Source organism: Bradyrhizobium sp. SZCCHNRI1029 (genome assembly GCF_032487555.1).
Lineage (GTDB): Bacteria > Pseudomonadota > Alphaproteobacteria > Rhizobiales > Xanthobacteraceae > Bradyrhizobium.
The window spans coordinates 115,344-228,726 of record NZ_JAUEUK010000008.1; the positions used below are offsets into that span (position 1 = coordinate 115,344).

Below are 113,383 nucleotides of genomic sequence, written 5' to 3' on the forward strand. Positions count from 1 at the left end.
CATACAGCGAGCGCGCGGCCTCGCCGACCTTGGCGTCGTCGAGGATGCCAGGGAAACGGCCGGCGAGCTCCCAGGTCTGGAAGAACGGCGTCCAGTCGATATAGGGCACAAGCTCGGCGAGGTCGTAGTCGACGAACGTCTTGGTGCCGAGGAAGGTCGGCTTGACCGGCTTCGCCTTGGCGAAGTCGATCTTCGGCGCGTTGGCGCGGGCGTCCGCGAGCTTCAGCCGCTTCTTGTCGGCCTGGCCGCGCAGATGCGCAGCGGCGATCTTCTGATACTCGCTGCGAACCTCCGTGGCGTAGGTATCCTTGCGCTCCGGCGACAGCAGTGAGGAGGCGACGCCGACGGCGCGGCTGGCGTCGTTGACGTGAACGACCGGGCCATTCTGGTAGTTCGGATCGATCTTGACCGCAGTATGGACACGGCTCGTCGTCGCGCCACCGATCAGGAGCGGCACGTTGAGACCCTGGCGCTCCATCTCCGAGGCGAGATACGCCATCTCGTCGAGCGAGGGCGTGATCAGGCCGGAGAGACCGATGATGTCGGCGTTCTCGGCCTTGGCCGTGTCGATGATCCTGGCCGCGGGCACCATGACACCGAGGTCGATGACCTCGAAATTGTTGCACTGGAGCACGATGCCGACGATGTTCTTGCCGATGTCGTGGACGTCGCCCTTGACGGTGGCGAGCACGATCTTGCCGGCGTTGGAGCGCTCGTTGGCCCGGCCCTTGTTGGCAGCCTTCTCCGCCTCCATGAACGGCATCAGATAGGCCACCGCCTGCTTCATCACGCGCGCGGACTTCACGACCTGCGGCAGGAACATCTTGCCGTCGCCGAAGAGGTCGCCGACCACGTTCATGCCGGCCATCAGCGGGCCTTCGATGACGTCGAGCGGCCGCGTCGAGGCGGCGCGCGCCTCTTCGGTGTCCTGCTCGATGAACTCCGTGATCCCATGCACCAGCGCGTGGCTCAACCGCTTGTCGACCGGCCATTCGCGCCAGGCCAGATCGGCCTCCTTGGTCTGCTTGCCCTGGCCGCGGAATTTCTCGGCCAGCGCCAGCAGCCGCTCCGAGGCGCCGGGGTCGCGGTTGAGCACGACGTCTTCGCACACCTGGCGCAGCTCCGGATCGATGTCGTCATAGACGATCATCTGGCCGGCATTGACGATGCCCATGTCCATGCCCGCCTTGATGGCGTGATACAGGAACACCGAATGCATGGCTTCGCGCACCGGCTCGTTGCCGCGGAACGAGAAGGAGAGATTGGAGACGCCGCCCGAGACATGCGCATGCGGCAGGTTCTGCCGGATCCAGCGTGTCGCTTCGATGAAGTCGACGCCGTAATTGTTGTGTTCCTCAAGTCCGGTCGCGATGGCGAAGATGTTGGGATCGAAGATGATGTCCTCAGGCGGAAAGCCGATCTGCTCGACCAGGATCTTGTAGGCGCGGGCGCAGATCTCGGTCTTGCGCTTGTAGGTGTCGGCCTGGCCGGTCTCGTCGAACGCCATCACGACCACGGCGGCGCCGTGGCGACGCGCGATCTTCGCTTCGTGAATGAACTTCTCCTCGCCTTCCTTGAGCGAGATCGAGTTCACCACCGGCTTGCCCTGCACGCATTTCAGGCCGGCCTCGATGACGTGGAATTTCGAGGAGTCGACCATCACGGGAACGCGGGCGATGTCCGGCTCGGCAGCGACGAGGTTGAGGAAGGTCCGCATCGCGGCTTCCGAATCCAGCAGGCCCTCGTCCATGTTGACGTCGATGACCTGGGCGCCGTTCTCGACCTGGTCGCGCGCGACCTGCAGCGCCGCGGTGTAATCGCCGGCGGTGATCAGCTTGCGGAATTTGGCCGAGCCCGTGACGTTGGTGCGCTCGCCGACATTGACGAACGGAATGGCGGGCGTGAGTTCGAACGGCTCGAGGCCCGACAGCCGCAGCCGCGGCGCGATCTCCGGCACGGCGCGAGGCTTGTGCGGGGCGACGGCGGCGGCGATCGCCGCGATATGTTCGGGCGTGGTGCCGCAGCAGCCGCCGACGATGTTGACGAGGCCGTCCCGCGCAAATTCGCCGATCAGTCGCGCCATGTAGGCCGGCGTCTCGTCATACTGGCCGAACTCGTTGGGCAGGCCGGCATTGGGATAGGCACACACCAGCGCGTCGGCGACGCGGCCGATGTCGGCGACATGGGCGCGCAGATCCTCGGCGCCGAGCGCACAGTTGAAGCCGATGGTCAGCGGCCTGGCATGCCGCACCGAATTCCAGAACGCCTCCGGCATCTGGCCCGAGAGCAGGCGGCCGGACTTGTCGGTGATGGTGCCCGAGATCATCACGGGCACGTCGATGCCGCGCTCCTCGCAGAGCTCGGCGATGGCGTACAGCGCCGCCTTGGCATTGAGCGTGTCGAAGATGGTCTCGAGCAGCAGGATGTCGGCGCCGCCGTCCAGGAGCCCGCGCGCCTGCTCGCCATAGGCGAGCCGGAGGTCGTCGAAGGTCACGGCGCGGTAGCCGGGGTTGGAGACGTCGGGCGAGATCGAGGCGGTGCGGTTGGTCGGGCCCATTGCGCCGGCGACGAAGCGCTGTTTGCCGTCCTCGGCCGTAACGCGGGTCGCGGCATTGCGGGCGAGCCGGGCGCCCTCGCGGTTCAGCTCGTAGATGATGTCGGAGAGGTCGTAATCGGCCTGCGCGATCGAGGTTGCCGAGAAGGTGTTGGTGGCGACGATGTCGGCCCCGGCGCGCAGATATTGCGCGTGGATGTCCTCGATGGCGTCGGGCTGCGTCAGGATCAGCAGGTCGTTGTTGCCGCGGAGGTCGCGATGGAAGTCCTTGAACCGCTCGCTGCGGAAGGCGGCCTCGTCGAGCTGCAGCGCCTGGATCATCGTGCCCATGGCGCCGTCGAGGATCAGGATGCGCTTGGCTGCAGCGGCAAGGAAGGCGGTACGCGCTGGAGATACAGGGGTGGACATCAGGCGGCAGCCTTGTTGGCGGACTTCGGACGGATGCCGAGCAGATGGCTGATCGCGAACACGAGGTCGGCGCGGTTCATGGTGTAGAAATGGAAGGTGTCGACGCCATGCTTGGCGAGCTTTTGCACCTGGCCTGCGGCGACGGTCGCCGCGACCAGCTTGCGGGTCTCGGGATCGTCGTCGAGACCGTCGAATTTTTCGGCCAGCCAGTCCGGCACCGTCGTGCCGGCGCGCGTCACGAAGCCACGCGCCTGCTTGAAATTGTGCATCGGCATGATGCCGGGCACGATCGGGATCGTGATGCCGCGGGCGCGGACACGGTCGAGGTAGCGGAAGTAGAGATCGTTGTCGAAGAACACCTGGGTGATGGCGCGGGTGGCGCCGGCGTCGACCTTGGCCTCGAGCATGTCGATGTCGGCGTCGAAGTCGCGGCTCTCGGGGTGCTTCTCCGGATAGGCCGAGACCGAGACCTCGATGTCGGGATGGCGCTTCTTGATGCCGGCGATCAGCTCGGGCGAGCTCTGATAGCCCTCGGCATGGGTGTAGTAGGGCGTGCCGATGCCGCCGGGCGGATCGCCGCGAAGCGCCACGATGTGGCGGACGCCGACCTCGTGATAGCGGTCGACGACCTCGTCGATCTCGTGGCGCGAAGCGCCGACGCAGGTGAGATGCGCCGCCGGCAGCAGCGCGGTCTCCTTCAGGATGCGCGCGATCGTGGCGTGGGTGCGCTCGCGGGTCGAGCCGCCCGCGCCGTAGGTCACCGAGACGAAGCTCGGCTCCAGAGGGGCGAGGCGCTCGATCGAGGCCCACAGCGTCCGGTCCATCTCCTCGGTCTTCGGCGGGAAGAACTCGAACGAGATCTTCGGCCGGATGATTGCGGAGTGGCCGTCGGCGATGGCGGTGGCGAGGTCGGTCATGGCAGCGCAGGTTCCCGGTGGCGCGTAAATTTCAACTCAAGAGGGGATCGCTCTTTGGATGTGGGAAGATAAGGGAAGTGCGTCGCAATAGACAGCCCACCCTAAATGGGATTTAGCCCACTTGTATGTATTTTGATGACTTTTGTCCGCTATCATCGATCATGTGATGGGCAGATAAAATGTTGATGTTTCAATGTGTGTTGGCTGTGGGTGAACGGATTTGATCGAGATCGAGTGTGGGATGTTTCGAGGGCGACGTTGTATACAATGTCCGCGTCCCAACTCGGGATGATGTCGATCCCTGCATTTCCAGCAGGGCTCCGCCGCGGTTGGCCCATTGTGGCACGCCGCGCAGTCATTAGGTTGAAGCCATGATCCCGCTTTCAGTGCTCGACCTCTCCGTCACGACCACCGCCACGCCTGCCTCGGCGGCACTGCGCAACAGCATCGATCTGGCCCGCCATGTCGATCAGCTCGGCTACGTCCGCTATTGGCTGGCTGAGCACCACAGCCTGCCGTCGGTGGCGAGCCCGTCGCCCGACATCATGATTGGGCAGATCGCGGCAGCGACGCAGCACATCCGCGTCGGCTCCGGCGGCGTCATGCTGCCCAACCATGCGCCGCTGGTGGTCGCGGAGCGCTTCAAGATGCTGGAGGCACTGTTTCCCGGCCGGATCGATCTCGGCCTGGGCCGCGCGCCGGGCACCGACGGCACCACGGCCTATGCGCTGCGCAGCCGGCTCGACCGCCGCGAGGGCGACGACTTCCTGGAGCGGCTGCATGAGCTGATGCTGTGGGAGACCCGCGAGTTCCCTGCCGGTCATCCTTACAACAACGTCATCGCCATGCCCGACGACGCGCCATTGCCGCCGATCTGGCTGCTCGGCTCCAGCGACTATTCCAGCGAGCTGTCGGCGCAGCTCGGCATGGGGTTCGGCTTCGCACATCATTTCGCCAGCCACGACGCCGTCGACGCGATGCGAACCTACCGCGCCCATTTCACGCCGTCGCGCTGGCGGACACAGCCGCATGCGATCCTGGCGGTCGCGGTGGTGACGGCCGAGACCGACGCCGAGGCGGAGCGGCTGGCGTCGTCGATGGACCTCAACCGCCTCAGGCGCGACCGCGGCCAGTTCCTGCCGCTGCCGAGCCCCGAGGAGGCCGCGGCGTACATGTATACAGACGCCGACCGCGCCTCGATCGCACGCAACCGGTCGCGGCTGTTCGTGGGCAGCCCGGCGACGGTGCGAGCCAAGCTCGATCCGATGATCGCGGCAAGCCAGGCCGACGAGCTGATGGTGATCACGGCGACCTTCGACCACGACGCCCGCAAGCGCTCCTACAGCCTGCTTGCCGACGCCTTCGGCCTGGAGCGGAAGGCGGCGGCGTAGTCCCGCACGAGCCCAGCAGCCGATGAGTTCTGGATCGTGCAGCATCAAGATTCAGCTCTCCCCGACGGGGCTAGCGTGAGCACGCATCTCGAAGTCGGATCCAGTCACTTCAAGGCACGGACGGTGGGCTCCCTCGCCCCGCTTGCGGGGAGAGGGGGGCTCTCCGCGAGCACCGCATTCGCGGAGAGCCCCCCTCACCCGGATTGCATCTTTCGATGCAATCCGACCTCTCCCCGCAAGCGGGGCGAGGTAAAATCCCGTCGCCGCGAAGATGTGTGCTCGAACTAGCCCCCACTTGGACGAACGGAGTTCGTGCAGAGAGTTGAGGCGAACAATGGCGTGATCGGGACTTCGAAGCGCGCCGTGCCGGTCTCACCACGTGATTAGCGGCGAACGACGCAGGAAGCTGTCGTCGCTCACCTGGTCCACCGCGAAGCGCGCGACATCGGCCCGCGCGATCGTGCCGCCGTGAAAACCTGTGAGGTCCGTCAGCGCGCGGACCGTCTGGCCGCCCGGCTTGTCGTTGAGCATGGCGGGACGGACGATGACCCAGTCGAGCCCGCTATCGCGGATGATCGCCTCCTGCCGGTTCTTGTCGGCATAGACGTTGCGCAGCAGCAGCGGCAGGATCAGCCGGTCGTAGACGAAGCCGCCATGTCCCCGGCTGTCGCCTGCGCCGATCCCGGTGATGGCGACAAGGCGCGCAACATTCTCGGCCTCCATCGCCTTGACGAGCGCCCGCGTCGATGTCGAGAGCGTGGTGACCTCGCGAAACGGGCTGAGCGAGGTGCCCAAGGAACTGATGACGACATCCTGTCCCTTGAGCGCCTTGCGAAGCGTGGCTTCGTCGCGCGCATCGCCGACGATCAGTTGCGCGCCTTGCAGGTCCCCGGCCTTGTCGGGCGAGCGCACCAGCGCGGTGACGTGATGGCCGCGCGCCAGCGCGTCGCGCACGATCAGCCGTCCGGTGCCGCCGGTGGCGCCAAGCACGAGGATGTTAGACTTGGGTGTGGTGACATTGCTATCTTGACTGGTCATGATGATCTCCATGGAGGGGGCGCATTCGCGGAAGCGCGCCGCGCAATTTGGTTTCGGGGGATGATGAGCGGCTCGGCTTCAGGCCGTGGCCGAGATCTCGGCGACAAAGTCGCGGTACGAGCGCCGCGGCCGGCCCAGCAGCGTGGTGAGGCGCGCGACGTCGCCCTCGCCCGGCACCATGCCGTCGGTCAGGAAGCGCTCGGCCATCAGTCGCATGTCGAACGCCATCCAGCTCGGCATGACCTGCCGGAGGTTGGTCTCGAACTGCGCGGTGTTGTCGCCGCCATAGGCGATCGTGCGGCCCAGCACGTCAGACCAGATCGCAGCGGCATCAGCGTCGGTCAGCGTGTCCGGACCGACCAGGTTGATGCGATCGAGCGGCAGCGGCACGGCTGACTGCTCGCGGCGGATCAGCTCGATCGCTGCGATCTCGCCGATGTCGCTGACGTCGATCATCGCGAGGCCCTTGGCTCCGATCGGCATCGGGTAGACGCCGTAGTCGAGCACGACGTCCTTGATCGCGAGATCGTTGTTCATGAAGTAGGCGGGGCGCAAGATGGTGGCGTTCAGGCCCATCCGCTCGACGGCGAACTTGCCGGCGAAGTGCGGCACGTTGACGTAGACGTTGCCGTGGATCACCGACAGATAGACGATGCGCTCGATGCCGGCCTCGCGGACCAGATTGAGCGCGATCAGCGCCTGAGTGAATTCATCAGGCGTGACGGCGTTGAGCAGGAACAGGGTCGAGACGCCCGAGAACGCGCCGCGCAGCGAATCGACGTCGAGCAGGTCGCCTTGGGCGATCTGAACGCCCGCCGGAAGCTTGGCCTTCCCAGGATCGCGGACGAGGGCGCGGACATCGGCCCCGCGCCTGACGAGTTGTTCGACGACGCGACGGCCGACGGTTCCAGTGGCACCGGTCACGAGGATGGTCATGGGATCACTCCGGGGTTGGTGTTGAGACACCCGGAAGATATCGATCCAAACGCGAGCCAATAGGCGCTATATTTGGACATGTCGTCTCATTGATGGAACAGATGGATCTGCTCGCGCTCGCCGATTTCACGCTCGTCGCCCGCCACGGCGGCTTCGGCCGGGCCGCCCGCGCCAGCGGTCGTCCGAAGGCAACGCTGTCCCGCCGCGTCGCGGAGCTCGAAGCGAGCCTGGACATCAGGCTGATCGAGCGCGGCGGGCGCACACTGAGGCTGACCGAGGAAGGGCGGGCGCTGTTCGAGCGCACGGGCGCGCTGCTGACCGAGCTCGACGAGACCGTCGGTGCGATAGCCTCAGGCGGCGATCAGCCGCGCGGCCGGTTGCGGATCAGCGCGCCGCTGCTGTTCTCGCAGACCGCGATGGGTAAGCTCGCCGCTACGTTCGCGCTCAGATATCCGGAGGTCCGGCTCGAGGTGACGACCGACGACCGCGCCGTCGACATGGTCGAGGAGGGCTATGACCTAGTGATCCGGGTCAATCCCGATCCCGATGAGAGCCTCGTCGGCCGCATCTTCCTGCGCGATCGGCTGGTGGTCGTGGCCAGCCCAAGCCTGACGCGGCCGGCGGACGGCGCGCTCGTTCCTGCGGTTGTTCGTAGCACCGAGCAGATCGCAGCGTGGGACGTCATGGCTGCAACGGGATCGTCGCGCATCGCGATCGATCCGATCCTGCGGTTGTCATCGCTGATCATGGTGCGCGATGCGGTCCGTGCCGGCGTCGGTGCCGCATGCCTGCCGCTCTCGCTCGTCAGCCACGATCTGGCGGCTGGCCGGCTGGCGCATTGGGGCGATTTGGACGCGCCAGCGGTTGCGCTGTGGGCGCTGTATCCGTCGCGGCGGCTGTTGAGCGCGCGCGTCTCCGCCTTTCTCGACCATCTGAAGCAGGCATTCCCGGTGGGAACGCCGGCCGAGCTGGCGGCCTATGTGGAGCCGCGGGATGACGGTCCGATCATTCCATCCGCTCGCTGAAGGTCGCGCGGAACGGATGCGCCGGATAGACGCCGACGATGCGCAGTTCGCGCGAGAAGAACTTCAATTCCTCCAGGGCGAAGGCCAGCCCCTTGTCGTCGGGATGGCCGTCGACGTCGGCGTAGAACTGCGTCGCGAAGAAATTGCCGTCGACCATGTAGCTCTCGAGCTTGGTCATGTTGACGCCGTTGGTCGCGAATCCGCCGAGCGCCTTGTACAGCGCAGCCGGCAGGTTGCGGACGCGGAACACGAAGCTCGTGACCAACGGCCCGGAGTTCTGCTCGGCCCATTGCTCCTGGCGCGCCAGCACGACGAAGCGGGTGGTGTTGTGGGCCTCGTCCTCGATGTCCTCGGCGAGGATGTCGAGGCCGTAGATCTCGGCGGCGAGGCGCGAGGCGATCGCCGCGACGCTCCTGTCGCCGCGCTGGGAGACGTCCCGGGCGCTGCCCGCGGTGTCACCGGCGACGATCGGCCGGACGCCGAGCTGGCGGATGATGCGGCGGCACTGGCCGAGCGCATGGACGTGGCTCTCGACCGTCTTGATGTCGGCGAGCCTGGTGCCCTTCAGCGCCATCAGCTGGTGGCGGACCGGCAGGAACCACTCGCCAATGATGTAGAGGCCGGAGGCCGGCAGCAGGTGATGGATGTCGGCGACGCGGCCGGCGACCGAATTCTCGATCGGGATCATGCCCAGGTCAGCCTCGCCGGAGGAGATCGCGCTCAGCGCGTCCTCGAAGGTCGCGCACGGCATGGCCTCGGCGGTCGGATAGGCCTCGGAAATGGCGATGTGGGAATTGGCTCCCGGCTCGCCCTGGAATGCGATTTTCAAGATCTTGCTCATGAGGGGCCTTGTAGCAGCAGCTTAGGACTTGGACAGCAGCCGGCGTGCGGTTTCGAGGTCGGCGGGGGTGTCGACGCCGCGGGGCACGGCGTCGACGACCATCACGTCGATGCGCATGCCGGCTTCCAGCGCCCGCAGCTGTTCCAGCTTTTCCTGTTGCTCCAGCGGCGACGGCGGCAGGCTGACGAAGCGCTCCAGCGCCGCCCGGCGGTAGGCGTAAAGCCCGATGTGATGGTACCTCGGTCCGTCGCCATACGGCGCCGTGGCCCGGGTGAAATACAACGCGCGCATGCGCCGGCCGCCGAGAGGCGAGCCGACCGCCTTGACGACGTTCGGATTGAGGCTCTCCTCCTCGGTATGGATCTGCGCGGCAAGGGTCGCGATGTCGACGGCGGGATCGTCCAGCGGCGGCAGCACGTCGCTGATGTTCTGCGGGTCGATGGTCGGGAAATCGCCCTGCAGATTGACCACGATCTCGGCCTCGCGCGCAGGGTCGAGCTTGCACATGGCCTCGTAGATGCGGTCCGACCCGGAGGGATGATTGGGCTTGGTCATCACCACCTCGCCACCCGCCGCCGTCACGGCGTTCGCGATCTCCAGCGTGTCGGTTGCCACGGCCACGCGGCCGATCGCGGCCTCCTGCGCGCGCCGGAGCACCTGCACGATCATCGGCTGGCCGGCGATGTCGAGCAGCGGCTTGCCGGGCAGGCGGGTCGAGGCCATGCGGGCAGGGATCAGCACGAGGATTTTGGACTTGGTCATCCGGGAAACGGCAGGTCGGAGCCGGTCGCAACAGCGCGGGCCGGACTGGATGGGGACAGCAGGGGCGGCCCGCTTATACGGGTTGCCAGAGCACGGGCAAACCGATATCTCACTTCTGCCGCAGGGGGAGGCGCGACGGCTCGATTCCGCTCGATGCCTTGACGAATCCTGGGGCGATTCACGGTCGCGGCCCCGCGGCCTTCCAAGCAATGAAATCCGCCCTCGGAGCCTGATTCCAAAATGGACTCCTTCGAACTGAACAAAATCCTCGGCGCCGTTCTGGCCGCCTGTCTGGTCGTGCTGGTCACGAGCTTCTCCGCTGGCGCGATCTTCGCGCCGAAAATGCCGGAGAAACCGGGGTTCGAGATCGCCGTGAAGGAGGCCCAGGGCGCAGGCAAGGAAGCCGCTGCGCCGGCCGCGGCCGAGCCGATCGAGAAGCTGCTGCAAACCGCCTCGGTTGAGAAGGGCGCTGCCGCCGCCAAGAAATGCGCGGCCTGCCACACCTTCGACAAGGGCGGCAAGAATGCCGTCGGCCCCAACCTCTACGGCATCGTCGGCGACAAGATCGGCGAAGGCCGCGGCTTCAACTTCTCGGCCGCGATGAAGGCCAAGGGCGGCACCTGGACGATCGAGGATCTCAACCACTTCATCGCCAATCCGAAGGGCTACATCCCGGGCACCGCGATGGGCTTTGCCGGCATCCAGAAGGACTCGGAGCGCGCCGACGTGCTGGCCTACCTGAACTCGCTGTCGGACAATCCGGCGCCGCTGCCGACCGCAGCCAAGTGATCGGCTGCTAACCCCCCAATTTCCGACGGCCGGGCCTCAAGCCCGGCCGTTTTGCTTTGCGGGACGAAATTCGCCGCATTTGGGACCTTTGGTCGCATCCACCTCGTTCACAACCCGGTATCATGAGGAAAAAGCAAGGTTATTGGTCGAAACCTTGCCGTATATTGGTCCCCTGAATGGAACGGGTTCGCGGGGCCGGAGCACCCTGGCTGAGGCCGGCGAAACCTGCCCTTGCGAATTGGGTTACGATCGAACGTTGGATCTGGGAGCAGCAGCGGCCACGGCCGACCACCTGCTTCAAGCGGTCTTATTCAGAGGAAGTCTCATTTGACGATTACCCGACGACAGCTCCTGCAGAGCAGCGTCTTCGCTGCGATGACCCCGGCGCTCGGCACCGCCGCCAGCCTTGCCCCGCTCGACGCCGCGCAGGCGCAGGCCGGCGAAGATCCAGCCTGGCGGCATGCTCTGTCGCTGTTTGGGGATGTCAAATATCCGGTGAACTTTAAGCTTTATGACTACGTCAATCCGGACGCCCCAAAGGGCGGCACCGTAAGGTTGGCGCCGGCCGGAACATTCGACAACTTCAATCCTGTCGTTTCGGGCGTCAAAGGTTCGCTCGGGGTCGGCACGGCCTACATCTACGAGACCTTGATGGCGCGTTCTCTCGACGAGGCGGCCACGGAGTATGGACTGCTGGCCGAGGCGGCGCAGTACCCCAGCGACTACTCCTGGGTCATTTACCGTCTGCGGGCGGATGCCAAATGGCACGACGGGAGGCCGGTCACGCCAGCCGACGTGATCTTTTCGCTACAATCCTTCAAGACACACCATCCACGCTATAGCGCCTACTACAAGCATGTCGTGGGAGCAGAGGCCGTTGGCGAGCGTGACGTAAAGTTCACTTTCGATGCACCGGGCAATCGCGAACTGCCGCAGATTGTCGGTGAACTGATGGTGCTGCCAAAACATTGGTGGGAAGGGTCAAACAGCAACGGGCAGAAGCGTGATATCTCCGCAACCACTTTGGAGCCGCCGCTCGGATCCGGGCCTTACCGGATTAAGGAGTTCGTCGCCGGACGTACGATCGTTCTGCAGCGCGTGAATGATTGCTGGGCTCGCAACCTCAACGTCAATGTCGGTCGTTATAATTTCGATGAGCTGCGCTTCGACTACGTGCGCGACAGCCTAGTGGCACTGGAGGCGTTCAAGGGCGATCAATGCGATTGGCGGACCGAGAGCTCGGCGAAGAACTGGGCGACGGCCTATGACTTTCCGGCTGTCAAGGACAAGCGTGTGGTGCTGGAGGAGTTTCCCAATCGCAGCTCCGGCGTGATGCAGGCGTTTGTACCGAATACCCGCCGGAGTCAGTTCACGGACCCTCGTGTCCGGCGGGCGCTCAATTTCGCTTTCGACTTCGAGGAGATGAACAAGCAACTCTTCTACGGCGCCTACAAGAGGATATCGAGTTACTTCGACGGAACGGAGCTCGCATCCTCTGGGCTTCCGCAAGGGCGCGAGCTTGAGATTCTGGAGATGGTCCGCAGCGACGTGCCTGCGGAGGTTTTCACGACGGAATACAGCAATCCGGTGGGCGGCAGCCCGGAGGCCGTTCGGCGTAACCTTCTGGAGGCCCTGCGCCTCCTGAAGGATGCGGGATATGAGGTTCGCGAGCGAAAGCTCGTGAACGCGAAGACGGGGCAACCCATGAGCATCGAGTTGCTCACGTTGACCGATGATCCGGCGTATGAACGCGTCGCGCTGTTCTACAAGCCTTCGCTCGAGCGTCTTGGCTTCTCGGTTTCCGTTCGCGCCGTCGATGCCATCCAATATGAAAATCGCCTGCGCAATCGCGACTTTGACATGCTCGCGCTCCACTCGTGGGGCGAGTCCCTCTCGCCCGGCAACGAGCAGCGTGAATATTGGGGATCTCAGGCGGCCGACGCCAGCGGGTCTGAAAATTACATTGGCATCAAGAATCCAGCGATCGACAAGCTGATCGAACAGGTCATCTTCGCCAAGAGCCGTGATGACCTCATCGCTTCCACGCGCGCGCTCGATCGAGTGCTGCTGTGGAATCACTATGTCGTGCCGCAATGGAATTACCCGAAACTGCGGGCGGCACGATGGGACCGATTTGGTCGCCCGGATCAACTGCCCAAGTTCGGCCTATCGGGGTTTCCCGACATCTGGTGGTGGGACGCTGCGAAGGCGGCCAAGACGGGTGGACGCTCTTGAGCACCCATCGCGATCTGTCCCGTCGCAGCGTGCTCGGGCTCGGCCTGGGCGCGTTGAGCGTTCCCCTTCTGAAGCCGGTTTTGGCGGCGGAGTTCGGTGCCGAGTCGCACGGCATGTCGGCCTTCGGCGACTTGAAGTACCCGGCCGACTTCCGCCATTTCGACTACGTCAATCCGGACGCGCCGAAGGGCGGGCTGTTCTCGCTGATCCCCTCGGTGCGCGCCTATAACCAGTCCTATCAGACCTTCAATTCGTTCAATGCCTACGTCCTGAAAGGTGAGGGCGCGCAGGGCATGGACATGACGTTCGCGACCCTGATGGTGCGCGCGAGCGACGAGCCGGACGCGGTGTACGGGCTGGTCGCGAAATCCGTGGCGATCTCCGCGGACAAGCTGGCCTACCGCTTCACCTTGCGGCCCGAGGCGCGCTTCCATGACGGCAGCAGGATCACCGCGCAAGACGTCGCCTTCTCGCTGAACACGCTGAAGGAGAAGGGCCATCCACTGATCGTTGTTCAGCTGCGCGACTTCGTGAAGGCCGAGGCGATCGACGATGCGACCGTCGTGGTGAGCTTCGTCGAGAAGCGCGCGCGCGACGTGCCGCTCTATGTCGTGACCCTGCCGATCTTCTCCAAGGCCTGGTACGCCAACCGCGCGTTCGACGAGGGTCCGCTCGACGTGCCGCTCGGCTCGGGGCCGTACAAGGTCGGCAAATACGAGATCAACCGCTACGTCGAGTTCGAGCGTGTCAAGGACTGGTGGGCGGCCGACCTGCCGGTCAGCCGCGGCATGTATAATTTCGACATCGTGCGCTACGAGTTCTATCGTGACCGCGACGTCGCCTTCGAGGGCTTCACGGCCAAGAGCTATCTGTTCCGCGAGGAGTTCACCGCCCGCATCTGGGCCACGCGCTACGACTTCCCGGCGATCAAGGACGGCCGCGTCAAGCGCGAGCTCTTGCCGGACGAGACGCCGTCCGGCGGGCAGGGCTGGTTCATCAACACCCGCCGCGACAAGTTCAAGGATCCCCGCGTCCGCCAGGCGTTGACCTACGCGTTCGACTTCGAGTGGACCAACAAGACCATCATGTACGGCGCCTATGCGCGCACGGTGTCGCCGTTCCAGAACTCGGACATGGTCGCGGTCGGGCCGCCCTCGCCCGAGGAGCTGAAGCTGCTCGAGCCGTTCCGCGGCCAGGTGCCCGACGATGTGTTCGGCGAGCCGTTCGTGCCGCCGGTCTCGGACGGCTCCGGCCAGGATCGCGCGCTGCTGCGCAAGGCGACGCAACTGCTGCAGCAGGCCGGCCTGCCGGTCAAGGACGGCAAGCGGCTGCTGCCGTCCGGCGAGGTGTTCGCGATCGAGTTCCTGATCGACGAGGTCTCGTTCAAGCCGCACCACGGCACGCTGATCAAGAACCTGCAGACGCTCGGCATCGACGCCGAGTTGCGGATCGTCGACGCCGTGCAATATCGCGCGCGGGTCGAGGATTTCGATTTCGACATCGCCATTCAGCGGATGTCGATGTCGCCGACCCCCGGCGACGGCCTCCGGGCTTACTTCACCTCGGACACGGCAAAGACCAAGGGCTCCTACAATCTCGCCGGGATCAGCAATCCCGCGCTCGACGCGCTGGTCGCCAAGGCCATCGCCGCGGAGACGCGCAGCGAGCTGACCTTGGCCTGCCGGGCGCTCGACCGCGTGTTCCGCGCCGGCCACTACTGGATACCGCAATGGTATCGCCAGACCCACCCGATTGCCTATTGGGATCAGTTCGACCATCCGCCGAAGCCGCCGAAATACGCCTCGGGCGTCGGCGCTCCCGACATCTGGTGGTACGATGCCGCCAAGGCCGCAAAGTTGGAGCAGGCGAAGTAGTTCATGGCTGCCTATATTGCCCGTCGCATCTTGCTGATGCTCCCGACCCTGCTCGGGATCCTCTTCATCTCCTTCGTCGTGGTGCAGTTCGCGCCGGGCGGTCCGGTGGAGCGCGTCATCGCGCAATTGACCGGCGCCGACACCGGCGGGACCTCGCGGATTTCAGGCGGCAGCGGTTCGGATTTCGGCGCGCGGCCGCCGGGACAGGTGGGATCCGGCAGCGAGCTGAACTCGAAATACCGCGGCGCGCAGGGGCTCGATCCCGCCTTCATCAAGCAGCTCGAAAAGCAGTTCGGCTTCGACAAGCCGGCGCCGGAGCGGTTCGCGCTGATGGTCTGGAACTTCGCGCGCTTCGATTTCGGCAAGAGCTATTTCCGCGACACGTCAGTGCTGCAGCTCATCAAGGAGAAGCTGCCGGTGTCGATGTCGCTCGGCATCTGGATGACCTTGCTGACCTATTTGATCTCGATTCCGCTGGGGATCCGCAAGGCGGTGCAGGATGGCTCGCGCTTCGACGTCTGGACTTCGGCCGTGATCATCGTCGGCTACGCCATTCCGGGCTTCCTGTTCGCGATCCTGCTGATCATCCTGCTCGCTGGCGGCTCGTTCCTCAACATCTTCCCGCTGCGCGGGCTGACCTCGGATGGCTGGTCGGACTTCCCGTGGTACTGGAAGATCATCGACTATTTCTGGCATCTCACTTTGCCGCTGGTGTCGATGGCGCTCGGCGCCTTCGCGACCATGACCTTGCTGACCAAGAACTCGTTTCTCGACGAGATCCGCAAGCAATATGTCATGACTGCGCGCGCCAAGGGCTGCAGCGAGAACCAGGTGCTGTACGGCCACGTCTTCCGTAACGCCATGCTGATCGTGATCGCCGGCTTTCCGGGCACCTTCATCCACGCGTTCTTTTCCGGCTCGCTGCTGATCGAGACCATCTTCTCGCTGGATGGGCTCGGCCTGCTCTCGTTCGAGAGCATTCTGAATCGTGATTATCCCGTTGTGTTCGGCAATCTCTTCATCTTTTCGCTGCTCGGCCTCGCCATCAACCTGGTCTCGGATCTGACCTACATGTGGATCGATCCGCGGATCGACTTCGAGGCGCGGGAGGTCTGATGACGATCACAGCCCCCCCTCCGGTCGAGACCACGACGCAGGCCCCGCTCGGCGAGGCCGTGCCGCCGACGCGGCATCGTTTCCGGCCGTCGCCGCTCAATCAGCGCCGCTGGCAGAACTTCAAGGCCAACCGCCGCGGCTACTGGTCGCTGTGGCTGTTCCTGTTCCTGTTCGTCGTGTCGCTGTTCGCCGAGCTGATCGCCAACGACCGGCCGTTCCTGATCAAGTTCGACGGCCACCTTTACTTCCCTGCGTTCGTCTCCTATCCGGAAACGGCATTCGGCGGCGACTTCGAGACCGCGGCCGACTACCGCGATCCCTATTTGCAGAAGCTGATCGCCGACAAGGGCGGTACGGTGATCTGGCCTTTGATCCGCTATTCCTACGCCACGCATAATCTCGACCTGCCGACGCCCGCGCCGTCGCCGCCGACCTGGATGCTGAAGGAATCGCAGTGCAAGGCGGTGGTCGAGAGAAAGGGGCTGAAGAGCTGCCGGGATCTCGAATACAACTGGCTCGGCACCGATGATCAGGGTCGCGACGTCGTCGCGCGGCTGATCTACGGTTTCCGCATCTCCGTCCTGTTCGGCCTGTCCCTGACGTTCTTCTCCTCGATCATCGGCATCGCCGCCGGCGGCGTGCAGGGCTATTTCGGCGGCTGGGTCGATCTCCTGTTCCAGCGCTTCATCGAGATCTGGAACGCGATTCCCTATCTCTATCTGCTCCTGATCCTGTCGGCGGTGCTGGTGCCCGGCTTCTTCACGCTGCTCGGGATCATGCTGCTGTTCTCCTGGGTGTCGCTGGTCGGCCTGGTCCGCGCCGAATTCCTGCGCGGCCGCAATTTCGAATACATCCAGGCCGCGCGCGCGCTCGGCGTCTCCAATGCCGTCATCATGTGGCGGCATCTCCTGCCGAACGCGATGGTCGCGACCATGACCTTCCTGCCCTTCATCGTGTCGAGCTCGGTGATGACGTTGACCGCGCTCGACTTCCTCGGCTTCGGCCTGCCGCCCGGCTCGCCGTCGCTGGGCGAGATGCTGTCGCAGGCCAAAGCCAATGTGCAGGCGCCGTGGCTCGGCCTGACCGGCTTCTTCTCGGTCGCGATCATGCTGTCGCTGCTCATCTTCATCGGCGAGGCCGTGCGCGACGCGTTCGATCCGCGCAAGACGTTCAGGTGACCGACATGGATGCGATCAGCCAGCCGCTGCTCTCGGTCAGCGATCTCTCGGTGACCTTCCACCAGCAGGGCCGCGTGTCGACCGCCGTCGACCACGTCTCGTTCGACATCAGGCGCGGCGAGTGCGTTGCCCTCGTCGGCGAATCCGGCTCGGGCAAATCGGTCAGCGCGCTGTCGGTGCTGAAGCTGCTGCCCTATCCGGTCGCCTCGCACCCGTCGGGCAGCATCCGCTTCAACGGCCGCGATCTGCTGCCGCTGTCGGAGGGCGAGATGCGCGGCATCCGCGGCAGCGACATCTCCATCATCTTCCAGGAGCCGATGACCTCGCTCAATCCGCTGCACACGATCGAGCGGCAGATCGGCGAGATCCTGCATCTGCATCGACCGATCTCGAACGGCGCGGCGCGGGCGCGCGTGCTCGAGCTGCTCACGCAGGTCGGCATCCCCGAGCCGGAAACGCGGCTCGGCAGCTATCCGCATCAGCTCTCCGGCGGCCAGCGCCAACGCGTGATGATCGCGATGGCGCTCGCCAACGAGCCGGATCTGCTGATCGCCGACGAGCCGACCACCGCGCTCGACGTCACCGTGCAGGCACAGATCCTGGCGCTGCTCGCCGACATCCGCGCGCGGCTCGGCATGAGCCTGCTCTTCATCACCCACGATCTCGGCATCGTCCGGCGCATCGCCGATCGCGTCTGCGTCATGAACGGTGGCAAGATCGTCGAGCAGGGGCCGGTGGAGCAGGTGTTCACCGCGCCCTCCCATCCCTACACCAAGGCGCTGCTCGCGGCCGAGCCGAAGCCGGACCCGGCGCCGCCGCGGCCCGATCAGCCGGTCGTGATGCAGGCCAGGGACCTCAAGGTCTGGTTTCCGATCAAGCGCGGCCTGTTCCGCTCCACGGTCGGCCACATCAAGGCCGTGGACGGCGTCAGCATCGCCGTGCGCAAGGGCGAGACGCTCGGCGTCGTCGGCGAGTCCGGCTCCGGCAAGACCACGTTGGGCCTGGCGCTGCTGCGGCTGATCTCCTCCGACGGTCCGATCGTGTTCCTGGGCAAGGAGATCCAGGGCCTGTCCTTCAAGGATGTCCGGCCGTTCCGCCGCGACATGCAGATCGTGTTTCAGGATCCGTTCGGCTCGCTCAGCCCGCGCATGTCGGTCGGCGACATCATCGCCGAGGGCATCAGCGTGCATCAGCCCAGGCTCAGCGAAGAGGAGCGGGAGGCCAAGGTCATCAAGGCGCTGAACGAGGTCGGGCTCGATCCGGCGACGCGCTTCCGCTATCCGCACGAATTCTCCGGCGGCCAGCGCCAGCGCATCTCGGTCGCGCGCGCCGTCGTGCTCGAGCCGAGCTTCGTCGTGCTGGACGAGCCGACCTCGGCGCTCGACATGCTGTTTCAGGCGCAGATGGTCGCGCTGCTGCGCGACCTGCAGCGCAAGCTCGATCTCACCTACATGTTCATCTCGCATGATCTGCGCGTGGTCGCCTCACTCGCCAGCCACCTGATCGTGATGCGCCACGGCAAGGTGGTGGAGGAGGGGCCGGCGGTGGAGCTGTTCAAGGCGCCGAAGACCGACTACACTCGCGCGCTGTTTGCGGCGGCGTTCCGGAACGAGACGGCGGGGAACGGCGCGGCGGCTTCGTAGAGGATCAGCGGACCTCCGCAGCCGAGCAATCGCGAGACAATGCCATCCAAGCTGGATCTCATCAGAGCTCTTCTGCTGTCCGAGTGGGACCCGATCGGCCTTTCGGGCTGCGAGGGCGCCGAAGACGAATATGACCGCTACGCTCTGCAGGTCTTCAGCATGCTTGACGATGGTGCCGATGCCGAGTCGATCGCGAACTATCTCACCGAAGTCGTCACCGACAGAATGTCACTTCCGGGTCGTCCTGAAGCGGATCGCCTGATCGCGGCCAGGGCAGTCATGATCCATCAAAGCCAAGCCGCCGGCGACGACGGCGGATAGGTGTGATGATTTGCCCGACGGGTCGTGTCTGCGAAAGCCCGTCCAGCCCCTCCTGAAAAAATATTTCTGTTTCTTATTTTCGGAAGTCGTGCGTGCTCCGCCCCGTCCTGCCCACGAGAGGGACGTACGCGTCGTCAGCGATTGCCCGAGCGGGGTGCCGTAGCGCTCCGGTTGCTGGAGCGCGAGGCAGACCGACTTCACGCGAGGCGCAACGCGGCGCCATCGTCGCGAAGCTCGCTGCATCATTTCGAGCTCAATCAGCCAGATCGCCTGCGGCGCTCAAATCCCCATAGAGCCCGCCGCACCAGTCCTGCCCACCATGCGTGGTGTCCTCCCTTGGAGGCTTTCGGACGCCGGCCGCCCGAATGTGCCGCGCCGTCAATCATGCTGCCGGCATCCGAAGCCCTTCACAGCAGCGGACTCGCGCGCTGCACAAATCGAGACCTCGGGCGTCGATGCATATCTTCGCGATCGGAGCGTACTACTGGCGAGCCTGCTGAATTCTGGCCTTCAGCGTGGCAAGTCCGACCGCGCCGACGATGACATTGCCGCCGATGACATAGCTCGGCGTCCCGTTCAATCCCAATTTCTGCGCAAGATTGCCGCTCTCATCGAGGCTTTGGCGCACCTCCAGGCTGTCCATGTCCTTTTCAAGCTGAGCAACGTCGAGACCGATCGTCTGCGCGATGGCCAACGCGCGCGCCTTGTCGGCGGGTCCGCTGCTTTGGAGCAGCCGCTGATGAAAGTCGAGGTATTTCGCGCCCGTCGGGTCTTGCATGCGTACCGCTACCGCGACGCGCGCCGCCTCCAGCGAGCCGGGGCCGAGGATCGGAAATTCCTTGAGCACGATCTTGAGCTTGGGGTCGCTCTTCAACAATTCGAGTATCTCGCCGAGCGCGCGCTTGCAGTAGCCGCAGCTGTAATCGAAGAACTCGACCAGGGTGACATCACCCAGCGGGTTGCCGAGCGTGACCTGGTGCGCGGACGCGAACAAGGCCGGCGCATTTTGCTTGACCAGTGCGGTCTTGTCGGAGCCGGGCGCTGCCGCCGGCATCGCGGCTTGCCGCTTCTTGATCAGGTCGGAGATGGCCTGTTGCACGGCTTCGGGGTGCTTGGCGAGGTAGTCCTTCACGACCTGCTCGATTTCTTCGGGATGGGTCGCTATGTAGTCCTTGACGATCGCCTCGATGTCGCTGCGCGAACTCTCCGCTCGGCCGGGCTGCACGCAAAGCAAAGACAGCGTGAAGACGGCAGCCGCCGTGGCAACGCTACGGATCAAATTGGTCATCGGTCATCCTCCATATGGCTGCCGACTTCCGCAGTTGGCGTGCAGCAATGATTTGCGAATTCGTGTCCTCGTGCATCGCTGCTTCCTTCATCGTCGCGGCATCATCATGCCGGGCGGGGGGACCGGTCTGACCCCCCGCATGCGCGGCGCAAATCGGCCGGTCGGCCGGCAGCGCGCGCCAAGCGGCCCCGGAATCCAACCGGGGGGGCAGACGATCGGGCGACCGACATCCGGCGCCTGCCGGTCCCGCGTCACCCCCGGCTTGCGGGCCACGCACACGCCGTCGGCATTGCGCCGCTCACCAGGTTGGCACGTCGTCGGCAGCTTCGGAATCACGGGGACGACCGTGGTGGACTTCTTCTCGATCGTCTTGGAGCACTGGCTTCGATCCTTTGGGTCGACCGGGGCCGCGCAGCACTCGCCGCTCGTCGTCAGATTCGCGGACGCGCAGCATTTGCTATTCGCAGTCGGCACGAAGCCCGAGGCGCAACACTGTGAAAGTCTCGGCAGCCAGTGCAGCGGTATGCATAGCGTGCCGTCGGGGCTCGCAATCTGGCCGGCCGGGCAGCACTGTCCCTTCGATGTCGCCTGGCTCTTGAGACAGCACTTGCCGGCGATCTTCATATAGCCGGGCGCACAGCAGCCGGGGCATTTCCAGTCCGGAATTTTCGGCTTCAACGGATCGCACACGCCGTTCACCACGGTCGTCCCGCAGCAAAGTTGTTGGCCAATCGGGCCGGAATAGATCTGGCTGTTCTCGCAGCATTCATTGTTCGGGCCGATCGCCGTCTGGTTGACGCCGCACATCGGCTTGGCGATATCAGTCGACGGATTGTTGTTCGAACAGATGCCCCCCGGCTGCAGGTCTTTGGGCGAGCAGCATTGGCCATTGACCAGAACATTGGGCGGGGCGCAGCTCGACGCGCAGCTCTTGGTCTTGATGATCCAGATCTGATTGGGCGGACAAACCGATCCGTCCGAACCGCAGACATGGGTCTTGCAGGTCTGCAGACCCGGCGGCCTCGGCATGCCGGCGGGAGGCGGCGCGCCGGCTGGACGAGGCGCCAGCCGTATCCGTGCGGCTTCCCTTGTACACGCGCGCAAGATGGCGATATCTCCCATGTGCCCGCGAGCTGATAGATCGGGCGGCGCGTCGGCATAGTCGATGAAGTAACTGAGCAGCGGTGGCTCATCGCCGCGGCGGATGCGCCAGATCGGATTCCCCTGCAGTCCGTCGATCGCAAGCGCGTCGTTCTGGCCGAGTTGAGCCACGAGCTTGGGATCGGTGGCGTTGCGCAATTGTTCGCCGGTGGTCCAGACGAAGCCGCCGCAGGAGGCCGGATTCATGGTCCCGCCCATGTCGTAGCTGTAGCCGATCGCGACGCCGCCATTGCCATTGCGGAAACGTTCGGGGAATCCCACCGCATATTCGTCCGGCAAGGGCTGCCAGATCGGCTGCTTGATCTCAGTGACACCGATCAGCGTATAGCGCAGCACGCGGCCGATCGACGGCGCGGACAAGGCCTCGAAATCCTGCGCCCCGGTCGGCGCCGGCCGCTCGGCCAAAAACATCCGTCCCTCATCGTCGAAAGTGATCCTGGAGATCTCGGTGGGACCGGCGGCGGACGGTACGACGACTTCGATTCTGGCGTCCGCACCGAACGAGCCGTTCGCGTTGAGCCCGACCGACCACACCCGCAAGCCCTCGGCGACCGCGTAGTAGAGCCGGCCGTCGCGAATGGCGAGGCCGAACACTCGCCGATCCGGTGCCGCGTAGCCCCAGGTCTCGGGCTGCGCGCTGTCGAATTGAGGACTCGTAATATCGACGCCTGGCCCGGCTGGCGCCGGCGCCGTTGGAAGTTCCGCGGCTGCGCTGCCGGCGACGCCGTGATCATAGACACCGAGGTCGACGCCGTTCGGGCCGAAGCGATGGATCAGCCCGGTCTCACGGTCGGCGACGAACAGAGACTTGGTCGCCGGATCATAGGCCAATCCCCCGAGCGCCGCGCCCGAATTGGCCTTGTCGCCCGTGGTGACATTCGCGAACAGCGTCACCGCGCCGGTGGCGCCATTGATCTTCCAGATCGATCCCGGACCGCCGCCCGGACCCCATTGTGCCGGCATGAAGGTCGCGCCGCTAGTCCCGAGCCTGACATGTTGCGGTCGACCTTCAGGTCCCGGCGCGACGATCGAGAGACCATAGGCGGATGTCGCCGCGACGTAAATGTTGGCGGGGGAACTGTCGTCCAGAGCGACGCCAAACACCTGCCCGATCGACTTCGCGCTGACGGTGAACGGTTTCGGCGCACCGACCAATTGCGCCTGGGGCGGACCGCCCATGCGTCTTAGATCGACGATGCGCAGCGACGGCCCTCCAGGATTGATGATGGTCCGAACGTCGGGATCCTGACCGGGCTCGATCTCGAACGGGCGAATAGCCCCGGAGAATCCGGTGACTGCAGCATCGCCGGGGGTGTAAACGCCGGGCGGCGTTTGCGCCGACGCGGGCCCCCCGAGTGCGAGAGGCAGGATCAGCAGCCAGGCGAGGTGCCGCATCGCACGGACGGCGGCTGTCATGGACGTCTGTCGGCCAAGCTCCATCATGTCGGTCCGCCTCATTTCGGCTGCTTGGGCCGCGGCTCGCAGGAGCCGGTCTTGACGTTGGGCACGGTGTCCGGCGGGCAACATTCTCCACAATTGGTCATCTGCGCGGGATTGCAGCAGCTCCCGTCAAAGGCCATTCCCTGGCTCTTGTCGGAGCAGGGCGTGACACAGGGGCTGTTCTTGTCGCCGCCGAGTCTTGTCTGTCCGGCCGGGCAGGCCGCGGGCGGACACATGCCGTAGGGCGCAAAGCCGAAGACCGCCACCTGGTTGGTGTCGTCGCACAGGCACTCGGAGAGCCCGTCCGACTTCAACGCGCCGGGATGGGTGTCCTTCGGGCAATCGCACGAGAACACGTACTTGCTATCGCCGGATCCGGGGTTGGGGACCTGTTGCCAGTGCGGCACCATCGGTTTCGGACAGGTGCAGTAACTGCTCCCTGTGTGGCAGGCATAGGCGCCGGGATCCGTGACCACCAGCGTCCCGTCGCCGGTTTCCACCATGCCCACGCCATATCGATCGTATTGATCCTGATAGACGCCTTTGCTGGAAGGGCTGAAGATCGAGCCGGGACCGCCGATGCCTTGACATTCCGGGTACCTCCACCACTCCATGTAAGGTACTTTTTCGCACGTCGCGTTGATCGCTGCGCATGTGGCTTGAACAGGCGGAAGGACCTCGCAATCCCCGCAGGACTGCATGCCAAGCTTTTCCTGCCCCCAGCACAGCGCCTCCTGAAGACATGAGCCGATTTCGGAACCCAATCCAACGGTGCTCTGCTCGCTCTTGCAGGCGCATTTCACGACGTCTGCGGCCGCGCCAATGGCTGCGAGCTCCTTGGAAAGATCGCCGAGAACATTTTCCGCGATCGCGTTGCCAAAGATCGTGTTCAGCTTGCTGACGACTTGGTCGGCGTTGCCCTGCGCCTCTGCGCAGAATTGATTGACCAGGGCTTGCCCTTTCCCCGTGTCCGACCCTGACAAGGCGACGCCGCTGAGTGCTGCGGTCAGTGCAATCGCTGCGTAGCGGCTTGCGTCATTCTCATAGACCGACTTGCACTCATATGCGGCGGACAGCGTCCCGATAAAGGCATCCGCGATGTCTTCTGGACTGCAGCCCGCCCGCGCCGGCGATGCCAGCAGAATCATCGCGGCGACGATGGCCGCTCCTTGAACCCGCCAGCGTCCTGCGCACACCATGGTCCGCCCCTCTGTCGCATCAACGTGGGCGTTCTTCTCAATTCCAGCCTTGCGCTAGATCAACAGAGGCGACGGCAGCCGCGCCATCGACCGACTGCGCCAACCGGCGCCATCAGGATCGACACCTCATCACCGCACGACCGCCGTTCTGCAAAGCTGCTCGTCGTGCCCGCCGCTCATCGACCGGCCACGGTGGAAAGCGCCTCCGCACCAGTCCTGCCCACCATGCGCGGCTTCCTCCCTTGGAAGCTTTCGGACGCCGGCCGCCCGAACATGCCGCGCCGTCAATCGTGCGGCCGGCATCCGAAACCCTTCACAGAAGCGGCAATCGTCTGCCGGGCCACGAATCTGTCGCTATACTCTCGAGATCGGGCGAATTACCAAAAGCGCCGACAGTCAGAATCTCAGCTCTCTTGGGCTGCGGCGAGAACCCACGCGATTGCGGGTGATTTGGCCGACGGGCGCGGTCCGCGAACGCCTGTCCAGTCCTCTCGCGAAAAATATTCATCTTTCTTTTTTTCGGAAATCGTGCATACTCCGCCCCGTCCTGCCCCACGAGAGGGACGTACGCGTCGTCACGGACGTCGGGTGCGGGATGCGATGGCCGCGATGATGTTGCAGTGTGCATGTGCGCACCGACGAACGGCGTCATGCGGACGGCGAAGTCGTGTGGTCCTGGCGCCCCGATGCTGGCGTCAAGGTCGCGGGAGCCGATGAGGCCTGCGGCCGACAGGGGCAAGAAAGCCGGTCCCTGGGGAGATCACGAAGTAAGTCGCAAAACATCGCGCAGGGAAGGCCGGATGTTCGGCCCGTACCTGTGGTGACTACCGCGTGCTTGTTGCACGCAACCACGGGTGCGGTCGGCACCCGGCCTTCCCTGCGCCCTCTCATGTTGCCGAGGGCGGATGATTGCAGCAGGACTCGGACCGATGCGGCCGCGAGAATGCGGATGCTTGCCCTGCTGTTTGGCGCGGCCTGTTGCTGTTTGATAGGTATATCGGACTCTTGCGCCGCTCTCTCCGCGTCATTGCGAGCGCAGCGAAGCAATCCAGAGTCGTGGGCGGGACTCTGGATTGCTTCGCTTACGCTCGCAATGACGGAGGAGGGAGCCTGCGTCTCAAAACCTCATCGGGAGGACGCGCCAGCGCGATGAGGCGAGTCAATCCAGCCGCTTGATCGCGAGCACATCGCTCCCGCTCGCCTTGATACGGGCAATCGCTTCGCCGATCGGCTCGATCTGCGTGGCCATATGAAACGCGTTGGCGTGGACGATCGTGTCAGCATCGCGCACGATGGCGACGTGGCCCTTCCAGAACATCAGATCGCCGCGGCGAAGCGGCTCTCCCCCGTCGAGCAAGCGCCCCAGCGCGGCGAGCTGCATGTCGCTGTCGCGCGGGCACGGCACACCCGCAGCATTCAACGACACCTGCACCAGGCCGGAGCAGTCGATGCCGAGGCTGCTCTTGCCGCCCCACAGATAGGGCGTACCGACGAAGCGCTCGGCGACCGCGACATAATCGGGCTCGATGGCACCGAGCAGCGCCACGTGCGGCTTCGGCACGAACCAGCCCTCGGCCGTCACGGCGAAGCTCGCGTCCTCGCGGACCACCGCGACAGCGGACCCCATCGGCAGCGTCGCGACCGGCGGCAGCTTGATCGACGGACCCGGGAACGCGAAGCTGCGCAGTGCGCTGATCTTGTGCGTTGGCGCCGCAGCCGGCGTTGCCAGCGCCGCCTCCGGCAGCCAGCCGACATACTGATCGGCTGCAAGCTGGCCCCAGGCCCAGCCCTCGCCATTGCGATCGTAGACTATGACGCGCTCGCCCTTCAGCGCCTGCGTCGCCAGCTCGGCGCCCGAATATGGCTGCTGGCGCAGCGGCGCGATCGGATCGATGACGACCAGCGCCTCGCCCTCGACGAAGCGCGCGGCCGTCACCTGTCCCTGGAGATGCTTCGCCGCGATGTCGCCGCGCGCGGGCGTGAGGCGCGGATCAGCCATAGCGCTCGCTCAGGAGCTTGTAGAGCGCGCGTGCGGCCTGGCACTCGCCGCCTTCGGGCCGGCCCGGCTTGGCCGACGGCGTCCAGGCGAAGATGTCGAGATGCAGCCAGCTCTTCGCGTGCTCGACGAAGCGCTGCAGGAACAGCGCGCAGGTGATTGAGCCGGCGAAGCCGCCCGAGGGCGCGTTGTTGATGGTCGCGACCTTGGAGTCGAGCCACGAGTCGTAAGGCGCCCATAGCGGCATCCGCCACAGCGGATCGTTCTCGGCGGCCGCGCAGCGCGCGACGTCCGCGGCGAGCGCCTCGTCCTGGGTGTAGAACGGCGGCAAATCGGGACCGAGTGCGACGCGCGCGGCGCCGGTCAGCGTGCCCATGTCGATCAGCAGGTCGGGCTTCTCCTCGTCGGCCAGCGCCAGCGCATCGGCCAGGACCAGCCGGCCCTCGGCATCGGTGTTGCCGATCTCGACGGTGAGGCCCTTGCGCGAGGGAAACACGTCGAGCGGACGGAAGGCGTTGCCGGCGACCGCGTTCTCGACCGCTGGAATCAGCACGCGCAGATGCAGCTTGAGCTTGGCGTCCATCACCATCTGCGCCAGCGCCAGCACGTTGGCGGCGCCGCCCATGTCCTTCTTCATCAAGAGCATGCTGCTCGACGGCTTCAGGTCGAGCCCGCCGGTGTCGAAGCAGACGCCCTTGCCGACCAGGGTCACCTTGGGATGCGATGGATCGCCCCAGACGAGCTCGATCAGCCGCGGCGCGCGGGTCGAGGCGCGACCGACGGCATGGATCAGCGGATGGTTCTGGCGCAGCAGATCGTCGCCGACGATGCTGGTGAAGCGCGCGCCGAAGCGGTCGGCGACCTGCTTCGCCGCGGCCTCGAGCTCCTCGGGTCCCATGTCGTTGGACGGCGTGTTGACGAGGTCGCGCGCCAATGTCGCCGCGTCGGCAAGGCGGTTCAGCTCGGCGGCGTCGACGCCATCCGGCGGAACGAGGCGGACCTCCGGCGTCTCGGTCTTGCGGTAGCGGCCGAAACGGTAGCTGCCGAGCGCAAAGGCGAGCGCGGCGAGCCGTGCATCATGCGGCGCATTGGCGAAGCGGTAGGTGCCGGCGGGCAGCAGGCCGGGCAGGGCGCCCGGCCGGAACAGGTCACGGTGCTTGGCGTCGTCGTCGAGGCCGAACAGCACCTGCGCGATGTGGCCGTCGGCGGCGGGCAACGCCAGATAGCTGCCTGGCTTTGCGGTGTAGACGTTGGCCTCGGCGAAGTTGCGTGCTTCAGCCGACAGGCTCTCCTTGATCCCCGGCCAGCTCGCCTTCGTTACGAAGGTGATCGGGATGGCGGACGTTGTGGAGGCGGTCTCGAACATCGACGGCATGCCTAATGGTTCCCTAACTGGCGCGCGGCAGCCAGACTTCGCAGAGTTTGAAGGCCGCTGCAATCACGCCGGCCGCCTGGCCCGCAAACCGACGCGGATGTGACGACTGCGCCTGGATCGCGCCATTAACCGGCTGTTAGCGTTAACAGTTTATTGCTGGCGCGTTCAATTCGCTCGTTCGAGTCCACGTGACATGCGTCAATCGTCTTCCATTCCCCGGCTGCTTGCGTCCGTTGCCCTCACCGCGCTCGTCGCTGCGGGCCTCGGCGGCTGCCAGACCATGTCCGACGTCACGGGCTCGCTGCGCAGCCGGGCCGAGCCGCCGCCGCCCGCGACCCCGCAGCGCGCGGTCGAGGTGTATGGCGAGCGCTACCGGGCCAACCCCAAGGATGCGGCCATCGCGGTCGCCTACGGCCAGGCGCTGCGCAACAACGGCCAGCGCGAGCAGGCGGTTGCGGTGCTGGAGCAGGCGACGCTCGCCAACGCCGGCAACAAGACCGTGCTCGCCGCCTATGGCCGAGCGCTGGCCGACAACGGCAATTTCAAGCTCGCATTCGACGTGCTGTCGCGCGCGCACTCGCCGGACAATCCCGATTGGAAGCTGCTGTCGGTGCAGGGCACGGTGCTTGACCAGATGGGCCGCCACGAGGAGGCGCGGCGCTATTACGATAGCGCGCTGAAGATCGTGCCCGGCGAGCCCTCGGTGCTGTCCAATCTCGGCCTGTCCTACATGCTGACGCGGGAGCTGCCGAAGGCCGAGGAGGTGCTGCGGCAGGCCTACGGCTCGCAGGGGGCGGACGCGCGGGTGCGCCAGAACCTCGCGCTCGTCGTCGGCCTGCAGGGACGCTTTGCGGAGGCCGAGCAGATCGCACGGGCCGATCTGCCGCCGGACGAGGCCGCCGCCAACGTCGCCTATCTCAAGCAGATGATTCAAGGGCAGAGCCAGGGCAAGGGCAAGGCGCGCAATGCCGCGCCGATGGCCGCGCTCAACCAGCCGGACTGACGACGTGCCTCGCTGATGACGTGGCCTATCGTGTCGCTCCTGTCAGCAGGCGGCGGCAGGTGTCGACGAACACGGCGGCGCCGGTGACGATGTCGGCATCGGAGGTGTTCTCGGTCCAGTGATGGCTGATGCCGCCGATCGACGGCACGAACAGCATGCCCGCCGGCATGATGGTGGCCAGCACCTGCGCGTCGTGTCCGGCGCCGCTCGGCATCCGCAGCGACTTGCCGGCGGCGAGATCGCGGCTGGCGGCCTCGATCGCATCCTGGGACGTGCCGTCCATCATGGCCGGCGCGCCGGTCCGGATGCGCTCGACCACGACCTGGCATGGACCTGCCGCTGACGCCTGCGCAGCCATCTCACGCAGCAGCTCTTCGAGCCGGTCGACGACGGCGGCATTGTCGTCGCGGATCTGGAACAGCATCTCGGCCTGGCCGGGGATGATGCTCGGTGCGCCCGGATCGAGCGTGATGCGTCCCGTGGTCCACACCGTGCGCGGGCCGCAGGCGGCCGGAAAGCGCGTATCGATCGCCACACAGAACTTGGCGAGCGCGAGCCCGGCATCCTTGCGCACCGCCATCCGCGTCGTGCCGGCATGGTTCTGCTCGCCGGTGAAGGTGATGCGGTATTGCCAGATGCCGACGATCGAGGTGACGACACCGATCTTGAGCCCGCTCGCCTCGAGCGTGTCGCCCTGCTCGATATGAGCTTCGAGATAGCCGATATGCCGGCCGCGCTCGGCCTGCAGGCGCGGCCGTCCGGCGAGGCCCATCTCGGCAAGCGCCTCCCGCATCGTACGCGGGCTGCTGCGGTCGCGGGCAGCATCGATTTCGGCCTCGCTGACGTCGCCGACATAGGACCGGCTGCCGAGCATGCTGCCGAAATGGCCCTCCTCGTCGCACCAGGAGGCGACCTCCACCGCACCGACAATGGACGGATCGGGATTGAGCACGCGCGCCGCCTCCAGCGCGTAGACGACACCGAGCGGGCCATCGAGCCAGCCGGCCTGGTTCTGGCTCTCCAGATGCGATCCGGCCAGCAGCTTGGGGCCTGGCTTGGCGCTGGTGCCTAGCACGTTGCCGATGCCGTCGATATCAGGCGTCAGCTGCGCGTCGGGCAGGCGCTCGGCGAGCCAAGCGAGCGATTGACGATGGGCGTCGGAGAAGGTCGGCCGGTGCACGCCGGTCTTGTAGGTGCCGAAGGCGCGCAGTGCGTTCAGATCGGCGAGGACGCGGGCGCCATCGGCGCGGCGGAGCTTGTCGGACATCAGGCGGAGACCTCGATCATGCGCCGCCTAGCTTCCAGCGTAGAGCCGCGACCGCAAGCGAAATTTTTCGCGAGCGGTCTACCTCTACTGCATGGCCGCGACCTTGATGCCGGTCGGTCCCAGAATGACCACGAACAGCACCGGCAGGAAGAACAGGATCATCGGCACCGTCAGCTTCGGCGGCAGCGCGGCCGCCTTCTTCTCGGCCTCGTTCATGCGCATGTCGCGATTTTCCTGCGCCATCACGCGCAGCGATTGCCCGAGCGGGGTGCCGTAGCGCTCCGATTGCTGGAGCGCGAGGCAGACCGACTTCACGCCTTCGAGGCCGGTGCGCCGGGCGAGGTTCTCGTAGGCCACCTTGCGGTCCTGCAGGTAGGAGAGCTCCGCGGTGGTCAGCGTGAACTCCTCCGACAGCGCGATCGACTGGCTCGAGATCTCGATCGCCACGCGGCGGAAGGCGGCCTCGATCGACATGCCGGATTCGATGCAGATCAGCAGCAGGTCGAGCGCGTCGGGAAACGCGCGCTTGATCGACAGCTGCCGCTTGGAAATCGCGTTGCTCAGGAACAGCATCGGAGCCTGCAGGCCGAGATAGGCCATGCCGACGCAGATGCCGATCTTGACCGGCATCGATTTCTGCAGATGCGCGATCACGAAGACGTACAGCACGGAACCGACGAACAGAACCAGCGGCGTCACCAGGCGCGCGAACAGGAAGGTGATGTAGGGCGCCTGGCCGCGGTAGCCCGCCATGATGAGCTTCTCGCGGGCCGCCTCCTGAGCGAGCCATTTGGTGAGGTTGAAATCCTCCACCACACGAGAGATGAGCTGCTTCGGCGTCTGCCGCAACGAGACCTTCTCGCCGGCGTTCAACCGCTCGCGCTCGCGCTGCTTGATCCGCTCGCGTTCGCTGGCGACCGCCTTCATGCGCTTGTTCAGGTTCTCGCCTGCAAACAGCGGCATGATCAGCGTATAGACGGTGGCCGTCGCCGCGATGGCGGCGAAGAACATCGTCATGAAGTGCGGGTCGTGCAGCTTGGAGACCAGAATGTCGACCATGGTCCACCTCAGAAATCGAAATTGATCATCTTCTTCATGACCAGGATGCCCATCGACATCCAGATCACGCAGCCGACCAGCATCAACTGGCCGGTCGGATGGGTCCAGAGCAACGAGATGTAGTCGGGCGTGCTCAGATAGACCAGCAGCATCACGATCGGCGGCAGCGATCCGATGATGCCCGCGGACGCCTTGGCCTCCATCGACATCGCCTGGATCTTCTCGCTCATCTTCTTGCGGTCGCGCAGCACCTTCGAGAGGTTGCCGAGCGCTTCGGAGAGATTGCCGCCCGACTTCTGCTGGATCGCGATGACGATGCCGAAGAAGTTGGCTTCGGGAAGCGGCATCCGTTCATAGAGCCGCGCACAAGCCTCGCCGAGCGGCATGCCGATCGCCTGGGTCTCGATGATCCCGAGGAACTCGCTGCGCAAAGGCTCCGGCGCGTCGGCGGCGACGACCTTGATGGATTCGAACAGCGGCAGGCCCGCCTTGATGCCGCGCACGATCACGTCGACGGCGTCCGGCAATGCCGCCAGGAATTTTTTCTCGCGACGCTTCTTGAGGTAGCCGAGGATCCAACGCGGCAGACCGAGACCGGCGGCGAAGCCGAGCCCGAGCGCGCCGAGCGGGCCGCCACCGGCGAAGAAGGCAACGGCGCAGACGACGAAGCCGAGGACACCGGAAACGATCCAGAATTTCTGCACGGTCCAGTCGAGTCCAGCCTGCGAAATCCGCATGTTCAGCGGGACTTTGCTCTGCTTCTGGGCCTTCGCCTCGAGATCCTTCAGCGAGGACTCGACCTGCTCGCGGCGCGAGCGTTGGCTGCGCTCGGCCTGTCGGACCACCGGCTCGGACTTGGCGACGGTGCTGCGCCGCTGCTCGGCCTTCCGCTCACCCGACAGCAGGGGATAAAGAAACACCCAGGCGATGCCGCCGATCGCGGTGGCGGCGAGGAAGGCAAGGGCGAGAGCCTGGAGCTTCATGGGGTCTCTCCTCAGTCCTTGCTCGCAACTTCGGCGGCATCGAGTGCAGCCGCAAGCCGCTTCTCTTCGCCGTAGTAGCGCGCACGTTCCCAGAACCGCGGCCGGCCGATTCCGGTCGAGCGGTGGCGCCCGATGATCTTGCCGTTCGCGTCCTCGCCGATCATGTCGTAGAGGAAGATGTCCTGGGTGATGATGGTGTCGCCTTCCATGCCCATCACCTCGGTGATGTGCGTGATGCGGCGGGAGCCGTCGCGCAGGCGTGCCGCCTGGACGATGACGTCGATCGAGGCGCAGATCATCTCACGGATGGTCCGCGACGGCAGCGAGAAGCCGCCCATCGTGATCATGGATTCGCAGCGGGACAACGCCTCGCGCGGGTTGTTGGCGTGCAGCGTGCCCATCGATCCGTCGTGACCGGTGTTCATGGCCTGCAGCAGGTCGAAGGCCTCGGGTCCGCGGACCTCGCCGACGATGATGCGCTCGGGCCGCATACGCAGGCAGTTTCTCACCAGCTCGCGCATCGTCACCTGGCCTTCGCCCTCGATGTTGGGCGGCCGGGTTTCGAGGCGCACCACATGTGGCTGCTGCAGCTGGAGCTCGGCGGCGTCCTCGCAGGTGATGACGCGCTCGTCGTGATCGATATAATTGGTCAGACAGTTCAGCAGCGTGGTCTTGCCCGAACCGGTACCGCCGGAGATCAGCACGTTGCAGCGGACGCGGCCGATGATCTGCAGGATCTCCGCGCCCTCCGGCGAGATCGCGCCGAACTTGACGAGCTGATCGAGCGTCAGCTTGTCCTTCTTGAACTTACGAATGGTGAGCGCGGGGCCGTCGATCGCCAGCGGCGGAACGATGGCGTTGACGCGCGAGCCGTCAGCGAGACGCGCGTCGCAGATCGGTGACGATTCGTCGACGCGGCGGCCGACCTGGCTGACGATGCGCTGGCAGATGTTCAGGAGCTGTTGGTTGTCGCGGAACCGGATGCCCGTGCGCTGGATCTTGCCGTTGACTTCGATAAAGACCGTACCGGCGCCGTTGACCATGATGTCAGCGATGTCGTCACGCGACAGCAGCGGCTCCAGCGGGCCATAGCCGAGCACGTCGTTGCAGATATCGTCGAGCAGCTCTTCCTGCTCGGCGATCGACATCACGATATTCTTGATCGCGATGATCTCGTTGACGATGTCGCGGATTTCCTCGCGCGCGGATTCGCCGTCGAGCTTGGCCAGCTGAGCGAGATCGATCGCCTCGATCAGCGCCCCGAAGATCGTCGCCTTGACCTGATAGTAACTGTCCGAACGCCGGGCCTCGACAACCGGTGGTGGCGGCGGCGGAGCCTGCCGGGTCGGAGCTAGAGGTGGCGACGGCACGGCCGGAGACGCCGCGCGTGGTGCAGCCGGCGCCGGCTCGGGCGCCGGCGCGGCCGGCCTGAGGGCCCTGGTATCGTTGTCCAATCCGCTACGCTTACCAAACACGACTTAGAACTCCACGCGTGCTTACTTCGCCCTCAGCTTGTCCAGCAGAGGCGACAGGAAGGAGCCTTTCGGCTTCTTTGTCTCGCTGCGGCCGGTGAGCCGCTGCGCGATCTGGAGAAACATCTCCGTCGTCCGATGGCTGGGAGACATCTCCGCAATCATCTGGCCGTTGTTGGCGGCCGCGCCGAAGATCTGCGGCTCGAACGGGATCGTTGCGATCGGCGGGCTTTCGATCGCCTTGGCGAACTCGCTCGCATTGATCTCGGGCCGCTTGGGAACGCCGACCTGGTTCAGGCAGTAGAGCGGCATGCGATCGTTCGGCCGGGCGGCCTTGAGGAGATCGAACATGTTCTTGGTGTTGCGCAGCGAGGCGAGATCCGGCGCCGCGACGATCAGGATGTCGTCCGCGGAGATCAGCGCCCGCTTGGTCCAGCCTGCCCATTGATGCGGAACATCGAGCACGATGCATGGCATCGAGGCCCGCAGCGTGTCGAAGACCGCATCGAATGCCTCGGCGCCGAAATCGTAGACCCGGTCGAGCGTCGCAGGCGCGGCCAGCAGGCTCAGATGATCGGTGCATTTCGACAACAGCCGGTCCATGAAGGCGATGTCGATCCGGTCCGGTGAGAAGACGGCGTCCGCGATGCCCTGCGCGGGATCCTGGTTGTAGTCGAGGCCGGCGGTGCCGAACGCCAAATCGAGATCTGCCACCACGGAGTCCATCGACAGGTCGCGCGCGATCGCCCAGGCAATGTTATGGGCCAGGGTCGAGGCTCCGACGCCGCCCTTGGCGCCGACGACGGCAACGATGCGCCCGACGGCCTTGGCTTCCGGCGCGGAGAATAGGTTGCAGATCGAGCGGACGACGTCGATCGGCGTCACTGGCGACAGCACATAGTCGCTGACGCCGCGCCGAACGAGCTCGCGATACAGCGTGACGTCGTTGACGCGGCCGATCACGACGACGCGCGTGCCCGGGTCGCAAACCGTCGCGAGCTGATCCAGGCCGGCCAGGATGTCGGTGCGTGCATCCGTCTCCAGAATGATGACGTTCGGGGTCGGGGCAGACCGGTAGGCCTCGATCGCCGCCGCCATGCCACCCATCTGAACCTTCAGATGGGCCTTGCCGAGGCGCCGGTCCTCACCGGCGGCCTGGACCGTCGCGGCGGTTTCCACCGTCTCACAGAACGCCTGCACGGACACGCGCGGCGCGGGCGCGATGTGATCGTCGGCCGGCGGCGGCACGACGTCAGGCTGCTCCTCTTGGGTCTGTCGGGCGTAGCTGATCATTTGCCTGTGTCGCTGAGTTTGGCCTTGTCGGCCTCTGGATACGTGATCGCGGTTGATTGTCCCTTGCGATATTTGTCGAACAATGCCGTGCGCCGGGTGGTATAGGACGGCGTTTCGGATCGCGGCTGCACGAGATCCGACGGGTTGGCGACCATTGCCGCCATGTTGCGCTGGTAGGCGCAGCCGTAGTTCCAGTCAGGCTTGTTGTCGAACCAGTTCTTGTTCTTGATCGACGGCCCGAGGTCATCCGGCCAGATCCCGCAGGGCCCCACCGTGGCCGACATTTTTGGGTAGCTCAGCCGGATCGCGGCCATCTGGCGCGGGTCCTTCGGCTGATAGTTGCGTACGGTGATGCCGTGCGGCGGGACGCCGGCGGCGGCCAGCAGGGAGTGGATCTCCCGCATCGAGTCGGCGGCCGCCCGTGCGTTGGGGGTGCCGCTCGGCACGTCGGCGCTGATCGCGCCCGTGCCTTGGCGAATCCAGCTCTGGGCCAGTCCCATCACGTCGGCGCGCTGCTCGGCCGTCAGGCCGCCACGACCCTGGCCGACGAAGACCACCAGGGAGTCCGGGGCCTCCTGGATCGCGATCGGGTGGCGCAGCCGGTAGTCGTCGGGGATGCTCGCCGTGGTGGCGGCGTCTCTGGTGTAGTTGCAGGCGCCGAGCAGGGCTGCGGCTCCGGCGAGCGCTGCGGCAAGGGGCAGGCGTCGGTATCGGGCGGGGCTGGATGTGGTGGTCATCGTTGCAGGTCCTTGTCCCGGCTCAGTCCGTGATGAAGCCATAGGTGCCGCGATAGTTGCGTCCGGGTTCGACCCGGCCGGGTACGCCGTAGATGCGGTTGATGCTACCCAGGAGATCGGCCTGGGGGTCGGACGCGGCCGCAAAGCCGTCGTCAGGGCGGGAGAGATCCTTCTGTGCCACGGCGCGGACGACGAACGGCGTCACCAGAACCATCAATTCGGTCTGGTTGTTGACGTAGTCGCGGCTGCGGAACAGCGCGCCGAGGACCGGCAGCTGCATCAGGCCCGGCATGCCGCTGATCGCCTGCTTGGTCTGCTGCTGGATCAGGCCGGCCATCGCCATGGCGCCGCCGGACGGAATTTCGAGCGTGGTCTCGGCGCGCCGGGTCTTGATCGATGGAACCGTCAACGAGTTGACCGTCGTCGAGCTGACGGCTTGCGACAGCGTGATCGAGTTCTCGTTTGAGAGCTCCGAAACCTCGGTCATCACCCGCATCGAGATCCGGCCCTCGCTGAGCACGACGGGCGTGAAGTTGAGCGAGATGCCGAACTTCTTGAAGCTGATCTGCGTCGTACAGACATGGGTCGTCGGATCACAGGAGTAACCGGCGGGAACCGGAAACTCGCCGCCGGCGATGAAGGTCGCGGACTCGCCCGAGATGGCGGTCAGATTGGGTTCGGCGAGCGTACGGATCACGCCCGCGTTCTCCATCGCGCGCAGCGTCGCCTGCACCGTCGGGGTCGCCCCGCCCAACGCTGCGGTCACGGCGTTGTTGGAGACGAGATTGCTACCGTAGGCGGTGAACGGATTGGAGTTCGCGAATTTGACGACAGCAGTTCCGTAGTTGAGCTGGCCGGAGAGATCGATGCCAAGCTGCTTGACGACCGAGCGCTGCACCTCGGCGACGGTCACCTTCAGCATCACCTGGTCCCGGCCGCGCACGGTGATCGAGTTGACGACCTTGTCGGCGCCGCCGGCGAGCCGGGCGGCCAGTTCGCCGGCCTGCTGGGCTTCGATCTGGCTCGACGCCGAGCCGGTCAGCACGATGCTGTCGGCGAGGCCCTCGATCTGGATATCGGCATTCGGCAGCAACTGCTTCAGCGCCGCCCGGGCGCCGTTCAGGTCGCGCTTGACCGCGATGTCGTAGGCCGCGATCTGCTGGCCCTGCGCGTCGAAGAAGACGATATTCGTCTGACCGATCGCCGCACCAATGATGTAGGCGCGCTGAGAGGAGCGCACGACGGCATTCGCGATCTTCGGATCGGCGACAAGAACGTCCTTGATGTCGCGCGGCAGATCGATGACGACGGACTTGCCGATGCCGAGCGCAAGGAAACGTGCATTGATCTGGCCGTCCGCGGCGGCGGCTGCAGTCGCCGGGCGATAGTCTGCCGCGATCACCGGCGCGATCGCCGGATTGAGGGTCAGCGCAGCGGCGGCCGAAAACGACAGCGCGCGGACCAGCAGGGTCCGCATCTTCCGCTGATTTTCGCTGCAGGTCATCTGGGTGGTCCTCTTGCTCACTTCTGCGTCGTCATCGTGCTGGGAATGCCGAAGCGGACGACGGCAACGCTGTCGCTGCGCTTGCGGCTGGTCTCGTCCGTGCGGCGCTCGGCCACGTTGACGTCGGCGATGCTGCGGAGCGCCAGGGACAGCGTTCCGGTTTGACGGGCACGCGCGAGCGTCTCGGCCTGTTCCGGCTTCAGCTCCAGCGTGACGGTCTTGCCGACCACCGTGGTCTGGCCGTCCTTTTCCTTGGGGGCCTGATCGATCGCCAGCACACGGATGTTCGACAGGATGATATCGGAGCTGACGACGTCGCCCGCGTTGGGCTGATCCGGATTGCGTTCGCGCTTGGACAGGATCACGTCGACGCGGTCGTTCGGCAGGATGAAGCCGCCGGCGCCGGTCTCCGGAGAAATCTCGGTGGAAACGGCGCGCATGCCGGCCGGCAGGATCGCGGCCATGAAGCCCGAGCCGTCGGCCTTGACGAGCTTTTGTTCGCGGATGGGCTCGCCGGCAATGAACGGCGCCCGCGCGATCGTGCCGGTTATCTGCGTCTGTCCTTCAGGCCGCTCGTTGCGGCGGATGAAGCTGGCACTGGCCGTGGCCGCCGGCCAGCTCTGCCACTGCAGATCTTCGGGCTTGAGGGATTGGCCGAGGGCGATGTCGCCCTTGGCGACGAGAACGTCGACGGTCGGCATCTGCGGCGCGGGCGCGGCGACTTGAGCCGGCCGGTCGTCGGACCCGCTCGCGAGATATGCGGCCACGCCGCCAGCGCCTACAGCGATGGTCAGAACCACAATGCGTGCGGTATTCATACGCTTCACTTTCCACATGACGCCGCGACGTTTCCGCCGCCGTGATGGGAGTTGAGCAGTTATTCGTCAAAGCATGGTTAATGAGGCGTATCTAAATCGCCTTAACACCGCGTTGACACGGTGTGTTCAGAGCAATGCAAGGCGCGCAGCGTCGATCGCCTTCACCCAATCGGTCTCCGGATAGACCATCAGAGCGCCCAGGGCGAGCGCGATGCCATAGGGCACGCCGCTCTCCTTGGCGTGCAGGCGTGCAAGCCAGGGTTGCCCCGCCAGCATGTAGGGCAACGGCCATTGCCGGAACTGCATGAGGGCGAGGGTGAGCACGCCGCCGAAGATCGAGGCGTACAACAGGTAGTTCATCAGGTGGGCGAAGCCGAACCACAGGGCGGCGGCGGATGCGACCTTGGCGTCACCGCCGCCGATCCAGCCGAATGCAAAGCAGGTGAAAGCAATCACCAGCAGGGTCGCGCCCGCGCCCAGATGCATCAGCATGTCAGCCATGCTCATCCCGCTCAGCGGCGCCAGAACCAGGAAGCCGGCGACGAGCGCCAGGGAGACCCGGTTCGAAATGGTCATCGTGAACAGGTCGCTCGCCGCGGCAAAGGCCATCAGGGCCGGAAACAGCAGAAGGCGCGCGAGATCGAGGGTCATGGGCTCTCAATGGCATCGACGCGGGCATGGGTGCGCCGCTGCGCCAGAGCCTAGCTGCAAGAAATAAACGATCGGGAAACAGCCGGAATGGCCGGCTGGTTGTCGTTCTCACCAGACGCTGACGATGCGGGCCGCCAGAGCGAGGATGGACAGGCCGAGGCCGCCGCAGATCCAGCGCAAGGCGACGTCGGCCCCGCTGGACGGAGGCCGGGACGCGGCTGCGGACAAAACGTGGTTACGCATCACTGAACGCCGCGAAGCTGAATGTGGAAATGATAAAGGCCCCGGATGTCCGGGGCCTTTTTTGCTCGGCCGTGACGACCGCTTACTTCAGCGAGGTGTTGATCGCGCCGAACTTGGAGCTCAGGCTGGAGCCGAGACCGTTCACCGCGGCAATGATCGCGAGCGAGATGCCGGCGGCGATCAGACCGTATTCGATCGCGGTCGCGCCGGATTCATCCTTCACGAAGCGAGCAAGAAGATTCTTCATAGGTAACTCCATGTACACGTGGCTGGTCGAACAAACTCTGGTCGTTGCGGCGTTCTCAGCACCGTGACCATGCGGCCACCGTAGGGGGCAGGAATTTCGGCGTAGTTAATTCGGTCGCCGAAACACGGCGACAAATGGCTGTTATTGTGCAGAGTAAACATTGGATGAAGCGCGGCACGACCATTCGAAATAACGCATGGCCACGCCGCAGTCGGTCTCGCTGAAAGACGAGCGCAGGGTTTGGGCCGTCATGCCCGGCCCCATCCATCGCCGGGCCTGCTCCGCATTCCACACTATATGCATGGGGCCGTGTCGACCTGGCTGGTGGAGCATGTGGCTCGATGTCGATCGCGCTGGGCCGATCGGCAGGGCGGTTCTGCGGGCGCGCAGGTTCACGGCTCCTTAAGCGCCTGGGAGTACCCCTCGGAACAGTTCATGAGATGAGGAATGTGATGTCCGGTCTGCCATGGGAAGTCGCGCTGATGCTCGGCCAGACCATCGAGAAGGTGTTGCCGATCACCTTGATGCTGGCAGTGGTGTTCTCGGTGCTCAGTCACTTCTGGGCCTGCAATCCCGGAAAGCCGTGGTGGCAGAAGCGCGAGCTCGTCACCGACGTGGTCTACTGGTTCTTCGTACCGGTGTTCGCGCGGGTGCTCCGCATCGGCTTTCTCGTGCTCGGCGCCAGCGTTGTCTTCAAGATCCGCGACGCCGACGAGTTGATCGCCTTCTATGAAAACGGGCACGGCCCGCTGGCGCAGCTTCCCGAATGGCTGCAGGGGGTGCTCTTCCTCGTGCTCTCCGACTTCATGCTGTACTGGATGCATCGTCTGTTCCATGGCGGCGAGTTCTGGAAATACCACGCGGTTCACCATTCGTCGGAGGATCTCGAGTGGATTTCGGCGGCCCGCTTCCATCCGATCAACCTGATCCTCGGCACGATCGCGGTCGACGTCCTCCTCTTGATGGCCGGCATCTCGCCCAACGTCATGATCTGGGTCGGACCGTTCACGACGTTCCATTCGGCCTTCGTCCACGCCAATCTCAACTGGACGCTGGGCCCGCTGAAATATGTCCTCGCCACACCCGTCTTCCATCGCTGGCACCACACGTCGATGGAGCAGGGCGGCAACACCAATTTCGCCGGCACGTTCCCGATCTGGGACATCCTGTTCGGCACGTTTCGGATGCCGGAGGGGCAGTTGCCCATGGCCTACGGCAAGGACGAGGCGACGATGCCCGGTGAGTTCGGCGGTCAGCTCGCGTTTCCGTTCCGAAGATGACGTGTTCTGCAACCGCCCGAGGCTTCGTCGCGACGTTTGCAGATCATTCACCAATTGAGCGCAGATTTGCCGCGTCGGGCGCCGTCACCGCTGCGTATCGCTTGAGACGGCTCGTCAATGTCCCGGGGTTGAGTATGTCGTTCTTTGTGTCGCGTCGTCCTAGTGTTTCCTTCGCATTGCGGGCGGCCGTCGCCGCGGTGCTGCTGTGGCCGGCTGCCGCCTCGGCGGAGCCTGATCCCGCCATCGCCGTGAATGTCGACCAGGCCAAGCTGGTCAAGTTGCCCGACCGGGTCGCCACGCTCGTCGTCGGCAATCCGATGATCGCCGATGTGACCTTGCAGAGCGGCGGCATCATCGTCGTCACCGGCAAGAGCTACGGTGCCACCAACTTCATTGCGATGGATCGCGGTGGACAGGTGCTGATCGATCGCCAGATCCAGGTCGCCGGACCCACCGACCAGCTCGTGACGGTGTATCGGGGCGTCGATCGCGAGACCTATAGCTGCATGCCGATCTGCCAGCGCCGGGTGACCTTGGGCGACGGCGACAACTACTTCAAATCGGTGCTCGACCAGGCTGGAACGATGTCCAGCACGGCGAGCGGCAACGCGGCAGCGGCCTCGAAGACCAACTGAACGCTGGCCTGGCCATGCTTGGCCGGGTCGATGGCAGCGCCTGACCGCATCTCCACGCGCCTCCGCACCGACGATGCGGTGAGCCTCGCCGCCGGTGCTGCGGCTGGATCGCCTGGTTCGTTTGGTTTCGATGATCGGGTCGGGCAGGTGGCGCGCTGCCTCGGAGGGGCCGACTGCGAGCGACCCCCCAAGCATGGTTAGCGGGACGTTGATGCGGCGGGCCATACTGTCCGTATTGTAGGAAACTCTTTCCCAAGGAGTTTCCGCTATTCGTTTCACCCAGGTTGATGTGCCTTCCCAGTCCGGATGACCCCATGCAAGCCCCCGTCTCCTTGACCGCTTCGATGCGCCGGCTGTTGCGCCGCTTCCGGCGCAACCGGCGGGCATCGGCCGCGCTCGAATTCGCGCTGGTCGCGCCGGTCTTCTTTGCGCTGCTGTTCGCGATCATCGAAACGGCGCTGATGTTCTTTGCCGGCCAGGTGCTCGAGACGATCACGCAGGACTCGGCGCGCATGATCCTGACCGGACAGGCGCAACAGGGCGCCTATACGCAGTCGCAGTTCGCGAGCTACGTCTGCACCCAGGTTCCCGCGCTGTTCGACTGCAACAAGATCTATATCGACGTGAAGAGCTACTCCTCGTTCGGGAGCGTCTCCATCAGCAACCAGATCGACAACAGCGGCAACTTCGTCAACAACATGACCTACAGCCCGGGCGCGGCCGGAGACATCGTCGTCGTCAGGCTGTTCTATCAATGGCCGATCTTCGTGACGGGGCTCGGCTACAACATCGCCAATCTGAGCGGCAGTAAGCGGCTGCTGGTGGGTACGGCCGCATTCAAGAACGAGCCGTATTCATAACACTGACCTCGCGAGCTGCGTCTGAGGGACACCAGGAATTCATCATGCCGTTGGGAAGAATGCCGGGTATGTCTTCGAGCCTGCGCCTGTGGCGTCGCATCGACGCCTTCGCTGCCGATCGTCGCGGTGTCGCGGCCACCGAGTTCGCATTCATCGTGCCGCTGATGCTGGTGATGTTCTTCGGCACGGTCGAATTCTGCTCGGCCATCGCCGTCGACCGCAAGGTCACCCTGATGGCGCGCACCCTGTCGGATCTGACCTCGCAATCGACCTCGGTCGGCGACAGCGACATGTCGAACTTCTTCGCCGCCTCGACCGGCATCATGTACCCGTATTCCACGACGCCGGTGAATGCGACGATCACCGAGCTCTATGTCGATCCCACCACCAAGCAGGCGACGGTGAAGTGGAGCAAGGGATCGACGCCGCGAACCGTCGGCATGACGGTCGGCGTGCCGGCTGAATTGCTGGTGTCCGGCACCTATCTGATCTTCAGCGAGGTGAACTACCAGTACGTTCCGACGATCGGCTACGTCATGGGCAAGACGGGCGTCAATCTCAGCGACGTCGCCTATACCCGCCCGCGGCAGTCGACCTGTGTGATGTATAGCCCGGCGACTTCCTGCTGAGGTGAGGGCTGCCGCAACGGAGCCCGCCCGGCCCCGGGGCCGCAGTCGCATACGCGCCTGCGAACCGGAGCGACCGACACTACGGTCATTTGGACGAGCAGAACTCGGCGGCAAACAATCAAGGCAATAAAAAAGGCCGCGCAAGGCGGCCTTTCGTTGTCCAGATGGGCAATCGCATGCGCGATCGCCCGGCGTCGCTCAATTGGCGGCGCGGAGATTGTCGGCCGACGACTTGCCCGAACGGCGGTCCGCCACGATCTCGTAGGAGATCTTCTGGCCTTCCCGCAGCGTGCCGAGACCAGCGCGCTCGACGGCGCTGATGTGCACGAACACGTCGTTGCCGCCGTCGTCCGGCTGAATGAAGCCATAGCCCTTGGTTGCGTTAAACCACTTCACGGTTCCCATGCTCACGGGGTAGTTCCCTTCTCAGATACCAAATGCGTAGCCCAGTCTCCTGGGCTGGTTAGATCGAATTTTTGGAAGGGTCGTCAGCGTCTGAACCGGCTGTACCGGTAATAGCTAATCTCGTCCGGCCGAAAATCGATTGCGGGATATATTATTGGAAATGCCCGCGCAAAACAATCCTGAGCTGCGCGAGAGTGCATGATTTTTTGACGCGCCGGCTCGACGCCGACGCGCTGAATTGTCGCTGATTGCGCAAGGCTTGATCAATCCGCCGGGCCGGGCGGAACATTGCTCCGCCCAATGCCCCTAGCGCCGACGGAACTGGCCGCCGCGCTGCGCTGCGCCACGCGGAGGACCGCCGGGCGAGCTGGGACGCTCGTCCTTGTGGCGGAAGATCAGCCGGCCCTTTTCGAGGTCGTAGGGCGACATCTCGACCGTCACGCGGTCTCCCGCGAGCGTCTTGATGCGATTCTTTTTCATCTTGCCCGCGGTGTAGGCGACGATCTCGTGCCCCGCGTCGAGTTGTACCCGATAGCGTGCGTCGGGAAGGATTTCGGTGACCAGCCCTTCGAACTGGATCAGCTCTTCCTTAGCCATGTCTTTCTCCAGATCGATAGACGTCTAGTTTGGCCGTTGGTTGCGGTTTTGAGCGTGGTTTTTGGGTCTGCCCTCGCGATGCAGGAAAGCAACGCCTTGAATCGACCCGGCCTTGCCGCCGCCTTGCGACGGCCGCTGGGGCTCCTGACGATTGCCTGGCAGAGACGCCATCTTAGCATTGGAACGACGGTGACGGCGAGGGCCTTTTGCGGCGGTGCCACCGTCGTTGGTCCGCGCATTCTGCATGCCAGGACGGCCACCGCGCTGAGGCGGCTTGGCCGGTGCAGCGGCCTCGCGGAGGCCGGGCGTGCGGCGATCGTCGCGCGGCAGCGAGATCTTGATCAGCCGTTCGATGTCGCGAAGGTAGGACAGCTCGTCCGATCCGGCCACGAGCGAAATCGCAACGCCCTCGGCGCCGGCGCGCGCCGTGCGGCCGATCCGGTGGACGTAGGTCTCGGGCACGTTCGGCAGGTCGAAATTGACGACATGGCTGACGCCGTCGACGTCGATGCCGCGGGCCGCGATGTCGGTTGCGACCAGGGTTCGGATCTCGCCGGTGCGGAACGCCGCCAGGGTGCGCTCGCGGTGGTTCTGCGACTTGTTGCCGTGAATCGCCTGGGCGGGGATGCCGGCTCTTTCGAGGCTCTTCACGACCTTGTCGGCGCCGTGCTTGGTGCGGGTGAACACCAGCGCGCGGTTGACCGGCTCCTGCTTGAGCAACTGAGCCAGAAGGTTCGGCTTGGCCGAGTGGTCAACGTGGATGACGCGCTGGGCAATGCGCTCGACCGTCGAGGAGACGGGGGTCACCGCGACTCGCGCGGGGTCGCGCAGCATGGCGTCCGCGAGCTCGGCGATGTCCTTAGGCATGGTGGCCGAGAAGAACAGCGTCTGCCGCTTGATCGGCAGCTTGGCCACGATCTTCCGGATGTCGTTGATGAAGCCCATGTCGAGCATGCGGTCGGCTTCATCGAGCACCAGGAACTCGACATGGGTCAGCTTCAAAGCGTTGCTCTGAACCAGATCGAGCAACCGGCCAGGGGTGGCAACCAGCACTTCGAGGCCGGGCATGATAGCGCGGACCTGGCGCCCCATCGGCACGCCGCCGATCGCGAGCGCCGAGCTCAGCCGGATGTGCCGGCCATAGGTGTTGAAGCTGTCGAGGATCTGACCCGACAATTCGCGGGTCGGGCTCAGCACCAGCACGCGTGCCGTCTTCGGCTGCGGCTTGATCCGGTTCTGCAGCAAGCGGTGCAGGATCGGCAGTGCAAACGAGGCCGTTTTGCCGGTTCCCGTCTGGGCGATGCCGATCACGTCGCGGCCTTCGAGCGCGAGCGGGATGGTCTGGGCCTGGATCGGGGTAGGGGTGGTGTAGTTCTCTTCCTTCAGCGCGCGCGTCAGCGCGTCGGCGAGGTTAAAATCCTGGAAGGATGTCAAAAGATGGGGCTTTCCATAAGAGGATAAGGCCCGTGTCGGCAGGCAGCCGGACGCGGGTGGGTGGTTGAGAGACACCCGCGTGTTTGGAGCGCCTAGATTGGATGGGTGAGAATGCGAAGCCAGAAGCTCTGGTCGAGCTAAAGAACACGCGGCTTGCAAAGATCCGGCCGATTCGCCTTGATCTACCAGCTATATGGAACAGGTGGACGGCACTTTCAAGGCCGGTGCGCAACGGATTGGCTTTCCGGGTGGTACTCGGCTGCTTTAAATTTAGCCATTCGAAACAAAGTGCACAAATCCTGCGCTGTATGCCATCTGATTAATCATCTGGCTTGCTCAATCCGGCAGCAGAAGGCCGCGGCGCCTCTCTACGAGAACGCCAAGTTCCACTTTTGTGTCAATGCCTTACCAGATGTGCACGGCATGGCACACTTCTTGCGATTCTTCCTGCGCAGACCGCCGGCCGCCTTGGCTGCGAAGCATGTCTGCGTCAGGGAGATATTACCTCATGCTTACTCGACTCACTCAGGAATTAACGGCGCCGTTCAGCCGCCGTCGCTGGCTGGCTGCTGCTGCCGGCCTGGCGCTCGGCGCAGCCGGCTTTGGCCCGGCCAAGGCCGCTGATGACACCATCAAGATTGGCGTTCTGCATTCTCTGTCCGGCACCATGGCCATCAGCGAGACGACGCTGAAGGACACGATCCTGTTCTTGATCGACGAACAGAACAAGAAGGGCGGCGTGCTCGGCAAGAAGCTCGAGGCCGTCGTGGTCGACCCCGCTTCGAACTGGCCGCTGTTCGCCGAGAAGGCGCGTGAGCTGATCACCAAGGACAAGGTCGCGGTCGTGTTCGGCTGCTGGACCTCGGTGTCGCGCAAGTCGGTGCTGCCGGTGTTCAAGGAGCTGAACAGCATCCTGTTCTACCCGGTCCAGTACGAAGGCGAGGAGAGCGAGCGCAACGTGTTCTACACCGGTGCGGCGCCGAACCAGCAGGCGATCCCGGCGGTCGACTACCTGATGAAGGAAGAGAAGGTGAAGCGCTGGGTGCTGGCCGGCACCGACTACGTCTATCCGCGCACCACCAACAAGATCCTCGAAGCCTACCTGAAGTCCAAGGGCGTGGCTCAGGACGACATCATGATCAACTACACGCCGTTCGGTCATTCCGACTGGCAGACCATCGTCGCCGACATCAAGAAGTTCGGCTCGGCCGGCAAGAAGACCGCCGTGGTCTCGACCATCAACGGCGACGCCAACGTTCCGTTCTACAAGGAGCTCGGCAACCAGGGCATCAAGGCCAAGGACATTCCGGTCGTCGCATTCTCGGTGGGTGAGGAAGAGCTCGCCGGCATCGACACCAAGCCGCTGGTCGGCCATCTCGCCGCCTGGAACTACTTCGAGTCGATCAAGACCCCGGCGAACGAGAAGTTCATCAAGGACTGGCAGGCCTACACCAAGAACCCGAAGCGCGTGACCAACGACCCGATGGAAGCGCATGTGATCGGCTTCAACATGTGGGTGAAGGCGGTGGAGAAGGTGAAGTCGACCGATCCGGACAAGGTCATCGACGCTCTCCCGGGCACCGAGGCGCCGAATCTGACCGGCGGCGTGTCGAAGATGCTGCCGAACCACCACATCACCAAGCCGGTGTTCATCGGCGAGATCAAGGGCGATGGCCAGTTCAGTGTCGTCTACAAGACCAAGGACCTCGTCCCCGGCGACGCCTGGTCGAAGGAGCTCGAGGGCTCGAAGGACCTGATCGGCGACTGGGTCGGCAAGAAGTGCGGCAATTTCAACGTCAAGACCAACAAGTGCCTGGGCTCGGGCTCCTGATCTCGACCTGACGCGACCATGACGACAGGAGAAGGCGGCGATGTTGCCGCCTTCTCCTGACCTCCTGAACTCCTGCCGGGGTTGTCCAGTGCCTGCTCTTTTTCTGGCGATCATTCGCCGTCTGCTTGTTTTGCTCGCCCTGATCGCCGTTTCCGTTCCCGCCTTCGCAGCCAGTTTCGAAGAGTCCGTCGCGAAGTTCGCGAACGATGATTTCTCGGACACGGACGAGGCCGTCGGCGAGATCGCCGTGTCGGGCAACCCGCTGGCTTTCCCGATCATCAGCGCGCTCCAGGACGAGCGGCTGATGTTCGATGCCGACACCAAGAAGGTCTTCATCAAGCAGGCCGACGGCAGGATCATCGATGCTGCCACCGGCGCCGCCGTCGACAAACTGCCCGACAATGCCGCCGCCGTCAGCCTCAACAACCGGCTGCGCCGCAGCGTCGATGCCGCGCTCGGTGGTTTGACGCTGCTGTCGCCGGATACCAACACGCGCCTGACCGCCGCAAGATCGGTGTTCAAGTCGCATGACGAGGCGACGTTGCCGACGGTGGAGTCGGCGCTCGCCAAGGAAACCAATCGCGCCGTGAAGCAGGCGCTGACCGAGGCGCGTGCCGCCATCCTCCTGTTCAAGTCTGACGCCAGCGAGGTCGACAAGCTCGAAGCCGTCGCCACCGTGAGGGCGCGCGGCGACCAGGAAGCCCTGGCGCTGCTGACGGAGATCGGCGGCGCGGACCAGCCGGCAACCGTCGCCAAGGCCGCGGCGAGCGCGATCTCGTCGATCCAGAGCTCGCTCGCAATCTGGTCCGGCGTGCAGAACGCCTGGTACGGCCTGTCGCTCGGCTCGGTGCTGCTGCTGGCGGCCATCGGCCTTGCCATCACCTTCGGCGTCATGGGTGTCATCAACATGGCCCATGGTGAGATGGTGATGCTCGGCGCCTACACCACCTTCGTCGTCCAGGAGGTCATCCGCACGCGCTACCCGGCGCTGTTCGACTATTCGCTGCTGATTGCCGTCCCGCTCGCCTTCCTGGTGGCCGGCGCGATCGGCGTGCTGATCGAGCGTACCATCATTCGCTTCCTCTACGGGCGTCCGCTGGAGACGCTGCTCGCCACCTGGGGCCTGTCGCTGATCCTGCAGCAGGCGGTGCGCACGGCGTTCGGTCCGACCAACCGCGAGGTCGGCAATCCCTCCTGGATGAGCGGTGCGTTCGAACTCGGCCAGATCACCATCACCTACAACCGGCTCTGGATCCTCTGCTTCACGATGGCCGTGTTCGCCATCCTGCTGGCGATGCTGCGTTACACCGCGCTCGGCCTGGAGATGCGTGCAGTGACGCAGAACCGGCGCATGGCGGCGTCGATGGGCATCGCGACCTCGCGGGTCGATGCGCTCACCTTCGGGCTCGGCTCCGGTATTGCCGGCATCGCCGGGGTGGCGCTGTCGCAGATCGACAATGTCAGTCCGAATCTCGGCCAGAGCTACATCATCGACTCCTTCATGGTCGTGGTGTTCGGCGGCGTCGGCAATCTCTGGGGCACCTTGGTCGGCGCCTTCACGCTCGGCATTGCCAACAAGTTCCTGGAGCCGGTCGCCGGCGCCGTGCTCGGCAAGATCGCGATCCTGGTGCTGATCATCCTGTTCATTCAAAAGCGCCCGCGCGGGCTGTTCGCGCTCAAGGGCCGGGCGGTGGAAGCATGATGCCGCACGTCCTCACCCGGTCGCTGGACCGCGCTGCGACCGTCTTCGTGCTCGTCGTCGCCGCCTGCGGCGTGCTGATCCCGCTGTCCAACCTGCTGCTGCCGGCCGGTTCGGCGCTGCAGGTGCCGACCTATCTGGTCGCGCTGTGGGGAAAATATGTCTGCTACGCGATCCTGGCGCTCTCCATCGACCTGATCTGGGGTTATTGCGGCATCCTCTCGCTCGGTCACGGCGCGTTCTTCGCGCTCGGCGGCTATGCGATGGGCATGTATCTGATGCGCCAGATCGGCACCCGGGGCGTCTATGGCAATCCGATCCTGCCGGACTTCATGGTGTTCCTGAATTATTCCAAGCTGCCCTGGTACTGGCACGGCTTCGACATGTTCTGGTTCGCGGCTTTGATGGTGCTCGTGGTGCCCGGCCTGCTCGCCTTCTGCTTCGGCTGGCTCGCCTTCCGCTCGCGCGTCACCGGCGTGTATCTGTCGATCATCACCCAGGCGATGACCTACGCGCTGCTGCTCGCCTTCTTCCGCAATGATTTCGGCTTCGGCGGCAACAACGGCCTGACGGACTTCAAGGACATCCTCGGCTTCAACGTCCAGGCGGAAGGCACCCGCGCCGCGCTGTTCGCGCTGAGCTGTCTCGCGCTCATTCTGGCGTTCCTGATCTGCCGGGCCGTTGTGTCGTCGAAGCTCGGCAAGGTGCTGATCGCGATCCGCGACGCCGAGTCGCGGACGCGTTTCCTCGGTTATCGTGTCGAGTCCTACAAGCTGTTCGTGTTCACGCTGTCGGCGTGCATGGCCGGCGTCGCAGGCGCGCTCTACGTTCCTCAGGTCGGCATCATCAACCCATCCGAGTTCGCGCCCGGCAATTCGATCGAGGCCGTGATCTGGGTCGCGGTCGGCGGCCGAGGCACGCTCGTAGGTGCTGCGCTCGGCGCCGTCGTCGTGAACTACGCGAAGACGTTCTTCACCTCGGGCGTGCTGGCGCCCTACTGGCTGTTCATGCTCGGCGCATTGTTCGTGCTCGTCACTCTGCTGCTGCCCAAAGGCATCATCGGCACCTTCAATTCCTGGTGGGATCAGCTCGGCAGCAGGAGGCTGAACGCCGAGAGCGCCGCCCGCGAGGACGGCGTCACCGAACCCAAGATGGCGGAGTGAGCGCATGAACGTGATGGACACCCGCGCGACGTCGTCGCTGCTCTATCTCGACGGCGTGCACGTCTCGTTCGACGGCTTCCACGCCATCAACAATCTCTCGCTGACGCTCGAGCCCGGCGAGATGCGCGCCATCATCGGCCCGAACGGGGCCGGCAAGACCACGATGATGGACATCATCACCGGCAAGACCAAGCCCGACGAGGGCACGGTGCTGTTCGACGGCAAGACGGATCTCACCCGCCTCGACGAGACCCGCATCGCCGAGCTCGGGATCGGCCGCAAGTTTCAGAAGCCGACGGTGTTCGAGAGCCAGTCGGTCGAGGACAACCTGCTGCTCGCGCTCAATGTCGATCACAGCGTCAAGGGCACGCTGTTCTGGCGCGGCTCGAGGAGCGAGTCCGAGCAGATCGACCGGGTGCTCGAGACCGTGCGGCTCAAGGATGCCAGACGCAAGCTCGCCGGCAGCCTGTCGCACGGCCAGAAGCAGTGGCTGGAGATCGGCATGCTCCTGGCACAGGACCCGAAGCTGCTGCTGGTCGACGAACCGGTCGCTGGAATGACCGACGTCGAGACGCATCAGACGGCTGAGCTGCTCAAGGAAATCAACAAGGATCATACCGTCATGGTCGTCGAGCACGACATGACCTTCGTGCGCGAGCTCGGCGTCAAGGTCACCTGCCTCCACGAAGGCACGGTGCTGGCCGAGGGCACCATCGATCAGGTGTCGTCGAACGATCGGGTGATCGAAGTGTATCTGGGGCGCTAGGCGATGTTGGACGTCAAGGACATCAACCTCTATTACGGCGCCGCCCAGGCGCTGCGCGGCGTCTCGATCGCGGCGGAGCCCGGCAAGGTCACCTGCGTGCTCGGGCGCAACGGCGTCGGCAAGACCTCGCTGCTGCGGGCGCTGGTCGGACAATATCCGCTGGCCTCCGGCAGCATCACCTTCGATGGCGCCGACATCACCCATCTCAAGCCCTATGAACGGGCGCGCAAGGGCATCGGCTTTGTGCCGCAGGGTCGCGAGATCTTCCCGCTGCTCACGGTGGAGGAGAACCTCAAGACCGGCTTCGGACCGCTGAAGCGCAGCGATCGCAGCATCCCGGACGACGTGTTCTCGCTGTTTCCGGTGCTGGAATCGATGCTCGGCCGCCGCGGCGGCGATCTTTCCGGCGGCCAGCAGCAGCAGCTTGCGATCGGCCGTGCCATGGTGATGCGGCCAAAGCTCCTGCTTCTCGACGAGCCGACCGAGGGCATCCAGCCCTCGATCATCAAGGACATCGGCCGGGCGATCTCGTATCTGCGCAATCTCGGCAATATCGCGATCGTCCTGGTCGAGCAGTATCTCGACTTTGCCTGCGAACTCGGCGACAACTTCGCCGTCATGGATCGCGGCGCGGTGAAGTTCACCTGCACCCGCGCCAATCTCGATCAGGCCGAGATCAGCCGCCAAATGGCGCTGTGATCATCACGTAGCTTCTCGACGCGGTCTCGCCCGCGTCTGGTCCCAGGGGAGGGGATCAATGCGGGCCGATCCCGCCAGCGCCGCTGCCGACATCTTCGAGGCCAACCGCGCCCGAGGCGCGGTGCGCTTCGACGTGCGGCTGCAGGACGGCGTGACGCGGCGCCATCATCTGCATGAATCCGGCTCGCTGCGGGTGCGCTTTCCCTCGCCCGAGGACGATGGCCTGTCGGCGATGTTCGTCAACACGGCCGGCGGCATCGCCGGCGGCGACCGCTTTGCGATCGAGGTCGCGGCCGGCGAGGGCAGCCGCGTCACGCTGTCGAGCGCCGCGGCCGAAAAGGTCTATCGCGCCGCTGGCAAGCCCGCAGAGCTCGATATCGCGCTGACCGCCCATGCGGGTGCCCACATCTCCTGGCTGCCGCAGGAGACCATCCTGTTCGACCACTCTCGCATCCATCGCCGGATCGACATCGACCTTGCCGATACCGCCTCGCTGTTGTTGTGCGAGATCGTCGTGCTCGGCCGCACGGCCATGGGCGAGCGCATGCGCGAGGGCGAGTTCGTCGATCGCTGGCGGGTGCGGCGCGGCGGCAAGCTGGTGTTCGCCGAGACGGTCCGCCTCGACGGCGACATCGGCGACAAGCTGGCGCAGCCGGCCATCGCCAACGGCGGCGCGGCCATCGGGACCGCGCTGATCGTGCCGGGCGACGCCGCGCTGGTCGAGCGCATCCGAGAGAGCCTGCCGGCCTTCCGGGGAGAGGTCGCGCTGTCGGCCTGGAATGGATTTGCAATGGCCCGCTTCTGTGCCCAAGATGCCGCAAGCCTGCGCGCCGACATGATGGCGGTGCTCGGCTGTGCTTCGAATGGACCGCTGCCGCGGCTGTGGCTCAACTAGACGTTTACCAACTGATGACTACCAGAAGACCATCACCAGAGAGTCCGCATGAACCTGTCTCCCCGCGAAAAGGACAAGCTCCTGATCTCGATGGCCGCCATCGTGGCCCGCCGCAGGCTCGATCGCGGCGTCAAGCTGAACCACCCCGAAGCGGTCGCGATCATCTCCGACTTCATCCTGGAAGGCGCGCGTGACGGCCGCACCGTGGCCGAGCTGATGCAGGCCGGCGCCCAGGTCCTGACCCGTGATCAAGTGATGCCCGGCATCCCCGAGATGATCCACGACATCCAGGTCGAGGCGACGTTTCCGGACGGCACCAAGCTGGTCACGGTGCACGAGCCGATCCGGTGAAGCGAGCCCAACTCTTTCGGTCGTCATGCCCGGGCTTGACCCGGGCATCCACGCTGTTCGATCTGAATGGAAAAACGTGGATGGCCGGGTCAAGCCCGGCCATGACGCATGGAAACCTGCGAGGTAACTCATGATCCCCGGCGAACTCTTCATCCAAGACGGCGAGATCGAGCTCAATGCCGGCCGCAAGACCGTGACCCTGTCGGTCGCGAACACCGGCGACCGGCCGATCCAGGTCGGCTCGCACTACCATTTCTTCGAGACCAATCCGGCGCTGAAGTTCGACCGCAGACGCGCGCGCGGCATGCGGCTCGACATCGCGGCCGGCACGGCCGTGCGCTTCGAGCCGGGCCAGACCCGCGACGTGCAACTGGTCGCGCTCGCCGGCAAGCGCATGGTCTATGGCTTCCGCGGCGACGTCATGGGCAAGTTGTAAGCCGATGCTGACCGGATTGTGCCTCGTTTCCGAAGCCGCCGAGCTGGCGGCGCGCCGTCACGCCGGCCAGCAGCGCAAGGGCCGCGACGATGAGCCTTACATCAATCATCTCGCCGAGGTCGCAAACATCCTGTCGGCAACCTGCGACGGCGAGGATGCCGAGCTCGTCGCGGCAGGCTGGCTGCACGACACCATCGAGGACACCGATACGGCCGCTGATGAGCTGGCGGAGCGCTTTGGGTGTCGTGTCGCCGACCTCGTCGTGGAAGTCACTGATGACATGACCCTGCCGAAGAGCGAGCGGCGCCAGGTCCAGGTCATCGCCGCGCCCGGCAAGTCCGCTGGTGCCAAGCAGATCAAGATCGCCGACAAGATCAGCAACATCCGCGCCCGCATCTTCTTCGAGCCGGACCTGGAGCAGCAGCTCGAGCTGATGGAGTATCTCGGCTGGGCCGAGCAGGTCGTCGCCGGCTGCCGCGGTGTCAACCCGCGGCTCGATGTGCTGTTCGATGAGACGGTTGCGAATGCGCGGGGAACGCTGTGAGCCGATCGCCGGTGTCTCGACATCACGACAAGCAGAGCTAATTGGGGGCCAACGATGTCCGTCAAGATCAAGCGTTCCGTCTACGCCGACATGTTCGGTCCCACGACCGGCGACAAGGTCCGGCTCGCCGACACCGACCTGATCATCGAGGTCGAGAAGGACTTCACCACCTATGGCGAGGAGGTGAAGTTCGGCGGCGGCAAGGTCATCCGTGACGGCATGGGCCAGTCGCAGGCGACCAACAAGCAGGGCGCCGCCGACACGGTCATCACCAATGCGCTCATCGTCGATCACTGGGGTGTCGTGAAGGCCGACGTCGCGATCAAAGAGGGCATGATCTCAGCGATCGGCAAGGCCGGCAATCCGGACATCCAGCCCGGCGTCACCATCGTGATCGGCCCCGGCACCGACGTGATCGCGGGCGAGGGCAAGATCCTCACCGCCGGCGGCTTCGACAGCCACATCCATTTCATCTGCCCACAGCAGATCGAGCACGCGCTGATGTCGGGCGTCACCTCCCTGCTCGGCGGCGGCACCGGCCCGTCGCACGGCACCTTCGCGACCACCTGCACGCCCGGCCCGTGGCACATCGGGCGGATGATGCAGTCGTTCGACGCCTTTCCGGTTAACCTCGGCATCTCCGGCAAGGGCAATGCGTCGCGCCCGGCCGCGCTGGTCGAGATGGTCAAGGCCGGTGCCTGTGCGCTGAAGCTGCACGAGGACTGGGGCACGACGCCGGCGGCGATCGACAATTGTCTCTCGGTCGCGGACGATCACGACATCCAGGTGATGCTGCACTCGGATACGCTCAACGAATCCGGCTTCGTCGAGGACACGATCAAGGCCTTCAAGGGCCGCACCATCCACGCCTTCCACACCGAAGGCGCCGGCGGCGGCCACGCGCCTGATATCATCAAGATCGCCGGCCTGAAGAACGTGCTGCCGTCCTCGACCAACCCGACGCGGCCGTTCACGCGCAACACCATCGACGAGCATCTGGACATGCTGATGGTGTGTCACCATCTCGACCCGTCGATCGCAGAGGATCTCGCCTTCGCCGAGAGCCGCATCCGCAAGGAGACGATCGCGGCGGAGGACATCCTGCACGATCTCGGCGCGCTCTCGATGATGTCATCGGATTCGCAGGCGATGGGCCGGCTCGGCGAGGTCATCATCCGGACCTGGCAGACCGCCGACAAGATGAAGAAGCAGCGCGGCGCGCTGCCGCAGGACAAGGGCAAGGACAACGACAATTTCCGCGTCAAGCGCTACATCGCCAAATACACGATCAATCCGGCGATTGCGCATGGCGTGTCGAAGCTGATCGGCTCGGTCGAGAAGGGCAAGCTCGCCGACCTCGTGCTGTGGTCGCCCGCCTTCTTCGGCGTCAAGCCGGACTGCGTCATCAAGGGCGGCACCATCGTCGCCGCGCCGATGGGCGATCCGAACGCCTCGATCCCCACGCCGCAGCCGGTGCATTACCAGCCGATGTTCGGCGCGTTCGGCAAGTCGTTGACGGCTTCGTCCGTGATCTTCACCTCGAAGGCGGCCATCACCGGCGGGCTCGCCCGCAAGCTCGGCCTTTCGAAGAAGCTCTACGCGGTGCAGAACACCCGCGGCAGGATCTCGAAGAAGAGCATGATCCACAACGACGCGACGCCCAACATCGAGGTCGATCCGGAGACATACGAGGTGCGCGCCGACGGCGAGCTCCTGACCTGCGAGCCGGCCGAGGTGCTGCCCATGGCGCAGCGCTACTTCATGTACTAAGCTTCCGCCCGGTACCAGAACCAGAAAAGTACCGGGAGGACGAGTTCGTGATCTATGTCGTTGCCACTTTGACCATCAAGCCCGAAACCCGTGCGGAATTCATCGCCGCTGCGGCTGCCTGCATTGCGGGGACCCGCAAAGAACCCGGCAATATCGCCTATGATTTGCATGAGAGCGTCACCGACCCGAGCAAGATGGTCTTCGTCGAGCAGTGGGAGAACGCCGAGGCCTTGGTGCCGCACCGCGCGACCGAGCACATGAAGACGTTCGGGCGCGTCGCGGTCAAATGCATGTCGGCCCCGCCGAAGATCGAGATCATCACGCCTGAGAAGGTCGATGTCCGCTGAACGGAATAAGAGTGAGCGCAATAAGAGAATGAGAGTTTCAGCATGATCCGCGCGACACGCGTGCTCGGGCAGCATCGTTGGAAGGAGGCTGCCGCCGATTCCGTCCTGCTCGATTTCGATGACCGGCACCGGCGGCGGCTGGCGATGACCGGAACGCGTGGGCTGGAGTTTCTGCTGGACCTCGAGCACGCTACCGCATTGCGCGGTGGCGATGCCCTGGTGCTGGAGGACGGCCGGCTGATCGAGGTCGTGGCGGCGGCCGAGCCGCTGCTCGAGATCCGGGTTTCCGATCCGCATCATCTGGTGCGGCTGGCCTGGCACCTCGGCAACCGGCACCTGCCGACGCAGATCATGGCCAAGAGCCTGCGGATCCGCCGCGACCACGTGATCGAGGACATGGTCAAGGGTCTCGGCGCGCGCGTCATCGAGATCGAGGCACCGTTCGATCCGGAAGGTGGCGCCTACGCCGAGCCCAGCCATGATGATCATGATCACCACGGCCACGATCATCATCACGATCATGCCGGGCACGATCACGCGCATCACGGCCACGACCACGGCCATGCACATGATCATCACGTGCATGACGAGCACTGCGGCCATGACCACCACGATCACGGTCATTCCCATGCTCATGAGCACAAATGAGGAGGGGGCTCGGCCGGCTGCAATCCGGGCTGCGGATTCGGCTGCGCTGTATCGGCTGCTGACATGGCTGTCGCCGGCGTTTCCGATCGGCGGCTTCTCCTATTCGAGCGGCATCGAATGGGCCGTGGAGGCAGGCGACATCGGCGATGCGGCGGAGCTGCGTGGCTGGCTCGCGACGATGCTGACCAACGGCTCCGGCTTCTGCGACGCGGCTTTCCTCGCGCACGCGTATCGCGCGGTCGAGCTCGACGATATGGCCAGCCTCCGCGAGGTGGCCGAGCTTGCGGCCGCGTTCGTACCGTCGCGCGAGCGTCAGCTCGAAACCACCGCGCAGGGCCGGGCCTTCATCGAGATCGCGCGGTCCGCCTGGAACTGCGCAGGCCTCGACGAGGCGGTGGCGCGATGTGAGACCATCGTCTATCCGGTCGCCGTGGGGCTGGTCGGCGCGCTTCACGGCGTTCCTCTGGAACCCCTGCTGCACGGCTTTCTGCACGCCCTGACGTCGAACTGGATTTCCGCCGGCAGTCGTCTCGTACCGTTGGGGCAGACCGACAGCCAGCGCGTGCTCGCCGCGTTGGAACCTGTCGTCGCCGCGACGGCCGACCGCGCTCTGCTCGCCTCGCTCGATCACATCGGCGGCGCAACGTTCCGCGCCGATCTCGCAAGCCTTCATCACGAGACGCAATATACAAGGCTGTTTCGATCGTGATGAAGCGGGGCAACGGCTGCTCGATCACGGCCCCGCGCGGTCGCGCGCGCACGACAGAAGGATAAATGACATGGCATCGTCTCACGGTCCGCTCCGCGTTGGCGTCGGTGGCCCGGTCGGGTCCGGCAAGACTGCGTTGATGGATCTGCTCTGCAAGTCGATGCGGGAGCACTACGACATCGCAGCGATCACCAACGACATCTACACCAAGTGGGACGCGGAGTTTCTCGTTCGCTCGGGATCGCTGACCCCGGATCGTATCGCCGGCGTGGAGACCGGCGGCTGCCCGCACACTGCGATCCGCGAGGACGCGTCCATGAACCTCGCCGCCGTGGCCGACATGCGAGCCAAGTTTCCCGGACTCGACCTGGTGTTGATCGAGTCGGGCGGCGACAACCTCGCCGCAACGTTCTCGCCGGAACTCGCCGATATCACGATCTACGTCATCGACGTCGCGGCGGGCGACAAGATCCCGTCGAAGGGCGGACCGGGTATCACCCGCTCCGACCTTCTGGTGATCAACAAGATTGACTTGGCACCCCATGTGGGCGCTTCTCTGGAGAAGATGGAGACGGATGCCAAGCGCATGCGCGGCGCGCGGCCCTTCGTCATGACCAACCTGAAGAAGAGCCAGGGGCTTGACCGGATCATCGGCTTCATCGAAGCCAAGGGCGGTCTGAAGCCGTCGGTCTGAGCGCAGGGACGGATCTGCGTCGCACGGCTCTTCGTTGCTCGATGCGTCTGCTGGAATGACTGACGCAAAAAAGCCTCATCCGGCCGGAACAACTTGAGCCCTCGGGTGTTGCCTCGACCCGGGGTGCGCCTTGTCCAAGGCGTCTCGGCGCCGATGCACCGGTATCCTGGGATTCGCTATCCGCTGATCGCTCCGATCACTTCCGATCGCCCCGAGGTGCGTCCTTGAGTTGCAGGCCCGGTTATTGGATGACTCGTCTCCTCCTTCGCCAACCCTTTACTTCAGAGTGAACGAGTGCTCCGGCTGGGTGTCATCATCGGTTTGATCGCGCTGGTCGGGACGGCGCTGTCCGGCTTGGCCGCCTATCGCGTACACGACCAGGAGCTGGCGCTCGATCGCATTGCGCTGGCCCGTGCCATCGACGTCCATGCCAGCCTCGTCCAGGACCGGCTGACCGAACGTGAGCTGCTGGCCCGGGTGGCCTCCGGGCTGTTCCGCGCTCCCTCCGTGATCAAGGCAAATATGCTGGAGCCGCTGCGATCGTCGATCTACGCGTTCAAGACCGACTTCGTGGTGGCATCGTGGATCGCACGGCTGCGGCCGGATGAGCTCCCCATCGCGCAAGCCGAGCTGCGTCAGGCTGGCTTCCCGAATCCAACCATTCGCAATTTCGACGACATGCCGCTCGGGCCGAACGTCGATCGTCCGTTGGACGTTCTGATGGATCTCGAGCCACGCAATGCCGAGACCTCGAAGCTTCCCGGTATCGCACTCGACCGGCAGCCGATCGTCGGACCGATGCTCGCGCGTGCCATGGCCGAGGGCAAGCCGGTCGCATCCGATCCCACTCCGCTGGTGCGGAGCGATGGTCCGATCGGGATCGTGCTGGCAGCCCCGGTTGTCCCGCAAGGTGCCACTGCGCCGGCGGGCTTCGTGACGTTTTCCTACGAGATCGGGCCACTGCTGCTCACCAATGACGATCTGTCGTTGTTCTCGGTGGCGTTGAAGGATCCGCGCAACGCCTCGGATGAGCTGGTTGCCAACGATCAGGGGGCGGTGACGAGCCGGACCCGCAGGCCGGACGATCCTGCTCCGTCGTCGACCCGCACCGTGGCCTTCGGCAATCACGACTGGTCGCTGGTCTATTACGCCAAGGGCAATGCGGTCCGGCGCGCGCAACAGACCGCGGCGATCGTCGGCGTCATCGGGATGGCGCTGACCGGTATCATCTGCGGCCTGTTCGGCTACGTCGCCTACAACAATCTGCGCCTGAGCCGCGAAATCCAGGTGCGGATCGGCTTCGAGCGCCGACTGACGGCGGTCATCGACGAGCTGAACCACCGGGTCAAGAACATCCTGGCGGTGATCCAGTCCATCGTGACGCGCACGCTGCGTCATGGCAGCGACATGGACGTCGCACGCGAGCTGCTGATCGGACGGATCCATGCGATGTCGAACGTCGTCACGCTGCTCAGCGAGAGCCAATGGCAAGGCGTGCAATTGCGCGGACTGTTCGAAGCTCGCGCGATCCCGCATGCGGACAGGATTGCGGTCAACGGACCCGACATCACCGTGAGCGCGCGTGCCGCGCAGAGCCTGTCGCTGCTGTTTTTCGAACTCGCCTCGCACTCGGACGAAGGCCTCTCGCTCGTGGGAAAGCACCCGCACATCACCGCCAAATGGGAGGTGACCGGCGAGGAGCCGAATGCCGTCTTCCACTTCCGTTGGGAGGAATTGAACACCAGTGAAGCAACGCGGCGGCCGGACAGCGATTTCGGACTGATCCTGCTCGATCGCGTGGCACCGGAGGCGCTCGGCGGCACGTCAAAGCGCTTCTTCACCGAGGCGAGCTATGTGTATGAGCTGACCGCTCCGATGGAGACGGTGATCGACATGACCGAGCGCGATCGCACCGAGCAATTCTCCGCGCCGGTGCATCCGGCGCGATAGCCGCAGCGCTCGTCGGCAAACAGGATGCCAGAGCGCACGATGCCCGAGTGCAAGTGATCAACAACAACAAGAAGAGGCAGCTCTTTCGCGAGCCGCCTCTTTGCTGGTTCGTTTGCGACGGCTTGGCTGATCAGCCGCCGCTGCCGCCGATCACCGCCCGCACGGTCTCGTCCGGGCCGAAATCCTCGGCGCCTTCGACATAGAGCAGCGCTGCCAGCTTCGAGCGCGCGCGGTTCACGCGGCTCTTGATGGTGCCCACCGCGCAGCCGCAGATCGCTGCCGCATCCTCGTAGGAGAAGCCCGATGCACCGACCAGGATCAGCGCCTCGCGCTGGTCCTGAGGCAGCTTCTCGAGCGCCGCGCGGAACTCCTCGAACTCGAGATGCGCGCCCTGCGAGGGATGCGTCTTGAGCGTCTTGGCGTAGTTCCCTTCGGCATCCTCCACTTCGCGCCGGCGTTTGCGGTAGTCGGATCGGAACAGGTTGCGCAGGATCGTGAACAGCCAGGCAGGCAGATTCGATCCCGGTTGAAACGAGTCGATGTTGGCCAGCGCCCGGAGCAGGGTTTCCTGCACGAGGTCGTCGGCACGATCGCTGTTACCACTCAAGGAAATCGCAAATGCGCGAAGGCTGGGGACGGCCGCGAGGATATCGTCCCGCAAGGAATCAGTGAGAGGCATTCACTCCCTCCCGTCGGTTTGGTCGTTGGATCCCCCGCCGTTCTCCACGTGGGACTGTGCTGCCGGCGCATCAAGCTTCCGCACCAGATCCGCGAAGCGGTCCGGCACTCCCTGACGGACGACGTCGTCGTACATCGCGCGGAGTTGATGACCGATTCTGGATTGAATTTCCGCGTTCAGTCCGCCGGGCTTGCGCGGTGCCGCATTCTTGCTGGCTTGAGACTTTACATCTTTCATGACCTTTTCCACGTTTCCCCGAGAGTTAAGTCCCTGAAGCTTCAAGAATTATTCTCGCCACCGAGAGGGTCTGTCGGGAACTAATGCGACGGGGCGATAAAAGTTCCACGCGTTTGGGGAACTTTTCGTCGGTTCGGGCGTAATCAGCCCATCATGGAACCCGGGCGGGAAGCCCAGATGACCGAATGGAGTGGGGATGAGCCGATCACAGCTTGTTGCTGAACATTTGCCGCTGTTGCGCCGGTATGCGAGGGCCCTCACCGGCAGCCAGGGTTCCGGAGACGCCTATGTCGGAGCGATGCTCGAGGCGCTGATTCAGGATCCCGCTCTGCTGGACGAGCGCTATGGCCCGCGGGCTGCGCTGTTCAGGCTGTTCACGCAGATCTGGAACTCGGTGGCGCTCAACGACGACGCCGAAGTGGCGACTCTGCCGATGCCGCCGGAGCGGCGCCTCTCCAACATCACCCCCTTGCCCCGCCAGGCCTTCCTGCTGCTCTCGCTCGAGGGTTTTCCCGAGGAGGAAGTGGCCTTCATCCTCGACATCGACGTCGCGGAAACCCGCCGGCTGGCGGATGCAGCCGGACGTGAGCTCGCCGCCGAGATCGCCACCGATGTCCTGATCATCGAGGATGAGACCTTCATCGCGATGGACCTTGAGAGCCTCGTCAAGAATCTCGGTCACAACGTGATCGGCGTGGCCCGCACCCATGCCGACGCGGTGGCTCTGGCCAAGAACAAGAAGCCCGGTCTGATCCTGGCTGATATTCAGCTCGCAGATGGTTCGTCCGGCCTGGATGCCGTCAACGAGCTGCTGCGCACCTTCGAAGTGCCGGTGGTCTTCATTACCGCCTATCCGGAGCGCTTCCTCACGGGTGAGCGGCCCGAACCGGCGTTCCTGATCTCAAAGCCGTTCCAGCCGGCCATGGTGTCGGCAGTCGCCAGCCAGGCTCTGTTCTTCCAGCGCAACTCGCGCAACAGGATGCCCAAGCCGGCGGCCTGATCAAGCCGCGCGCACAACGTCGCCCCGGCGCGTTCCTCACGGAGCGCGCCGGATTTCGTTGCAGCATCGAAGACGAGATCAGCAGCCGCGGCACACGCCGTCGAGCCGTGCCTTCAGCGTCGCGTCATTCGGCTTGGTCTCTTGGAGCTTCAACGTTGTCTCCTCAAGCCGGATGATTGCGGACGTCCGTCGAGGCGCGAACACGATCGGCACGAGAAAAGTGAGATCGCCGTCCGCCAGTTCCGGCGGCGGTGGCGCAAATGGTTGGGCTCGCTCCACCATCGCGAGCGCTTCCCGGTCGAGCGCGGGGTCACCGGTCGTTTCGGCCAGCACCGCCGAGATCAGGTGGCCTTCGCGGTCGATGTGAAACAGGACCTTGGCCGTCCCGCCCTGATCCGAGGCCTGCAGCGGATAGCGACGCTGAACCTTCAATTGTGCGACGAGGTTCTTGATCCAAGTTTCCCTGGCGCCGTCGGCCGCTGCAATCCCGGGAAACAGGCACACGAGAACCAGCGCCAGTCCAAACCCTCTCCATACGCCGACGCGATCCAGCGAGCTCAGCATCCCTGCCCCCACGCGCGCGGACCATGAACGCAGCCGCGCTGCTTCAACATATAACCGGGACGAAAAGGGGATAAAGCGCCGCGAATGTCGGGGCCGCGATCTGACCGGAAGGGCTGATCAGAAAAGAATGCGGGGCACCGCCGGCATCACCACGGCGGTGCCCCGCGTCGCCGGTCAATGGGGCAGGGGGAATAACCGGCTGCCGAGATGACGCGCGACCCGAAAAGTCGTTCCGCGTGAGATCGAATTTTTTGGCGCCATGAAATTGAAGAATACCGCCGCAGTTTACACACGGTTAAGTGATTTGCCCAACCGAGAACCCAGTTCCTGCGACTTACGTTGGTATGCCGATCGCCTTACGGCGAGGGGAGCAGAGACATGTCGCAGACCAGGAAGGTTATCGTTTTGGGTTCGCTTGCGGCTTCCGCGATGCTCGTGGGCGCAATGCAACTGGCTTCAGGCCATGATCTTGGCGCCAACCTGCCGGCTCAGAGCCCCTCTCCCCAGCCGATCGTCGCAACCGCGAATGACGTGAACCGGGCCGCCAAGGCTGACCGCGCCAAACAAAACGGTACTGCGGCGCCGTCGCAGACTGTGTCGATCAAGCTGGCAGCCTTCGCGGAGACCTCCTTCTTGGTGCGGCTTCCCTTCAACCCCACGGGTGTAAGCGCGGGCTCGTTACCATCGCCGCAGGGATCGCAGCTCATCACCACCGGCAACGAGCGGCAGGCCGTCAAGCATCCGGTGGCGTGCGAGCCGTCGGTGTCCGTGCTGACGGAGATCGCCAAGCGCCTGCAACCGGGACGGTGTGTGACTTAGTTACAGCCCCTCGCACCAGGCCCGCGGCTCAAGCGGCGGATCAACGCCTGGCAAATGATAAAAGCCGTCCGATGACGGTCAGGGGCAGTCCTCACTCTGCGGGAGTTTGCTCCTCCGCGGCTGGGCGGCTGACCATGAATCCGAGCGCCAGACCGCCCACAGCCAGAATGGGAATCAGCCGCTTGATGCCAATCATGCGGACGATCTGCAGGCCGCTTGCCAACAACATCGGGTCTGCGAAAGCAGATTGGACTGCCGACCGCGCCGTTTCCGCGGTTCGCGCGGCACGACTCTCGATTGCGCGCTTGCGCGCCATGTAGCTGATTGCGGCCATCAACGTCACCACGAAGAAGATGGCGGCACCTGTGAGGCACGCGGCCACGAGCCCGTAACGATCCAGGACGGCGACAAAAGCTGCGGCGCACAGAAAGCTCGTGGTTACGAACAGTCCGACCGCTGCAGCGATTGCGAGCGATGTGAGCCGAACGGCATGCCCGGTCGATTCCTGGAAGTCCGCAATCAGGCGCTGCAGCATGTCATTCTCCTCCTCGTCTCGTTCATCTGCGCAACAAACTCAAATCGGCGCCGAAAACGCGGCGCCGAAACAAGACGACCTCTGGATTTCAGGGGCCAACCCTCAGCGTCTCCAGGCGGCGCCGATGAGAAATCCGAGTCCGAGCGCAAGACCCACGGTGGCGAGTGGGCGATGGGAGATCACGTCCTCGAGGCGCTCCTCCAGCGAGTTTGCGGCATCCTGGGCTGCACCAAACATCGCAGTGCCGCGCTCGGACATGTCGTCGAACGTCTGGTCTACGTTCTCGCGTGCCTGACGATAGCCGCTGCGGGCCTGCTTGCTGGCCTGCCCAGCGAAAGCATTGAGCGCGTCGGTGATCTGTTCGGTGAGAGCTGCGATATCGTTTTTCACGGCGTGGACATCCTTCTGCAGGCGTTCGTAGTTCGCTTTGTCGACGAGATCTTTCAGGGCGGTCTCACCGTCAGTCGGTGGCATGGCAAGCTCCCGGAGCAAGGTGATTGCGTCTGCTCGACAAACGCGGGGTCTCAGCCGAAGTTCCGACGGTGGAAACCGAATTAGTCTGCCGGCAGTTGCGGCGAGTCGTCCGGCAGCAGATGCTCCTTGACGATGAGGGCGACGATCAGGAGCGGCGAGGCAAGGAAGGCTCCCATCGGGCCCCACAGCCAGGTCCAGAATGCCAGCGCGATGAACACCGCGAGTGCGTTGAGAGCCAGCCGCCTGCCGATGATGGTCGGCGTGACGAAGTGGCCTTCCATGAAGGTGATCACGGCGAAGATGGCGGGCGCGACCATGCCGGCGCTCAAGGTCGGGAATGCGATTGCGCCGACCAGGACGAGCACCGCGAACATCGCGATCGGCCCGATGATGGGGATGAAGTTCAGCGTTGCCGCAAGCGCCCCGAGGCCGGCGGGATTGGGCATGCCGGCGAGGGCGCAGGCGAGGCCGGCGGCAATACCGACACCGGTGTTGATGAGCGTCACTGTTAGGAGGTAGTTGCCGAGGTGCAGCTCGAGCTCATTGAGGATGCGCAGCGTCCGCAGCCGTGCCTCGTGATCACCAAAGGTCATGATCAGCGCTCGCCGGAGATCGCGCCAGCTTGCGATGAACAGCACGAGCGTCGCGAAGAACAGTAGGAATTCGGTGAAGGTCGGCGACAGGAATTCGATCGTTGGCTGAACCCAATCGAACTTGGGGAGCTCCAGGCTGGCCGAGGCTTGTGCGCTTCCGCCGCCGACGGCCGCCTGCATTTCGTGCCACAGCGCCAGCGGTCGATCGAAGACGTGCAGCTTGGCCTTGAGCGTCGTGGCAAGCTCGGGAAGGCGATTGGTCCAGTCGAGCACAGGCGCCGAAATCAGGCCAATGATGAAGGCGAGCCCGGTGGCAACGGCGATCACGATCAACACGGCGCCGACGCCGCGCGGCACGTGATGGCGTTCGAGGAAGTTGGCGGCCGGCGACAGCATGGTGCCGACCACGAAAGCCATGACGATCGGCAGGAAAAACCCCCGGGCGACATAGAGGACACCCGTCACGCAGACGGCCGTGAGGATGACGAGAGCGATGGCGACGACGTCAGCCCGCCTGATCACGGGCGGTACTTCTTGGTGACTTTCATTCAAGGCTGAATCGTCGTTCCCGCTGGCGAGCAGCCGCTCGGTGGGAAGTACACGCACCATGAATCTCCCGATCGAGTCGTTCGCGCACAGCTCGCGTGGTGACGTTCTCGTCATCCAACAGCCGAGGGGCCATCCGGTTCCGTCGCGCAAACGTGAGAACTCATACGCTTGACTGACGCAGGGCGACCACACCGGGCCGGAACTACGGCGAGACGTTCGGCGTTTGGAAAGCAATCACGCATCGTACCGCGATGCTCGTCTGACAGGGGCACTCCATGACACAGCTCGTTTCCGATCACCGCAGCTTTGCGCGGACCGCTTCGCTGATCGCCTGCGTCGCGGTTCTTCTTGTTGCTGGTCCCACCGCGTCTCACGCACAGAGCCTCGGATATGCGTCGGTCGAACAGCAGCAGGCCTTCCCGCCGGACGAGGCGACTGCACCCGCCGTGGAGCAGGACGAGGACAGCCGGCTGCCCGACAGGTTGCGGCGCACGATCGTCAATCTCGATACGCGGGAGGCGCCGGGGACGATCATCATCGATACCGGCAATACCTATCTGTACTACGTGCTCGGCGGCGGCCGCGCGCTGCGTTACGGCGTCGGCGTGGGGCGCCAGGGCTTCACCTGGTCGGGTGTCCAGACGGTGACGCGCAAGGCGGAATGGCCGGACTGGCATCCGCCGGCGCAGATGATCGCGCGCCAGCCCTATCTGCCGCGTTTCATGGCCGGCGGCCCGGGCAATCCGCTCGGCGCCCGGGCCATGTATCTCGGGTCCAGCGAGTATCGCATCCATGGCACCAACGACCCCACGACGATCGGCAAGTTCGTGTCGTCGGGCTGCATCCGCCTGACCAATGAGGATGTTTCCGACCTGTTCAGCCGCGTGCAGGTGGGGACGAAGGTCGTGGTGCTGCCGAAGGCCGGCTCGCTGCAGGCGCGCACCAATGCCGGCCGTACGCCGCGCGTGACGTCGCTGCCGTCGGGGCGGCAGGCGATGTCGCTGCCCGTCTCGGCCGTCAATTGATATGGGAGCGGAATGATGAACGGTCGACGTGCACTCGCCGCCATTGCAGTGGCAACCATGGCAACCGCGGGTGCGTTGGCAGCGCCGACCACAGCGGGCGCGCAGGATTTTTTCTCGGCGCTGTTCGGCGGCTTCAACGCACCGCAGCGTCAGGCGCCCTATATCCGGATGCCGTTCGCCGACGAGGCGCCACCGGCGCCACGGCCGGCCCCGCGGGGCGACGTCACCTATCGCGGCGGCAGCAGCAGCGTCGCCTGGTGTGTCCGCACCTGTGATGGCCGCTACTTCCCGCTCGGCGCGACCGGCGACCAGAGCAAGGAAGCCGCCTGCAACAGCTTCTGCCCGGCGGCCAAGACCGAGATTGTCTATGGCAGCTCGATCGACGGTGCCGAGACCGATGGCGGCAAGCCGTATTCGGCGCTGCCCAACGCCTTCAAGTATCGCACCGAGATCGTCGACGGCTGCACCTGCAACGGCAAGGACCATTTCGGCCTTGCCAAGGTGTCGATCGACAACGATCCGACCCTGCGCAAGGGCGACGTCGTCGCCAGCGACGACGGCCTCAAGGTCGCCAACCGGACCGGCAGCGGCAAGCGCGCCGAGCTGAACTTCTCGCCGGCGCCCGCGGCGTTGCGCGCGAAATACAAGCGCGCGCCGGTGACGGCGTCCGACTGATCCTGCGAGGTCGTCAGGCGGCGCGGATCTTGCCGAGGAAGTCCCTGACCTGATGACCGAGATTCCTGCTCTGGCTCTCCAGCGTCTCTGAGGCGGAGCGCACGTTGTCGGCCGCCGCCGCAGCGGCATCGGCGTCCGACTTGACGCCGGTGATGTTGTCGGAAACGTTCTTGGTGCCGTCGGCGGCGAACTGGGTGCTGCGTGAGATCTCCTGCGTCGCCGCCCCTTGCTCCTGCACCGCCGCGGCGATCGCGGTCGCCACCTCGTTGACCTCGCCGATGATGCCGCCGATGCGCTTGATCGCGTCGATCGCGTCATTGGCGACGCGCTGGATGTCGGCGATCTGCTCGGAAATCTCGTCGGTCGCCTTCGCGGTCTGGCTCGCCAGCGTCTTCACCTCGGAGGCGACGACGGCAAAACCCTTGCCGGCCTCGCCGGCGCGCGCTGCCTCGATGGTCGCGTTCAGCGCGAGCAGGTTGGTCTGCGAGGCGATGCTGTTGATCAGCCCGACCACCTCGCCGATCCGATTGGCCGATTGTGCCAGCCCCTGCACCGTGCCGTCGGTCATCCGGGCCTGCTCCACCGCGCGGCTGGCAATCCCGGCCGCATGAGACGCCTGCTTGCTGATGTCGGCGATCGAGGCGTTCAGTTCCTCCGCGGCCGAGGCGACCGTCTGCACGCTCGTCGATGCGTCGCTCGAGGCCTTCGAGGCCTCCTCGGCGCGGGCATTGGTCTGCCGCGAGACGTTGGTCAGTCCGGCGGACGTCGCCTGCATGTCGGTGGAGGCGCGGCCGAGCTGCTCGAGCGAGTCGCGGACCAGCCCCTCGAACTCGCTCACATAGCTTTCGATCGCCCGCTGGCGCGCGACCGTTGTTTCGTTGCGTTGGCGCTCCTGGGCCTCGATCGCGAGCTTGTCCTTGGCCTGCTGCTTGAACGTTTCGAGCGCGCCCGCCAGCGCACCGATCTCGTCCTGCCGCTGCATGTAGCCCGTCTCGACGCTGAGGTCGCCGCCCGCAACCGCCAGCATGGCATCGCGCATTCTGTTGAGGGGCTGGATCACCCGGCGGCTCACCAGCATCAGCGCGGTGCCGCCGATCACAGTCGCCGCGATCAGGAGGCAGAGTTCGACCCCAAGGGTCCGCATGGCCGCCGCATGCTGCTGCTCGATATAGGTCCTTGCGGTCTCGAGCGCGGTCTCGGCGACCGCAACCGCCGCATTGAGGCGCCCGACCGTGAACGGGCTCCATTTGTTGGCGACCATCTCCGGCGTCTCGCCGCTCGCGAGTGCGTTGACGAGGCGATCCCGCAGCGCCGTGTACTCGGTCTCGAAATAGGCCTTGCGCGTGGCCTCCAGCGCGGCCGTCATCGCGGCCGGCCATTTTGCGCCGGTGGTCGCGAGTTCGAGCGCCTTCCACGCGGCCTCGGCGCCGCCGACCGCCTTGGTATAGTTCAGCCGCGCCTCGGGCGTGATCTTGCCTGCGGCGAGGCCGTTCGAAACCAGGAAGGAGGCATCGCCGGCGGTGTTGCGCAGCAGCCATGCGATCTGCTTGATCTGCAACAGCTGATCGATGGTCGGATCCGCATGGTTGACCTCGGCCGCGAGAATGGCCTGGATCTTCTCCAGCGTCTCCAGCAGCCTGTCCTCGGTCTGCATGTATTCCTTGCCGAGCGCCAATCGGCGCGACGCCTTCGGCTTGGCGACCTCCTGCCAGAATTCCTTCTGCTGATCGCTCAGCGTTGTCAGCAGTTGCTGGAATTGCGAGAGCAGCGCCGCCTTGTCGGCAAACTCGATGCCCGGAAGGGTGCCCAGCGCGCGGCCCATGGCGGGCATGGCGACGTCGCGCAGGCTGCGGACGTATCGCTCGGTCTCTGGCTCGACCTTCTCGTCCACAGTCACCATGCGGTTCGAGGTCGAGCGGTCGGCCCGCAGCTTGTCCATCGCCTTGAACATGCTTTCGGAGGCATCGACGATCGAGCTGATGCGCGCGGTGAGCTCGAGCTGCTGCCACGAATTGTAGGCCCGCGAGGCGAACAGGCCGACAAACAGGCATGCCGTCACCAGGATGATGGCCTTCAAGGTCGTGGAAATGGTCAGGCGGTTCAGCATGTTGATCTCCGATTCACCGCATTTGACCGCAGAGCCGTAAAAATCTGGATGAGGGCTGGCTCCGTTGAACTACGGAGACAGTCGCTGAGCACCCAGGTTCCGGGAGTGGAACTACCAGCCGCCGAGCGTGTTAGCTGATCACCGCCAGCGCATCCTCCTCTCGTTCAGGGGCTCATTCATGCTCGTCAGTGCTCTCGTCACCTTTCTCGTCGTCATCCTGATCCTCTATCTGATCAACCTGCTGCCGATCGACGGCCGGGCCAAGCAGATCTGCCGTGTGATCGTCATCGTGCTCGGCGTGATCTCGCTGCTTCGATTCATCGCGGTGATATGATCCGGCATCATGTTACCTTCGGCAGATCAAAAAAAGCCCCGGCGGATGGCCGGGGCTTTTCGCATCAGGCGCTTGCCTTCGCCTCGCGGCGCCGCGCCGTGAGGATGTATTCGGTGTAGCCGTTCGGCTGGGTGCGGCCTTCGAACACGAGGTCGCAGGCCGCCTTGAACGCCACGCCGTCGAACGACGGCGCCATCGGTTGATAGAGCGCATCGCCGGCATTCTGCTTGTCGACCACGACGGCCATGCGCTTCAGCGAATCCATCACCTGCTCCTTGCTGACCACGCCATGGTGCAGCCAGTTGGCGAGATGCTGGCTCGAGATGCGCAAGGTGGCGCGGTCCTCCATCAGGCCGACATCGTGGATGTCGGGCACCTTGGAGCAGCCGACGCCCTGGTCGATCCAGCGCACGACATAGCCGAGAATGCCCTGGCAGTTGTTGTCGATCTCCTGGCGCACGTCGTCGGGCGCCCAGTTCGACTGCGACACCGGAATGGTGAGGATGTCGCCGAGCTTGGCGCGCGGGCCGCCCTTCGCGAGTTCCGCCTGGCGGGCGTGAACGTTGACCTGGTGATAGTGCAAAGCGTGCAGCGTCGCCGCGGTCGGCGACGGCACCCAGGCGGTGGTGGCGCCGGCCTGCGGGTGGCCGATCTTCTGCGACAGCATGTCTGCCATCTTGTCCGGCGCCGCCCACATGCCCTTGCCGATCTGGGCATGGCCGGGAAGGCCGCAGGTCAGGCCGATGTCGACGTTCCAATCCTCGTAGGCCTTGATCCAGGGCTGCGCCTTCATCTCGTTCTTGCGGATCATCGGACCGGCTTCCATCGAGGTGTGGATCTCGTCGCCGGTGCGGTCGAGGAAGCCGGTGTTGATGAAGACGATGCGCTTGGACGCCTGCTGGATGCAGGCCTTGAGGTTCACCGTGGTGCGGCGCTCCTCGTCCATGATGCCGACCTTCATGCTGTTCTCGGGCAGGCCGAGCATCTTCTCGACGCGCGCGAACAAGTCGACCGTCAGCGCCACCTCGTCCGGGCCGTGCATCTTCGGCTTGACGATGTAGATCGAGCCGGTGCGGCTGTTCCTGACCTTGGAGAGACCCTTGAGGTCGTGCATCGCGAGCAGGCCGGTGACGGCGGCGTCGAGAATGCCCTCCGGCACCTCCTTGCCCTCGGAGTCGAGCACCGCGTCGGTGAACATGTGATGCCCGCAATTGCGGATCAGCAGCAGGCTGCGGCCGTGCAGCGTGAGGCTGCCGCCGGACGGCGTGGTGTAGCTGCGGTCGCTGTTCAGCGCGCGGGTGAGTGTCTTGCCGCCCTTCTCGAAGTCGGCCGACAGCGTGCCGTTCATCAGGCCGAGCGTGTTGCGGTAGACCAGCACCTTGTCCTCGGCGTCGACGGCGGCGACCGAGTCCTCCATGTCGAGGATGGTCGAGACCGCGGCTTCCAGGATCATGTCGGAGACGCCGGCCGGATCGTCCTTGCCGATGACATGGCTGCGGTCGATCACGACCTCGACGTGGAGGCCGTTGTTGGCAAGCAGGATCACGGAGGGCGCGTCGGCCGAGCCTTGATAGCCGGCGAACTGGTCGGCGTTCTTGAGCGCAGTGGCGTTGCCGCTCTTCAGCTTGGCCGAGAGCTGGCCGGCAATGACGCTGTAGGCGGTGACGTCGGTGTGGCTGCCGGTGGCGAGCGGCACGGCGGCGTCAAGGAAGGCCTTGGCCTTGGCGATCACCTTGTCGCCGCGGGCCTTGTTGTAGCCCTTGCCCGCTTCGCTCGGATCGTGCGGGATGGCGTCGGTGCCGTAGAACGCGTCGTAGAGCGAGCCCCAGCGCGCATTCGCCGCGTTCAGCGCGTAGCGGGCGTTGGTGAGCGGCACCACGAGCTGCGGCCCGCAGATCTTGCCGATCTCTTCGTCGATATTGGCGGTCTCGACCTTGTGCGTGGCCGGCTCGGGCAGCAGGTAGCCGATCTCCTTCAGGAATTCGGTGTAGGCGCCGAGGTCGAAGGCCTTGCCCTTGTTGGCGAGGTGCCAGGCGTCGATCTTGTCCTGCAGGGCGTCGCGGACGGCGAGCAGCTCGCGGTTCTTAGGGCCGAGATCGCGCAGGATCGCGGCAAGACCGGCCCAGAACGCGTCCGGATCGATCCCGGTCTTCGGCGCGGCCTCCTTGGCGATGAAGTCGAACAAAACGGGGGCGATCTTCAGTCCATGGGCGTCGATACGGGTCATGATGAGACGTTTCTCTCGAATAGGGCGACGTTGCGCGTGTCTTGGGCATGCTGAAATGGCCGCCTCGAAGGCGGCGTGTGCAGTGCATTTAGCGCCAAAGCGGGGGCCAAGGAAGGGGGGAGGGGTATCGCAGTTGGTCGGGGGAGGGCAGCGGACAGGCGGGCTGGTTCCGGGCGGAGTGATGACAAGTAATTTCGCACGACCGCCTCAGAGTTCGGCCGCGAGCCCACAGCCGTGCAGAGCCCTCGGATCGGGCACGCTGCCACCCTCCCCTGGAGGGGGAGGGTCGACTCGCAACGAGCGAAGCGAGATGCGAGGCGGGGTGGGGTGATCTCTCCACGAGCGCCGGTGCCCGTGGCATCACCCCACCCCGCCGCGCATCGCTGCCGCGACGCGCGCCGACCCTCCCCCTCCAGGGGAGGGTGACAACGCTCAGCGTGCCGCAAATGGCGTTTCGACGTACACCAAACGGCTGCGGACAACTCAACGAAGGTGATCGCTCGTGGTGGTGATGGCTCATGCAGTTTCGTCCTCGCGGCGCATGATCGCGTCCGAGCTTTGCAAACTTGCCGCCCCTCGATCACGAGAGGCGCAGGGAAGGCCGGGTGCAGGCTGCACCCATGGCCCGCCTGCAGAAAAAAATGCAGGCGGCAGTCACCACAGGTACGAGCCGGACATCCGGCCTTCCCTGCGCGATGGCTCTACGGTTGCTCCGTGGTCTCCCCGGTGCGCCGGGCTTTCTGGTCACCGTTGCCCGCGCAGCGCGTTGGCGCTGTCGCAAGCGTGGCATCGGCATCGGGATGCCAGGACCCCACGGCTTGGCCGTGCGCTTCGGGACTGTCCGTCGACATGATTGCTCACGCCGCAGCCCAAAGCGCCCACCGCATCCCGCACCCGACGTCCGTGACGGTCGCGAAACGCCCCTCGTGTGGGACGGGACGCGGGGAGATAAGCAGGATTTCTGAAAAAAAGAAAGAAGAATATTTTCGGGCTGAGGACTGGACAGGCCAAATCAGGTTGATGGGGCGAGAGAATTCGGGTTTTCGGAGCGGCGGGTTGAGGCGACCGGAGAAGCTTGGGGGAATAGGGGGCAGATGCTGCCTCTCGCATTCTGGCTTGACGGCTCCCGACTCCTCTCAGCAGGGCGAGTATGTTACCATCCGTAGAACCATAGGATCTCCTTGATGCAGATTGCGGTTCATGATCGCGGTTCGGGCCGGATGTCGACCTCGGAATTCCGCAGCTTTCAGGCGCGGCGCCCGGATCATGAGCGCTGGGAACTGGTCGGTGGGGTCCCTATGATGATGACGCCGCCGACCATTGCCCACAACCAGATCGCCAGCAATCTCGAACGGCTGCTGAACGACGCGCTGGCGCGGCACGCGCCGGCGTGGCTGGCAGCGCAGCGGCCGGGGCTCGATCTCGGCGCCGACGATTTCAGGCCGGAGCCTGATGTTGGCGTGATCGATGCGAACTACGGCGCCGGGCAGCGTTTCGTCGACAATGCCTATCTGCTGGCCGAGATCGTCTCCGACACTGACGAGGTAATCGTGCCCGGCACTGACCGGCGCTGGATCGAGGTCAAGCGCGAGCTGTATCGCACGCATCCCCATTGTCAGGCCGTGCTCGTCATCGCGCAGCACCGGATGGAGGTCGCGCTGGATCTCAAGGTCGAGGGCATGTGGACGCCGCCCCTGCTGCAGGGCGGCGCGACCAAGCTGTCGCTACGTGATTTCGGTCTGACGTGCCGCGTGGCCGATCTCTACGAACGGACGCCGGTGCCGCGAACGCAGTCCGCGTGAGCCCATCTCCGACCTCGTTGCTGCTGATCCGGAGCTACACGTGTTGCGCACTTTCCGAGCTTGCTTTGCGGCCGTCCGGCGGAGGAAGCGATTGCTCAGGGAGTACGACGTCGTTCGTCTTCGGAGGTTGGTGCCAACCATACCTCTTCCGATCGGCGCCCAAGGGACTATCGTGATTGATCATCGCTCCAAGCCGCCGGCATACCTGGTAGAGTTCTTTTCTGATGGAGATCATGTCGGGCTCTATGACGTCTCGCCCGGCGACATCGAGTTGGTGGTCCCATACGAGGGATGATCCATGAAGCGGAGCTGGGTAAGCTCTTGCGATACGGCACGACCGGTCCTGGATGTCGCCGAGCTCATCCCGGCTACGCGCTCCCCTCAGGCCCTTGACGGCGCCAGGCGGAATTCGACGACGTCCTCTGCGCCCGACAGGTCGCGCGCCATCTGGGCGGTCTCGAACCGGCCGTCGGCCTGCAGCACCAGCTCGAAATGGAATTGCCGCTTCGCCTCGCTGTATTCGTAGCACCAGTCCAGCACGTCGAAGCCATAGGCCCGCATGCATTCGCGCAGTTCGGCCTCGCTCGGCTGCAGGCCGTGGCGGTAGACGACCGACAGCGACAGCGTGGTCTGATGCGGCAGCCATTTCTCGACTTGGCCGAGCAGGGTCATCGCGGCCAGCGACAATGCCGTGGCGCACAGCGCGGTGCCGTAGAAGCCGATGCCGATGATGATGCCGATCGCCGACGTCATCCAGATCGAGGCGGCCGTCGAAACGCCGCGGATGGTGAAGCCGTCCTTGATGATGACGCCGGCGCCGAGGAAGCCGATGCCGGTCATCAGGCCCTGGATCACGCGCGTCGGATCGGAGACGGTCGGCGACACCGCCATGCCGCCATACCAGCTGCCGGGAAAGCCGTTGATCGCCGTCAGCAAGGTCGATGCGACGCAAACCAGGGCGTAGGTCCGCATGCCGGCCGCGCGTCCGTGATAGGTGCGCTCGTAGCCCAGCAGCAGGCCGACGGCCGCCGCACCCATCAGGTGCAGCAGCAGAATCCCGTTCGTCTCCAGTTCGGCCGTCGACCAATAGGCCGCCAGATGCTCCATCATGCGCCTCGACCGCGTTGCTGCGGGTGGCGTGAACTGTGCGGATCAAGTGCTAATTTCTGCTTGCCGATGCGGCGGCCGCGCCGTGGGCAAACTGCTGTCCAGGCACGAGCCGGCGCACTCCTCCGTAGTTCTCCGGCCAGGATGCGCGCAGCGCCTGACGCGCCGACGCGCCGTCGTCGATGGAGGCGGCAGGTTCTCACATTCGCCGCGCCGGCTGTTCTCGACGCACGCCGGCATCGCGTCCGCCGATGGCGGTCAGGCCGGCGCACTGACGCCGCTCAATCCCGCCTGCGCCGATTCATTGCCCCCGCACAGTCCCACTTCGGACGTAAAAGCTATCGATAACGATTTGCATCAAGGGGATGTCGGGGGAGACGGGCGATGTCGTTCACGGGGCTGCGGTCAGTCGTCTTGTGTCTTGGCCTGCTCGCCCTGCCCGCGCTTGCGGCGGACAAATCTGTAGCGCCCTATCTCGCGGCAGCTCCGCAAAAGCCGACCTTGCTGCAAATGCTGGCTTCAGCGTTGAAGCCGAAATCGGCGCACGCGGCGCCGTCCGAGCACAGGCCGAGAATCCGCCACGCCACCGCGGCGGTGAGGAAGCAGCCGAAGGCGCCGTCAGCACCTGCCGTGACCGAGGCGCCGGTGGCTGAGCCCACCACGGTCGGCGCCGCCGTGGCGCCACCGGCCCAGCTCTCCGAAGCCGAGCTCGCCGCCAAGGGGCTGGAGCTGTTCAACGACGCGAGCCTCTCCGGCGGCGGCAAGGCGTCCTGCGCGACCTGCCACTTCTCGACCGGGCATACCAACAACAAGACCTATGTCGGCCTCGACGTGGTCGCCGACGGCGATCCCAATGGCCGGAATACGCCGACGCTGTGGGGCGTCGGCGAGCGTGCGGTGTTCGGCTGGGCCGGCCAGGCGCCGACCCTGGAGGACAGCATCCGCGGCATCATCGTCAACCGCATGAAGGGGCCGGAGCCGTCGCCGGAGACCCTGGCGGCGCTGGTCGCCTATGTGCGCACGCTGAACTATCCGGCGAACTGGCAGGTCAAGGGGGACGGCACGCCGAGGGAGGATGCCAGCGCGGCCGTCAGGCGCGGCTATGAGCTCTATATCGGCGACGGCGGTTGCGGCACCTGCCATCAATTGCCGAGCTTCGACAAGAAGAGCAAAGACGACATCGGCACCGGCGGCAAGTTCAAGGTGCCGACCCTGCATGCGGCCGCGTCGACCGCGCCGTATTTCCACGACGGCCGCACGGCGTCGCTGCGCGACGCCGTCAAGCTGATGTGGGAGTTCTATGCCAAGAAGATGGAGACGCGACTGCCGACCGAGGCCGAGCTCGACGATCTCACCGCCTATGTCGGCGCGCTGTAGCGTCCGGCTGAGCTGGGTCGCGCTTCACCGTCATTCCGGGGCGATCGGCAATGCGCAGCCGTGAAGCGGCTGTGCGTCGACGATCGAACCCGGAATCTCGAAGTGATTGGGGATTGAGCGCAAGGCAATGTCGAGATTCCGGGTTCAAGGCCTGCGGCCTTGCCCCGGAATGACGGAGTGCATGACAAGTCTGGAAGCAGACGTCAGATATTCGCGCCGAGATCGGCGATGTCGTCGAACAGCACGGATGTCCGCGACAGCAGCGCCTCGAGCTCGTCGGTGGCGTCCGCAATCCCGCGCGTCGCGGTGTCGATCACCAGCTCCGCATCGAGCGGCGGCTCGTAGTCGGTGCCGATGCCGGTGAAGTTCTGCAGATTGCCGGCGCGGGCCTTGGCGTAGTGGCCCTTGGGGTCGCGGCTCTCGCAGATCTCGGCGGCCGTCGCGACGTAGACCTCACGGAACAGGTCGCCGGCGACGCGGCGCGCAGCCGCGCGGTCCTCGCGCGCGGGCGATACCGCGGCGACGATCGCGATGTGGCCGTTGCGGGCGAGATGGGTCGCGACCTCAGCGAGGCGACGGATGTTCTCGGCGCGGTCCTCCGGCGTGAAGCCGAGATCCTTGTTGAGGCCGGCACGGACGGTGTCGCCGTCGAGCAGCACCGGGGCGCCGCCGCGGCTGAACAGCCGCCGCTCCAGCGCGCGCGCCAGGGTCGACTTGCCGGCGCCGGGCAGGCCGGTCATCCACACGACGGCGCCCTTGTGGCGATAGCGGTCGGCGCGCTCCTGCGGCTGCAGCGCCGATTCTACCGGCATGATGTCGACCGGTGCGGCGCGCTTGCCAGCGGCGATCGACAGCACCAGCCCGCCGCCGGCGATGCGGCCCTGCACCTCGATGACGAGACGGCCGGTGCGCGCATTCTCGGTGTAGGGATCGACGGCGACCGGCTGGGTCAGTGCGATCTCGATCTCGCCGACATGGTTGCGCGCGATCGAAGCGTTCTCTTCGTTGGACAGCGAGCCCGGGTCGACCGCCTTCGCGATCGCGACGACGCTGCCGCGCGCCTCGCGGGTGCCGAGCCGGACCAGGATGCTGTCGCCTTTCGACAGCGGCTGGTCGTGCAGCCAGAAGATGCGCGCATGCAGCCGGCGCGCCGCCTGCGGCTCGCGGCCGACATGGGCGATGACGTCGCCGCGCTCGATGAACAGCTCGCGATCGAGCGTGATGCCGACCGAGCGGCCCGCGCCCTGCGCCGTGGTCACCGGGGTCTGCGGCCAGCCCTCGACGGTCCTGATCTTGGCGATCTTGCCGGCGGGCATGATCACGATCTCGTCGCCGGCGCGCAACTCGCCGGCCTCGACGCGGCCGGCGACGATGCGGCGGTCGTCGAACTTGTAGATCGCCTGCACCGGCAGGCGCAGCGGCAGGCTCGACAGCGGCTTGGCCGGCTCCAGCCCGTCGAGCGCCTCGACCACGGTCGGACCGTCGTACCAGCCGATCCGCGAGGTCAGCTCGGCGACGCCGTCGCCGTCGCGCGCGGAGATCGGGATGACGGCGACCGGCTTGACGCCGAGGCCTTCGAGATGCGCCGAGATCTCGGCCTTGATCGCGTCGAAGCGGTCTTCGCCGAAATCGACGCGGTCCATCTTGTTGACGACGACCGCGACCTGCTTCACGCCGAGCAGATGCAGGAGATAGCCGTGGCGGCGGGTCTGGTCGCGCACGCCTTCGAGCGCGTCGATGATCAGCACCGCGCCATCGGCCTGCGAGGCGCCGGTGATCATGTTGCGCAGGAATTCGGCGTGGCCGGGCGCGTCGATCAGCACGACCTCGCGCGCATTGGTGCGGAAGCGGATCTGCGTGGTGTCGATGGTGATGCCCTGGTCGCGCTCGGTCTGCAGCGCGTCGAGCAGGAACGACCACTCGAACGGCATGCCGCGGCGGGCGGAGACGGCCTGCAGCATCTCCAGCTTGCCCTCGGGCAGGCTGCCGGTCTCATGCAGCAGACGGCCGACCAAGGTCGACTTGCCGTGGTCGACATGGCCGACGATCACGATGCGGACCTGCGGACGGGTGGTGCCGTTCGGCGTGGCGGGGACGGCTGACGGGACTCGCATGTTCATCGCCTCGTTCCCCCTCACAGATAGCCGGCGACGCGAAGCCGCTCGAAGGCGTCTTCGGTCTCGTGGTCGAGCGCGCGGCCGGCACGCTCGGGCACCTTGGTGCTTTCGAGTTCGGCGAGAATCTCGGGGATGTTCGAGGCGTTCGACGCGACCGGGAAGGTGATGTCCTGATCGCCGAGCGAGCGATAGCGCTTGCCGTTCCTGGACAGATACAGCGGGATGATCGGAATGTTCTCGCGCGCCGTGTAGGCCCAGATGTCGGCCTCGGTCCAATGCAGGATCGGATGGATGCGCAAGTGAGCGCCCTGCGGCGGCGAGGCGTTGAAGTGATCCCAGAATTCCGGCGGCTGGTCGCGCACATCCCAATGGCCCTCGGCCCCGCGCGGCGAGAACACGCGCTCCTTGGCGCGCGTCGCCTCCTCGTCGCGGCGGATGCCCGCGATCAGGCCGTCGAAGCCATGCTTGGCGAGCGCCATCTTCAAGCCTTCGGTCTTGCGCGCAGCCGAGCGTGCGGCGGGCGGCAGGGTGGGATCGACGGCATCGATCGGCGGGCACGGCTCGACCTTGAGATCGAGGCCCCATTCCTTCGCGTAGGTGTCGCGGAAGGCGTACATCTCGGGAAACTTCTTGGCCGTATCGACATGCATGGCGGGGAACGGCACCCGGCCGAAGAACGCCTTGCGCGCCAGCCAGATCATCACGTTGGAATCTTTTCCCAGCGACCACAGCAGCGCCAGCTTCTTCAGCCGTGCAAAGGCCTCGCGAAGGATGTAGATGCTCTGCGCCTCCAGCTCGTCGAGATGGTCCATCGTCGGTGCGGCGTTGAGGACGCGCGGCATGGAAGATGCTTGCTCGATCTCGGAGGAGGGCAACCGATCTCTGGAAACGTCGTTTGTGAGAATGTGCATGCTATCAGCCATCGCCTGCCTGGGAGAAAATTCTATGGCGGAGCCAAGGAATAATTTTCTCTTTACGTCGTAGGCGGGACACTTATATAGAAAATAATTCCAGTCAACCCCCAAGTGCCGAAGCTGAAGAACGCAATGCAATATCTGCCGGTGTTTCTCGATCTGAAGACCGGCCCCGTGCTGCTGATCGGCGCGGGCGAGCTCGTGCGCGCCAAGCTTCGCGTGTTGCTGTCCGCGGGCGCGCGGATCCGCTGGTTCGCCCCCGACGGCGACTTCGATCTCGCGGGTCTGCGCGATGAGCACGGCCGGATCGAGCGCGCCGAAGGCGACCCGCTGAGCGCCGATCTCACTGGCGTCATCGCCGTGCTGTGCGCGGGCGCTGGCGACATCGGCGTTGCGATGTCGGCGCGGGCGCGCAGCGTTGGTCTGCCCGTCAACGTCATGGACGACCTCGCGCATTCCAGCTTCATCTTTCCGGCGATCGTCGATCGCGGCGACGTGGTGGTGGCGATCGGCACCGGCGGCTCCTCGCCCGTCGTGGCACGCCGCGTGCGCGAACGCATCGAGGCGCTGCTGCCGGCGCGGATCGGCGAGCTCGCGAGCTTCATCGGCGACTTCCGCAAGACCGTCAACCCGCAGATCGCCGAGATGACGCTGCGCCGCCGCTTCTGGGAGCGCATCGTCGACGGCCCGATCGGCGCACTGGTGCTGGCGGGCCGCAAGCAGGAAGCGGAGGCGGCGCTGCATGGCATTGCCGATCCCACGGCGTTTGCGGGCGCCGATCATGCCGGCCGCAGCAACGGCCATGTGACCTTGGTCGGCGCCGGTCCGGGAGATCCCGATCTTCTGACCGTCAAGGCGCTGCGCGCGCTGCAGGACGCGGATGTCGTGTTCTACGACGAGCTGGTCACGCCTGAGATTCTCGACCGCATCCGCCGCGATGCCGCGCGCGTGCCGGTCGGCCGCCGCGTCGGCAAGCCCGGCATTGGCCAGGATGCTGTGAACAGGCTGCTGATCGAGGCGGCGCGCGAGGGCAAGCGCGCGGTCAGGCTGAAAGGCGGCGACTCCTACGTGTTCGGCCGCGGCGGCGAGGAGGTCGATGCGCTGCGCAAGGCGGGCGTGTCCTACACGATCGTGCCCGGCATCACCGCCGGCCTCGGCGCCGCCGCGCAGTTCGAGGTGCCGCTGACCTTCCGCAGCAAGGCGCTGCGCATCACCTTCCTCACCGCGCACAAGGAGCGCGATGCCGAGGCGGTCGACTGGTCGGCGCTGACTGACATCAAGATGACCGTCGTCGTCTACATGGGCATGACCGCGGCGCCGGCGGTGCGCGCAGGGCTCCTCGCGGCGGGCCGCTCGCCGCAGACGCCGGTCGGTGTGTTCGCGAAGGTGACGCGCCCCGATGCGCAGGCGGCGGTCGGCACGCTCGATCAGTTGCCGGATCTCGTCGGCCAAATCGATGGCGGTCCGGCCATCCTCATCATCGGTGACGTCGTGGCGCACTCCGCGCCGTGGCGTCAGCAGACTATCAGTGGCGTGATCGCACAACTCCTGGAACCCGTCTGAATGACCTCCCCGCTGCAACAGAAGATCAAGATCACCGGTCCCTCGATCATCACCGCGAACCGGACCTGGGATGGCGCGGTGATCTACCGCACCGGCACCAAGAGCTGGTCGGATGAGCTCTCCGATGCGGCGATCGTCCGCACCGCCGACGAGGCGCGCGCCCTGCTGTCGGAAGCGGTGGCCGACGATCTCGGTGCGATCGGTCCCTACATCGCGCCGGTCGAGGTGGGCGCCGACGGTGCGGTCAAGCCCGGCAATATGCGCGAACACATCCGGCTCACGGGCGCCTCCATCGCGCTCCCGGCTCAAGTCTGAAGGCCTGTCATGTACGCTTATGACGAAATCGACCGCACCTTGGTCAACGAGCGCGTCGCCGAATTCCGCGACCAGGTGAAGCGGCGCCTGTCGGGCGAATTGTCCGAGGACGAGTTCAAGATGCTGCGGCTGCAGAACGGCGTCTATCTGCAGCTCCACGCCTACATGTATCGCATCGCGATCCCCTACGGCACGCTGGCGTCGAACCAGCTCCGCCGGCTGGCCCATGTCGCGCGCCGCTACGACCGCGGCTACGGTCACTTCACGACGCGGCAGAACATCCAGTTCAACTGGATCAAGCTCGCCGAGCTGCCGGATGCGATGGCCGACCTCGCCGAGGTCGGCATCCAGTCGATGCAGACCTCCGGCAACAACATGCGCAACGTCACCTCGGATCAGTGGGCGGGCGTCGCGCCGGGCGAGGTCGAGGATCCCAGGATCTGGGCGGAGCTGCTGCGCCAGTTCACGACGCTTCACCCGGAATTCTCGTTCCTGCCGCGCAAGTTCAAGATCGCGATCACGGCGTCCGACCACGACCGCGCCGCGATCAAGATCCATGACATCGGCCTGCGTCTCAAGAAGAACGAGCAGGGCGAAACCGGCTTCGAGGTGCTGGTCGGCGGCGGCCTCGGCCGCACGCCGTTCATCGCCAAGACCATCAAGCCGTTCGTCCACGGCCACGACATCCTCAGCTATGTCGAGGCGATCCTGCGCGTCTACAACCAGTACGGCCGCCGCGACAACATCTACAAGGCGCGCATCAAGATCCTGGTGCATGAGCTCGGCATCGAGAAGTTCGCCGCCGAGGTCGAGGAGGAGTGGCAGCAGATCCGCGACGGCGTGCTCAAGCTCGATCAGGGGATCATCGAGGACATCCGCTCGCGCTTCTTCTATCCGGCCTACGAGACGCTGCCGCACATGCCGGAGGAGCTGAAGCAGGCGGCGCACGATCCGAAGTTCGAGGCCTGGCGCAAGAACTCGGTCTTCCCGCACAAGGTGCAGGGCTATGCCATCGTGACCGTGTCGCTGAAGCCCATAGGCAAGCCGCCTGGCGATGCGACCGCCGACCAGATGGATGCGCTGGCCGACATCGCCGACAAATACTCGTTCGGCGAGATCCGCGTCGGGCATGAGCAGAACCTGGCGCTGCCGCACGTCCGCAAGCGCGACCTGCCGGCGGTGTGGAAGGCGCTCGAGGCCATTGGCCTCGCGATTCCCAACGTCAACCTCGTGTCCGACATCATCGCCTGTCCGGGCCTGGACTACTGCTCACTGGCGAACGCGCGCTCGATCCCGATCGCGCAGGAGATCACGCGCCGCTTCGCCAATCACGACACGGCGAACCTGATCGGCCGGCTGCACATCAACATCTCCGGCTGCATCAATGCCTGTGGCCACCATCACGTCGGTCACATCGGCATCCTCGGCGTCGAAAAGAACAACGAGGAATTCTATCAGATCACGATCGGCGGCCGCGCCGACGAGGACGCCGTGCTCGGCACCCTGATCGGACCCGCGGTGCCCTATGCCGAAGTTGCCGATGTCGTCGAGGACATCGTCGAAGCCTATCTTGCGCTGCGCGCGAGCCCTGAGGAGCTGTTCGTCGACACGGTGAAGCGGCTCGGGGTCGAACCATTCAGGGAGCGGGTCTATGCCACTCGTTAAGGGCGGACACATCATCGCGGACACGTTCGTCCGCCTCACCGACGATGCCGAGCTGCCGGCGCAGGGCGCGATCCTCGTCTCGGAGACGCGCTTCCTCGCCGGCCCCGACGCGCTGGTCGGCCGCGCCACCGGCAAGCTCGGCGTGATCTGGCCGAACAATCGCGACGTCGACGATCTCGTGCCGTATCTCGATCGGCTCGCGCTGGTCGCGCTGGTGTTTCCGAGTTTTCGCGACGGCCGCGCTTATACCCAGGCGCGCCTGTTGCGCGAGCGCCATGGCTTCCGCGGCGAGCTGCGCGCGACCGGGCAGGTGCTGCGTGACCAGTTCGTGTTCATGCTGCGCGCCGGCTTCGACGCCTTCGAGGTCAAGAAGCAGGCGGATGCCGAGGCCTTCACCGAGACCGTGAAGCGCTATTCGGTGTTCTACCAGCCGACCGGCGACGGCCGGATCTCGGCGCTGCATCAGCGCCTGCAACTGCGCCATTCGGAGAGTGCCGGGCTGTGAGCACGCTGGCTGCATCGCCTTCCGTTGCGGAGATCCCGGTCGCGGCGCTCGACGCCGCGCTGCGCACCGCCGCGCCGCATGAGGTCATTGCCGCTGCTCTCGCGGCGATCGGTCGCGAGCGGCTGGCGGTGGTGTCGTCGTTTGGAACGGAGTCGGCCGCGCTCCTGAAGGTGACGTCCGATGTCGATCCGGCGATCCCGGTGATCTTCCTCGACACCGGGCACATGTTCGCGGAGACGCTGGCCTATCGCGACCGGCTCATCGAGATCCTCGGCCTGCAAGACGTGCGCTCGATGAAGCCGGACGCCGCCACGCTCGAGCGCGAGGACGCCGGCAACGATCTGTGGTTCTCCGATCCCGACGCCTGCTGCCGCATCCGCAAAGTCGAGCCGCTGGCACGCGCGCTGGCGCCGTTCGCCGCCTGGATCAATGGCCGCAAGCGTTTCCAGGGCGGCTTGCGGGCGGCGATCCGGGTCGTCGAGCAGGACGGCGTGCGGGTGAAATTCAATCCGTTCGCCAACGTGACCCGCGAGGAGATCGCGGCGATCTACCGCTCTGCCAATCTGCCGCAGCATCCGCTGGTCGCCGCCGGCTTCCGTTCGATCGGATGCATGCCCTGCACAAGCCGCGCCGACTCCGGCGAGGACGAGCGGGCCGGCCGTTGGCGCGGTCGCGACAAGACCGAATGCGGCATCCACACGGTCGCGACCTCGACGGTGTAGTTCGAAACTCACCGGCCGGCTGACCTGGCAGCCCATGACGACATTGTGCCGCGGCAAGAACAGCTATCCCAACGCCGAGCGCTTCGTAGCAAAATGCCTATGTCCGGCCGGAAACAAGAAAATCCGGTTCCGTTGACTCCGACGTGAACATTTGGCGATCTGCAGTGCGCGCCTGCAACATTGCGGGCGGTGAATGGAACGGAGAGCTTGGATGAAGATGCGACGTCTTCTGGCAGCGGTCGCAGGCCTGGCATGGGCAGGATCGGCCCATGCCGCGGACATCAGTCTGCTCAACGTCTCCTATGACCCGACCCGCGAGCTCTACGTCGAGTTCAACAAGGCGTTTTCAGCCGCGTATCAGAAGGAGACCGGCAAGAGCGTCGAGGTCAAGCAGTCGCATGGCGGCTCCGGCGCGCAGGCCCGCAGCGTCATCGACGGGCTGCAGGCCGACGTCGTGACCCTGGCGCTCGCCTATGACATCGACGCGATCGCGGGCAAGGGTCTGCTCGACAAGGATTGGCAAAAGCGACTGCCGCAGAATGCCTCGCCCTACACCTCGACCATCGTTTTCCTGGTGCGCAAAGGCAATCCCAAGGGCATCAAGGACTGGGACGACCTGCTCAAGAAGGGCGTCGACGTCATCACGCCCAATCCGAAGACATCCGGCGGCGCGCGCTGGAACTATCTGGCCGCCTGGGGCTATGCGCTGAAGAAGTTCGGCTCGGCCGACAAGGCCAAGCAGTTCGTCGGCGACCTCTATCAGCACGTCCCTGTGCTCGACACCGGCGCCCGCGGCGCCACCGTGACCTTCGTGGAGCGCGGTGTCGGCGACGTCCTGCTCGCCTGGGAGAACGAGGCGCATCTGGCCCTGCGTGAGTTCGGCAAGGACAAGTTCGAGATCGTCGCGCCGCAGCTGTCGATCCTGGCCGAACCGCCAGTTGCGGTGGTCGACTCGGTGGCCGACAAAAAGGGCACGCGAAGTGTGGCTGAATCCTACCTGAAATACTGGTATACAAAGGAAGGTCAGGAAATTGCCGCACGCAACTCCTACCGTCCGCGTGATCCAGAGGTGGCCAAGAAGTACGAGGCTGCCTTCGCCAAGGTCGAGCTGTTCACCATCGACGAGGTGTTCGGCGGCTGGACCAAGGCCCAGAAGGACCATTTTGCGGAAGGCGGAATCTTCGATCAAATCTACAAGAATTGATCGAATCAGAAGGAACAAGTTGGTGACCGCCGATCTGATACGGCTTCGAGACAACAAGGCAAGAAGCTGGCGTTGCGGCGATCTGCGATATCGCGCATGAGACGCGGTCCCCGGTCTCGATTGCCGAGACGAGGCTGGGGGCGGCGGGCGGACACCACGATCGATTCAAGCCCATCGACACCGATCATCAACGGACCAGGCCTTTTTTTGAACGTACTTGCACCACGTCGCAGCACCTTGCCAGGCTTTGGTCTCACCATGGGGCTGACGCTGACCTGGCTGTCGCTGATCGTCCTGATTCCACTGGCGGGACTGTTCGTTCGCTCGACTGATCTCAGCCTGGAGCAGTTCTGGGGCATCGTCACCAGCCGTCGCACCTTGAGCGCGCTGAAGATCTCGTTCGGGCTCGCTTTCGCCGCCGCCTGCGTCAATCTGGTGATGGGCACCATTGTCGTCTGGGCGCTGGTGCGCTACCGCTTTCCCGGCCGCCGCCTGTTCGACGCCATCGTCGACGTGCCGTTCGCGCTGCCGACGGCAGTGGCGGGCGTGGCGTTGACGGCGCTGTTCGCACAGAAGGGCTGGCTCGGCGCGCCGCTCGCCGCAATGGGCATCAAGGTGGCGTTCACGCCGCTCGGCATCTTCGTTGCGATGATCTTCATCGGCATCCCCTTTGTCGTCCGCACCGTGCAGCCGGTGCTGATCGATCTCGATCCGGAGATCGAGGAGGCGGCAGCGAGCCTCGGCGCCGGCCGCTGGCAGATCGTGGCCCGCGTGATCCTGCCGAGCCTGACGCCGGCGCTGCTCACCGGCTTCGCACTCGCCTTTGCGCGCGCGGTCGGCGAGTACGGATCGGTGATCTTCATCGCCGGCAATTTGCCGAACGTCTCCGAGATCGCGCCGCTGCTGATCGTGATCCGGCTGTCCGAATTCCGCTACGCCGATGCCACCGCGATCGCGGTGGTGATGCTGGTCGTGGCGTTCCTGATCATCTTTGCCGTGAACCGGTTGCAGCGCTGGGCGCAGAGCCGGGCGCCCTTGAACTAGGACCCGACATGAGCGTGGAGATGACCCTGCAGGCGCCATCCGTGGCATCGTCCGCGGCCAGCCCGCACGTCGCGCAGGCCGGCCGTCCCGATCCGCGCACCGAGCCGCGCCTTGTCCGCATCGTCATCACGACGCTGGCGTTGGCGTTCCTGTCGGTGTTCGTGGTGCTGCCGCTGATCGTCGTGTTCGTGGAAGCGTTCGGCAAGGGCATCGCGGCCTATTTCACCGCGCTTGCCGACGCCGAGGCGTGGGCCGCGATCCGCCTGACGCTGCTGGTGGCGCTGGTCTCGGTCGGAACCAATCTCGTGTTCGGCCTGTGCGCCGCCTGGGCGATCGCCAAGTTCGACTTTCCGGGCAAGACGTTCCTGATCACCCTGATCGATCTGCCGTTCTCGGTGAGCCCGGTGATATCGGGCCTCGTGTTCGTGCTGCTGTTCGGCGCGCAGGGGTTCTTCGGTCCGTGGATGCAGAGCCATGGCCTGCAGATATTGTTCGCCTTTCCCGGCATTGCGCTGGCGACCGTGTTCGTGACCTTCCCGTTCGTGGCGCGCGCGCTGATCCCGCTGATGCAGGAGCAGGGCACGCAGGAGGAGGAGGCGGCGATCTCGCTCGGCGCGTCCGGCCTGCAGACGTTCTTCCGCGTCACCCTGCCGAACATCAAATGGGGCGTGCTGTATGGCGTGCTGCTCTGCAACGCGCGCGCGATGGGCGAGTTCGGCGCCGTCTCGGTCGTGTCCGGCCATATCCGCGGCGAGACCAATACGATGCCGCTGCTGGTCGAGATCCTCTACAACGAATACCAGATGGTCGCCTCGTTCGCGATCGCCTCGCTCTTGGCGATGCTCGCGCTGATCACGCTGGTCGTCAAAACCGTCCTCGAACGGCAACTCGATGAGGGAGGTCCGCGTGACCATTGAAGTCAGGGGTGTCGTCAAGACGTTCGGAACGTTCAAGGCGCTCGACGGCGTCGATCTCAAGGTCGCCGACGGCGAATTGCTGGCGCTGCTGGGCCCGTCCGGGTCGGGCAAGACGACCTTGCTGCGGATCATCGCCGGGCTGGAGTGGCCCGATTCCGGCGAGATCCTGTTCGACGGCGAGAGCGCGCTCGATCGCGGCGCGCGCGAGCGTCACGTCGGCTTCGTGTTTCAGCACTACGCGCTGTTCCGGCACATGAACGTGTTCGAGAACGTCGCCTTTGGCCTGCGCGTGCAGCCGCGCCGCATCCGCAAGAGCGAGGCTGAGATCCGCGCGCGCGTGAAGGAGCTGCTCGACCTCGTCCAGCTCGACTGGCTCGCCGATCGCTATCCGAGCCAGCTCTCCGGCGGCCAGCGCCAGCGCATCGCGCTGGCGCGCGCGCTCGCCATCCAGCCGCGCATCCTCCTGCTCGACGAGCCGTTCGGCGCGCTCGACGCCAAGGTGCGCAAGGAGCTGCGGCAATGGCTGCGCACCCTGCATCACTCGATCAACGTCACCTCGATCTTCGTGACGCATGATCAGGAGGAGGCACTCGAGGTCGCGCACCGCGTCGTGGTGATGGACAAGGGCCGCATCGAGCAGGTCGGCTCGCCGAGCGACGTCTATGACAGCCCGGCGACCGCGTTCGTGCACGGCTTCATCGGCGAGTCGATCATGCTGCCGGTCGAGATCGCCAGCGGCGCGGTACATCTCAACGGGCGGCCGCTGGACCTGGCTGCGGAGGGCGTGGCCGCGGGCGCCTCGACCTTGTTCGTGCGCCGGCACGACATGCTGATCGGCCCCGCGGACAGCGGCACGCTGCACGGCGCCGTCACCCACGTCCGCAGCTTCGGCCCGGTGCAGCGCGCCGAGATCGCGCTGACTGAAGGCTCGACCATCGAGATCGACGCCCCCCGCGACCGCGAGCTCCGGATCGGCGACCGCATCGGCCTGAAGCCGCGGCATTATCGGATTTTCGCGGCCGGGTAGGGGCTGCTCGGGCTCGTCCCGGCTCTCTGCCAAACATGCGGTGTCGTCCCGGACAAGCCCGGCAACGCGAAAGCGTTGGCGGGCGCTGATCCGGGACCCATGCGCCGTGAAGCTTGCTTGAGGCACGCCGGAGCGGCATCGGGTCTCACCACGACCGCTGCGGAGTATGGATCCCGGCTCAAGGCCGGGACGACAGCGAGGGCGTCGTTCCGTTCCTGGCTTGACCGAACTGCTCCTATGGTTGACGAACGGTTGCCGGCAGGAATGGCCGCAATTGTCGCGACGGAACTTACCGCCGATTCACCTTTCAGCCACGGTTGATGTGCAACAACCCGCCTCTCGCATCGGCATAGGGATTGGTTCATTGAAGCGTCTGGCTCTCGCTCTCTCCATTGCATTCCTGCTCGCCGGCTGTGCGGCCGAGACGCCGGTCGTGCAGGCGCCGACCATGTATGCCGATATGGCGGTCGCGGGCGCCAAGCTCGATGCGGTGGCTGCGGCGACGATGATCTCGCAATACCGCCAGAACAACGGGCTCGGCACGGTCGAGGTCGACCCCGAGCTGATGCGGCTGGCGGAATCGCAGTCGCAGGCGATGGCCGACAAGAACAAGCTCGATCATGACGTGCGCGCCCCGCTGGCGAAGCGCCTGACGGGTGCCGGCTATGACGCTGTCGTCGCGGTCGAGAACGTGTCGGCCGGCTATCACACGCTGGCGGAAGCGTTTTCCGGCTGGCGTGACTCGCCGCCGCATCGCGCCAACATGCTCAAGAGCGGTGTCACAAAAATAGGCATCGCAGCGAGCTATGCTCCGAACACCAAGTACAAAGTGTTCTGGACCATGATCCTGGCCGCGCCGGACGGCAAGAAGCCCTCCTGACAGGCTGGGCTGCCGCCGCCCTGCGCAGGCCGCGTGCGCATGGCTCGCGCGCGAGTCAGGCCGGCCTAGCCCTTGGGGTGGATTGACGTCACCGCGAAGTGACGCCACGGTGGCGCCTTGCTTTGCTAATGACCGCGGTAATGACGCAACATCCATTTCCCCCGCTGCCTGCAACCCCCGCCGAATCGCAACGCGTGCTCGTCCTGCAGGGCGGCGGCGCGCTCGGCTCCTATCAGGCCGGCGCCTATCAGGCACTGTGCCATTTCGATTTCGAACCGGAATGGGTCGCCGGTATCTCGATCGGCGCCATCAATGCCGCGATCATCGCCGGCAACGACCGGGAGAAACGCATTGGCCGTCTCAAGGAATTTTGGGAGATGGTGTCGTCGCCGGTGCCGTGGAAGCCGCTGCTCAATGGCGATCATCACCGCTCGGCCTTCAACGAAGTCAGCGCCGGGCTGATCGCGGCGTTCGGCGTGCCCGGCTTCTTCACGCCGCGCTTCCCACCGGCGCCGCTGTGGCCGTCAGGCACGCTGCAATCGGTCAGCTATTACGACACCGCGCCGCTCAAGCGGACCCTGGAACGGCTGGTCGATTTCGACCGCATCAACGATCTGAAGACGCGGCTCTCCGTCGGAGCCGTCGGCGTCACCACCGGCAACTTCACCTATTTCGACAATGTCGAATTCAGGAAGCAGGGCAAGCGGATCGGGCCCGAGCACATCATGGCGTCGGGCGCGCTGCCGCCCGGCTTCCCGCCGGTCGAGATCGACGGCGAGCACTATTGGGACGGCGGCATCGCCTCCAACACGCCGCTGGACTACGTGCTCGATACCGAGACCGATCGTGATCTGCTGATCTTCCAGGTCGATCTGTTCTCCGCGCGCGGCGATCTGCCGCGGACGCTGCTGGAGGCCGCCGAGCGCGAGAAGGACATCCGCTATTCCAGCCGGACGCGGATGAACACCGACAAGAACCGCATGATCCACAACACGCGCAAGGCGCTGCGCGAGCTCTATGCCAAGCTGCCCGACGAGCTGCGCAACGATCCCTCGCTCGAGGTCCTGTGCAAGGCGGCGCAGGAAAACACCGTCACGGTGGTGCACCTGATCTATCGCAGCAAGAACTACGAGACGTCCTCCAAGGACTACGATTTTTCCCATGTCGCGATGGTCGAGCATTGGGAGGCGGGCGTGCGCGATGTCCACCAGTCGATGCGCCACAAGGACTGGCTGGAGCGGCCGCAGTCCGGCGAGACCATGGTCACCTACGATCTCACGCAGGACGGCAGTCTCGCTGCCGCCAAGAAGGAGTGAAGCAATGACGACGAATCTGAAGGGCAAGACCGCGGTCGTGACCGGCTCGACCAGCGGCATCGGGCTGGCCTATGCGCGCGCCTTCGCGTCCGCCGGCGCGAACATCGTGCTCAACGGTTTCGGCGCGCCAGCCGACATCGAGAAGGAGCGTGCGGCGATCGAGAGCGACTTCAAGGTCAAGGCCGTGCACTCGCCGGCCGACATGAGCAAGCCGGCCGAGATCGCCGGCATGATCGCGCTCGGCGAGACCACGTTCGGCTCGGTCGACATCCTCGTCAACAATGCCGGCATCCAGTTCGTCTCGCCGGTCGAAGACTTTCCGCCGGAGAAGTGGGAGCAGATCATCGCGATCAACCTGTCGTCCGCGTTCTACGGCATCCGCGCCGCGGTGCCCGGCATGAAGAAGCGCGGCTGGGGCCGCATCATCAACACGGCGTCCGCGCATTCGCTGGTCGCCTCGCCGTTCAAGTCGGCCTATGTCTCGGCCAAGCACGGCATCGCCGGCCTCACCAAGACCGTGGCGCTCGAGCTCGCGACCTTCAAGATCACCTGCAACTGCATCTCGCCGGGCTATGTGTGGACGCCGCTGGTCGAGAAGCAGATTCCCGATACGATGAAGGCGCGCAACCTCACCAAGGAACAGGTCATCAACGACGTGCTGCTCGCGGCGCAGCCGACCAAGGAGTTCGTGACCTCCGAGCAGGTCGCGGCGCTGGCGCTGTTCCTGTGCGGCGACGATGCGGCGCAGATCACCGGCACCAACCTCTCGATCGACGGCGGTTGGACGGCGGCGTAACGATCGCAGGGAGCGCTGAACAAGGCACCAGTTTCGCGCCGAGGCGGGTTTCGCTTCGGCGCGGTCCATTCTACAAGCGTGCGTTTCCACGACCAGCGCACGGATCCTCCACCTTGCTGACCACCATCATCGGCCTCGGCGCCGCCATCTGCACCACGAGCTCGTTCCTGCCGCAGGTCATCAAGGCCTGGCGGTCGCGCTCGACCCATGACATCTCGATGGGCATGTTCGTTCTGCAGACCACCGGCAACTCGATGTGGCTGCTCTACGGCGCGTTGATCAGCGACCTGCCGCTGGTCGTCGCCAACGCGATCACGCTCGGCCTGGTGGCGGCGATCCTCGGCCTGAAGCTGCGCTACGGCTAGGAAACCTCAGCCGATCAGCTGCGGCGGGCGAACACGTTCGCGGTGGTGGACGCGACGCTCTGGCCCGGCGGCAGCACGACCACGGTCGATCCGAGCTGGACGTGGTTGTAGAGGTCGGCGACGTCGGTATTGGTCATGCGGATGCAGCCTGACGAGATCGCCTGGCCGATATATTCGGGCTGGTTGGTGCCGTGGATGCGGTACAGGGTGTCCTTGTTGCCCTCGTACAGATAGATGGCGCGGGCGCCGAGCGGATTCGCCGGGCCGCCGGCGACGCGCTTCGGATACGGCCCGAGGCGCGCCTGGATGTCGGCGGTGGGAACCCAGTCCGGCCATTCCGCGAGCTTGCCGACGGTGGCGACGCCGGAGAAGGCCATCGCCTCTTCGCCGACGGCGACGCCGTAGCGGATCGCCTTGCGGTCGGGCAGCACGTAGTACAGGAAGCGCGCATCGGTATCGACGACGATCGTGCCCGGCTGTTCCTGCCGGGTGTAGTCGACGATGTGGCGCTGGAACTGTTGCGGGATCTGCGCCTCGACATAGGGCGCGTGCGCCAGCAACTGACGGTCGCGGGGCGTCAACGCCGCGTCTGACGTCGGCGACAGCGTCGCTTCCATGCAGCCGGCCAGCATCACGGTTCCGGCCAGCGATAGTGCGACCCCCAGTCTCGACATCTCATTCTCCCCCAGCGCGCATTCAAATCATGTGCCCGGAGGATCGCGCCAATATCAAGGCGTTGCACCCAACACTTGCGTGATCGCCGGGCGAGACGAGACGTGGCGGCACGACGCTCGCAGTTCCGCCAAGGCGAGGCCAAGATGACGCAACAGATGCGTCAATATGGTTTCCTCAAGATGCCTTGCCGAAGGCGAGGACATGCAGCCCGAGCCGCTGCTTGACGATCCGGAACAGCAGCACGGTCTCGAAGGCCAGCGACAGCGAGGTCGCCGCCGCGGCGCCGTGGCCGCCGAACTGCGGCACCAGCAGGATGCAGAGCACGAGGTTCATGACGAAGGCCGCCGCATAGGCCATGGCGCAGGCGCGCTGCTGGCCCAGCATGTTGAGCAGCCGCTCCACCGGTCCGATCGCGGCGCGTACGACGAGCCCGATTGCGGCGATGAACATGATGTCGTAGCCGGCGGTGAACTGCGCGCCGAACAGAAACAGCAGCGGCTTGCCGAGCGCGAGCAGCACCAGCGTCGCCGCGAGCGAGGGCCAGAACGTCCACTTGATCGCATGCGCGACATAGGCCGACAGCCGCGCCTTGTCGCCGAGCGCGTGGTATTCGGCGAAGCGATGCGCCGTCGTCGCCGACATCGCGTAGTGGATGAACGACACCAGCGCGAGCGTCTTCACCACCGCGAAATAGATGCCGACCTCCTCGGAAGAGCGGAATTGCTGCAGCACCAGCACGTCGGTGTAGGACAGCAGCAGATAGAAGCTCTCGACCATGAGGATCGGCAGCGAGATCGCGAGCCAGCCGCGGAGATCATATTGTTTGGGACCTGGCTCGACGTGGCCGCGGAGCCGGTTGTTCAGCACCAGCATCTGGCCGAGCATCGCAAGCCACACCGCGGCCGCGCTCGCGGCCATCGCAGCGGTGGCGCCGAGATCGAGGCCGAGCACGAAGGCGCCCGCCGTGAAGCCGATGATCAGCGTCTGGCGGATGATGAATTGCGGCATCAGGCCGAGCGTCATCCAGTCGTGCGAGCGGGCGATGCCGTCCTGGGTGTTGGCGACGACGAAGGCTGGCAAGGTGAGGCAGCCGATGTAGAGCGGCATGCGCTCGCCGGCGTCGATCCAGGGCGACAGCAGCGCGATCAGGCCGGCGAGCAGCAGCGCCGCAGCGGTGGACGTCGCCAGCGTCAGCCAGCGTCCGCCGGAGAGGAAGCCGCGCAGCAGCGCCTGCTGGCCCGCGGTGCGGTAGTCCGGAATGATCTTCTGCGCCGAGGAGGCGATGCCGACATCCAGCATGCTGCCGAGCAGCAGCACCCAGGTCCAGACATAGACATAGGTGCCGTAGTCCGAGCCGCCCATCCAGCGCGCGAGCAGGATCTGGCTGAGATAGGCGAGGCCCGCGCTGAGCACGCGGATCAGGAAGATGGTGCCGGCCAGGCGGCGCGTCAGCGATGCCTCGCCGCTGCCGCCGAGCGCGGCCAGGCGCGCCTTCAGGCGGGCCGCGAGGCCGGTCGATGCGGGGGCGTTGCGGGCATCCATCACGGCCACGGCGGGGTCCGGCTCCACGGCCGCGCGGATGGCGGCGATGGTGCTTCCCTATCAACGCAACGTTAAGATTGAGTTGGGCCGGCGCCGCGTCGGTCGCGCGGCGCTACAGCCGTCACGGCAGAGTGAAGTTGAACTCGTAAGACTTGTCGGGGCCGACCAGCGTGAATTTCAGGGCCGCGCCGTCCGGCTTCACGCCCGGCGGAACGCCGTCGAACTCGAAGGCGAAGCGCTTGATGCCCGGCATGCCGCTGTCGCGCACGGTCGGGATCGGCAGTGCCCAGTCAGGCGTCGGCCCCTCGACATAGAGCTGGACGCCGCGCGGATCGGCGACGGCGACGTCGACGACGACGTCCTTCGGGCCGTCGCGCTTGACGTCGCGGATCGTCAAGGGGATGGCGTCGCCGACAGTGGCCGGCTTCGGCACCGTGTCGAGGGCCGCCGAGAGCGCCGTATCCTCGGTGCTGGCGACGCTGGTGAAGGCGAGCTCGGCCTTTGCCTCGACGGGAATGCAGATCTTCTCGCAGACCGCGTAGCTGACGTCGGCGCGCAAGGTCATCGGCTTGTCGGGGTTCTTGGCGACGATGCGCAGCGGCAGCACGACCTGATCATGATAGCCGAGCGAGTGCCCGCCGGCGCCGTCGTCGAACTTTGTCGGCGCGGGCCACAGAACCGTCACCGCTTCGACGTTCTCCGACTTGGAAAAGTCGAACCGCGGCGGCACGCCTGAATCGCCGGGCGTTCGCCAATAGGTCTTCCATCCCGGCTGCAGCGCGAAGGCGATGCCGCCCAGCATGACCGGACCGCTGCGCGAGCCCGCGAGCAGGCGCACCGCGGAGTGGCTGTCGCGCTGCCAGGGCGAGGAATCCTGCGCCTGCGCGCCGAACGCAAGGCAGGATGATACGACGGTCGCGACGAGCAGTGTGGCAGAGTGGTGAGGAACCAAGGCGGACATGAGACGTCTTTAGAGTGCGGTTCGGGCGCAAACCATTGAAATGCTTGTGAGCAGATTTCCTCGCGAGGACCTGAACCTTGATTGACAGATGCGCATCCCAATATCAGGATATCGATGATCATGAGAGTCCTTGCGGATGAATCCTGAGGCAAAAAGGCTGAGCGACATTCGCCGCAAAGTGACAGGGATCGGGGATCACACCTCTCACGGTGGTTACCTCGACGGTCAGCTGCTGGTTGCGATGCCCGTGATGGGCGATTCCCGTTTCGAGCGCTCGGTGATCTATCTCTGCGCGCATTCGGCCGAGGGCGCCATGGGTATCATGGTGAACCGGCCGGCGGGCAGCATCGACTTCCCTCAGCTCCTGATGCAACTGAATATCATCGAGAAGAGCGATCAGATCAGCCTGCCCGACAGCGCCGAGACGATGAAGGTGCTGAGCGGCGGCCCGGTCGATACCGGGCGCGGCTTCGTGCTGCATTCGAGCGACTACTTCATCGCCAACGCGACCTTGAAGATCAACGACGGCGTCTGCCTGACGACGACGATCGACATCCTCAAGGCGATCGCCAAGGGCGACGGTCCGAAGCACGCCATCCTCGCCCTCGGCTATGCCGGCTGGCGCGCCGGCCAGTTGGAGGAAGAGATCCAGGACAATGGCTGGCTGCATTGCGACGCCGATCCGGAGCTGATCTTCGGCGACAATGTCGACGCCAAATACGATCTTGCGCTGCGCAAGATCGGCATCGATCCCGGCATGCTGTCCAACGCCGCCGGGCACGCATAGGCCTTATTGTCCGGTTGGAGCCCCCGCGCTCGCTGGGATCAGAGAAGGCTTAATGGGGCGCTCTGCCTCTCCGCCGTCATTGCGAGCGCAGCGACTTGTCCGCCGAAGCTTTGAGAGCGTAGGCGGAAGCAATCCAGAATGTCCCCCCGCGGATGCAGTCTGGATTGCTTCGTCGCTTCGCTCCTCGCAATGACGACATGGAGAGGGATGAGGCCGCGCATCTCTGCTGAAGGCAGAACTATTCCGCCGCCTGCTGCGCGACCGTCGGTTCGGTGCCGGCCACCGTGGCGCGGCGCATGTCGCGCGGTTGCGACTGATCGTAGCGGCGCACGCGATGCATGGTCTGCCTGTTGTCCCACATGATCAGGTCGTGCAGCGTCCATTTGTGGACGTAGACGAACTCGGGCTGGGTGGCATGCTCGGTGAGGTCGCGCAGCAGCAGCCGGCCTTCCGGCATGCTCATACCGATGATGGCGCCGGCATGCGATGACAGATAGAGCGACTTGCGGCCATGGGCAGGATGAATGCGGACCAGCCGCTGCCTGACCGGTTTGAACATCTCCTTCTCCTCGTCGGTGTAGTCGAGGAAGCCGAGCGCGCCGCGCGAATACATCAGCGAATGTTCGCAGACGAGATCCTCGATCTCGGCCTTGGTCTCCCGGTCGAGCGCGTCATAGGCGGCGCGCATGTCGGCGAATTCGGTGTTGCCGCCCTTCGGGTTCACGATCCGCGCCGAGAGGATCGAGTATTTCGCCGGGATCGGCCGGAACGAGCTGTCGGAGTGCCACAGGCAGTTGCCGAGATTGAACAGATGCGTGCGATGGTCTGATGGCAGCGGCTTGCCATCCTTGCCGAGATTGGAGACGTCGTTGAGGCCGGTGGTGAGGCGGTAATCCTCCTTCTTGGTGACGGTGCCGCCGCGCGCCTGCTCGCGGTCGCCGAAGCTGAGCGCGAAGGCGAGCTGCTGCTCGTCGGTGACGTCCTGATCGTGAAATACGAGAACGGCGTAGTGATCGATCGCGGCCTGCAACTGCGCGACCTCGTCCCGAGCGAGAGGCTTTCGCAGATCGACACCGGATACTTCGCCGACGAAATGCCGATGCAACTGCCGGATGGCGATCGCCATGGTCTCCTCCTCGCGTCCTCATCAGGGCGGACTCCTGTCCGCTTCTTCTGATGGAAGAGGCTACGCCGGCGATGCGCGAAGTCAACGCAAGGCGCGGATCGCCGACCGCACGGCTGTCATGCCGGCGCGTCAGACGTCATGCATTGCGGGCCATCAGCCCGCCGTCCACGGGGATCACCGCTCCGGTGAGGAACGAGGCCGCCGGCAGGCACAGGCTCAAGGTCATGTGCGCGACTTCTTCGGGATCGCCGTAGCGGCCAAGCGCGGTGCGGCGCCGTGCGTAGACCGCCTTCTGCTCATCTGGAATGCGCGCGGTCATCGCCGTGGTGATCGGGCCCGGACAGATGCAGTTCACTGTGATGCGATCGCGGCCGAGCTCAACCGCGAGCGAGCGCGTCAATCCGGTCACCCCGGCCTTTGCAGCCGAATAGGCGCTGTGCCGCGCGGTTGCGCCGAGCGCCTCGGTCGAAGCGATGTTGACGATGCGCGGGCTGTTCGAGCGGCGCAGATGCGGCAGCGCGGCACGGATGACGCGCTGCTGCGCCGTCAGCATGATGGCAAGCCCTCTTGCCCAGGCCTCGTCGTAGGCTTCGTCGTCGATCGCGACATGCACCGAGATGCCGGCATTGTTGACGATGACGTCGAGCCCGCCGAAATGCGTCGCAGCATCGCCGACGACGGCCGCGATGGCGTTGCGGTCGACGAGGTCGAGCCGCCAGGCGCGCGCCGTTCCGCCGCTGGCCTCGATGTCTGCCGCCACCGCGCGGGCCGCGTCCTCATCGACATCGGTGACTGCGACCCTGGCGCCTTCATCGGCGAACACGCGCGCGGTCGCGCGCCCCATCCCCGACGCGGCGCCGGTGATCAGGACGGTCAATCCCTTGACCGAGCGGCTGAGTTGCCTGTGCTGGTGCATATTTGCGGCTCACGGAAAAATGCGGATCGCATGCTCGCCGTCGGGATTATCACTGATCGGACGCATTCGGTAGGCACCGATCCGGCATGGCCGAATTCTCGTTGCCGACGACACGGATCAACAAACCGGAGTGATCATGGTGCTCTCCACGACCTTCATGCGCTTGGCATTGGTGATGGGACTCGTTGCGACCACGGCCGCGCGAGCCGATAGCATCAATGCCGGCGATCGCAAGGCAAGCGCCGTGCGCCCGTTCGAGGCGCGGAGCGTTGCCGAGTTCGATACGCCCTGGGCCATCGCCTTCCTGCCGGATGGGCGGATGCTGGTCACGGAGAAGCCGGGCCGGATCTTTCTCGTCACGCAAGGTGGGCAGAAGATCCAGATCGGCAACGTGCCCGCCGTCGCGGCGCGCGGACAGAACGGCCTCCTGGACATTGCGGTGTCGCCGAGCTTCGCGACGACGTCGCAGATCTATCTCACCTACACCGAGCCGGGCAGCGAGGGCAGCCGGCTCGTCCTGACCCGTGCCGTGTTGTCGGTTTCGAATGACAACGCCACGCTGACCGACCCCACCGTCATCTGGCGCCAGACGCCCGCCGGCGGCGGCGGGCAGCCCGGCGGCATCATCGCGTTCGATCCGTCGGGAACGCATCTGTTCCTGACCGTCGGCGACCGCATGCAGCCGAACAGCGCCCAGGATCCACGGCAGGCGCGCGGCAAGGTGCTCAGGCTCGATCTCGACGGCGCGACTCCGTCGGACAATCCCATGGCCGAGGACAAGGGCGTGCCGGCCCAGACGTGGACCACCGGCCACCGCAATCCCTACGGGCTCGCCTTCGCATCAGATGGCAAGCTCTGGCTGCACGAGATGGGACCGCGCGGCGGCGACGAACTGAACCTGATCGAGCCGGGCAAGAACTACGGCTGGCCGCTGGTGTCGAACGGCGACAATTACAACGGCACGCCGATCCCGCGGCATGCGACGCGGCCCGACCTCGCGCCGCCGCCGCTCTATTGGGATCCTGTGATCGCGCCGGCCGGCCTGGTCTTCTATGATGGTCCGATGTTTCCGCAATGGAAGGGATCGGCGCTGATCGGAGGCTTGCGGGTGCACGCGCTGGTCCGCGTTGCCTTCCGGACCGATGGTCAGCCTGACGAGGCCGAGCGCTGGGACATGGGCGAGCGCATCCGCGACGTCGCCGTGGCGCCGGACGGCGCCGTCTGGGTCATCGAGGACGACTCGCCCGGCCGCCTGCTGCGGCTGACACCGATGAAGTAGCTGCGCAGCAGCATTGATGCGAAGGCGCCGATGCCGGGGTCGCCACAGCCCGCGATGCCGTTGACAGGGCCTGCGCCGATCCCCACACCATCCGACAAACAACAAGAGAAGGAGTGGGGAGATGAACGCGCTCGATTTCACGGGACGCTCGGTGCTGGTGATCGGCGGATCGAGCGGCATCGGCAACGGCATCGCGCAGGCGTTTCGCGCGCAGGGCGCGCGCGTCGACGTCAGCGGCACGCGGGCGAGCGCCGCCGATTATGCCGAAGGTGAGGGCTCCGATCTCGCAGGGGTGAACTACCATCAGCTCGATGTGAGCGATCCCGGCGCGATCGAGAGCTTCGCGCCGCGGCTCGATCGGCTCGATGTGCTGGTGCTGGCGCAGGGCGCGGTATTGTACCGGCGCGGCGAATTCGCCATGGAGGGCTTTCGCAAGGTGGTCGAGGTCAACCTCATCAGCCTGATGGCCTGTGCGACGAAATTTCACGGCCTGCTGCGCGATGCCAGGGGCGCGCTCATCATTGTCTCGTCGACCGCGGCCTATCATTCGACCATGGGCAATCCGGCCTACAACGCCTCGAAAACCGGCGCGATGGGATTGACGCGAACCCTGGCCGAGGCGTGGGCGGAAGACGGCATCCGCGTCAACGGGATCGCGCCCGGGCTCGTCGACACCAAGATGACCAAGGTGACGACCGCCAATCCGAAGCGCCTCGAGGGCGCGCTGCAGCGCATTCCGCTGCGGCGGCTGGGGACGCCGCAGGACATGGCCGGTGCGGCGCTGTTCCTGGCCTCGCCGCTGTCGTCCTACATCATCGGCCAGACCCTCGTCGTCGACGGCGGCCTGATTTTGTAGTCGTCCGGAACCTGCGCCGTGCTGGCCGGTTAGCAGGCCAGCAATCCCGCACAATGCAGAGAAGGAGAGCGGCAATGGATCAGGATCGGCTGACCGGTACGGCCAAGGATGTCGCAGGCAAGATCGAAGGCGGCGTCGGCGAGATGTTGGGCGACAAGAGCACGCAGGCGTCGGGGCGTGCGCGCGAGGCCTCGGGCGTCGTGCAGAACATGTATGGCCAGGCCAAGGACGCGGCGCGCGAGGCCGGCGATGCGGCGATGGATTTCGCCAAGGATACGTTCGGCAACGGCTCCGAGACGCTGCGTGACGGCACGCAGGCGCTGACCAAGCGGGTTCAGGACAATCCGATGGGCGCGCTGCTGGTCGCCGGCGGCATCGGCTTCCTGCTGGCGATGCTGATGCGCTCGCCGAGCCGGCCGCAGCCGCCGCAGCGCTGGCGCTACTGAGCCTGCAAAGACCCGCTGACGATCAGATGACAATCAGCCCGCATTCGCTCTCGAATGCGGGCCGATTTGTCATTGGCACCTTGGTCCGGAATGATCCGCGTCGATCGCCCTCAGCGCCGAAATGTGGTCACGATCAGCGGCCCTGGGTCTCCAGCGATGCTGCCGAGCGGCCGACCAATCCTGGCGGCCGCGGCGGCGCGTTCGGATTGCGCGCGGCGGGCGGCCGCGCCGGCTGCTGTTGCTGCTGAGGCGCGCCGAAGCCGAAAAACTCACGAACGCCCTGATTCGGCTGCGGCGTTTGGGCTGGCGGCTGCTGGGTGGGCGCCCCCGGCGTGGTCAGCCGCCTTTGCCGCGGCTGCGGCGACACCGGCCCAGGTGCTGCCGGCGTCGCTTCCGCCGGCGAAGTCGCTGCCATCGGCGCTTCGGGCCGGGTAGGCTCCTTCGGCGGCTCCTTGGCCTGCTCACGGCCGACCTCGCGGCGAGGCCAGACGAAATCGTCGGCGCGGCCGGCCGGCGGGCTCAGCGCCTCGCCCTTGACCAGGGTTCGGGCCGCCAGCGCGTCGACCGCCGCAGGTCGGGAGCCGGGGCCGCCCAGCAACTGATCGGTGCCGACGGATGACGCCACCAGCGGCAGGATCGGGCCGGCGACCGGCCGCGGCGCCGGCTGGCCCGGTACGGCATTGGCGTCCGGCGTGGCCGGCTCGTTCGGCAGCTCGAGCGGCGCGGAACGGGCCGCGAGCAGCCGGTTGATCTCACGCTCGGCATAATGGGCGAGCTTGCGCGCGCCCGGCTTGGTGAAATAGACGCCGTCATAGGAGCGCAGCTGGCGGATCTGGCCCTCGAAGTCCGGGCCTTTCTGCAGGAAGCGGCCGGCCTCGTCGACGAAGCCGTCCCAGACATCGACATAGGTGATGCCGGCCTTGCCGGCGGCATCGCGATACAGCGAGTCGAGGAACAGCGTGTCCGCCGTCCCCTTGGGACCGCGAACCGCGGGCAGGCCGACCCAGAGCACGGGCACGCCCTTGCTCTTGGCGATCGCGATCATCTCCTCGATCTTCTTCGTATACAGCTCGACCCAGCGCTCGTCCCGGAACTCGTAGAGGCCGCCCGGCGAGCGGGCGGCCTTCTCCGGTGCCGCGACCGCAGGCGTGTCGTTGTCGGCCTCGTCCTGCGGCAGATCGGTATCGGCAGCCTTGTCGTCGGGCTTGGCCGCCGTGTCGGCCTTGCCATCCGGCTTGGCTTCGCCCGGCTTGGTCTCACCAGGCTTTGTCTCACCAGGCTTGGCCTTGGCATCCTTCTTGGCCTTGTCGCCCTTCTTGTCGTCGGTCTTCTCGATCGCGGGCTCGCGCAGCGAGATGCGGTCGTTGAGGCCGAGCATGATGACGATGGCGTCGGCGCGTTCGGTCGCCAGGATACCCTTGGCGGCGGCGGCCCAGTCGGCCGGCTCGCCCCTGGGCTGATACTTGATGAGGCCCGACGTGGTCCGGATCCTGCGGGTCACGCCCATGTCGGGCTGCTCGGCATAGGCCTCTTCCAGGCCATAGGCGAGCCAGTCGGCCATGGCGTCGCCGAGCACCAGCACGTAGCGGTCCGGCGCGCCATCACGCTTCTCCGGCGGCGGCGCCTTGGAATAGTCTTGGATCACCCTCTTCGGCTGTTGCTGCGGGAACGGAGCGAAGAATTCGCCGCCGAACCAACCTCCGCCACCTCCACCGCCGCGCGGTGCCGGGCGGGGCGAAGCGAACGGGTTGAAGTTGAAGAACTGGGCCGAGGCGGGACCGGCGATGCCGACGAGCATGGCGATGACGACCGCCAGCACGACCAGCGGGCCGGGCTCGTTCAACAGCTTGAGGATGGACTTCAGCTTTGACATGCGCACCCGTCGCGCGGCGTGATCGTGACGATTCATATAATAGGACGCGAATCAGGCCGCAAACGGGCATTCACCGGATGGTGTTGACGGCGCCGGTAATCGCCCCAGAAGGTTACCGGCAGGGCAGATTGGGGCTGCGATCAGCGCGTCCGCAGCCGTTCGAGCACATCCGAGGTGGCAAATCCGTCCGCCGGCGCCCCGATCGAGGCCTGGAAGTTCCGCAGCGCCTCGCGCGTCTGGCCGCCGAACTGGCCGTCCGGCGTTCCGCGGTAAAATCCGCGCTCGGCGAGCAATTGCTGCAGCTCGAGCCGCTCGCCGCGCGACAGCGTTCGCTCCTCGCGCGGCCAGGCCTGAACGAACGGCGGTGCGCCGCGGAGGCGGTCGGCGAAGTGTCCGATCGCCAGCGCATAGGCTTCCGCAGGGTTGTATTTCATGATGACGCGGAAGTTCTGCAGCATCAGGAAGCCGGGGCCCTGGGCGCCGGCCGGCGCCAGCAGATAGGCCTTTTCGGCGCCAGTCGGGAACGGCTGACCGTTGGCCCGCCGCAGGCCGAGCTGTTCCCACTGGGCGAAGCTCATGCTCTTGGCGCGGTCGGCGAGCATGTAGTTGAAGCCCTGGGGCACCACGACCTCGTAGCCCCAGCTCTGGCCGCTCTGCCAGCCGTCCTTCTTCAGATTGTTGGCGGTGGAGGCGATCAGGTCGGCCGGATTGTCGACGACGTCGCGGCGGCCGTCACCATCGGCATCGACGGCGAAGCGCTTGAACGCGGTCGGCATGAACTGGGTCGGGCCGAAGGCGCCTGCCCAGGAGCCGCGCAACTGCTCGGGGCGCAAATCGCCGCGATTGAGGATTTCCAGGGCGGAGAGGAACTCATCCTTGAAATAGGCCTGGCGGCGGCCGATGCAGGCGAGCGTCGCGGTCGACTGCAGCACGCTACGGTCGCCGATCTGGGTCGAGTAGTTGGACTCGATGCCCCAGATCGAAGCGACGATGTAGCGGTCGACGCCATAGGTACGCTCGGCCGCATCGAACTGCGGCTTGTACTTCGCCAGCACCTCGCGGCCCTTCGCCAGCCGGTTGTCGTTCACCAGGATGTCGAGATAGTCCCAGATCGATTTGGTGAATTCGGGCTGCGCGTCGAGCAGGTCCATGATGCGCAGGTCCGGCGACAGGCCGGCGGTAAAGCGCTGGAAATTGTCCTGCGTGATGTTGCGTCGTGCGGCATCTGGCCACATGCCGGCGACGCAATTGTCGAAATTGCCGGCGGCTTCGCGGATCGCCGCCGCCGTCATCAGCGGATGGCCGGAGGCGCCGTCCTGGCCGCTCCACGGCTGCGGCCCGCCGGCGGCAGGGGGCTGGTTGGGGGCGGGGTCGCCCTTCGTCAGGGTGCCCGTGAACAGGCCGTCGAGAAAGTTCAGCGGCCCGCCTGAGGATTGCGCGACAGCGGAACCAGACACCACCGTCAACGCCGTGACCAGAACCGCCGCGCCAGCACCGGCCTTCAGAGCTGTCAGCATCACGTTCCGTCGCATCATGTCTCGATCCAGATCGCATGGAAGATCGGCCTCCACGAGGCCCGGTCCTGCTTAACGGGAGATTAACAAGGTTAACGATTTCCGCAGCGAAATTTAGCCGTTCGGTCCGTGTCGAGCGGAACACTGGACCAACATCCGCCTTTGTTCTCGGCTGCAAACGAGCTACCTAAAATGCGATCGATTTCGCATTCATATCGCCACAAGGTCTAGTCATCCCCATGAAGATCCGCAAAGCCGTTTTTCCGGTCGCCGGTCTCGGCACCCGCGTCCTGCCCGCCACCAAGGCGATGCCGAAGGAAATGCTGACGATCGTCGACAAGCCGCTCATCCAATACGTCTTCGACGAAGCCAAGGAGGCGGGCATCGAGCATTTCGTGTTCGTGACCGGGCGAAACAAGACCGCGATCGAGGATCATTTCGACCGCATGTACGAGCTCGACGCGACGCTCGCGGCGCGCGGCAAGAAGACCGAGATGGAAATCCTCGCGCGCGACCAGCCGGAGGCCGGCGCGGTCAGCTTCACCCGCCAGCAGGCGCCGCTCGGGCTCGGCCATGCCGTGTGGTGCGCGCGCGACATCGTCGGTGACGAGCCGTTCGCGGTGGTGCTGCCCGACGAGCTGGTGCTGAACGCGCCGGGGTGCCTGGCGCAGATGATTGCTGCCGCCAGCAAGCTGCCGGAAAAGAGCAACGTGCTCGCCGTGCAGGAGGTGCCGGCCGATCAGACCCATCAATACGGCATCTGCGGCGTCGGCAAGCGCGACGGCAAGATGTTCGAGGTCGACGGCATGGTCGAGAAGCCGGCCAAGGGCACCGCGCCGTCGAACTTCTCGATCACCGGGCGCTACATCCTGCAGCCGGAGATCTTCCAGATCCTCGCGACGCAGGAGCGCGGCGCCGGCGGCGAGATCCAGCTCACCGACGCGATGATCGGTCTGTCGAAGACGCAGAAATTCTACGGCGTGGACTTCGACGGCGAGCGGCATGATTGCGGCTCGAAGTCCGGCTTCCTGAGGGCCAACATCGCCTTCGCCATGGCGCGAGCCGACCTGCGCGATGGCCTGCGCGCGGACATGAAGCGCTATCTCGAAGGCAAGGGCTGAGGCCAAGCCGGCGCGAAATGCCGCGCCTTCGAGGCGGTTGGCGGCATCACGCCGCCAGCGAAGCGGCGGGTGACGGATGACGCACCGCTGCGCTGGCGCAGCGGTTACGGCCCGCGGCCTTGGCCATGTACAGGGCGCGGTCGGCGGCATTGAGCAGGCCGGTCCAGTCCGTGTCGCGCGACGGCGTGACGCTGGCGGCGCCGATGCTGATCGAGGTGGTGCACGCTTCTCCCGCCCACAGCTTGACCTTGCTGCGGATCGTCTCCGCGACGCGCAGCGCATCCGCTTCCGAGGTCCCCGGCAGCAGCACCGCGAACTCCTCGCCGCCATAACGCGCGGCGCAGTCGCCGGCGCGCCGCACCGAATCGGAGATGCACACGGCGATGCCGACCAGCACCTGATCGCCGGCCTGGTGCCCATGGGTGTCGTTGTAGCTCTTGAAGTGATCGGCATCGATCATCAGCAGCCCCAGCGGCGCGCCGGCGCGCTGCGCCCGCCGCCATTCGAGTTCGATGGTCTCGTCGAACTTGCGCCGATTCTTCAGGCCCGTCAGCGGATCCGTGGTCGCGAGCTGCTCCAGTCTGGATTCGACCTTCGCCCGGAGCTGGATCTCGCGCGCGGCGACCTGCGTCGCGGCCAGGACGAACACGATCAGCGCCAGCATCATCGCCCCGATCTCTGCAGCCTCATGGCGCCAGTATGCATAGACGCTGTCCCACGACTTGCTGGCGATCACGACCAGCGGCTCATTGGCATTGCGCCAGACCAGCAGCCGCGGCAGATCGTCCAGCGCGCCATAGCTGCTCGACCAGCCGGCCGGCTCGGTGAGCGCGCGGGTCACGGCCGGCGCCCGCGCCAGGTTGCGCCCGATCGCGCCGGTATCGAACGGCGCGCTGACGATGACGGTGCCGTCGCGCCGGAGCACGGTGATGTTGTCGCCCGCCCCGAGCGTGAGCCTTGCGAACAGGTCGCGGAAATAGCCGATGCGGATCGAGCCGGCGACGACGCCGGCGAAGCGTCCGTCCGGCGTCGAGATGCGGCGGCTGAGAACGATGGAATATTGGCCATGATGCTGAGCGGGCCGCCCGACATAGAGCCCGGTGTCGGGCCGGTCGCGATGCACCTGGAAGAAATCGGCGTCGCTGCGGTCCTCCGGCAGCGGGTCGAGCGTCGACGACTCGAGCGACAGCCGCCCGCGGGCATCAAAGACTTGGATGGTGCCGAAATTCTTCGCGGTGGACGAACGGTCGAACAGGATCAATTGGCGGACGTGCTTGCTGACCTCGTTGATTTCGGGCAGCAACATGTTGCTGGCCACCGCCCGCAGCGAGAGATCGTAGAGCTCGACGGTGCGGCTGATGTCGGCGCCGATGCTGGCGGCCATGTTCTCCAGCGCCTGCCGGGCGCGGACTTCCTCGCTCCGGCGCAGGTCGATCATGACGCTGGCGCAGATGGCGGAGAAACCGATGATGGTCGAGATGGAGCAGGTGATCAGCGTGCGCGCCGAAAGCCGCCAAGGCTGCGTCGCCCGGCCCGTTCGGCGTGTCCAGCGCATCGGATCGTCCCGTCCCCCGTGGAGTCCCGTCCGTAGACTGACGGATAAAGCCGAAGTAACGCATGTTAGGTTAACGAGTCGTTGCGTTCGCCGCGCCTGTCGTCAAGGCGGCCGCACACGCGCTGGTACGATGGAGTCGAGACTTGCCGGACTATGATGCGCTTCGAGACTATCTCAAGCGGCAGACCCGCCCCGAGCTGGTGCTCAGCCTCGACGAGATCGAGGAGCTGATCGGCGACGGCCTGCCGCGCGCCGCGCAGCGCGCCTCGTGGTGGGACAGCCTGCGAAGTCCGCAGGAGAAGATGCCGCAGCGCGAGGCCTGCCTGGCGGCGGGCTATGTCGCGACCCGGCTGCCCGATGGCAAGGGCGTCCGCTTCCGCAAGCTGAAGCCGGAGCGCTGAGCTGCATCCGTGCCCGCGGCACTGGGGCTGTGTCCTGATTTTCCGGCGGTAGTGCTTCGCGCTCAACGTCGACGAGGCGATCGAGGTTTTGGAGAACGCCGGCTGGAAGAAGGGCGCGAACGGCATTCGCGAGAAGGGCGGCAAGCCGCTCAAGCTCGTGATCCAGATCTCCACCAACGTCCCGCGGCCGAAGAACCATGTCATCGTCACGTAGGCCTGCCAGAAGGCGGGCATCGAGCTCGAGCCGAAGTCGGTGGTGGCTCGGCGTTCTTCTCCAGCGACGTCGCCAATTCCGACACCTACACGCACGTCTACTGCGACATGGAGATGCTGATGATCAACGATGGCGTCGCCGGGTCCGCGCGTCAGCGGCATCCGCAAAGGTTTGTCGAGCCATTCCTCGGAATGGGACAATGACCTCGGGCAGTTGCCGAACTGGTGTCGCGAGAGCTGAGCGCACATCGAGAGCGTTCATTCCGAAGCAGAACATTCCGGTGTGTGGCGACCGTCGCGAGCGACGTAGTTCCATTTTCCGGGATGTGACTCGCAGTCAATCTTTCCGCATCTGCGAAGTGCGACAATCGATCCGTTCTTTATTGCGGAATTGGCCCGGATTCTGCTTTGACAGTCGCTTCGAAGGCTGATCCAATTTTATGCAGTTCCCGATCGATCCAGGACGGGGACGCGTTTTTGGCATTCAGCACCACCTTTGGAGTCGATGGATGAACGAGCGTGACCTCCGTAGCCAGATCGCTGATGTCAAAGCAGGACGCCTGTCACGGCGCGAATTTGTGCAGCGGATGATTGCCGTGGGGCTGACCGCGCCGATGGCTGGCGCGATGCTCTCCTACTCAGGCGCCGCGGTCGCTGCTGATGCCATCCCCTACAAGCCGACCAAGGCCGGTGGCGGCGGTCCGCTCAAGCTGCTGCTCTGGCAGGCGCCGACGCTGCTCAATCCGCATTTCGCCATCGGCACCAAGGACCAGGAGGCCAGCCGCCTGTTCTACGAACCGCTGGCCGGATGGGACAAGGACGGCAATCTGGTGCCGATTCTCGCGGCCGAGATTCCGAGCAAGGAGAACGGCGGTCTTGCCGCCGACGGCATGTCGGTGACCTGGAAGCTGAAGAAGGGCGTCAAATGGCACGACGGCAAGCCGTTCACGGCCGACGACGTCATCTTCAACTGGGAATACGCCAACAACCCCGAGACCTCGGCGGTCTCGATCGGCAGCTACAAGAACGTCAAGTCGATCGAGAAGATCGACGATCTGACCGTGAAGCTGGTCTTTCCGCAGCCGACGCCGTTCTGGGCCGATGCCTTCGTCGCCTCGTTCGGCTGCATCATCCCCAAGCATCACTTTGCGGATTATATCGGGGCGAAGTCGCGCGAGGCGCCGGCGAACCTGAAGCCGGTCGGTACCGGTCCCTACATGTTCGTGGACTTCAAGCCGGGCGACACCGTCGCCGGCAAGCGCTTTCCGGACTATCACGTGCCGACGCAGCCCTATTTCGACACGGTCGAGATCAAGGGCGGCGGCGACGCGGTCTCCGCTGCGCGCGCAGTGCTGCAGACCGGTGAATACGATTACGCCTACAATCTGCAGGTCGAGGACGAGATCCTGACCAAGCTCGAGGCGGGCGGCCAGGGCAAGACCGAGCTGACGCTGACCGGCAACATCGAGTATATCGGCCTCAACGTCACCGATCCCAATGTCGAGGTCGACGGCGAGCGCGCCAGCCTGAAGACCAAGCACCCGCTGTTCTCCGATCCCGAGGTGCGCAAGGCGATCAATCTCCTGATCGACCGTGCGTCGGTGCAGAAGTTCATCTATGGACGCGCCGGCGTCGCGACGCCCAACTTTCTCAACAACCCCGAGCGCTTCCGCTCCAAGAACAATACTTTCGAGTTCTCGATCGAGAAGGCCAACCAGATCCTCGACGCCGCCGGCTGGAAGAAGGGCGCCTCCGGCATCCGCGAGAAGGACGGCAAGCCGCTCAAATTCGTGTTCCAGACCTCGATCAACGGCCCGCGCCAGAAGAACCAGGCGATCATCAAGCTGGCGTTCCAGAAGGCCGGCATCGAGGTCGAGCTGAAGTCGGTGGTCGCGTCGGTGTTCTTCTCCTCGGACGTCGCGAACCCCGACACCTACTCGCATTTCTACTGCGACATGCAGATGTATCAGACCACGATGCCGCAGGCGGATCCGCAGTTCTTCATGAACCAGTTCGTGTCCACCGAGGCCGCGACCAAGGAGAACAAGTGGCAGGGCCGCAACATCTGCCGCTGGCAGAACAAGGAGTATGACGAGACCTACATGCTGGCCCAGAGCGAGCTCGATCCGGTCAAGCGCGCCGCGCTGTTCATCAAGCTCAACGATCTCGTCGTGCGTGACAACTACGTCCTGCCGGAGATCAACCGGCTCAATGCGATCGGCGTGAAGAACGGCATGGTGCTGTACAAGAGCGGCTGGGACAACGATCTGGCGTTCATCGCCACCTGGTATCGGGCGAGCTGACGCGCGGCCAGCATGACCAGCCAGACATCGTAGGGGTGGAGCGATGGGAAACTATCTTCTCAGGCGCCTCATCGTCGCTGTGCCGAGCCTGCTCGGCATCAGTCTCATTCTGTTCGTGCTGCTCGCGCTGGCACCGGGCGATCCATTCGGCGAGCTCGCGAGCAACCCGAACGTGCCGCCCGAGGTGCGCGAGGCGCTGCGCATCAAGTTCGGGATGAACGATCCCGTGCTGTTGCGCTATGTCCACTGGCTGGTCGCCATGTTCCAGGGCGACTGGGGCTTCTCCTTCGCCAGCCGCGTCAACGTCGACACGCTGATCCTGCAGCGGATACCGACCACGCTCTACGTGGTCGGCACCGCGCAGATCCTGGCGCTGGCGGTGGCGCTGCCGGTGGGCGTGCTCGCGGCGCGGCGGCCGTATTCGATCTTCGACCAGATCGCCAACACCTTCGCCTTCATCGGCTTCTCGCTGCCGACCTTCTTCACCGGCCTGTTGCTGATCCTGATCTTCAGCGTCAATCTCGGCTGGCTGCCGTTCGTCTATCGCGCCGACCTGCAGGCGACCGGCTGGCAATGGTGGTGGGAGAGCATCAAGCAGGCGATCATGCCGGTCATGGTGCTCGGCCTCTACCAGGCGGCGTCCTATACGCGCTATGTCCGTTCCGCCGTGCTCGACGTCATCAAGCTCGACTACGTCACGACCGCGCGTTCCAAGGGCCTCGACGAGCGCAAGGTGATCGTCAAGCACGTCGTGCGTAATGCGCTGATCCCGGTGGTGACGCTGGTCGCGCTGCAGATGCCGACGGTGTTCGGCGGCGCCATCGTCACCGAGCAGATCTTCCGCATTCCCGGCATCGGCTCGCTCCTGATCAGCGCGATCCTCGCCAACGATACGCCGGTCATCATGGCGGTGACCTTCGTGTTCGCCTGCCTCGTCGTCCTCTTCAACCTCATCGCAGACATTCTGTATGGCTGGCTTGACCCACGCATCTCCTTCCGTTGAGACGGTGCCGGTCGTCGCATCGCCCAAACGGCGTTTCTCGCCGGGCCGCGACGCGCTCCGCCGCTTCCTCCGTCACCGCCTCGCGGCGGCCAGCATCGTCGTGCTGCTGCTGCTCGCGCTCTCGATCCTGCTCGGCCCGTGGCTGTGGCGGATTCCGATCAACGAGATCGACTTCACGGCACGCCTCGCGCCGCCGTCCTGGGAGCACCCGTTCGGCACGGACGATCTCGGCCAGGATCTGCTGGCGCGCATGATCTATGGCGGCCGCATCTCGCTTGCGGTCGGCTTTGCCGCGATGGGCGTGGCGCTGTTCGTCGGCATTCTCGTCGGTGCGATCGCCGGCTCGGCCAAGGGACCGGTGGATGCCGCGCTGATGTGGCTGACCGATCTGTTTCTGTCGCTGCCGCAACTGCCGCTGCTGCTCCTGATCATCTATTTGTTCCGCGATTTCCTCAAAGGCTGGCTCGGCCCGGAAGGCGGCGTGTTCGTGCTCATCGTGCTCGTGATCGGCGGCTTCCGCTGGATGCATGTGGCGCGTCTGGTCCGCGCCCAGTTCCTGTCGCTGCGCGAGAAGGAATTCGTCGAGGCGGCGCGCGCGCTCGGCGCCTCCAACACCCGTCTCGTCGTTCGCCACATCCTGCCGAACGCGCTGGGGCCGGTGATCGTCGCCGGCACCATCGACGTCGCGGCCGCGATCATCGCGGAATCGACGTTGTCGTTCCTCGGTCTCGGCTTCCCGCCGGACATTCCGACCTGGGGCCGGCTGCTGTTCGACGCCAAGGACTATCTCGACATCGCGCCGCATTGGGCGCTGTTCGCCGGCGGCGCGATCTTCCTCACGGTCATCGCGATCAACTTCATCGGCGATGGCCTGCGCGATGCGCTCGATCCGCGGAAGGTGATGTGATGGACGCGCGCGTAGCTCCGCTGCTCGAGATCAAGGGGCTGAAGACCTATTTCAACACCGACGAGGGCGAGGTCCAGGCCGTCGACGGCGTCGACATCTCGATCGGCAGCGGCGAGACCCTGTGCGTGGTCGGCGAGTCCGGCTCCGGCAAGACCGTCACCGCGATGTCGGTGCTGAAGCTGATCGCGATGCCGCCCGGCCGCATCGCCGGGGGCCAGATCCTGTGGCAGGGCCGTGACCTGGTGCCGCTCGGCTCGTCCGAGATGAACAAGATCCGCGCCAGCGAGATCGCGATCGTGTTCCAGGAGCCGATGACCTCGCTCAACCCGGTCTACACCGTCGGCGATCAGATCGCCGAGGTGATCCGGTTGCACCAGGGCCTGTCCAACAAGGCGGCGATGGATCGGGCGGCCGAGATGCTGGCGCTGGTGCAGATCCCCAATCCGAAAGCCCGCGTGCACGACTATCCGCACCATTTCTCCGGCGGCATGCGCCAGCGCGTGATGATCGCGATGGCGCTGTCGTGCAATCCCAAGCTCCTGATCGCCGACGAGCCGACGACGGCGCTCGACGTCACGATCCAGGCGCAGATCCTCGATCTGCTGCTCGACATGAAGGAGCGGCTCGGCATGTCGATCATGCTGATCACCCACGCGATGGGCGTCGTGGCCGAGGTCGCGCAACGTGTCGTGGTGATGTATGCCGGCCGGGTCGCGGAGGAGGCGCCGGTCGAGCGGCTGTTCGCCAATCCGCGCCATCCCTATACGCAGGGCCTGATCCGCTCGATCCCGCGGATCGATCTCGACGCGGTCAGGAAGAGCCGGCTGGAAAGCATCCCCGGCAGCGTGCCGAAGCTGGTCAATCCGCCGGAGGGCTGCCGCTTCGCCTCTCGCTGCCGCTTCGCCATTCCCGATTGCAGGACCGCGCAGCCTCTGCTGCGCGAGATCGAGCCCGGCCACAAGGTGGCGTGCATCCGCGCCGAAGAGACGTTGCTGTGATGACCGAAGCTGCCATTGCCACCCCCGTCGTACCCGCGCCGCTGCTCAGCGTACGCAACCTGACCAAGGCGTTCCCGATCCGGGGCGGGCTCTTGAAGCGCCAGATCGGCAGCGTGCGGGCCGTGGACGGCGTCAACTTCGACATCGAGCCGAGCGAGACCTTCGGCCTCGTCGGCGAGTCCGGCTGCGGCAAATCGACCACCGGGCGCTGCGTCCTCCGGCTGATCGAGCCGAGCTCGGGCGAACTGAATTTCGAGGGCAAGGACGTCATCGCGCTGTCCGGCGAAAGCCTGCGCGCGCTTCGCCGCGACATCCAGATCATCTTCCAGGACCCCTATGCCTCGCTCAACCCGCGCATGACCATCGGCGCCATCATCGGCGAGGCGCTGACCATCCATGGGCTGGCGACCTCACGCCAGCAATACGAGGCGCGCATCGTTCATCTCCTGGAGACCGTCGGCCTGCAGGCCGACCACATGACGCGCTATCCGCACGAGTTCTCGGGCGGCCAGCGCCAGCGCATCGGCATCGCGCGGGCGATCGCGGTCGAGCCCAAGCTGATCATCTGCGACGAGCCGGTGTCGGCGCTCGATGTGTCGATCCAGGCCCAGGTCATCAACCTGCTCGAGGATCTGCAGCAGAAGTTCGGCATCGCCTATCTGTTCGTCGCCCACGACCTCTCGGTCGTCGAGCACATCAGCCGCCGCGTCGCGGTGATGTATCTTGGCCGCATCGTCGAGACCGCGCCGTCACGCCAGCTCTATTCGACGCCGAAACATCCCTACACCGAGGCGCTGCTGTCGGCGGTGCCGATCCCGGATCCGAGTGTCAAGCGCAAGCGCGTGCGGCTCAAGGGCGAGGTGCCGAGCCCGATCAATCCACCATCGGGCTGTCACTTTCATACCCGCTGCCCGATCGCCAAGGACGTCTGCAGCAAGGAAGTGCCGCCATTGAAGGCAAGCGCCGAGGGGCATCTCGTCGCCTGCCATTTCCGTTGAGGCGGAGATCGGCGCGTTACGCCGCCTGACGGTCCGAGACCAGCGCCGTCAGCCGCGCCGATTGCTCCGGGTTCAATGCGAACTGGACCAACGCGGTACGGTCGCCAACGCGGGTCACGGTCCCCGGCAGATCGGACACCATGCCGGTGATGGCAAGCGTCACCGACGTGTTCATCGTCAGACGAACCGGAACGGCTTCGAGCAGGGCGCCGCCGAGCGAGAGGTTGCGCACGGTGACAGGGATCGCTTCGCCGTTCACCTGCAGCGTGCCCGGGCGGTTGATGTTGAGCCGCGTCGACAGCCGGCGATCGACGTCGGCAGTCGACGTCCGGATCACCCGCACCAGTTCGGTGCGCAGCCGCTGCACCTTGTCGGCGACAACAGTCGAGCCGTCGCGGATGTCGGTCGAGCGCCGGCCGGCCTCGCTGGCTTCGCGAGAGACCTCGGCGATCTGGCTGGCGACCTCGCGCGCGGCGGCGGACGTCTCCTCGACCGTGCGCGAAATCTCGATGGTCACGCTGTTCTGCGCCTGGATCGCATCGGCAATGCCGGAGGATACGGCTTCGACGTTGCGGATGACTTCGCCGATCGCCCCGATCGAGGTGACCGAGGCGCGGGTCGAGTCCTGAATCTCGGCAATCTGCTGCGCGATCTCGCTGGTCGCCTTGGCGGTCTGCTCGGCGAGCGATTTCACCTCGGAGGCGACGACCGCAAAGCCGCGGCCTGCATCGCCGGCCCGGGCGGCCTCGATGGTGGCGTTCAGCGCCAGCAGGTTGGTCTGGCCGGCAATCTCGCTGATCAGGCTGGTCACGGCGCCGACCTTGTCGGCGGCTTCTGACAGCTTCGCGATGGTGGCCTGAGCGTCGGACGAGGCGGCAACGGCCTTGCGCGTGAGCTCGCGCGACGAGCTGACCTGGCTGGAGATCTGCGAGATCGAGGCGGCGAGCTGGGCCGACGCCTTGGCGACCGTCTGGGTGGTGGCGAGGGCCTGCTCGGCCGCCGCCGCAACGCTGCTCGAGTTGCGCTCCAGCGTCAGCGCACTGTCGGTCATCGACTTGGCATTGTCGGCCATGTGGCCGGTTCCCTGCGCGACCTCGCCGACCGCGCTGCTGGCGGCCTGCTCGACGGCTTCGGCCATCTCCTGCAGCGCCTTGGTCTTGATGCGCTCTGCGACCTGGCGCTGCTCGTCTTCGAGCATCGCGGTCTGCCGCGCCTTCTCCTCGGTCTTCTGCCTGAACTGCTCGATCGAGCGCGCCATGTCGCCGAGCTCGTCGCTGCGGTTCTGGCCCGGCAGCTTGATGTCGAAGTTTCCATTGCCGAGCTCGGTCAACGCGCCACTCATCGCGGCC

Annotated in this window: 106 protein-coding genes and 1 pseudogene (2 of these 107 only partly in view); 62 read left to right on the forward strand and 45 right to left on the reverse strand. The window is 65.3% G+C overall.

Annotated features, from left to right (window positions below; genetic code table 11):
* Both metH and metF read right to left on the reverse strand, forming a co-directional pair.
* On the reverse strand, positions 1-2,962 hold the 5' portion of the coding sequence (gene metH / locus QW861_RS22690; RefSeq protein ID WP_316193498.1) for a methionine synthase. 905 nt of this gene lie to the left of the window's left edge; 2,962 of the gene's 3,867 nt are visible here — the first part of the coding sequence; its start codon is at positions 2,960-2,962; the stop codon falls past the left edge of the window.
* Positions 2,962-3,879, reverse strand: a complete 918-nt coding sequence (gene metF, locus QW861_RS22695; protein ID WP_315713792.1) for a methylenetetrahydrofolate reductase [NAD(P)H] — start codon at positions 3,877-3,879, stop codon at positions 2,962-2,964. Before metF ends, metH begins: the two co-directional genes overlap by 1 nt.
* Before the next feature lie 371 nt (positions 3,880-4,250).
* Here metF and QW861_RS22700 point away from each other — a divergent pair, with 371 nt between their 5' ends.
* Positions 4,251-5,270 (forward strand): LLM class flavin-dependent oxidoreductase, encoded by a 1,020-nt coding sequence (locus tag QW861_RS22700; protein WP_315713793.1) that lies wholly within the window; start codon positions 4,251-4,253, stop codon positions 5,268-5,270.
* Positions 5,271-5,642: 372 nt separating this feature from the next.
* Here the strand turns inward: QW861_RS22700 and QW861_RS22705 are convergent, their stop codons facing one another.
* Both QW861_RS22705 and QW861_RS22710 read right to left on the reverse strand, forming a co-directional pair.
* The gene (locus QW861_RS22705) at positions 5,643-6,308 is read right to left on the reverse strand and encodes an SDR family oxidoreductase (RefSeq protein WP_316169531.1); all 666 of its coding nucleotides are present in this window, start codon (positions 6,306-6,308) and stop codon (positions 5,643-5,645) included.
* A gap of 78 nt (positions 6,309-6,386) precedes the next feature.
* Positions 6,387-7,244, reverse strand: a complete 858-nt coding sequence (locus tag QW861_RS22710; RefSeq protein WP_316172673.1) for an SDR family oxidoreductase — start codon at positions 7,242-7,244, stop codon at positions 6,387-6,389.
* Between the two features lie 101 nt (positions 7,245-7,345).
* Here QW861_RS22710 and QW861_RS22715 point away from each other — a divergent pair, with 101 nt between their 5' ends.
* Positions 7,346-8,269: a LysR family transcriptional regulator gene (locus tag QW861_RS22715; RefSeq protein WP_316172754.1), complete on the forward strand. Its 924-nt coding sequence runs from the start codon at positions 7,346-7,348 to the stop codon at positions 8,267-8,269.
* Here the strand turns inward: QW861_RS22715 and QW861_RS22720 are convergent.
* Together QW861_RS22720 and QW861_RS22725 are read right to left on the reverse strand one after the other, a co-directional pair.
* Positions 8,250-9,110 (reverse strand): prephenate dehydratase, encoded by an 861-nt coding sequence (locus QW861_RS22720; RefSeq protein ID WP_316169528.1) that lies wholly within the window; start codon positions 9,108-9,110, stop codon positions 8,250-8,252. The genes QW861_RS22715 and QW861_RS22720 overlap by 20 nt on opposite strands.
* A gap of 21 nt (positions 9,111-9,131) precedes the next feature.
* The gene (locus QW861_RS22725; protein ID WP_316172672.1) at positions 9,132-9,872 is read right to left on the reverse strand and encodes a 3-deoxy-manno-octulosonate cytidylyltransferase; all 741 of its coding nucleotides are present in this window, start codon (positions 9,870-9,872) and stop codon (positions 9,132-9,134) included.
* A 240-nt stretch (positions 9,873-10,112) separates the two neighbouring features.
* Between QW861_RS22725 and QW861_RS22730 the strand changes: the two genes are divergently transcribed.
* The 7 genes from QW861_RS22730 (at position 10,113) to QW861_RS22760 (ending at position 19,028) form a co-directional block, all read left to right on the forward strand.
* Entirely contained in the window at positions 10,113-10,661 is a 549-nt protein-coding gene (locus QW861_RS22730) for a c-type cytochrome (protein WP_315825971.1), read from the forward strand.
* Between the two features lie 327 nt (positions 10,662-10,988).
* Complete coding sequence (locus QW861_RS22735) at positions 10,989-12,896, forward strand: extracellular solute-binding protein (protein WP_316172671.1); 1,908 nt, start codon at positions 10,989-10,991, stop codon at positions 12,894-12,896.
* Positions 12,785-14,770, forward strand: coding sequence for an extracellular solute-binding protein (locus QW861_RS22740; RefSeq protein WP_410051201.1), 1,986 nt, complete (start codon positions 12,785-12,787; stop codon positions 14,768-14,770). Before QW861_RS22735 ends, QW861_RS22740 begins: the two co-directional genes overlap by 112 nt.
* Before the next feature lie 3 nt (positions 14,771-14,773).
* The gene (locus QW861_RS22745; protein ID WP_315713801.1) at positions 14,774-15,886 is read left to right on the forward strand and encodes a microcin C ABC transporter permease YejB; all 1,113 of its coding nucleotides are present in this window, start codon (positions 14,774-14,776) and stop codon (positions 15,884-15,886) included.
* Positions 15,886-17,064, forward strand: coding sequence for an ABC transporter permease (locus QW861_RS22750; RefSeq protein WP_316172669.1), 1,179 nt, complete (start codon positions 15,886-15,888; stop codon positions 17,062-17,064). The genes QW861_RS22745 and QW861_RS22750 overlap by 1 nt, the downstream gene beginning before the upstream one ends.
* Positions 17,065-17,069: 5 nt before the next feature.
* Positions 17,070-18,707, forward strand: a complete 1,638-nt coding sequence (locus QW861_RS22755; RefSeq protein ID WP_316169637.1) for an ABC transporter ATP-binding protein — start codon at positions 17,070-17,072, stop codon at positions 18,705-18,707.
* A 39-nt stretch (positions 18,708-18,746) separates the two neighbouring features.
* Positions 18,747-19,028 (forward strand): hypothetical protein, encoded by a 282-nt coding sequence (locus QW861_RS22760; RefSeq protein ID WP_316172758.1) that lies wholly within the window; start codon positions 18,747-18,749, stop codon positions 19,026-19,028.
* A gap of 481 nt (positions 19,029-19,509) precedes the next feature.
* Here the strand turns inward: QW861_RS22760 and QW861_RS22765 are convergent, their stop codons facing one another.
* From QW861_RS22765 to QW861_RS22785, 5 genes are all read right to left on the reverse strand, one after another.
* Positions 19,510-20,316, reverse strand: coding sequence for a DsbA family protein (locus QW861_RS22765; RefSeq protein ID WP_316172668.1), 807 nt, complete (start codon positions 20,314-20,316; stop codon positions 19,510-19,512).
* Between the two features lie 87 nt (positions 20,317-20,403).
* Complete coding sequence (locus tag QW861_RS22770; RefSeq protein ID WP_316172667.1) at positions 20,404-22,893, reverse strand: hypothetical protein; 2,490 nt, start codon at positions 22,891-22,893, stop codon at positions 20,404-20,406.
* A gap of 38 nt (positions 22,894-22,931) precedes the next feature.
* Entirely contained in the window at positions 22,932-24,116 is a 1,185-nt protein-coding gene (locus QW861_RS22775) for a hypothetical protein (protein WP_316172666.1), read from the reverse strand.
* A 1,159-nt stretch (positions 24,117-25,275) separates the two neighbouring features.
* The gene (locus QW861_RS22780; RefSeq protein WP_316172665.1) at positions 25,276-26,115 is read right to left on the reverse strand and encodes an NlpC/P60 family protein; all 840 of its coding nucleotides are present in this window, start codon (positions 26,113-26,115) and stop codon (positions 25,276-25,278) included.
* Positions 26,108-27,487, reverse strand: a complete 1,380-nt coding sequence (locus QW861_RS22785) for a leucyl aminopeptidase family protein (protein WP_316172664.1) — start codon at positions 27,485-27,487, stop codon at positions 26,108-26,110. Before QW861_RS22785 ends, QW861_RS22780 begins: the two co-directional genes overlap by 8 nt.
* 193 nt (positions 27,488-27,680) lie before the next feature.
* On the opposite strand from QW861_RS22785, the gene QW861_RS22790 reads away from it, so the two are divergent.
* A complete protein-coding gene (locus QW861_RS22790) occupies positions 27,681-28,490 on the forward strand; it encodes a tetratricopeptide repeat protein (RefSeq protein WP_316172663.1) in 810 nt (269 codons plus the stop codon).
* Positions 28,491-28,515: 25 nt separating this feature from the next.
* Here the strand turns inward: QW861_RS22790 and QW861_RS22795 are convergent, their stop codons facing one another.
* The 11 genes from QW861_RS22795 to QW861_RS22845 all read right to left on the reverse strand — a co-directional run bounded on the left by QW861_RS22795 (position 28,516) and on the right by QW861_RS22845 (position 38,764).
* Positions 28,516-29,757, reverse strand: coding sequence for a Zn-dependent hydrolase (locus tag QW861_RS22795; RefSeq protein WP_315825980.1), 1,242 nt, complete (start codon positions 29,755-29,757; stop codon positions 28,516-28,518).
* 84 nt (positions 29,758-29,841) lie between these two features.
* Positions 29,842-30,816, reverse strand: a complete 975-nt coding sequence (locus QW861_RS22800; protein ID WP_315753445.1) for a type II secretion system F family protein — start codon at positions 30,814-30,816, stop codon at positions 29,842-29,844.
* Positions 30,817-30,824: 8 nt separating this feature from the next.
* Positions 30,825-31,799 (reverse strand): type II secretion system F family protein, encoded by a 975-nt coding sequence (locus QW861_RS22805; RefSeq protein ID WP_315713811.1) that lies wholly within the window; start codon positions 31,797-31,799, stop codon positions 30,825-30,827.
* Positions 31,800-31,810: 11 nt separating this feature from the next.
* Positions 31,811-33,274, reverse strand: a complete 1,464-nt coding sequence (locus QW861_RS22810; protein WP_315713812.1) for a CpaF family protein — start codon at positions 33,272-33,274, stop codon at positions 31,811-31,813.
* 21 nt (positions 33,275-33,295) lie between these two features.
* Positions 33,296-34,564, reverse strand: coding sequence for a CpaE family protein (locus tag QW861_RS22815; protein WP_315713813.1), 1,269 nt, complete (start codon positions 34,562-34,564; stop codon positions 33,296-33,298).
* Positions 34,561-35,301: a CpaD family pilus assembly protein gene (locus QW861_RS22820; protein WP_315713814.1), complete on the reverse strand. Its 741-nt coding sequence runs from the start codon at positions 35,299-35,301 to the stop codon at positions 34,561-34,563. Before QW861_RS22820 ends, QW861_RS22815 begins: the two co-directional genes overlap by 4 nt.
* A 22-nt stretch (positions 35,302-35,323) precedes the next feature.
* Positions 35,324-36,805, reverse strand: a complete 1,482-nt coding sequence (locus QW861_RS22825) for a type II and III secretion system protein family protein (RefSeq protein WP_315714366.1) — start codon at positions 36,803-36,805, stop codon at positions 35,324-35,326.
* 17 nt (positions 36,806-36,822) lie between these two features.
* Positions 36,823-37,623: a Flp pilus assembly protein CpaB gene (gene cpaB / locus QW861_RS22830; RefSeq protein ID WP_315713815.1), complete on the reverse strand. Its 801-nt coding sequence runs from the start codon at positions 37,621-37,623 to the stop codon at positions 36,823-36,825.
* Positions 37,624-37,749: 126 nt separating this feature from the next.
* A complete protein-coding gene (locus tag QW861_RS22835) occupies positions 37,750-38,274 on the reverse strand; it encodes a prepilin peptidase (RefSeq protein WP_315734617.1) in 525 nt (174 codons plus the stop codon).
* A gap of 108 nt (positions 38,275-38,382) precedes the next feature.
* The gene (locus QW861_RS22840) at positions 38,383-38,517 is read right to left on the reverse strand and encodes a hypothetical protein (protein ID WP_316172662.1); all 135 of its coding nucleotides are present in this window, start codon (positions 38,515-38,517) and stop codon (positions 38,383-38,385) included.
* An 82-nt stretch (positions 38,518-38,599) separates the two neighbouring features.
* Positions 38,600-38,764, reverse strand: coding sequence for a Flp family type IVb pilin (locus QW861_RS22845; RefSeq protein ID WP_231317342.1), 165 nt, complete (start codon positions 38,762-38,764; stop codon positions 38,600-38,602).
* Positions 38,765-39,216: 452 nt separating this feature from the next.
* Here QW861_RS22845 and QW861_RS22850 point away from each other — a divergent pair, with 452 nt between their 5' ends.
* From QW861_RS22850 to QW861_RS22865, 4 genes are all read left to right on the forward strand, one after another.
* Positions 39,217-40,044 carry a sterol desaturase family protein gene (locus QW861_RS22850; RefSeq protein WP_316172661.1) on the forward strand — a complete coding sequence of 276 codons (828 nt, stop codon included), beginning with the start codon at positions 39,217-39,219 and terminating at the stop codon, positions 40,042-40,044.
* Between the two features lie 134 nt (positions 40,045-40,178).
* Positions 40,179-40,679, forward strand: a complete 501-nt coding sequence (locus QW861_RS22855) for a pilus assembly protein N-terminal domain-containing protein (RefSeq protein ID WP_316172660.1) — start codon at positions 40,179-40,181, stop codon at positions 40,677-40,679.
* A 314-nt stretch (positions 40,680-40,993) separates the two neighbouring features.
* Positions 40,994-41,539 carry a TadE/TadG family type IV pilus assembly protein gene (locus QW861_RS22860; RefSeq protein ID WP_315713819.1) on the forward strand — a complete coding sequence of 182 codons (546 nt, stop codon included), beginning with the start codon at positions 40,994-40,996 and terminating at the stop codon, positions 41,537-41,539.
* Between the two features lie 68 nt (positions 41,540-41,607).
* Positions 41,608-42,168, forward strand: a complete 561-nt coding sequence (locus QW861_RS22865; protein ID WP_316172659.1) for a TadE/TadG family type IV pilus assembly protein — start codon at positions 41,608-41,610, stop codon at positions 42,166-42,168.
* Between the two features lie 198 nt (positions 42,169-42,366).
* Here QW861_RS22865 and QW861_RS22870 read toward each other — a convergent pair whose 3' ends face one another.
* The 3 genes from QW861_RS22870 to QW861_RS22880 form a co-directional block, all read right to left on the reverse strand.
* Positions 42,367-42,579 (reverse strand): cold-shock protein, encoded by a 213-nt coding sequence (locus tag QW861_RS22870; RefSeq protein WP_006612155.1) that lies wholly within the window; start codon positions 42,577-42,579, stop codon positions 42,367-42,369.
* A 300-nt stretch (positions 42,580-42,879) separates the two neighbouring features.
* Positions 42,880-43,170 carry a translation initiation factor IF-1 gene (gene infA / locus QW861_RS22875; RefSeq protein WP_315804701.1) on the reverse strand — a complete coding sequence of 97 codons (291 nt, stop codon included), beginning with the start codon at positions 43,168-43,170 and terminating at the stop codon, positions 42,880-42,882.
* Positions 43,171-43,194: 24 nt separating this feature from the next.
* On the reverse strand, positions 43,195-44,604 hold the full coding sequence (locus QW861_RS22880; RefSeq protein ID WP_316193562.1) for a DEAD/DEAH box helicase: 1,410 nt from the start codon (positions 44,602-44,604) through the stop codon (positions 43,195-43,197).
* A 508-nt stretch (positions 44,605-45,112) separates the two neighbouring features.
* Between QW861_RS22880 and urtA the strand changes: the two genes are divergently transcribed.
* The 15 genes from urtA (at position 45,113) to QW861_RS22955 (ending at position 59,106) form a co-directional block, all read left to right on the forward strand.
* Positions 45,113-46,435 carry an urea ABC transporter substrate-binding protein gene (gene urtA, locus QW861_RS22885; protein WP_316172658.1) on the forward strand — a complete coding sequence of 441 codons (1,323 nt, stop codon included), beginning with the start codon at positions 45,113-45,115 and terminating at the stop codon, positions 46,433-46,435.
* Positions 46,436-46,523: 88 nt separating this feature from the next.
* On the forward strand, positions 46,524-48,137 hold the full coding sequence (urtB, locus tag QW861_RS22890; protein ID WP_410051200.1) for an urea ABC transporter permease subunit UrtB: 1,614 nt from the start codon (positions 46,524-46,526) through the stop codon (positions 48,135-48,137).
* Positions 48,134-49,297 carry an urea ABC transporter permease subunit UrtC gene (gene urtC, locus QW861_RS22895; protein ID WP_315713824.1) on the forward strand — a complete coding sequence of 388 codons (1,164 nt, stop codon included), beginning with the start codon at positions 48,134-48,136 and terminating at the stop codon, positions 49,295-49,297. Before urtB ends, urtC begins: the two co-directional genes overlap by 4 nt.
* Before the next feature lie 4 nt (positions 49,298-49,301).
* Positions 49,302-50,063 carry an urea ABC transporter ATP-binding protein UrtD gene (gene urtD, locus QW861_RS22900; protein ID WP_316172657.1) on the forward strand — a complete coding sequence of 254 codons (762 nt, stop codon included), beginning with the start codon at positions 49,302-49,304 and terminating at the stop codon, positions 50,061-50,063.
* Positions 50,064-50,066: 3 nt separating this feature from the next.
* Positions 50,067-50,762, forward strand: a complete 696-nt coding sequence (gene urtE / locus QW861_RS22905; protein WP_315713826.1) for an urea ABC transporter ATP-binding subunit UrtE — start codon at positions 50,067-50,069, stop codon at positions 50,760-50,762.
* 58 nt (positions 50,763-50,820) lie between these two features.
* Positions 50,821-51,657 (forward strand): urease accessory protein UreD, encoded by an 837-nt coding sequence (locus QW861_RS22910; RefSeq protein WP_316193500.1) that lies wholly within the window; start codon positions 50,821-50,823, stop codon positions 51,655-51,657.
* A 48-nt stretch (positions 51,658-51,705) separates the two neighbouring features.
* Entirely contained in the window at positions 51,706-52,008 is a 303-nt protein-coding gene (locus QW861_RS22915; RefSeq protein WP_315713828.1) for an urease subunit gamma, read from the forward strand.
* A gap of 130 nt (positions 52,009-52,138) precedes the next feature.
* Positions 52,139-52,444 (forward strand): urease subunit beta, encoded by a 306-nt coding sequence (locus QW861_RS22920; protein WP_315713829.1) that lies wholly within the window; start codon positions 52,139-52,141, stop codon positions 52,442-52,444.
* Positions 52,445-52,448: 4 nt separating this feature from the next.
* Entirely contained in the window at positions 52,449-52,988 is a 540-nt protein-coding gene (locus QW861_RS22925; protein WP_316193502.1) for an HD domain-containing protein, read from the forward strand.
* A gap of 54 nt (positions 52,989-53,042) precedes the next feature.
* Entirely contained in the window at positions 53,043-54,758 is a 1,716-nt protein-coding gene (gene ureC / locus QW861_RS22930) for an urease subunit alpha (protein ID WP_316193504.1), read from the forward strand.
* 47 nt (positions 54,759-54,805) lie between these two features.
* Positions 54,806-55,105, forward strand: coding sequence for a putative quinol monooxygenase (locus tag QW861_RS22935; protein WP_315713833.1), 300 nt, complete (start codon positions 54,806-54,808; stop codon positions 55,103-55,105).
* A gap of 42 nt (positions 55,106-55,147) precedes the next feature.
* Positions 55,148-55,753 (forward strand): urease accessory protein UreE, encoded by a 606-nt coding sequence (gene ureE / locus QW861_RS22940; protein ID WP_316193505.1) that lies wholly within the window; start codon positions 55,148-55,150, stop codon positions 55,751-55,753.
* On the forward strand, positions 55,740-56,462 hold the full coding sequence (locus QW861_RS22945; RefSeq protein ID WP_316172752.1) for an urease accessory protein UreF: 723 nt from the start codon (positions 55,740-55,742) through the stop codon (positions 56,460-56,462). Before ureE ends, QW861_RS22945 begins: the two co-directional genes overlap by 14 nt.
* A 70-nt stretch (positions 56,463-56,532) precedes the next feature.
* Positions 56,533-57,156: an urease accessory protein UreG gene (ureG, locus tag QW861_RS22950; RefSeq protein WP_315825990.1), complete on the forward strand. Its 624-nt coding sequence runs from the start codon at positions 56,533-56,535 to the stop codon at positions 57,154-57,156.
* 294 nt (positions 57,157-57,450) lie between these two features.
* On the forward strand, positions 57,451-59,106 hold the full coding sequence (locus QW861_RS22955) for an HWE histidine kinase domain-containing protein (protein ID WP_315713836.1): 1,656 nt from the start codon (positions 57,451-57,453) through the stop codon (positions 59,104-59,106).
* Positions 59,107-59,236: 130 nt separating this feature from the next.
* Here the strand turns inward: QW861_RS22955 and QW861_RS22960 are convergent, their stop codons facing one another.
* Positions 59,237-59,785 carry a sigma-70 family RNA polymerase sigma factor gene (locus QW861_RS22960; RefSeq protein ID WP_006612137.1) on the reverse strand — a complete coding sequence of 183 codons (549 nt, stop codon included), beginning with the start codon at positions 59,783-59,785 and terminating at the stop codon, positions 59,237-59,239.
* Complete coding sequence (locus QW861_RS22965) at positions 59,786-60,022, reverse strand: NepR family anti-sigma factor (RefSeq protein ID WP_315713837.1); 237 nt, start codon at positions 60,020-60,022, stop codon at positions 59,786-59,788.
* 196 nt (positions 60,023-60,218) lie between these two features.
* Between QW861_RS22965 and QW861_RS22970 the strand changes: the two genes are divergently transcribed.
* The gene (locus QW861_RS22970) at positions 60,219-61,022 is read left to right on the forward strand and encodes a response regulator (protein ID WP_315713838.1); all 804 of its coding nucleotides are present in this window, start codon (positions 60,219-60,221) and stop codon (positions 61,020-61,022) included.
* Between the two features lie 78 nt (positions 61,023-61,100).
* Here the strand turns inward: QW861_RS22970 and QW861_RS22975 are convergent, their stop codons facing one another.
* Complete coding sequence (locus QW861_RS22975; protein ID WP_316193506.1) at positions 61,101-61,586, reverse strand: energy transducer TonB; 486 nt, start codon at positions 61,584-61,586, stop codon at positions 61,101-61,103.
* A 378-nt stretch (positions 61,587-61,964) separates the two neighbouring features.
* Between QW861_RS22975 and QW861_RS22980 the strand changes: the two genes are divergently transcribed.
* Positions 61,965-62,405, forward strand: a complete 441-nt coding sequence (locus QW861_RS22980; protein WP_316191675.1) for a hypothetical protein — start codon at positions 61,965-61,967, stop codon at positions 62,403-62,405.
* Between the two features lie 91 nt (positions 62,406-62,496).
* Here QW861_RS22980 and QW861_RS22985 read toward each other — a convergent pair whose 3' ends face one another.
* The 3 genes from QW861_RS22985 to QW861_RS22995 all read right to left on the reverse strand — a co-directional run bounded on the left by QW861_RS22985 (position 62,497) and on the right by QW861_RS22995 (position 64,613).
* Complete coding sequence (locus tag QW861_RS22985; protein ID WP_316169505.1) at positions 62,497-62,940, reverse strand: hypothetical protein; 444 nt, start codon at positions 62,938-62,940, stop codon at positions 62,497-62,499.
* Positions 62,941-63,042: 102 nt separating this feature from the next.
* Positions 63,043-63,414, reverse strand: coding sequence for a YqjD family protein (locus tag QW861_RS22990; RefSeq protein WP_315713842.1), 372 nt, complete (start codon positions 63,412-63,414; stop codon positions 63,043-63,045).
* Positions 63,415-63,494: 80 nt separating this feature from the next.
* Positions 63,495-64,613 carry an AI-2E family transporter gene (locus QW861_RS22995; RefSeq protein WP_315713843.1) on the reverse strand — a complete coding sequence of 373 codons (1,119 nt, stop codon included), beginning with the start codon at positions 64,611-64,613 and terminating at the stop codon, positions 63,495-63,497.
* A gap of 218 nt (positions 64,614-64,831) precedes the next feature.
* Here QW861_RS22995 and QW861_RS23000 point away from each other — a divergent pair, with 218 nt between their 5' ends.
* The gene (locus tag QW861_RS23000; RefSeq protein WP_316193507.1) at positions 64,832-65,581 is read left to right on the forward strand and encodes a L,D-transpeptidase; all 750 of its coding nucleotides are present in this window, start codon (positions 64,832-64,834) and stop codon (positions 65,579-65,581) included.
* Between the two features lie 15 nt (positions 65,582-65,596).
* A complete protein-coding gene (locus QW861_RS23005) occupies positions 65,597-66,256 on the forward strand; it encodes a DUF2865 domain-containing protein (protein ID WP_316193508.1) in 660 nt (219 codons plus the stop codon).
* A gap of 13 nt (positions 66,257-66,269) precedes the next feature.
* On the opposite strand, the gene QW861_RS23010 is transcribed toward QW861_RS23005, so the two are convergent.
* Positions 66,270-68,363, reverse strand: a complete 2,094-nt coding sequence (locus QW861_RS23010; RefSeq protein ID WP_316193509.1) for a methyl-accepting chemotaxis protein — start codon at positions 68,361-68,363, stop codon at positions 66,270-66,272.
* Between the two features lie 178 nt (positions 68,364-68,541).
* Between QW861_RS23010 and QW861_RS23015 the strand changes: the two genes are divergently transcribed.
* A complete protein-coding gene (locus QW861_RS23015; protein WP_315713847.1) occupies positions 68,542-68,697 on the forward strand; it encodes a Thivi_2564 family membrane protein in 156 nt (51 codons plus the stop codon).
* 64 nt (positions 68,698-68,761) lie between these two features.
* Here the strand turns inward: QW861_RS23015 and QW861_RS23020 are convergent, their stop codons facing one another.
* Positions 68,762-70,924 (reverse strand): malate synthase G, encoded by a 2,163-nt coding sequence (locus tag QW861_RS23020; RefSeq protein ID WP_316193510.1) that lies wholly within the window; start codon positions 70,922-70,924, stop codon positions 68,762-68,764.
* A gap of 1,184 nt (positions 70,925-72,108) precedes the next feature.
* Here QW861_RS23020 and QW861_RS23025 point away from each other — a divergent pair.
* Together QW861_RS23025 and QW861_RS34050 are read left to right on the forward strand one after the other, a co-directional pair.
* Complete coding sequence (locus QW861_RS23025) at positions 72,109-72,726, forward strand: Uma2 family endonuclease (RefSeq protein ID WP_316193511.1); 618 nt, start codon at positions 72,109-72,111, stop codon at positions 72,724-72,726.
* Between the two features lie 40 nt (positions 72,727-72,766).
* Positions 72,767-73,021 (forward strand): DUF4926 domain-containing protein, encoded by a 255-nt coding sequence (locus QW861_RS34050; RefSeq protein WP_410052332.1) that lies wholly within the window; start codon positions 72,767-72,769, stop codon positions 73,019-73,021.
* A gap of 86 nt (positions 73,022-73,107) precedes the next feature.
* Here QW861_RS34050 and QW861_RS23030 read toward each other — a convergent pair whose 3' ends face one another.
* Positions 73,108-73,836: an MgtC/SapB family protein gene (locus QW861_RS23030; RefSeq protein WP_316193512.1), complete on the reverse strand. Its 729-nt coding sequence runs from the start codon at positions 73,834-73,836 to the stop codon at positions 73,108-73,110.
* Between the two features lie 381 nt (positions 73,837-74,217).
* On the opposite strand from QW861_RS23030, the gene QW861_RS23035 reads away from it, so the two are divergent.
* Positions 74,218-75,210 carry a cytochrome-c peroxidase gene (locus QW861_RS23035; RefSeq protein WP_316193513.1) on the forward strand — a complete coding sequence of 331 codons (993 nt, stop codon included), beginning with the start codon at positions 74,218-74,220 and terminating at the stop codon, positions 75,208-75,210.
* A gap of 203 nt (positions 75,211-75,413) precedes the next feature.
* Here QW861_RS23035 and cysC read toward each other — a convergent pair whose 3' ends face one another.
* Entirely contained in the window at positions 75,414-77,330 is a 1,917-nt protein-coding gene (gene cysC, locus QW861_RS23040) for an adenylyl-sulfate kinase (protein ID WP_316169494.1), read from the reverse strand.
* 14 nt (positions 77,331-77,344) lie between these two features.
* Positions 77,345-78,169 (reverse strand): sulfate adenylyltransferase subunit CysD, encoded by an 825-nt coding sequence (cysD, locus tag QW861_RS23045; RefSeq protein ID WP_315826002.1) that lies wholly within the window; start codon positions 78,167-78,169, stop codon positions 77,345-77,347.
* Positions 78,170-78,373: 204 nt separating this feature from the next.
* Here cysD and cysG point away from each other — a divergent pair, with 204 nt between their 5' ends.
* The 13 genes from cysG to QW861_RS23110 all read left to right on the forward strand — a co-directional run bounded on the left by cysG (position 78,374) and on the right by QW861_RS23110 (position 90,560).
* Positions 78,374-79,804 carry a siroheme synthase CysG gene (cysG, locus tag QW861_RS23050; RefSeq protein WP_316193514.1) on the forward strand — a complete coding sequence of 477 codons (1,431 nt, stop codon included), beginning with the start codon at positions 78,374-78,376 and terminating at the stop codon, positions 79,802-79,804.
* On the forward strand, positions 79,805-80,119 hold the full coding sequence (locus QW861_RS23055; RefSeq protein WP_315713857.1) for a DUF2849 domain-containing protein: 315 nt from the start codon (positions 79,805-79,807) through the stop codon (positions 80,117-80,119). It abuts the gene before it with no gap.
* 9 nt (positions 80,120-80,128) lie between these two features.
* Positions 80,129-81,784: a nitrite/sulfite reductase gene (locus QW861_RS23060; protein WP_316193515.1), complete on the forward strand. Its 1,656-nt coding sequence runs from the start codon at positions 80,129-80,131 to the stop codon at positions 81,782-81,784.
* Entirely contained in the window at positions 81,771-82,289 is a 519-nt protein-coding gene (locus QW861_RS23065; RefSeq protein ID WP_315826005.1) for a DUF934 domain-containing protein, read from the forward strand. The genes QW861_RS23060 and QW861_RS23065 overlap by 14 nt, the downstream gene beginning before the upstream one ends.
* The gene (locus QW861_RS23070; RefSeq protein WP_316172646.1) at positions 82,286-83,011 is read left to right on the forward strand and encodes a phosphoadenylyl-sulfate reductase; all 726 of its coding nucleotides are present in this window, start codon (positions 82,286-82,288) and stop codon (positions 83,009-83,011) included. The genes QW861_RS23065 and QW861_RS23070 overlap by 4 nt, the downstream gene beginning before the upstream one ends.
* Before the next feature lie 211 nt (positions 83,012-83,222).
* Positions 83,223-84,215, forward strand: coding sequence for a sulfate ABC transporter substrate-binding protein (locus tag QW861_RS23075; RefSeq protein ID WP_316165795.1), 993 nt, complete (start codon positions 83,223-83,225; stop codon positions 84,213-84,215).
* Positions 84,216-84,422: 207 nt separating this feature from the next.
* Positions 84,423-85,259, forward strand: a complete 837-nt coding sequence (gene cysT / locus QW861_RS23080) for a sulfate ABC transporter permease subunit CysT (RefSeq protein ID WP_315713861.1) — start codon at positions 84,423-84,425, stop codon at positions 85,257-85,259.
* Positions 85,260-85,267: 8 nt separating this feature from the next.
* Positions 85,268-86,176, forward strand: a complete 909-nt coding sequence (gene cysW / locus QW861_RS23085; protein WP_316165794.1) for a sulfate ABC transporter permease subunit CysW — start codon at positions 85,268-85,270, stop codon at positions 86,174-86,176.
* Positions 86,166-87,203, forward strand: a complete 1,038-nt coding sequence (locus QW861_RS23090; RefSeq protein WP_316169490.1) for a sulfate ABC transporter ATP-binding protein — start codon at positions 86,166-86,168, stop codon at positions 87,201-87,203. Before cysW ends, QW861_RS23090 begins: the two co-directional genes overlap by 11 nt.
* A 364-nt stretch (positions 87,204-87,567) precedes the next feature.
* Entirely contained in the window at positions 87,568-88,083 is a 516-nt protein-coding gene (locus tag QW861_RS23095) for a CAP domain-containing protein (RefSeq protein WP_315714371.1), read from the forward strand.
* Between the two features lie 140 nt (positions 88,084-88,223).
* Entirely contained in the window at positions 88,224-89,399 is a 1,176-nt protein-coding gene (locus QW861_RS23100; RefSeq protein ID WP_316172644.1) for a patatin-like phospholipase family protein, read from the forward strand.
* 4 nt (positions 89,400-89,403) lie between these two features.
* Entirely contained in the window at positions 89,404-90,195 is a 792-nt protein-coding gene (locus tag QW861_RS23105) for a 3-hydroxybutyrate dehydrogenase (RefSeq protein ID WP_172134430.1), read from the forward strand.
* Between the two features lie 113 nt (positions 90,196-90,308).
* Positions 90,309-90,560, forward strand: coding sequence for a SemiSWEET transporter (locus tag QW861_RS23110; RefSeq protein WP_315713865.1), 252 nt, complete (start codon positions 90,309-90,311; stop codon positions 90,558-90,560).
* A 14-nt stretch (positions 90,561-90,574) separates the two neighbouring features.
* Here the strand turns inward: QW861_RS23110 and QW861_RS23115 are convergent, their stop codons facing one another.
* The 3 genes from QW861_RS23115 to QW861_RS23125 form a co-directional block, all read right to left on the reverse strand.
* Positions 90,575-91,234 carry a L,D-transpeptidase gene (locus QW861_RS23115; RefSeq protein ID WP_316172643.1) on the reverse strand — a complete coding sequence of 220 codons (660 nt, stop codon included), beginning with the start codon at positions 91,232-91,234 and terminating at the stop codon, positions 90,575-90,577.
* 175 nt (positions 91,235-91,409) lie between these two features.
* Positions 91,410-92,786, reverse strand: coding sequence for a lipopolysaccharide biosynthesis protein (locus QW861_RS23120; RefSeq protein ID WP_316172642.1), 1,377 nt, complete (start codon positions 92,784-92,786; stop codon positions 91,410-91,412).
* Positions 92,787-92,898: 112 nt separating this feature from the next.
* Complete coding sequence (locus tag QW861_RS23125) at positions 92,899-93,738, reverse strand: protein-disulfide reductase DsbD domain-containing protein (protein WP_316172641.1); 840 nt, start codon at positions 93,736-93,738, stop codon at positions 92,899-92,901.
* Positions 93,739-93,874: 136 nt separating this feature from the next.
* On the opposite strand from QW861_RS23125, the gene QW861_RS23130 reads away from it, so the two are divergent.
* Positions 93,875-94,525, forward strand: a complete 651-nt coding sequence (locus QW861_RS23130; RefSeq protein WP_316172640.1) for a YqgE/AlgH family protein — start codon at positions 93,875-93,877, stop codon at positions 94,523-94,525.
* A gap of 238 nt (positions 94,526-94,763) precedes the next feature.
* Here QW861_RS23130 and QW861_RS23135 read toward each other — a convergent pair whose 3' ends face one another.
* Complete coding sequence (locus tag QW861_RS23135; RefSeq protein ID WP_316172639.1) at positions 94,764-95,651, reverse strand: TauD/TfdA family dioxygenase; 888 nt, start codon at positions 95,649-95,651, stop codon at positions 94,764-94,766.
* Positions 95,652-95,787: 136 nt separating this feature from the next.
* Positions 95,788-96,567 (reverse strand): SDR family NAD(P)-dependent oxidoreductase, encoded by a 780-nt coding sequence (locus tag QW861_RS23140; RefSeq protein ID WP_315713872.1) that lies wholly within the window; start codon positions 96,565-96,567, stop codon positions 95,788-95,790.
* A 136-nt stretch (positions 96,568-96,703) separates the two neighbouring features.
* Between QW861_RS23140 and QW861_RS23145 the strand changes: the two genes are divergently transcribed.
* The 3 genes from QW861_RS23145 (at position 96,704) to QW861_RS23155 (ending at position 99,148) form a co-directional block, all read left to right on the forward strand.
* Positions 96,704-97,846: a PQQ-dependent sugar dehydrogenase gene (locus QW861_RS23145; protein ID WP_316193516.1), complete on the forward strand. Its 1,143-nt coding sequence runs from the start codon at positions 96,704-96,706 to the stop codon at positions 97,844-97,846.
* A 121-nt stretch (positions 97,847-97,967) separates the two neighbouring features.
* Complete coding sequence (locus tag QW861_RS23150; RefSeq protein WP_315713874.1) at positions 97,968-98,702, forward strand: SDR family oxidoreductase; 735 nt, start codon at positions 97,968-97,970, stop codon at positions 98,700-98,702.
* A 74-nt stretch (positions 98,703-98,776) separates the two neighbouring features.
* Entirely contained in the window at positions 98,777-99,148 is a 372-nt protein-coding gene (locus tag QW861_RS23155; protein ID WP_315713875.1) for a CsbD family protein, read from the forward strand.
* A 133-nt stretch (positions 99,149-99,281) separates the two neighbouring features.
* Here QW861_RS23155 and QW861_RS23160 read toward each other — a convergent pair whose 3' ends face one another.
* Positions 99,282-101,021, reverse strand: coding sequence for a DUF459 domain-containing protein (locus QW861_RS23160; RefSeq protein ID WP_316169486.1), 1,740 nt, complete (start codon positions 101,019-101,021; stop codon positions 99,282-99,284).
* Between the two features lie 140 nt (positions 101,022-101,161).
* Positions 101,162-102,556 (reverse strand): lytic murein transglycosylase, encoded by a 1,395-nt coding sequence (locus QW861_RS23165; protein WP_315713877.1) that lies wholly within the window; start codon positions 102,554-102,556, stop codon positions 101,162-101,164.
* A 218-nt stretch (positions 102,557-102,774) separates the two neighbouring features.
* Here QW861_RS23165 and galU point away from each other — a divergent pair, with 218 nt between their 5' ends.
* On the forward strand, positions 102,775-103,656 hold the full coding sequence (gene galU, locus QW861_RS23170; RefSeq protein WP_315713878.1) for a UTP--glucose-1-phosphate uridylyltransferase GalU: 882 nt from the start codon (positions 102,775-102,777) through the stop codon (positions 103,654-103,656).
* A 46-nt stretch (positions 103,657-103,702) separates the two neighbouring features.
* Here galU and QW861_RS23175 read toward each other — a convergent pair whose 3' ends face one another.
* On the reverse strand, positions 103,703-105,211 hold the full coding sequence (locus QW861_RS23175; RefSeq protein ID WP_315713879.1) for a sensor domain-containing diguanylate cyclase: 1,509 nt from the start codon (positions 105,209-105,211) through the stop codon (positions 103,703-103,705).
* Between the two features lie 143 nt (positions 105,212-105,354).
* Here QW861_RS23175 and QW861_RS23180 point away from each other — a divergent pair, with 143 nt between their 5' ends.
* The 7 genes and pseudogenes from QW861_RS23180 (at position 105,355) to QW861_RS23210 (ending at position 112,034) form a co-directional block, all read left to right on the forward strand.
* Entirely contained in the window at positions 105,355-105,612 is a 258-nt protein-coding gene (locus QW861_RS23180; RefSeq protein WP_315713880.1) for a hypothetical protein, read from the forward strand.
* Between the two features lie 55 nt (positions 105,613-105,667).
* Positions 105,668-106,066: pseudogene (locus QW861_RS23185) on the forward strand (hypothetical protein); the annotation flags it as partial.
* A gap of 268 nt (positions 106,067-106,334) precedes the next feature.
* On the forward strand, positions 106,335-108,128 hold the full coding sequence (locus QW861_RS23190; RefSeq protein ID WP_316193517.1) for a peptide ABC transporter substrate-binding protein: 1,794 nt from the start codon (positions 106,335-106,337) through the stop codon (positions 108,126-108,128).
* Between the two features lie 43 nt (positions 108,129-108,171).
* Positions 108,172-109,131: an ABC transporter permease gene (locus tag QW861_RS23195; RefSeq protein ID WP_315713883.1), complete on the forward strand. Its 960-nt coding sequence runs from the start codon at positions 108,172-108,174 to the stop codon at positions 109,129-109,131.
* Positions 109,097-110,038, forward strand: a complete 942-nt coding sequence (locus tag QW861_RS23200) for an ABC transporter permease (protein ID WP_315826014.1) — start codon at positions 109,097-109,099, stop codon at positions 110,036-110,038. Before QW861_RS23195 ends, QW861_RS23200 begins: the two co-directional genes overlap by 35 nt.
* On the forward strand, positions 110,038-111,036 hold the full coding sequence (locus tag QW861_RS23205; RefSeq protein WP_315826015.1) for an ABC transporter ATP-binding protein: 999 nt from the start codon (positions 110,038-110,040) through the stop codon (positions 111,034-111,036). Before QW861_RS23200 ends, QW861_RS23205 begins: the two co-directional genes overlap by 1 nt.
* Positions 111,036-112,034: a dipeptide ABC transporter ATP-binding protein gene (locus tag QW861_RS23210; protein ID WP_315713886.1), complete on the forward strand. Its 999-nt coding sequence runs from the start codon at positions 111,036-111,038 to the stop codon at positions 112,032-112,034. The genes QW861_RS23205 and QW861_RS23210 overlap by 1 nt, the downstream gene beginning before the upstream one ends.
* Before the next feature lie 16 nt (positions 112,035-112,050).
* Here the strand turns inward: QW861_RS23210 and QW861_RS23215 are convergent, their stop codons facing one another.
* Positions 112,051-113,383: the 3' portion of a cache domain-containing protein gene (locus tag QW861_RS23215; RefSeq protein ID WP_316165782.1), read on the reverse strand. Its footprint extends 653 nt past the window's final position; only the last 1,333 of its 1,986 coding nucleotides appear in the window; the start codon falls outside the window, past its right edge — the gene reads right to left on this strand; it ends in the stop codon at positions 112,051-112,053.

Excerpts from the sequence above, each read along its gene's own strand:
- metF (WP_315713792.1), bottom strand. The coding sequence starts at position 3,879 with ATGACCGACCTCGCCACCGCCATCGCCGACGGCCACTCCGCAATCATC.
- QW861_RS22700 (WP_315713793.1), top strand. The coding sequence starts at position 4,251 with ATGATCCCGCTTTCAGTGCTCGACCTCTCCGTCACGACCACCGCCACG.
- QW861_RS22705 (WP_316169531.1), bottom strand. The coding sequence starts at position 6,308 with ATGACCAGTCAAGATAGCAATGTCACCACACCCAAGTCTAACATCCTC.
- QW861_RS22710 (WP_316172673.1), bottom strand. The coding sequence starts at position 7,244 with ATGACCATCCTCGTGACCGGTGCCACTGGAACCGTCGGCCGTCGCGTC.
- QW861_RS22715 (WP_316172754.1), top strand. The coding sequence starts at position 7,346 with ATGGATCTGCTCGCGCTCGCCGATTTCACGCTCGTCGCCCGCCACGGC.
- QW861_RS22720 (WP_316169528.1), bottom strand. The coding sequence starts at position 9,110 with ATGAGCAAGATCTTGAAAATCGCATTCCAGGGCGAGCCGGGAGCCAAT.
- QW861_RS22725 (WP_316172672.1), bottom strand. The coding sequence starts at position 9,872 with ATGACCAAGTCCAAAATCCTCGTGCTGATCCCTGCCCGCATGGCCTCG.
- QW861_RS22730 (WP_315825971.1), top strand. The coding sequence starts at position 10,113 with ATGGACTCCTTCGAACTGAACAAAATCCTCGGCGCCGTTCTGGCCGCC.
- QW861_RS22740 (WP_410051201.1), top strand. The coding sequence starts at position 12,785 with ATGGGACCGATTTGGTCGCCCGGATCAACTGCCCAAGTTCGGCCTATC.
- QW861_RS22745 (WP_315713801.1), top strand. The coding sequence starts at position 14,774 with ATGGCTGCCTATATTGCCCGTCGCATCTTGCTGATGCTCCCGACCCTG.
- QW861_RS22750 (WP_316172669.1), top strand. The coding sequence starts at position 15,886 with ATGACGATCACAGCCCCCCCTCCGGTCGAGACCACGACGCAGGCCCCG.
- QW861_RS22755 (WP_316169637.1), top strand. The coding sequence starts at position 17,070 with ATGGATGCGATCAGCCAGCCGCTGCTCTCGGTCAGCGATCTCTCGGTG.
- QW861_RS22760 (WP_316172758.1), top strand. The coding sequence starts at position 18,747 with ATGCCATCCAAGCTGGATCTCATCAGAGCTCTTCTGCTGTCCGAGTGG.
- QW861_RS22765 (WP_316172668.1), bottom strand. The coding sequence starts at position 20,316 with ATGACCAATTTGATCCGTAGCGTTGCCACGGCGGCTGCCGTCTTCACG.
- QW861_RS22770 (WP_316172667.1), bottom strand. The coding sequence starts at position 22,893 with ATGACAGCCGCCGTCCGTGCGATGCGGCACCTCGCCTGGCTGCTGATC.
- QW861_RS22775 (WP_316172666.1), bottom strand. The coding sequence starts at position 24,116 with ATGGTGTGCGCAGGACGCTGGCGGGTTCAAGGAGCGGCCATCGTCGCC.
- QW861_RS22780 (WP_316172665.1), bottom strand. The coding sequence starts at position 26,115 with ATGGCTGATCCGCGCCTCACGCCCGCGCGCGGCGACATCGCGGCGAAG.
- QW861_RS22785 (WP_316172664.1), bottom strand. The coding sequence starts at position 27,487 with ATGCCGTCGATGTTCGAGACCGCCTCCACAACGTCCGCCATCCCGATC.
- QW861_RS22790 (WP_316172663.1), top strand. The coding sequence starts at position 27,681 with ATGCGTCAATCGTCTTCCATTCCCCGGCTGCTTGCGTCCGTTGCCCTC.
- QW861_RS22795 (WP_315825980.1), bottom strand. The coding sequence starts at position 29,757 with ATGTCCGACAAGCTCCGCCGCGCCGATGGCGCCCGCGTCCTCGCCGAT.
- QW861_RS22800 (WP_315753445.1), bottom strand. The coding sequence starts at position 30,816 with ATGGTCGACATTCTGGTCTCCAAGCTGCACGACCCGCACTTCATGACG.
- QW861_RS22805 (WP_315713811.1), bottom strand. The coding sequence starts at position 31,799 with ATGAAGCTCCAGGCTCTCGCCCTTGCCTTCCTCGCCGCCACCGCGATC.
- QW861_RS22815 (WP_315713813.1), bottom strand. The coding sequence starts at position 34,564 with ATGATCAGCTACGCCCGACAGACCCAAGAGGAGCAGCCTGACGTCGTG.
- QW861_RS22820 (WP_315713814.1), bottom strand. The coding sequence starts at position 35,301 with ATGACCACCACATCCAGCCCCGCCCGATACCGACGCCTGCCCCTTGCC.
- QW861_RS22825 (WP_315714366.1), bottom strand. The coding sequence starts at position 36,805 with ATGACCTGCAGCGAAAATCAGCGGAAGATGCGGACCCTGCTGGTCCGC.
- cpaB (WP_315713815.1), bottom strand. The coding sequence starts at position 37,623 with ATGAATACCGCACGCATTGTGGTTCTGACCATCGCTGTAGGCGCTGGC.
- QW861_RS22835 (WP_315734617.1), bottom strand. The coding sequence starts at position 38,274 with ATGACCCTCGATCTCGCGCGCCTTCTGCTGTTTCCGGCCCTGATGGCC.
- QW861_RS22840 (WP_316172662.1), bottom strand. The coding sequence starts at position 38,517 with ATGCGTAACCACGTTTTGTCCGCAGCCGCGTCCCGGCCTCCGTCCAGC.
- QW861_RS22845 (WP_231317342.1), bottom strand. The coding sequence starts at position 38,764 with ATGAAGAATCTTCTTGCTCGCTTCGTGAAGGATGAATCCGGCGCGACC.
- QW861_RS22850 (WP_316172661.1), top strand. The coding sequence starts at position 39,217 with ATGTCCGGTCTGCCATGGGAAGTCGCGCTGATGCTCGGCCAGACCATC.
- QW861_RS22855 (WP_316172660.1), top strand. The coding sequence starts at position 40,179 with ATGTCGTTCTTTGTGTCGCGTCGTCCTAGTGTTTCCTTCGCATTGCGG.
- QW861_RS22860 (WP_315713819.1), top strand. The coding sequence starts at position 40,994 with ATGCAAGCCCCCGTCTCCTTGACCGCTTCGATGCGCCGGCTGTTGCGC.
- QW861_RS22865 (WP_316172659.1), top strand. The coding sequence starts at position 41,608 with ATGTCTTCGAGCCTGCGCCTGTGGCGTCGCATCGACGCCTTCGCTGCC.
- infA (WP_315804701.1), bottom strand. The coding sequence starts at position 43,170 with ATGGCTAAGGAAGAGCTGATCCAGTTCGAAGGGCTGGTCACCGAAATC.
- urtA (WP_316172658.1), top strand. The coding sequence starts at position 45,113 with ATGCTTACTCGACTCACTCAGGAATTAACGGCGCCGTTCAGCCGCCGT.
- urtC (WP_315713824.1), top strand. The coding sequence starts at position 48,134 with ATGATGCCGCACGTCCTCACCCGGTCGCTGGACCGCGCTGCGACCGTC.
- urtD (WP_316172657.1), top strand. The coding sequence starts at position 49,302 with ATGAACGTGATGGACACCCGCGCGACGTCGTCGCTGCTCTATCTCGAC.
- urtE (WP_315713826.1), top strand. The coding sequence starts at position 50,067 with ATGTTGGACGTCAAGGACATCAACCTCTATTACGGCGCCGCCCAGGCG.
- QW861_RS22910 (WP_316193500.1), top strand. The coding sequence starts at position 50,821 with ATGCGGGCCGATCCCGCCAGCGCCGCTGCCGACATCTTCGAGGCCAAC.
- QW861_RS22915 (WP_315713828.1), top strand. The coding sequence starts at position 51,706 with ATGAACCTGTCTCCCCGCGAAAAGGACAAGCTCCTGATCTCGATGGCC.
- QW861_RS22920 (WP_315713829.1), top strand. The coding sequence starts at position 52,139 with ATGATCCCCGGCGAACTCTTCATCCAAGACGGCGAGATCGAGCTCAAT.
- QW861_RS22925 (WP_316193502.1), top strand. The coding sequence starts at position 52,449 with ATGCTGACCGGATTGTGCCTCGTTTCCGAAGCCGCCGAGCTGGCGGCG.
- ureC (WP_316193504.1), top strand. The coding sequence starts at position 53,043 with ATGTCCGTCAAGATCAAGCGTTCCGTCTACGCCGACATGTTCGGTCCC.
- ureE (WP_316193505.1), top strand. The coding sequence starts at position 55,148 with ATGATCCGCGCGACACGCGTGCTCGGGCAGCATCGTTGGAAGGAGGCT.
- QW861_RS22945 (WP_316172752.1), top strand. The coding sequence starts at position 55,740 with ATGAGCACAAATGAGGAGGGGGCTCGGCCGGCTGCAATCCGGGCTGCG.
- ureG (WP_315825990.1), top strand. The coding sequence starts at position 56,533 with ATGGCATCGTCTCACGGTCCGCTCCGCGTTGGCGTCGGTGGCCCGGTC.
- QW861_RS22960 (WP_006612137.1), bottom strand. The coding sequence starts at position 59,785 with ATGCCTCTCACTGATTCCTTGCGGGACGATATCCTCGCGGCCGTCCCC.
- QW861_RS22965 (WP_315713837.1), bottom strand. The coding sequence starts at position 60,022 with ATGAAAGATGTAAAGTCTCAAGCCAGCAAGAATGCGGCACCGCGCAAG.
- QW861_RS22970 (WP_315713838.1), top strand. The coding sequence starts at position 60,219 with ATGAGCCGATCACAGCTTGTTGCTGAACATTTGCCGCTGTTGCGCCGG.
- QW861_RS22975 (WP_316193506.1), bottom strand. The coding sequence starts at position 61,586 with ATGCTGAGCTCGCTGGATCGCGTCGGCGTATGGAGAGGGTTTGGACTG.
- QW861_RS22980 (WP_316191675.1), top strand. The coding sequence starts at position 61,965 with ATGTCGCAGACCAGGAAGGTTATCGTTTTGGGTTCGCTTGCGGCTTCC.
- QW861_RS22985 (WP_316169505.1), bottom strand. The coding sequence starts at position 62,940 with ATGCTGCAGCGCCTGATTGCGGACTTCCAGGAATCGACCGGGCATGCC.
- QW861_RS22990 (WP_315713842.1), bottom strand. The coding sequence starts at position 63,414 with ATGCCACCGACTGACGGTGAGACCGCCCTGAAAGATCTCGTCGACAAA.
- QW861_RS23000 (WP_316193507.1), top strand. The coding sequence starts at position 64,832 with ATGACACAGCTCGTTTCCGATCACCGCAGCTTTGCGCGGACCGCTTCG.
- QW861_RS23005 (WP_316193508.1), top strand. The coding sequence starts at position 65,597 with ATGAACGGTCGACGTGCACTCGCCGCCATTGCAGTGGCAACCATGGCA.
- QW861_RS23010 (WP_316193509.1), bottom strand. The coding sequence starts at position 68,363 with ATGCTGAACCGCCTGACCATTTCCACGACCTTGAAGGCCATCATCCTG.
- QW861_RS23015 (WP_315713847.1), top strand. The coding sequence starts at position 68,542 with ATGCTCGTCAGTGCTCTCGTCACCTTTCTCGTCGTCATCCTGATCCTC.
- QW861_RS23020 (WP_316193510.1), bottom strand. The coding sequence starts at position 70,924 with ATGACCCGTATCGACGCCCATGGACTGAAGATCGCCCCCGTTTTGTTC.
- QW861_RS23025 (WP_316193511.1), top strand. The coding sequence starts at position 72,109 with ATGCAGATTGCGGTTCATGATCGCGGTTCGGGCCGGATGTCGACCTCG.
- QW861_RS23030 (WP_316193512.1), bottom strand. The coding sequence starts at position 73,836 with ATGATGGAGCATCTGGCGGCCTATTGGTCGACGGCCGAACTGGAGACG.
- QW861_RS23035 (WP_316193513.1), top strand. The coding sequence starts at position 74,218 with ATGTCGTTCACGGGGCTGCGGTCAGTCGTCTTGTGTCTTGGCCTGCTC.
- cysC (WP_316169494.1), bottom strand. The coding sequence starts at position 77,330 with ATGAACATGCGAGTCCCGTCAGCCGTCCCCGCCACGCCGAACGGCACC.
- cysD (WP_315826002.1), bottom strand. The coding sequence starts at position 78,169 with ATGCCGCGCGTCCTCAACGCCGCACCGACGATGGACCATCTCGACGAG.
- cysG (WP_316193514.1), top strand. The coding sequence starts at position 78,374 with ATGCAATATCTGCCGGTGTTTCTCGATCTGAAGACCGGCCCCGTGCTG.
- QW861_RS23055 (WP_315713857.1), top strand. The coding sequence starts at position 79,805 with ATGACCTCCCCGCTGCAACAGAAGATCAAGATCACCGGTCCCTCGATC.
- QW861_RS23060 (WP_316193515.1), top strand. The coding sequence starts at position 80,129 with ATGTACGCTTATGACGAAATCGACCGCACCTTGGTCAACGAGCGCGTC.
- QW861_RS23065 (WP_315826005.1), top strand. The coding sequence starts at position 81,771 with ATGCCACTCGTTAAGGGCGGACACATCATCGCGGACACGTTCGTCCGC.
- QW861_RS23075 (WP_316165795.1), top strand. The coding sequence starts at position 83,223 with ATGAAGATGCGACGTCTTCTGGCAGCGGTCGCAGGCCTGGCATGGGCA.
- cysW (WP_316165794.1), top strand. The coding sequence starts at position 85,268 with ATGAGCGTGGAGATGACCCTGCAGGCGCCATCCGTGGCATCGTCCGCG.
- QW861_RS23100 (WP_316172644.1), top strand. The coding sequence starts at position 88,224 with ATGACGCAACATCCATTTCCCCCGCTGCCTGCAACCCCCGCCGAATCG.
- QW861_RS23105 (WP_172134430.1), top strand. The coding sequence starts at position 89,404 with ATGACGACGAATCTGAAGGGCAAGACCGCGGTCGTGACCGGCTCGACC.
- QW861_RS23115 (WP_316172643.1), bottom strand. The coding sequence starts at position 91,234 with ATGTCGAGACTGGGGGTCGCACTATCGCTGGCCGGAACCGTGATGCTG.
- QW861_RS23125 (WP_316172641.1), bottom strand. The coding sequence starts at position 93,738 with ATGTCCGCCTTGGTTCCTCACCACTCTGCCACACTGCTCGTCGCGACC.
- QW861_RS23130 (WP_316172640.1), top strand. The coding sequence starts at position 93,875 with ATGAATCCTGAGGCAAAAAGGCTGAGCGACATTCGCCGCAAAGTGACA.
- QW861_RS23135 (WP_316172639.1), bottom strand. The coding sequence starts at position 95,651 with ATGGCGATCGCCATCCGGCAGTTGCATCGGCATTTCGTCGGCGAAGTA.
- QW861_RS23140 (WP_315713872.1), bottom strand. The coding sequence starts at position 96,567 with ATGCACCAGCACAGGCAACTCAGCCGCTCGGTCAAGGGATTGACCGTC.
- QW861_RS23145 (WP_316193516.1), top strand. The coding sequence starts at position 96,704 with ATGGTGCTCTCCACGACCTTCATGCGCTTGGCATTGGTGATGGGACTC.
- QW861_RS23150 (WP_315713874.1), top strand. The coding sequence starts at position 97,968 with ATGAACGCGCTCGATTTCACGGGACGCTCGGTGCTGGTGATCGGCGGA.
- QW861_RS23155 (WP_315713875.1), top strand. The coding sequence starts at position 98,777 with ATGGATCAGGATCGGCTGACCGGTACGGCCAAGGATGTCGCAGGCAAG.
- QW861_RS23160 (WP_316169486.1), bottom strand. The coding sequence starts at position 101,021 with ATGTCAAAGCTGAAGTCCATCCTCAAGCTGTTGAACGAGCCCGGCCCG.
- QW861_RS23165 (WP_315713877.1), bottom strand. The coding sequence starts at position 102,556 with ATGATGCGACGGAACGTGATGCTGACAGCTCTGAAGGCCGGTGCTGGC.
- galU (WP_315713878.1), top strand. The coding sequence starts at position 102,775 with ATGAAGATCCGCAAAGCCGTTTTTCCGGTCGCCGGTCTCGGCACCCGC.
- QW861_RS23175 (WP_315713879.1), bottom strand. The coding sequence starts at position 105,211 with ATGCGCTGGACACGCCGAACGGGCCGGGCGACGCAGCCTTGGCGGCTT.
- QW861_RS23190 (WP_316193517.1), top strand. The coding sequence starts at position 106,335 with ATGAACGAGCGTGACCTCCGTAGCCAGATCGCTGATGTCAAAGCAGGA.
- QW861_RS23195 (WP_315713883.1), top strand. The coding sequence starts at position 108,172 with ATGGGAAACTATCTTCTCAGGCGCCTCATCGTCGCTGTGCCGAGCCTG.
- QW861_RS23200 (WP_315826014.1), top strand. The coding sequence starts at position 109,097 with ATGGCTGGCTTGACCCACGCATCTCCTTCCGTTGAGACGGTGCCGGTC.
- QW861_RS23205 (WP_315826015.1), top strand. The coding sequence starts at position 110,038 with ATGGACGCGCGCGTAGCTCCGCTGCTCGAGATCAAGGGGCTGAAGACC.
- QW861_RS23210 (WP_315713886.1), top strand. The coding sequence starts at position 111,036 with ATGACCGAAGCTGCCATTGCCACCCCCGTCGTACCCGCGCCGCTGCTC.